Below are 112094 nucleotides of genomic sequence, written 5' to 3'. Positions count from 1 at the left end.
CGCCATCAGTCAGTCGCTCACCACGGGCGCAAGTCGGCGCCGGGAATCCCGTGCGTTTCGAAGCGGGCGTTCTGGGCTGCAATCCATTCACCAAACTCGGCTTCAAACGCCTTCCTGCGCGCGGTGCGGCTGGCCTTGTCGTGGGTGGCTCGCAGCGCTTCGTATTGCTCGGCCGAAAGGATCACGGTGTCGATCTGACCGGCCTTTTCCACGAACACTGGTGCGCGCTTGGCCTGGGCGCAAAGGCTGCCAAAACGGTTCTTGGCTTCGGTGGCGGTGACACGCATCGTGGTTTCCTCGAGTGATTGGCTATTTTAGCCATTCTTGTGGCAGAGAGGATTTCAGGGCGAGCGCAACTGCCGCCTCAAGGCATGAGAGTACAAGGAGTCGAATCCCGTCCTGGTTGATTGCCAGCGATCAGTCGCTCGAACACATCCGGCCCGCCCATCTGACCGCCTTTGAGCATGAGCTCGACGCCATCCAACAGCGCTTCATCGCTGTGCAGCCGGCATAGAGGCACGCCGGGCGCGAGCAGGCCTCGGTAAGAAAGCGCCCAGGCATCGAGGGCGCGCACCGCCAGGCTGGAAGTGTCGCCACCAGCGATGCCCACTCGTCGCACCGCAGGCGTCTTGCGCAGCACCTCCTTGAGCAGTTGCCCGCCCGCGCGTGCCAAGGCGCCGGAAGGCACTGCGGCGCGTGAGCCGTCGATGCCGACTGTGCACGCGAGCACGTTCCGTCCCGACGCGAGTTGTGAAGCGGCGTCCAGCACGGCGCTGGCCAGGTAGTCCACGTCGCGAGAAGCCAGACGCTCGGCAGACAGCCGCATCACCTCGAAGGTGGAACTCGCCGCCGCCACCTGCGCTGCCGTCACTGGCGACAGGCTACCGGCCAGCACCAGGACGGGACCTTCCGCCGCGGCGATGGCTCTGGGTCGAGGCGCGGGCTCCCGGTGAATGGCCCGCGCCACCGCTTCCACGACGCTGCTCGGGCCGACCGCCAGCAACGGCTCTTGCTGCGCCAGCGTCCACAGTTGCCGTCCCAGCAAGGCCAAGTGCGAGGGCTCGGCCACGTCCCACAGCAGCGGGCTGCTGTGCTTCGCAGCGCGCAGAGACAGCGCTTCGTCGCCCTCCGCATACGCGGTCCAGGGAATGAGGACGATGTCCTTCAAACCTTGCCGCGACAGGTGCAACCGCAGGTCGGCCTCGTTGATCGGCGTCACTGGATGCTGGCTCATCGTGGGATGCCGATCGATGCGGAACACCTCACCCTGCGCGCCCGCCGTGGCGAAGAGGTTGCCGAACAGGCAGTAGCGGCCCAGGTTGGGCTGGCCGCCGACGATGGAAAGCCGTGGGGCGCCTAGCGCCGGCGCCAGCGTGCGCACCGCCTCGCCGATGCTGCCCACCTGTGGCGCACTGTCGAATGTGGAGCAGGTCTTGTAGTGCAGCACGCGGGGCTTCAGCGCGCGCGCCAGTGCGGCGACCGGGGCCAACTCATCTCGCATGGCCTTGGGTGTCATCGAGCGCGCCGCACCGGCGATGCCGATGCAGTCCAGGGCACCTGCGGAGTCGAGGCGCTTCGCGTCCGGTGTGCCCAGGAAGAGCAGGGTGCGCAGCCCCGCGCGCGCTGCCGTGCCCAGGGCATCGGTGGCGCCGGTGAAGTCGTCGCCGTAAAAGAGGAGGGCAGCAGATGGATTCATTTGCCGCCGAAGAAGCGCAGGGCGGCGGCCAGTTCGGGCGCGCTTCGGGCGGCGTCCTCCAGCGGCATGCCGGCACGCACCGCGGTCCAGGCCTGCCGCAGGCTGGCCACGCCGGCTGCAGCGCCATCCGGGTGCGCGAGGATCCCGCCTCCCGCCATGAACAGCAGGTCGTCGCGGCCGATGGCCTGCCAGGTGGCGGGAACGGTGCCAGCCCACTGGCCGGAAGAGAAGGCGGGCAGCACGGCATCGTCCATGTCGGGGGTCAGCGGCGTGTAGCAGGCGCGCGCCGATGCCACCACCTCGTCGTCGTCCTGCGCGAACTTGCCTTGCAGGCCGTGCACGTGCATGTGGTCCACGCCCGCCAGACGCCATAGCGCCTGGTAGGCATCGAAGCCGATGCCCAGCAGCGGATGCCGCGACATCGCCCCGTAGCCGTTGCGATGGCCGTGCAGCGCCAATGGCGTGCGGCGACGCAGGGTCTGAACGGCGGAGAAGCCGCACCAGTTCAGGCTCACCATCACGCAGCTGCCGCCCTCGCGCTGCACCAGTTCGGCGTGGCGCAGCATGGCGTCGGTCTCGTCGCTGATGTTGAACGCCACCATCACATGCTTGCCGGTTCGCTCCTGGTGCGCGCGCACGGCGGCCATCACGGCCGGCACGCGCTCGGAAAGGGGGGCGTGGTCTGGATTAGCGCAGACCTCGTCGTCCTTGATGAAATCCACGCCCGCAGCGCACAGCCGCGCCACGAGCGCGGCGGTGTCCCCGGCCGACATGCCGACGTTGGGCTTGAGGATGGTGCCCAGCATCGCACCCTGCGTCACGCCGGTGAGGCGACGCGTGCCGGGGATCCCATGCGCCGGCTGGTCGAAGCGCGAGCGGTAAGCCGCGGGCACCTCCATGCGCTCCAGGCGCAGGCTGGTGACTTCGCCGAGGTCGTACAGGTTGCCGGCTACCGTGGCCGCCAATGTGGGCAAGTTGGTGCCGATGTTCTCCACCGGATATGCGATGCGAACCTGGAAGCGCCGATATGGGCCCTTCGTCCCCTTGCGCTGCAGCCAAGCGTTGGGCAGTGCGGGCTCGTCGACCGATTCAAGCGGCTGGATGGCCTCCACCACCGCGCGGGCGCGCTCGCGCAGCGCATCGGTCTCGCCCTCCACCCGAGTGAAGGTGCCGCAGGACTGCTCGCCGGCCATCACCTCTGAAACGTGGGCAGGATCGAGCGGCGTCTCGACGAGATACGTGGCGCGGATGCGTTCGGTCACCGTGCAACCTCCGTGCCTTGCATTGCGCAGTGGAGGCTCATAGCGTGTCCAGATCGGGGAAGGGACGCACCGGCTCGCGTCCATCCCATCCCTCGGCCGCTTCGCGGATCATGCGGAAGAGCTTGCCCTTGGGGCCCGCCACTTCCGACAGCTCGATGGTCGCGCCGGGGTGGTACCCGCCGTCGGCGGTCCGGTCCTGGAAATAGACGAAGCGCCCGCGCTCGCCGACCTCGCCGGCCATGCATACCTCGAAACCGGCTGCTTCCGCGCGCTTCAGGTCTTCGTCGAAGTTCTCGGTCCAATACGCGAAGTGCTGCGCGCCCACATGGCCGGCTCGCTGGAAGTCGCGGTACATCGAGGGCACGTCATTGCGCGTCTGCAGCAACTCCACCTGCAGCCCGCCCGCGTTCGCCAGCGCCACCGAGTTGTGCGGTTCGTAGCTTTCGCCGCGATAGCTGTAGTTGCGGATGGGTACGCGCGGGTTGTAGAACCACGGCCCGACGCCGAGAACGCGCGACCAGTAGTCCATGGCCGCCTCGATATGGGGAACGAGATAAGCCACCTGCCGGATCTCGCCGAAGAATCTGCTCATGAGAAATGCCTTGCTGGGGCCCGCCGCATCGGACGGGGCGTTGAGAAAAGAACTACTTGCCGAGAAAGCCGGTGGAGAACCATGGCACCGCGGCCACGAGGACGAGGCCGACCATCAGTGCCACCAGGTAGCCCCAGATCGGGCGGATGCCTTCCACCGGGTCTACCTTGCCGATGGCGCAGGCCGCGTAGTAGCCGACGCCGAAAGGCGGCGCGAAGAGGCCCAGGCCCATCGCCAGGACCACCACCATTGCGTAGTGCACCTCGTGCACGCCCACCGCGCGGGCAATGGGGAACATCAACGGGCCGAAGAGCACGATGGCCGGGATGCCTTCCAGCACGCTGCCCAGCACGAGGAAGGCGACGACCGAGACCGCGATGAACCCGGCCTTGCCGCCTGGCATCGCCTCCATGGCCGCGGCCAGGTCGTGCGCGAAGCCCGACTGCGTCAGGCCCCAGGCCATGCCGGTCGCCGCACCGATGATGAAGATGATGGCGCCCGAAAGCGCAGCCGTCTCGATGAGCATCGGCAGGAGGCGCTTGACGTCGAACTGGCGGTACAGGAGCAAGCCTGCCAGCACCGAGTAGGCGATGCCGATGGTCGACACCTCGGTGGCAGTGGCCACCCCCTCGACCACCGCAGCGCGGATGACGAAGGGCAGGGCAACCGCCGGCAGCGCATAGACGAAGGCCTTGCCGATTGCACGGCCGCTGGCGCGCTCCACGCCCGAGAGGTCTTCGTGCCGGTAGCGCCACCATACGACGGTGCACAGCGCCACCCCCAGCACCAGGCCCGGCACGAGGCCGCCGGTGAACAGCGCCGCGATCGACACGCCGGTCACCGAGCCGATGGTGATGAGCACAATCGACGGCGGAATGGTCTCGGTCTGCGCGCCGGTGGTGGAAAGCAGCGCCACCAGGTCGCCGGGTCTTGCGCCGCGCTTTTTCATCTCGGGGAACAGCACCGGCGCGATGGCTGCCATGTCCGCCGCCTTCGAGCCGGAGATGCCGGAGACCAGGTACATGCCGCCGATCAGCACATAGCTCAGGCCGCCCCGCACATGGCCTAGCAGGCTGGCGAGGAACTGCACCATCGCCTTGGCCATGCCGGTCATCTCGATCAGGAGGCCCAGGAACACGAACAGCGGCACCGCCAGGAGGATGAGGTGCGACATGCCCTCGTCCATGCGACCCACCAACACCAGCATCGGCGTCTTCGTCGTCAGCGCGAGAAAACCGAAGGTGGCCAGGGCGAAGGAAAAGGCGATCGGTACGCCGGCGAACACGCAGGCTCCGACCACACCGCCGAAGAAGATCAGCAGGTTGAGCTTGCCCAAGGGCACGAGCATCGGGGCCATCCACCAGAAGGCGCCGCACAGCACGCCGACCAGCACCAGCGCGGCGAGCGTGCGGCCCGCCGTGCTCACTCGCAACAGGCGAAGCAGGCTCACCAGCACCATCAGTCCCACGCCCACCGGCAGCGCCGAGGCGCGCCAGGCATTGCTGATTTCCAGCGCGGGCGTGACGACGATGGCCTCCTCCGAGGCGTACTCGAAGGCGGGATGCGCGACGAGCAGCAGGAAGGCCAGCGAGGCGGCCAGCGCCAGCACATCGAGGAAGGCGCGCGTGTCGGGCGACGCCTTGGCGACGAAGGCAGTCATCCGCATGTGCTCGCCGCGGCGGAGTGCCACCACCGCGCCCAGCATCGACATCCACAGGAACATGATCCCGGCCAGTTCATCGGACCAGACCAGCGGTGAATGGAACACGTAGCGCGACACCACGCCCGCCAGTAGCACCACGATGTCGGCCAGCACCAGCCCCGCCGCCGGGAGCTCGGTGAGCCGGCCCAGCCAGCGGTCCAGCGTGTCCACGCCGGCGCGCCAGCCGGTGGACGCTGCCAGTCCCTGCTCACGCGCGCCGTGCATGCCCAGGGTGGGGGCTGCGCTCATGTCAGGACACCTTGCCGGCCGTGGCTTCGAGCAGGCTCCACGCTTCGCCGCCGAACTTGTTCTTCCATTCGGAATAGAAGCCGGACTTCTGCAACTGTGCGCGGAAGCTGTCGGGCGCGGCGGTGTTGAAGGCCATGCCCTTGGCTGCGAGGTCCGCCTGCAGCGATTCATTCAGCTTGCGCAGGTCTTCGCGCTGCTGCAGACCGCCTTCGTTGAAGGCACGCGAAACGATGGTCTTCAGGTCGTCGGGCAGGCTCTTCCAGGCGCGGCCGTTGACCACCAGGTGGTAGCCGTCCCAGCTATGGTTCGTGACCGAGCAGAACTTCTGCACCTCGTACAGCTTGGCCGTCTGCACGATGGCCAGCGGGTTCTCCTGCGCATCCACCACCTTGGTCTGCAGGGCGGAGTACACCTCGGAGAATTGCAGGCTGGTGGGCGAGGCGCCGAGCGACTTGAACAGGGAAATGCCCATGGGGCTCACCGGCACGCGGATCTTCAGCCCCTCCAGATCGGCTGCCGTCTTGATGGGCTTGGTGCTGGTGGTGATCTGACGGAAGCCGTTGTCCCACATCTTGTCGAAGGTGTAGAGGCCGACCTTGGCGAAGGCGGCGCGGATCGCGTCTCCGAGCTTGCCGTCGACCGCGCTCCAGACCTGCTCGTAGTGGGAGAAGGCGAAGCCAACGGCGGTGATGGCGCTGATGGGCGCCAAGGTGGCGATCACCATGGTGCCGGGGTTGAAGATCTCCAGCCCGCCGCTGCGGACCTGCGCCAGCATGTCGGTGTCCCCGCCAAGCTGGTTGTTGGGGAAGACCTTGATCTCCATGCGCCCCTTGCTCTCGCTGGCGATGCGGACCGCCACCTCATTGGCGCGCACGTTCAGCGGATGGGTCACCGGCAGGTTGTTGCCGAACTTGAAGCTGAACTCCGGCGCGGCATGGGCCAGGCGCGGCAAAGCGCCGACCAGGCCGGCGGCGGGCAGCGCGGAAAAGCTGCGCAGCAGGCTGCGGCGGCTGAAGAGGGGCGATTGGCTCATGTCTTTGTCTCCTGTCTGTGAGGTCTGCCGTCGATGAAGAGGCCGGCGCGTGATGTTGTGGGCTGATGGTGCCCGCCGCCGGGGGAAGATAGGGCGGCCGGGCACCAGGCGCAAACCGCAAGTCTGATGGGTTTTGATGGATCTCGCAGCAGGGCGCGCTCAGTTGCAGCGCACATGCATGCCACCGTCCACCAGCAGCTCCACCCCGTTGATATAGCGCGCCTCGTCGGAAGCGAGGAACACCGCCGCGTTCGCCACGTCCCAGCCGTCGCCCATTCGCCCGGTGGGAGAAAGGCGGTGGCGGGCGGCCACCATCTCTTCAGTGCTCTGGTAGAAGCCCGAGATCTGGTTGTAGATGTGCGGCGTGTCCATCACGCCCGGAAGAATGCAGTTGGCCCGGATGCCCTTGGCCGCGTATTGCAGCGCCACGCTCTGGGTGAGCGAGTTCACCGCGCCCTTGGAGGCGGCGTAGGCGCAGTAGGCGTAGCCCGTCCAGCGCACGCCGCCCAGCGCACCGATGTTGACGATAGCCCCTCGGCGCTGCGCCTCCATCAGCGGCAGCACCGCCTTGCAGGTGAGGAACATGCTCTTCACATTCACCGTCATCACTCGGTCCCAGGTCTCTTCGGTGGTTTCCACCGGGCCGCCTTGGGAGGTGATGCCGACATTGTTGTGCAGGATGTCGACGTGGCCATAGCTCTCCAGCGCCACCCCCACGGCGTGCTGCACCTGGTCATAGGCGGTCACGTCCGCCGCCACGGCCTGCGCAGCAAAGCCTTCGCCGCGGATCAGGTCGGAGGTGGCCTGGGCCAGCGCCGCGTCCCGGTCGACCGCGACGACCTTGGCGCCGTGACGCGCATAGGCCACCGCGGCTGCCTTGCCGTTGCCCCATCCCTCGCCGGCCGCGCCGGCGCCGAACACGAGGGCGACGCGGCCCTTCAGTCTTTCGCTTGTCGTCTCCATCAATGCTCCAGATGCCTTCTGTTTTGCTGCGGCAGGGCTTGTCGCGAGCTGGGTGCTTACGATAGGCTCGCTGCCCGCGTGGCCCAAGCCAGCGTGCTGATGGTTTTTGATTGATTGATGGAGACGACCTAACGATGACGCGCAGCCTTCCGGGCCTAGCCGATGTGGCGCGCCTCGCCGGCGTGTCCACTGCCACGGTGGACCGAGTGCTGCACCGCCGCCCGGGCGTGCGGCAGGCCACGGTACAGCGGGTGGTGCAGGCGGCCGCGCAGCTCGACTACTTGCCGCGCCACGAGTTGCACGCCACGCTCGCGCCCGAGCCCATGCAGCTGCTGTTCGTCCTGCCCGATCGCAGCAGCCGGTTCCTGCGCATGCTGGGCGAATGGGTGGGCTACTCGCAGGAGCACTGGGCGCCCTTCAATGTCAACTGCAAGACCGCCTTCATCGAGAGCTTCGACCCGGAAGCGCTGGCCTCCCTGTTGCGCCGGCGCGGCCGGCGGGTGGATGGCGTGGCCTTCATGGCCCTGGAACACCCTGTGGTTCGCGAAGCCGTCGACCGACTGGCCGAGCATGGTGTGCCCTCGATCACGCTGGTGTCGGACCTGTCGCACTCCAGGCGAGTGGCGTACGTGGGCTTGGACAATCGTGCGGCCGGCCGCACCGCGGCCTACCTCATCGGCCGATTCCTCGGCCCGTCGCGACGCGCGAAGGTGGCGATGATCGCCGGGTCACTCAGCTACCGCGCGCACGAGGAGCGCGAGGCCGGTTTCATGCAGCTCCTGGCCGAGCAATATCCGCAGCTGCAGGTGCTTGGCCTGCGCGAGGGCTACGACGACGAGCGCACCAACTATCGCACCACACTGGCGTTGCTGGAGCAGCACAGGGACCTGGCCGCCATCTACAACATCGGCGGCGGCGCCGAAGGCGTAGGCCGCGGCCTGAAAGAGAGCGGACAGGAGCACCGCGTGGTCTTCATCGGCCACGGCCTTACCCCCGACACTCGCGCCCTGCTGATCGACGGTACGATGGACGCGGTCATCAATCAGAGCCCGCAAAGCGCCATACTTACTTGCGTGCGCATCTTCACCAACCTGCGCGACAGGCGCGACATGATGTCCGGGGTGGAGGCCACTCGAAGCCAGGTGATCTTCAGGGAAAACCTACCCTGATCAAGGTTAGCGGAGGTACCGCGTGGGCGATCGGGAATTGCCAGAGGGCGGCAGCAAGGGTTGCCTCGAGCGCGCATAGGAGAGCATCACATTCCTGGGGGTGTGCGGTGCAGTCTTCTTGCTCCCTGCCTATGCTGCGAGCGGCACCTGATCCTCAGCGCCGAAACCTGGGTGCCACCTCTCGAAGGACGTGTGCAACTCGTCATTCAGCACCTGCGTGGGTTCTGTCGCGATAAGCCGATTGAGGCGAGTTGATGCCGGAATCGGTCCGGGTCAATGGACGGCGAGACTGTCGAAGTGGTCGGCATGTGTAAATGCCAGGTCACCGGGGCAGCGCAACTGCCCCTTCTTGATCATGTGCATGGTCTCGATGCCAGCGATCAGGCGGCCAGCACAGTGAAAGGACTTGAATCCCATCATGAGCGCCCCACCGGGTGCTTGCGCCGACGAAACACCTTGGCCAATACGGGCAGCATCTTCAATGACCAGCGGTGGACGGTGGCGTGGTCGACCAGCACACCGCGCTCTGCCATCATCTCTTCAAGGTTGCGCAAGCTCAACTGATACGCCGCGTACCAGCGAACGCACACCAGCATGAGTTCAAGCGGAAAATGCAGCCGCTTAATCACCCCTCGCAGAGTCGAGTTCTGAAGTTGGACGTGCAGCCGGTACCATGGCTGCATTTTGGCAGCGCGGCTTATCGCGACAGAGCCCTGAATGCTGCCGTTATCAGCCAAGGTGTTTCATTGGCGCAAGCACGCGGTGGGGCGCTCGGCGATACCTCGAAATTCAATTTCGTCAGCAGGCATGTCAACTTGCAATCGCCGGACGCCCTCTGCGACTCACGCAGCTTCTATGCTGAACTTCCAGCCTGCCTTTTCGAGTTCCGATCGCAGAGCCTGACGCTGCGCTGGCGTGCGCGCCTGCAGAGGGGGGCAGGTACGCGCCCATTCGGGATCGTCATAGCGCAGAGCCAGCGCAGCCTTCACGCTCGACACGAGCGCCTCCTTGGCCAATACGCTGCGCTGTGCCGCCGCACGCGCGGCGGCTGTGCGGCCTTCGTCGCGGCCCTGCAGGCGCCAGGCGATCTGAGCGTCGGCGGCCGTGAGATTGGTGGTGGCCGAGATGCAGCCGGCGAAGCCCTCCTGCGTCGCGTCGCACAGCGTTGCCTCGGAACTCGGGAACACGTCGAAGCCGGGCACGGCCTTCACCACTGCGCGCGAGTAGGCCAGCTCGCCCGAGCTGTCCTTGATGCCTGCCAGCAGGCCGGCGTGTTGCCTGGCCAGTACAGCCACCGTTTCGATCGGCCAGGGCACGTTGGTGTTCTGGGGGATGTGATAGAGGTAAAGCGCGAGCGCTCCGGGCTTGAGCCGCTCAACGAGGGCATCGACATACCCCAGCAACGCCGTGCCGTCGGGGCCCGGGTAGAAGAAGGGCGGCAGCACCAGCGCACCGGCGAAGCCAAGGTCGGCAGCGGCCTGCGTCAACACCGCACTGTCGTCCAGCGCGCACACGCCTGTACCTACCATGAAGCGCTCCATCGGTAGGCCCGCGTCCTTGACGCTCTGCATCACGGCGAGGCGCTGGCGGACGCTGAATGAGGTGGCCTCGCCGGTGGTGCCCAGCAGGTTGATGGCATCGCAGCCTTCCTCGAGCAGGCGGCGCAGATGCGGCAGCAGGCGCGCGATGTCCGGCGAGAAATCAGGATGTACGGGCGTGGCGGCGGCGGCGATGACGCCGCGGAGGCGGGACGTGGTCACGGTGGGTCTCCGGAAGGAATGAAGAAGGGGCAATGCGGTCAGAAGCAGTAGCGTCGCGCGGGGTCGTCGGCCAGAGATGCACGCGCTGGGCGTGCGCGGAATCCGCTCCGGGCAGCGCCGGTGGCGCCACGCAGTCCGGCTCGATCGATGGCAGCGCGTTCATTCCCTCGGGCCGCGCCCGGGCACCAGGAAGTCGAAATCGCAGCCCTCGTCGGCCTGCAACACGCTGCGGTGGAACAGTGCTGCGTAGCCACGATCGGGCACCGGCGCGGCGGCCGCTGGAGGCGCCGCGCCCGCGGCCTCGCGGCGACGCGCCAGCTCGGCATCGTCCACCAGCAGGTCGATGCGGCGCCCGATCACGTCGAGCGCGATGCGGTCGCCGTTCTGCACCAGGCCAAGCGGTCCTCCGGCCGCAGATTCGGGCGAGATGTGCAGCACGATGGTGCCGAAGGCGGTGCCGCTCATGCGTGCGTCGGAGATGCGCACCATGTCCTTCACGCCCTGCGTCGCGAGCTTGCGCGGGATGGGCAGATAGCCGGCCTCCGGCATGCCCGGCGCGCCGCGCGGGCCGGCATTGCGCAGCACCAGTACGTCGTCCGCTGTCACGTCCAGCTCGGGATGATCGATGCGCTCGGTGAGGTCCTCGACCGACTCGAACACCACCGCGCGGCCGGTATGCCGCATCAGTGCGGGCGATGCCGCGGACTGCTTGATGATCGCGCCGCGCGGCGCTAGGTTGCCCTGCAACACCGCCATGCTGCCCATCGCCTTTATCGGCGATGTGCGAGGCCGGATCACTGTCTGGCCGGGCACGTCCTCCGCGGTCGCCATGTAGTCGCGCAGCGTGCCCCCCGTCACCGTGGGTGTGTTGAGGTCGAGCAGGTTTTGGAGCTCCCGCATCAGGCGCGGCACCCCGCCGGCCCAATGGAAATGCTCCATGTAGTGGTCGCCCGAGGGCTTCAGATCGACCAGCACCGGCACGTCGCGGCCGAGCTGGTCGAAGACATCGAGATCGATCTTCAAGCCGAGCCGGCCAGCCGCGGCCGTCAAGTGGATGAGGCCGTTCGTCGAGCCGCCGATCGCCTGCATCACGATCAGTGCGTTGCGAAATGCCGCCTCCGTCATCAGCGCCGATGGCTTGGGTCCGCCGTTCTTTGCCATGGCGGCGGCGAACATGCCGCTCGCCTCGGCCGAACGCAGCCGGTCGGCGTGGGTGGCGGGGATGGTGGCCGAGCGGGGCAGGGCTAGGCCCATGGCTTCGACCATGCAGGCCATGGTGCTGGCCGTGCCCATCACCATGCAGGTGCCAGGCGTCGGTGCCAGGCGCTCGTTGATGAACTCGATCTGCTGTTCGTCGATGCGTCCGCCCCGGTGCTCGCCCCAGAGGCGCCGACAGTCGGTGCAGGCGCCGAGCTGCTCGCCTTTGTAGTGGCCGACCAGCATCGGCCCAACCGGCACGATCACCGTGGGTACGTCGGCCGACGCCGCCGCCATCATTTGCGCAGGGATGGTCTTGTCGCAGCCGCCGATGAGTACCACCGCATCCATCGGCTGGGCGCGCACCATCTCCTCGGTGTCCATCGCCATCAGGTTGCGCAGGAACATGCTCGTCGGATGTGCGAACGATTCGTGGATCGAGATCGTCGGGAACTCCATCGGCAGCGCGCCCGAGAGCATCACGCCGCGCTTGATTGCTTCCACCAGCTTCGGCACGTTGCCGTGGCATGCGTTGTAGTCGCTGAAGGTGTTAGCAATGCCCACGATCGGGCGCGACAGCGCGTCGTCCGACAAGCCCATGGCCTTGATGAAGGCCTTGCGAAGGAAGAGCGAGAAATCCGGGTCGCCGTAGGAGGTCAATCCTTTGCGCATGCCTTGGGTCATGAGAGGTCCTGTGAACGATGTTGCGGTCCGGGATGGAGAGCCACAGCGATCAAAGTATCAATAATGTGGATAGATATGTCAATAATGTATGCGGCGCTGCGGCTTCTATGGAAACGTTCGCCCGGGTAAACCCCTGAACAATGTCGCCGACAGCATACGTATTATTGACAATATGCCGAGCATTCTTGCGTGAAGCGGCGCATCCCGGGTCTGGTCCCGGATCCATCCACAGGAGACACTCATGACGGTTTACCCATGCGCGAAGGCCCTGGCAGGCCTGCGTACCGCCCGCCGAACTGCAGCGGCGATCGTCCTGGCCGGTACGGCCGTCGCGCTGGTCGGCACGCCCGCTATTGCGCAGCAGCAGACCCTCACCATGTGGAGCCACTGGCCGGACGAAGCCTCCAAGCGCGGCTTCATCGAGGAGCGCGTCAAGCAGTTCGAAGCGGCCACGCCGCAGTGCAAGGTGAATCTGCAGTTCGTGCAGAAGGCCGACCTCTACACCTCGGTGAAGACCTCGGTGCGCACCGGCCAGGCGCCAGACATCTTCTGGCTCGAACCCGACGAGATCGCGTTCGCGAAAGGCGGCTACCTCGAGCCGCTGGACAACTACATCAACCTTGCCAACCTGGAGGATTGGGCCAAGCGCTCGTGGACCTGGAACGGCAAGGTCTACGCGATGCCGCAGGAGGCCTACTCGGTGGAGCTCTACTACAACCGCGACCTCATGAAGAAGATCGGCGTGACCCCGCCGGCCGGCATGCAGATGACGCAGGCGCAGTTCACCGACATGGTCAAGCGATCGGTCGCGGCAGGCGTCACGCCGACCGCCACAGGCGTGGGCGACCGGCCCTATCCGGGAGCCTATTTCCTGCAGGAAGTGCTGCTGCGCAAGCTGGGCACCGAGGACTACGAGAAGCTGCTGACAGGCAGGCTGCCGTTCCAGGATCCGCGCGTGATCGAGGCCATGACCTGGGTCAAGCAGCTGGTTGACGCGGGCATGTTCCCCAAGAGCATGGCGACGATGAAGCTCGGCGAGTCGCACTACTACTTCCACACGAACCCGGGCGCGCTGATGTTCCCGATCGCGAGCTGGTACACCGGCCGCGCGTTCGTTGCACCGGAGAAGGGCGGGCAGCCGAAGGATTTCGCGCTGGGCCTCATGAAGTACCCGGCGATGGACGGCAGCAAGTGCCCGGAGTGCAAGACGCTGGCAGTCGGCGGCAGCTACGTGATGTATTCGCGCAGCAAGAACAAGGAATGCGCGGGCAAGATGCTTTCTTCGCTGGCCACCGTCGAAAACGGCAACAAGTGGATGGAGAGCGTGCTGCTGCAGACCGGCGTGAAGACGGATCCTTCGCGCATCACCAGCATCTATGCGCCGTACTTCAAGGAGCTGCAGGAGCGCGGCGCCGGCGCCAAGTACTTCATCGGCACGCCGCTGCACTACATGAGCGGCAAGTGCGGCGACACCTTCGCGCAGGTGCTCAACCGGGCCTTTCCCGGTGGGTTGGTGAGCGTCAGCGACGCGGCGACGCAGATGGATGCGGCCTGCAAGGCTGCATCCTGACGCGGGCGCAAGGGGAGTCTGCGGCGTGAGCAGTCCTTCTTCATCCAGTGCCGTGGCGGCGATACGCCGCACCCTTGGCGGGTGGCTCGCTGCTCCCGAGGCCGACTCGCGGCGCGCGTCGCTGCCGACGGTGATGCTGTTCCTCGCCCCGGCACTGATCGTCTATGCGGGCCTGACGGCCTACCCAGTCTTGCGCACCTTCTACAACAGCTTCTTCAACGTCGCGGACCTGGCCTCGTCGGAGTTTGTCGGCTTGGCACACTACGCCGAGGTATTCCGGGACAAGACCTTCTGGGCGGCCGTGCGCAACACGGCCATCTGGTCCGTCATAGGCCCGATTCTCGACGTGGTGGTGGGCCTGCTGCTCGCACTGTGCCTTTATGCGGGCGTGCCTTTTTCCCGCTTCCTGCGCGTCGCATGGTTCACGCCGGTGCTGCTGTCGTATGTCGTGGTCGGGATCATGTGGGTCTGGATCTACAACTACGACTGGGGGGTCGTCAACGGCATGCTGCGCGCGCTGGGGCTTGGGAGCTGGGCACAGGCCTGGCTGGGCGACACGCGCTTCGCGCTCGGCTCACTGGTCGTGACACACGCCTGGAAATGGGCCGGCTTCAACATGGTCGTGTGCCTGGCGGCGCTGCATTCGCTGCCCTCGGAGGTGCTCGAGGCGGCCGAGCTCGACAACTGCGGCTGGTGGCACAAGCTGACCGACATCATCGTGCCGATGCTGTGGCCGACGCTGCTGAACCTCTACATCCTGGCCTTCATCGGGAAGATGAAGGTTTTCGACCTGGTCTGGATCATGACCGAGGGCGGACCGGTCTGGTCGACCGAAACCGTTTCGACCTACGTCTACAAGCGGGCCTTCAACTGGAACACCTTCGACCTCGGTTATCCCTCGGCCATCGCGGTCGTGTGGTTCTTCGTGGTGGTCGGCTTCGTCGTCTTCTTCAACGTGCTGTTCCGCCGCCGTGAGCGCATGGAGTACTAGGCCCATGACCGCATCCTCACTCGCTTCGCCGCTGCAAGTCGCACAGCGCGACTCGCTCCCGATTGTCCTCTCGCGCATGCTGCGCAATGGCGGCCTCATGGCCGGCGTGGTGCTCTATACGCTTTACTCGGCGCTGCCCTTCCTGTGGATCGGCACGATGTCGGTGCGCACCACCTCGGAGATCAGCGCCAACCACTTCGCCTGGCCCGAGACTTTCCACTGGGAGAAGTTCCGCATCGCATGGGTCGATTCCAACTTCGCGCAGTACTTCTGGAACAGCACCCTCATCGTGGTGTCGGCCGTCGCAATCGTCACGCTGCTGGGCGCCGCTGCGGCGCATTGCCTGGCGCGCTACAACTTCCGCGGCAACCGGCTGGTCTATTTCATCCTGTTCAGCTCCATCGTGTTTCCGCCCCAGATCATCCTGATCTCGCTGTTCCAGGTGCTCGTGGAGTACGACCTCTACAACTCGCGCCTCGGCCTGATGATCGTGTACGTGAGCCTGCAGCTGCCGCTGACCGTGTATCTGCTGGAGGGATTTTTCGCGCGCATTCCCCAGGATCTGTTCGATGCCGCCAAGATGGACGGCTACTCCGACTTCGAGATCTTCTGGCGCATCGTGCTGCCCGTGGGCATGCCTGCCATCGCGACCACGATCATCCTGAACTTCATCCAGCTCTGGAACGAGTTCCTCTTCGCCGTGGTGTTGCTCAGTGACCAGAGTTCGCGCACGCTGCCCATCGGCATCCGTGCCTACATGGGCGACTACTTCCAGGACATCGGGATGATCGCCACCGGAATGATGATCGCCGTCATTCCGGTGGTGGTGCTCTACGCCTTTTTCTCCGAGAAGCTGATCCAGGGAATGACGGCTGGCGCCGTCAAGTAGCGCGCCCCTGATCGCCCCGCCTCCAAACACCTTGACTGGAATACGACCGTGGCAGCCGTCCATCTTCAAAACATCTTCAAGCGATACAAGGGCACCATGCAGCCGGCCGTCGATGACGTCTCACTGAGTGTGCGCGACGGCGAGTTCATGGTGTTGCTCGGCCCATCGGGCTGCGGCAAGTCGACCACGTTGCGCATGATCGCCGGCCTCGAGTCGATCAGCGAAGGTTCCCTCGCCATTGATGCCCGGAAGGTCAACGAGGTGCCCGCGAAGGATCGCGACATCGCCATGGTATTCCAGTCGTATGCGCTCTACCCGCACATGACGGTCGCCGACAACCTGTCCTTCGGTCTTCGTCGCCGCAATGTCGATGGCCGGCAAATCGCCGCGCGCGTGAAGTCCGCGGCCGATATCCTGGGTCTGGACGAGTTGCTGGCGCGCAAGCCCGCGGCTCTCTCGGGCGGGCAGCGCCAGCGCGTGGCGCTGGGCCGCGCAATCGTGCGCGAGCCCAAGGTGTTCCTGTTCGATGAGCCGCTCTCCAACCTCGATGCTGCGTTGCGCGTGAACACGCGCAACGAACTCGTGAGATTGCACCATCGGCTCAACGCCACCATGATCTACGTCACGCATGACCAGGTCGAGGCGATGACCATGGGCCAGCGCATCTGCGTCATGAACAAGGGCAAGGTCGCGCAGATCGGCAAACCGCTGGAGGTTTATCGGGCCCCGGCCGACGCCTTCGTCGCACGCTTCCTCGGCAACCCGCCTATGAACATTCTGCGGGCCGGCATCGCGCAGCGCGAGGGCTGTCGAGTCGCGACCCTGGGCGGTAGCGAGCTTTCGCTCGCACGCTGGGCCGATGCGGCGCTGCCGCCGAGCGGCGACATTCTGGTGGGCGTGCGGCCGGAAGAGTTGCAGCTGCACGAGGCGCGCGAAGACTGCGCCACGCTGCGCGGGGTCGTCTCTGCGATCGAACCGCTTGGCGCCGAGACGCTGCTCATGGTGGCGCTTGATGGCGGCGCCGGGGACGTAATGGCGCGCCTGCACCGCAACATCGCCGGCTGCATCGGCGATCCGGTGGGCCTGAGCGTGCCGAGCGAGGCGCTCTACCTGTTCGACGCCGTCACCGACAAGGCGATTCCCGCGACTGACGTGCGCGCGGCGTGAAGATGCGCGACGCGACGCTGCCCTTGCGGGTCGGCCTGGTCGGAGCCGGCTGGGTCACCGCGCACCACCTCGCCGGCTGGCGCTCGCTGCAGGGGAGGGCGACTGTGGTGGCCATCGCCGACCCGAACCAGGCGAACGCACGAGCACGGGCCCGCGAATTCGGCATCGCGCAGGTCTTCGCCAGTGCCCAGCAGATGTTCGAGCAGACGCCACTCGATGCGGTCGACGTGGCGGCGCCGCGGGAGTTTCATGCGGCGATCGTGCGTGAGGCGGCGCGCCACGGATTGGCCGTGCTGTGCCAGAAGCCACTGGCCCCCACGCTGCCCGAGGCTCGGGTGCTGGCCGAAGAAGTGGCACCGCAGTGCCGGCTCATGGTGCACGAGAACTGGCGCTTTCGCCCTTACTACCGCGACCTCGCGCGTTGGCTGGCCGACGGCCGGATCGGCGACGTGTTGCAGGCCAGTATGACGCTGTTGACTTCGGGTTTGCTGCCGGACGAGGCCGGCCGGCTGCCGGCGCTGGAGCGCCAGCCTTTCATCGCGGGACTCGAACGCGCGCTGGTGACGGAGATCCTGATCCACCACATCGATACGCTGCGCTTCCTGCTCGGCGAACTCACGCTCGTGCATGCCCGGCTCGGCCGCGCCAGCCCGGCGATGCGCGGCGAGGATCGCGCATTTTTGTCTTTCGAGACCGCATCGCTGGCTCCGGTCGCGTTGCTGGCCAATCTGGCCGTGCATGGCCGCATGCCTGTGCAGGCCGATCGGCTGACGCTGGTCGGCACGACTGGCACGATCGAGTTGGAAGGCGACACGCTGCGCTGCTTCGGCGCCCAACCTGCCGAGCTACCATATGACATGCCCGCGTGCTACTTGGCTTCCTATGCGGCCACGATCTCGCATTTCGTCGATGGCGTGCGCAGCGGCCGTGCCTTCGAGACCGAGCCGGCCGACAACCTGCGCACGCTGGCGCTCGTTGAGGAGGCGTATCAACGCGGGGGCTGCTGAAGGAACGAATGACGACCGAAGAGCTTATCGACAGACCCGTGGGATTCGCCGCGGCCGAACCGGCCGACATCGCCAAGGTGCTGGGCGAAGACATCATCTTCGGACGGCTTGCCCCTGGCGCGCGCTTGACAGAAGACACGCTGATCGCGCGCTTCAACGTGACGCGCCATTTCGTGCGCCAGGCACTGGCCGAGCTCGAACGCACCGGCATCGTGGTGCGCGAGAAGAACAAGGGTGTCGCGGTACGCTCGCTGAGCCCGCGCGAGGTGAGCCAGATCTACGAAGTGCGTGAGCTGCTGCAGCGCCAGGCAGCGCTGCGCATCCCGCTGCCAGCGCCGGCAGCCGTGATCGAGCACCTGGAGCGCCTGCACGCGGAATATGGCGAACACCTGCGGGTGCGAAACTTCAGCGGCGTGCACGAAGCCAACGACGCCTTTCATCTGACGATGTTCGCTGCCTGTGGCAACCCCTACCTGGTCGACTCGATCAAGCACTACATGTGGCTGAGCCTGCCGGTGCGCGCCAAGAAAACCGCCGACTACGCGCATGCTCAGGCATCGGAGCGCGACCACTTCATGATCATTCAACTGCTCAAGGGGACCGACAGCTGGGCACTCGCGCAGCTTTGCGTGGACCATTTGCAAGGTGCAAAGAATGATTACCTGCGCAAGCTCAGCGAAGCGCCGTCAGGTCACTGAGAGGCTTCGCGGCGTGGGTGAAGAAGCCGGCCGAATCCAAGCGCGCCTGGGACTACCACAAGGTCGTTGCCACCGTCCCTGCGGGGCGATGCATCGTATTCGTGTCTCTAGCGCGAAGCCGTTACTTCCCCGTTTGGTCGCGCCGTCATGTAAGCCAGCGCGCTGCCCACCAGGACACGCAGGCCAATGCGCAACGCCCTTTCATCGATGACGAATTCGGGAGAATGATTGGGCGCGCCGGGCTTGTCGCCGAAGGGCGAGGCATTCAGATTCCAGAACACCACCGGTCGGTTCTTGCCGAAGGAGCCGAAGTCCTCCGAGCCCATGCGAGGCCCCACTTCGCGCGCCTGCAGGCCGGGGGCGGCGGCCGCCTCGAGTCCCTTCACCACTAACTGAGTGGCGCCGGGGTCGCTCACCAGCACCTCGTAGCCGGTGTCGATGTCTACCTTGGCCGTGAGGCCGTGCTGCTCGGCAATCTTCTGCGCCTTCAGGCGAATGTTCTCGTGCGCCACCTTCTGGTTTCTGGCCGACAGCGAGCGCACCGTGCCGGCGATCTCCGCTGTCTCTGGCAGGATGTTCACACGGTTGCCGCTCTGCAGCATGCCGACGGTGACCACGGTGGGGCCGTCGAGCGGGTCGATGCGATGGCTCACGATGTTCTGCAACGCTAGCACGATCTCGGCCGCGGCCACCGTCGGTTCCTTCGCGGCCCAGGGCGAGGAGCCGTGGCCGCCCTGGCCCCTGAGCGAGATCCTGAACACGTCCCGCTGGCCATCAGGCTGCCGCGCCGGTAGCCGATGCCCAGTGGACCGCCGGCATTGATGTGCTGGCCCATCACCACATCTACCCTCGGGTTGTCCAGCACGCCGGCCTGCACCATCGCCGGTGCGCCGCTCGGGATCGGCCCCGGACCCTGTTCCTCGGCCGGCTGGAACAGGAAGACCACAGTGCCGGGCAGCTCGGCGCGCATGTCCGAGAGCGCCTGCGCGGCGCCCAGCAGCATCGCAACGTGGGTGTCGTGGCCGCAGGCGTGCGAGACCGGGACCTCCTTGCCAAGCCAATCGGCCTTGGCGGTGGACTTGAAGGGAAGGTCGTTGCGCTCCTCCACTGGCAGCGCGTCCACAAGAAAATTGCCTCTTGATGGCGACGAACGATCACCAGGCCATCGGCGCCTGGCTCGCCTCCAAGAGTCCGGACAGCGTTGCCGGCAACCTGTCGTCGACCCAGCGCTCGTACCGCAAGGAAGCCGAACGTCTTCTGCTCTGGTCGATCCTGGAGCGCAAGAAGGCGCTCTCTTCGCTGGCAGCGGAAGACGCCGCCGCGTACCAGGGCTTCCTCGTGGATCCGCCCCCGGCCTGGTGCGGACCCCGGCATCACCAGCGCTGGTCGCCGATGTGGCGGCCGCTCGAAGGGCCGCTGACGCCGGTTGCGCTGCGGCAGTCGCTGATTATCCTGAAGAGCTTGTTTGCTTTCCTGATGCGCCAGCGCTATGTGATGGGCAGTCCGTTCGCAGCCGTCGCATTGCCGCCGGATCCGCGGCGGCCATTGGGCTCAAGCCGCACCCTGACCTTTGCGCAATGGGACCACATCGACACCTTGCTGCAGGACCATGCCGACACGGAACCGGGGCGGCGGCTTCGGCGCGGCATGCGCTGGCTCTACGCGACCGGGCTGCGCGTTGCAGAAATCACGAGCGTCCGATGCGAGGACCTGAAGCAGGTCGCATACAAGACGGCCGATGGAACGATGGCGAGCGGCTGGCTGCTGTCTGTGACCGGCAGGGGCGGCCGCAGCCGGGAGGTGCCGGTGCCGGCGGAGCTGGTCGAGGAATTGGGCGACGAGCTGGCGCGCCATGGCTTCGAGCGACAGGTCGGTGCCATCAGCAACCAGGGCGTCCCCGTGATGGCGCGCTTCGATTCGGCGCTCGAACGGCCGCCGGGGTGGTCGGCGTCGGGGCTGTACCAGGCGATCAAGGCCTTCCTCGCGCAGGCCGCCGCCCGCCTCGAGGGCGTGGACGCGCAGCAGCTGCGAAAGGCCAGCACGCACTGGCTCAGGCACACGCATGGCTCGCACGCGCTGCAGGGCAGGGAAGGGCAGACCCCCGTGTCGATCGAGGTGGTGCAGAACAACCTGGGGCATGTGTCGATCGGCACGACGTCGATGTACTTCACGACCGACGAGAGGAAGAAGGCGATGCGGGGGTTCTGGGGCGTCCCGCGCAGTGAGGCGAAAAAGGCCGTCGCGCCGAGCGAGGGCAACACCGGTTCCTGAGGGAACCTCGCAAATCTCTGGAGGGCCAGCGCACATTGGCTGCAGGGCATGGATGGCGCCGCAGCCGTTGAGGCTGTGGATTTGGACAGCATTGCACCCGCGGTAACGGAGAGCGACTCGGCGAAGTGCTCTCACACGCATGGGGCGCATGCGCTGCGGGAGTGGGAAGGGCGCATCGTGCGGGTGTGCGATACCGGCGTATCTCACCGATCTGGGCAAGGAACGCTATGGCCATCAACCGGGTCGGACGCCATTGGCGTCTTCCTGACACGCGTCGTCGCCGATCAGGCCAGGGAGCGGCACGCGATCGGCATGGGGCCGGCCGATGATCTGCAGGCCCATCGGCGCCCCCGCGCGTCGAAGCCCGCCGGCACGCGGATCGCCGGCAGGGCCGCCATCGTCGCGCCGAAGACGACCTCCATCCAGCGGTTGTAGGTGTCCGTGCGGCGGCCGCGGACCTGCTGCGGCGAGGTGAGCTCCGCGTCGAAGGGGAACACCGCGCGCTCGGCAGGGCCCGCAGGTCGTGCTGGTCGAAGAGCGCGCAGATCGCGGTGTACCAGGCCGAGCGGTCCGCCGCCGCGCGGTAGATCGCCTGCGGCGAGGCGCTCTCGCCCTGGTTGACCACCCAGGACCGCCTCGGGCTTCAGCAGGTCGCTCAGTTCGGGATCGCCATGGATCGGACGGGCTCGATGAGCAAGCGTTCTATGTCCATTGTCGGTCGTTTCGCCCAAGGCTTACGGCATGGAACGCTACCTGGTTGTGCCGTCGCGCCATCCCCCTGCCAAAGACTGACGGGGCTCGCGCTGGAGGAACTGGCGCTGTGGCCTTAGGCAATTGGTCGAATTCGCCGCCGGCCGAGATCCGCCCCAAAGATGGTGTCCCGCCAGGATCCCAGATCGACTAAACTAACTGGCCTTAGTCCAAAGCGCCAACGCAACATCTGTCATGCAGACGATCAATATCCATGAAGCCAAGACGCACCTGTCACGCATCGTCGAGCGCGCGGCGCGGGGTGAGTCTTTCGTGATCGCCAAGGCGGGCAAACCAATGGTCAAGGTCGTGCCGCTCGATGCGCCGGCCCCTTCGCCGCCCAAGCGGCTTGGGTTTCTTGCCGGCCAGGTGCAGGTGCCGGACGACTTCGACACCATGGGTTCGGCCGAGATTGAACAGCTGTTCGGCATCACGCCATGAGACTGCTTCTGGATACGCACCTGCTGCTATGGGCTGCGGGCACTCCGAAGCGGCTTTCGGCCTCGACGCGCAAAGCGATCGAGTCGCCCGACAACCATCTCTTCTTCAGTGTGGCGAGCATATGGGAGATCGTTATCAAGCGTGGATTGGAGCGGCCCGATTTTCAAGTCGATGCGCATCTCTTGCGGCGCGGCTTGCTGGATAACGGATATGCTGAACTGGCGATCACTGGCGAACATGCTCTGGCCATTCAAGCTTTGCCGCCCATCCATAAAGACCCGTTCGACCGCCTGCTGGTCGCTCAGGCCACCACTGAAGGCATGACGTTCTTGACCGCCGATGCGAACGTCGCACTCTATCCAGGTCCTATCCGCAAGGTATGAGTAAGAATTGGTTTCAGCGGAGTGGAGAAAGTCGGAAACCGCTGGACACCGACGACCGTCGAGCGAAATCCCGACGGATCTTGATCGGTTTGCTCCAGTTCTGCACTTTGGTGTGTCCTGCAGGAGAGTGACGGAGAACTCCTCCGGTGTGGTCGGCGTCGGGTCGATGAAATTGAAAGATCCAAAGTAACCGATCCTTTCGAGCGCACTCTCCGCTCGGAAATACCCACCGTCGCCACGCTCTGATGCCCCGTCATGGCCGTCCACGCAGAACACCGCGGCCAGAGCCGCGCTGCCCACCAGCGGCTTCACATCCTCCGGACGCTCGGCGCCGGCCTGGTTCGTTTTGGAGTGAGCGAGCGTATAGAGATATGACTTCACGCTCTCTCCACCAATGCGCCGCAGGTTCTCGAGCTACGGTACCTCGGTCGGTCGCTAGCAGATGAAACGAGAAGGACGGAACGGCGTCGGGTCGAAGGCACAGGCTTCCCCGGCCATCATGGATGCCAACAGGGAGGCGGTGCCAGGGCCGGTGCTGAAGCCGATGTGCTGGTGGCCGAACGCGAGCCATAGGCCAGGATGCCGAGGGCATTCGCCGATGATCGGCCGGCTGTCAGGAAGGGTGGGCCGGCTTCCAAGCCAGGCTTCCGCATCTAACCGGCTGTCCAAGGGAAAGGCTTCCCGTGCAGAGCGCTCGGCGAGTTCGAGTTGGACCAGGTCCTTGGGCGCACCGCGCGCGGCGAGCTGCACGCCGGTGGACAAGCGCAAGCCATGCTCCATGGGAGACAGCACATAACCTCCGCCGGTGTCGTAGATCGGACGCCTCAGAGCGGCGCTGCCGGCCGCGCGATAGTGCATGTGATAACCGCGCTCGAATGCCATCGGCACCGACAGGCCGAGCGACTTTTTGGCGAACTCCTTGGTCCACGGCCCCAATGCGAGCACAACCCGCGAAGCCTGATGGACGAATCCGCTCTCCTCGGCGATCTGCCAGGCGTCGTCCGTACGCGGGCGGCCAATTCCGCCGATGAGCGCTTGCTTGATTCGTCCTCCGCGGGAGACGAACAGCTTTGCGTATGCTTCCACCACCCGGCCTGGGCTGTCCACGGAGAACGTGTCCTTGATCCAGAGCGCGCGAGGGAACAGAGGCTTCAGATCGGGCTCGAGCTGCGACAGCGCATGCGCATCGAGCGTTTGTGTCGAGATCCCGAACTTGTCGAAGGTGTCGCGAGAAAGCTGGCTGCCGGCGAAGCCTTGTTCGCTGCGATAGAGGAACAGCCAGCCGTTGGTGCGGAGCCGATGCGCGATGCCTGCCTCGACCAGCAACCGTTGATGTTCCTTCGTCGAGAGTCGGATCAACGCGTCGAGCGCCGCGGTGGTCTCTTGGAAACTGCCGGTCCGCGCGCGGGAGAGAAAGCCCAGCGCCCAGGGCAGATTCCTCGCCAGAAACAGCGGGTCGTAGCGGAAACTCGCCGAATCGTTTTTCAGCAGCTTCGGAAGCGCCGCCCACAGCCCGGGATTGTTGAAGGGCATCAACGAGCTGCGCGCGATGACGCCGGCGTTTCCGTAAGAGGTCTCCTGACCCGGCGCCAAGCGATCGAAGACCGTGACGTCGTGGCCCCGCCGCTGCAGCTCGAGCGCACACGACACGCCAATGATCCCGGCGCCCAGAACCGCAACAGTGTTGTGCATCCGGCGCAGGATCAAACGAAGGTGATGCCCTGAGCCAGGGGGAGCTCCCTCGAATAGTTGATCGTGTTCGTGGTGCGGCGCATGTACTGCTTCCATGCGTCAGAGCCGCTCTCGCGGTCGCCTCCGGTCTCCTTCTCGCCTCCGAAGGCCCCGCCGATCTCCGCGCCACTCGGCCCGATGTTGACGTTGGCCATCCCGCAGTCCGACCCGGCGGCGGAGATGAAGGTCTCGACCTCGCGCATGTCGTTCGAGAAGATGCATGACGACAGGCCTTGCGGCACGTCGTTGTGCACTTCGATCGCGTTGTCGAAGTCGTCGTAGGTCAGCACATAGAGCAGGGGCGCGAACGTCTCATGACGCACGATGGCAGTCTGCTCTGGCATCTCGACGATGGCCGGATGCACGTAGAACCCTTTCGGAAACTCCGCTTCGAGCGCGCGCTCTCCGCCAATCAACACCTTGCCGCCTTGTTCCTGGGCGGCCCTGATCGACTTCTGCATGGCGTCGTAAGCATCTTCATCGATCAGCGGGCCGACCAGGGTGCCGGATGTCAAGGGATTCCCGATGCGCAGGGTCGAGTAGGCTTTCAGCAATTTCTGCAGGAGCTCGTCCTTGACGGCGCGATGCACGATCAGGCGGCGCAGCGATGTGCAGCGTTGGCCCGCGGTGCCGACAGCGCCGAACAGGATGGCACGCAACGCCATGTCAAGGTCTGCCGCGGGCGTGACGACCATGGCGTTGTTGCCGCCAAGTTCAAGGATGCGCTTGCCAAACCGGCTGGCGACCTTCGGACCGACGGCACGACCCATGCGCGTGGATCCGGTCGCCGAGACGAGCGGAATCGACGAGCTGTCGACCAGGGCTTCGGCCAGTGGCGCCTTTCCGATCACGATCTGGGCCAGTCCTTCAGGCGCCTTGTCGCCAAAGCGGGCGATCGCGCGCTCGAGCGCCTTGAATGTGGCGATGCCTGACAGCGGCGCCTTCTCCGACGGCTTGAAGATCACGGGGTCACCACACACCAGCGCGAGCGCCGCATTCCACGCGAACACCGCGCTCGGGAAGTTGAACGCAGTGATGATGGCCACCGGACCTAGGGGGTGATATTGCTCCATGATCCGGTGACCAGGCCGCTCGGACACGATGGTCTTGCCGCACAACTGTCGAGATTGGCCCAGCGCGAACTCGCAGATGTCGACGCCTTCCTGGACCTCGCCGAGACCTTCTTCGATGATCTTTCCGACCTCGATCGAGACGATGTAGCCGATATCCTGCTTGGCTTGGCGCAGCTCCTCGCCCCACAGGCGCACCAGCTCGCCGCGCACGGGGGCCGGCACGTTGCGCCACTTCAGGAAAGCGGCCTTGGACCTGGAGATGATCTCGTTCACCTGCGACGCAGGCGTCTCGTGCAGTCGGGCCAGCTCGGCGCCGTCGACGGGAGAGCGCACGGCCAGCGAGCCGCCTTGATGCTCACCCGGCTCGATGCCGCAGCGTTGGAAAGCGGACGACAGTTCACTCATGGGTTTCCTTGATTCGATGGCATCTGGGCGGGCCGTCAGGCCCATCCGAAAGTTTAAAGGTAGGCAACGTCCTCGGGCTGCAGCGCCAGGGGATCGAGGCCCTTCTTAGTGAGCCACGAATAGACCGGCGGCACACGGTCGGCAAGCGACTCCACGCGTATGTCCATGAGGCAAGGACCGTCGTATTCGAAAGCTTGGTCCAGCGCGGCAATCAGCTCGTCGGGTGTCGTCACGGTCCAGGCCTTGATGTCAAAGGCTTCGGCGATCGCTTGGCCGCGCGGGGGCAGGAAGTCGACGCCGAAGCACTCGTCGTGGCCCTTCAGGCGATGAAGCCCCTTGATCCAGCCGAAGCACCCGTTGTTGAAAAGCATCATGAGAGCGGGGACCTTCTTGCGCACCAACGTTTCGAGTTCGCCTACGGCCATGTTGAAGGACCCGTCGCCGAACATGCCGATCGGCCGCCTATTCTTGTCCGCGCACCAGGCACCGATCACCGCCGGGATGGCCGAACCCAGCCCACCGAATGCGCGGGGAATCACGAAACGGGTGCGGCGATCGCCGATGCGCAGGAAGCGGGTCATGTAAGGGGTCGGCGTTCCGGCGTCTGAGAGGATGTGCACAGCCTTGCCGTATTTCTCCAGGCGGTTGCTGAACTCGCGAACGACGCGCTCGGGGCGCAGCGGAACATCGTCCAGGGACAGCACCGACTCGGCATGGTCCCAGAAGTTCGAGCGGTATTCGTTCAGATGGTCGACCCACTCCTGATGCTTCGACGTGTCGAAGTCAACGAGGGTCTCTCTCAAGAGTTGCTGCAGGACGAGCTGGGCATCGCCGGCGATCGACAGCAGGTTCTCGTAGTTGTTCGCGAGACGCTCGGGGTTGATGTCGATCTGCACGACCCGCTTGTTCAGCGTCGACTTCGGGAAGGTCCATCCCACCGTGACCACGGAGCCCATGCGCGAGCCCACAAAGATGACCAGGTCGGACTCTTCGAGGGCGCGGTTGGCGTGCGGATGAAAGCCGTTATCGCCGATGACGCCGATGGCCAGAACATGATCGTCAGGCAAGGCGCCCTGACCCGTGATGGTGTTGACGACGGGAACGTTCAGCCTGACTGCGACCTCGGTGAGCGCGCTGCCGGCACAGGAACGGTTCACGCCTCCGCCCGCAACGAACAGCGGCCTGCGCGCGGCCTTCAACAGGCCGAACAGTTCGTCCAGTTTTCCGGGAGCGGGTGCCATCGGAAATGCAGGGAAGGTCTTGCACTCCGGCTCGGCGTGAAGGGAGATGGTGCTTGGATCGATGTCGGCGAGGAGCATGTCTTCAGGGATCTGCAGGTGCACGGCGCCGGGGGTGCCGGAACAAGCGACCCGGAATGCGCGCCGGATGATCTCCGGGAGCTTGTCCGCCGACTTGATCTGCACCGACATCTTCGTCACCGGTTCGAACAGCTTCGCGCAATCGAGCTCGGTGATCATGCCCCGGCCTTCGCCCGGCAGCGGCAGGTCGATCGTCAGAAGAATGACGGGCACCGAGGATGCATTCGACTCGGCGACCGGCGGCAGCGAGTACATCGCACCGGCGCCGGACGGGCATTCGAAGATGCCGGGCTTGTCGGTCAGGCGCGCATAGGCGTCGGCCATGTAGCCCGCGGAACGCTCGTCGCGCGCCATCACGTGTTCGATATCGCCCGCGCGGCGCTGGAGCGCCTCATAGAAGGGGACGTTCGTGTCGCCCGGGACGCCGAAGAGGACGTCGACGCCGTAGTTGATCAACATTTGCACGAGCACATCTGCACCACGCATAGGAAAGCTCCATTTTGGGATTGCGAAAGAGGGCGGCGGTGCCGGCGCGATCCCGGCATCGCCGAAGAACTGTTCAGGCGTGCGCGGGTTCGCCTGTGGCCGCTCTGGCGGCAGAGGAGACGCCGAGGCCCTTGTAGTAGTGACCAACTTGGGTCGCGAGGAACTGTTCGAGAGGGGCCTGCTCCTGGCCGACGAAGCCGCGCGCGGGAAGCTTTCCCTGTTGCAGCAACTCGAACACGCCAACGACGCCGGCGGCGGTGGTGAGTTCGATGGCAGTGCGGTCCTTTCCGCGCAACGCAGCGCCGAACACGCGTCCGACACGCGTTTCCTGTTCGAAGCGGCCATCGCGCAGGCCGGACGCCGACGCAAACAGGATCACGACGTCTTCACGGCTGTGCGGGACTGCGTGCTCGAGCACTTGGCGCAGCAGATCGCGGCGCTCAATCAGGCGCAGGTCGTGCAAGAGGAAGTCCATCGCGGCACGGTGCCCCGGATAGCGAATGGTCTTGTAGTCGAGATTTCTGACCTTCCCCTTCAGGGTCTCGCACAGCGTACCCAGGCCGCCCGACGTGTTGAAGGCTTCGAACGCCTCAGCGTCGAGCGTGAAGGTCTCGTGTCCTTCCATCGGTTGCACCGACACGAGCTGTCCGTTGACAATGGCATCGCATGGGTTGCAGTACTCGTTGATGACGCCATCGATGCTCCACGTGAAGTTGTAGCGCAGGCTGTTCGTTGCATTGCGCGTGAGCGCACCGACGCGCAGGCGCAGGTCGTAGAGCTCATCGAAGCGGCTGGCCAGGTATCCTCCTAGCATGCCGATCACGCCGGGCGCCAGGCCGCTCTGCGGCATGAGGACCGAAGTCGCGTCCTTCGAGATCTCTCGGATGGCCTTCGTCGCAGCCACGTCTTCGGTGAGATCGAAGTAGTGGACACCGCGCGTTGCAGCCTCGGTGGCCACGCGTTGGGCGAGGTAGAAGGGCAGGCAATTGATCACGACCGAATGCGCGGAGAGCGCCGTACCCAGATCCTTCGTGCTCTCAACGTCGAGCGCGATTCGGCGCACCAACGTGTCGCTCTCAACGCCGCGACTCGGCTTCATATCGGCAAGCGTGACCGGCAAGCGGTGGTACTCCGCAATCATGTCCGCCACGGTGCTGCCCACCTTGCCAGCACCCAGAACCAGAACGTTGTCGATCTGCAGCTTTGTCATTTCATTCTCCAGCGAGCATGTGTGCCCGTCGAATGAAAATGTAGAAGCGAGTCCTGACAGATGGTAGAGAGCAGATCGTCGAAAGGGTGAGCTGCCTTGTCGATCTGACGAAGGCCTTCGTCAACTTGCGGCCGGACACGGCGGCGCCCCGGCACTGCGTCGCTGTCGCGCGCGCATCACGAAACGTCGAAATTGGGCCGCTTTTGAAATCGCCATGCGATCGGCGCGACTGATGAGGTTTTGAGCGCGCAGCACTCACCTCGCGTTTGTCCCGATGGGCCGGACGCGTTGCAGTTGCGATGCTCACCCGGGCGCCCGCAAACGGGTGCGACACGCATCGCAGCGTCTCCTTTGCACCCGCATCCCGCACGCAAGATTGCCGAGGCTATGAGCTTTCGGTCTGAAGTCGACGTGTGCGCCGCTTCCTGGGCTGCACCAAGCAGGAACGGCAGCAAGGCGAGATAGCATACATTTCGCCTAGAACGCTGTCGATATGACGATAGATTTTCGCCGTATAGACGATGTGCCATGTTGTTTGTGACAGCACTGACTTCTAGACTTGCCCCGGGGCTGGAAAGCGTTCTTTCCTTTATTTCAATGGCGAGCTTCTTGCTTGGAGATACCGTGTTTACCAAACGAAATTTTTTCAGCGCCCTCGTGGCCGTGACCACCGTCTGCGCCTTCGGTGCAGCTTCCGCGCAAGAAGCGGAAAGCTCGCTCGCAAGGGTGCAGCGAACCAAGATCCTGCGCGTCGGTGCGGTTGCCGGCGCCATTCCGTACTTCGCCAAGGACATCAGCAGCGGCAAGTGGGAAGGTTTCGGACCCGACTTCGCCGAAAGCCTGGCGCAGAAGTTGGGTGCGAAGGTGGAGTACGTCGAAACCACCTGGGGCAACGCTGTGCTCGACCTGCAATCCAACAAGATTGACGCGATGTTCGGCATGGCACCGACGCCGGCACGCAAGGAGGTCGTGAATTTCTCCGAAACGCTCTTTGACAACACATACACCGTGGTATGCAAGAAGGGCATTCCGCAGAAAACCTGGGAGCAGCTGAACACGCCCGAGACCAAGATCGTCGTGGACGTGGGCTCGAGTCATGACCAATTGGCCACGCGCGTGCTGCCCAAGGCGGAGGTCACACGCCTGGAAAATTCGGGCGCCGCCACGATGTCCTTGCAAGCGGGGCGCTCCGATTGCCAGATTCTCGTGATCCTGCTGGCGCAGCCGCTGCTCGCAAAGAGAGCTTCCATCGGCACCATGTACATCCCGCAGCCCGTCTACACGGCGCCGGTGAGCATTGGGCTGCGCAAGGAGTCGGATCCCGGCATGCAAAAGGCAGTGAACGCCTGGTTGACCGAGGTCCGCGCGAAGGGTGAAGTCCGCGGCGTGATCCTCAGGAACATGGAGAAGCTCGCAGGCGTTCCAGCAAGCGCATTCCCGCCCGAAATCAAGTTCTGAGGAAACACGCATGGACTACGCGGACGCCTCGAACGAGCCGAAGAGCCGTTCTCAACTCGGCATAGCGCTCCTGGTGCTTCTCGCCCTTGCTGGCATCTGGGCGGCCATGAAGCACTTCTCCGGCGGTGGCCAGGTCGTCGGGGCCGCGGGGTATGACTGGGACTTCGCCGTGTTGTGGAAGTACCGCGGCTTGTTGCTTAGCGGCTTGATTTACACGCTGATCTTCACAGTGGTCTGCGTCATCCTGGGGCTGTTGGTTGGCTTGGTGACCGGCCTGGGCCGGCTCTCCAGCAGTCCCTTGCTGACCGCGCCGCTGCGCGCCTACATCGAGGTGTTCCGCTGCACGCCCGTGCTCGTTCAGCTGGTCTGGTTCTACTACGCCTTACCTGTTCTGACCGGCATCGAGATGTCTGCCATGGTGGCCGCCACGCTCTGCCTGACACTCTATGGCGGCGCCTTCTATTCGGAGATCGTTCGCGGAGGGATCATCTCGATCGACGCCGGACAAACGGAGGCAGCGAAGGCGCTCGGCATGACCCGCCTGCAGCTGCTGCGGCGCGTCATCCTGCCGCAGGCGTTCAAGAAGATGGTCCCGCCGCTGATGAACCAATCCATCATGCAGCTGAAGAACACTTCGCTGCTTTCCGTACTGGCCGTCCCCGACCTGCTGTATCAAGGTCAGGTGATTGCGCACGACACCTACCGTCCTTTGGAGATCTACACCTTCATCGCGATCACGTACTTCGCGGTGCTGTTGCCCATCACGATCTGGGCCAAGCGCATGGAATTCGGCGCTGGCCCGAAGGAGGTTTGAAGTGTCCCGTCCCTTGATCGAAATCTCCAATCTGAAGAAGGCCTTTGGACAGAACGTGGTCCTGAAGGACATCTCGCTCACGATCGAGCGTGGCCAAGTCGTCGCGATGATCGGACCGTCCGGGTCCGGCAAGTCGACGCTTCTGCGCTGCATCAACCTCCTCTCGGTCCCCAACGGTGGTCGCATCACCGTGGGCGAGCAGACGATCGAGTTCAACGGTGCGCACACGACGCTGCCCAACGAGCGCAAGCTCGCGCGCTTCAGGGCGTCCACCGGAATGGTGTTCCAGCACTTCAACCTGTTTCCGCACATGACGGCTCTCCAGAATGTCATGGAAGGCCCAGTCACCGTCCTGAAGACGCCTAAGGCGCAAGCTGATGCGGAGGCGCGTGCCTTGCTCGCGAAGGTGGGCTTGCTGGACCGGGCTGACTACTACCCGGACAAGCTTTCCGGCGGACAGAAGCAGCGCGTCGCGATCGCCCGAGCCCTCGCCATGAAGCCGACGGTCATGCTGTTCGATGAGGCCACCTCGGCTTTGGATCCGGAACTGGTCGGGGAGGTCCTGAACGTCATCAAGGCGCTGGCCAAGGAAGGCATGACGATGATCCTGGTGACGCACGAGATCGGTTTCGCGCGAGAGGTCGCCGATCAGGTGATCTTCATGCGCGACGGCGTTGTCGCGGAATGCGGCCCGCCGAGCGTCGTGATCGATAACCCGCGGCAGGAATCGACGCGCGCCTTTCTCGGGCGATTCAAGGCGTCGGAGTCTGCCAGCGCTGCGCTGGCATGAGCGTGGGGGCCGAAGTCCGCAGCGCAATGCCAAGCGGGTGCGACGACAGCCCGCGCCTTGCCTGGCACTCAGGACAATGCCACTGTGGCGCGGTCCGCTTCGATTTCTCTTCTGATCTCGTCAGGGGTGTGCGCTGCAACTGCAGCTATTGCGTGCGCAAGGCTTCATTGCATCACCGAGTCAAGGCGGAGTTCTTCATTCTGAAGTCGGGAGCAGACGAGCTGTCCGTGTATCGCTTCGGTACGCTACGCGCCAATCACTACTTCTGTCGACACTGCGGCATCCACACGCACTGCAACCCGCGTTCGGCGCCTGAGCAGGTGAACGTGAACCTGAACTGTGTCGACGAGGTTGCAATGATGATCCCCGCCATCGAGGTTTCAGCGTACGACGGCCGCAGCTGGCTCGCGTGATTTCGTCTGCCCGCGCGGCCGCGCCGCGGCCGCCTCGCCCACTAGCCAATCCCGAAATGACTGCACCAGGCGATTCTCCGCGCCAGTCTCCGGAACGACGACGTAGTAGGCCCGCTGGGTGATCAGCGCCTCGCGGAACAGGACGATCAATCGATCGGATGCAAGTTCTTCCTCGACCAGAAACTTGGGTACCAACGCCACCCCGAGTCCATTCGCCGCAGCTTCCGCGAGCATTGCGAACTGCTCGAAGCGCGGACCGCGCATGGCGTGCGGCGCCGCGATCTTGACCTGCTCGAACCATTCCGCCCACTGCATGGGCCGCGACGATTGATGAAGGAGGCACTGGCGCGCAAGATCTTCTCGCGTGTGAATGCCGCTGCGGCGCTTGAACTCAGGGCTGCATACAGGAACGACGCTTTCGCCCAGCAAGTAGTCGCAGGAGGCGCCAGGCCAGAAGTCGGCGCCAAAGTGGATGGCCGCATCGAACGGCTCCCGCGCGAAATCGAAGGGTTCCGTTCTTGACGCGAAATTGACCGTGACGCCGGGCTGCAGCGCGGCGAAGCGCCTCATTCTGGGAATGAGCCATCGCGTTCCGAAGGTCGGCAGTACGGCCAGATTGAGAACCTCGCCAATGCCGCCCATGGTCATCACGCGCTGGGTGGCGTTCGACAGTGTATCCAGGCCTGCGCGCAGCTCCGCCGCATAGACGCGGCCCGCATCCGTCAGGACGACGCGCTGACGCACGCGATGGAAAAGTGCTGTCCCGAGTTGCTCCTCCAACAGCTTGATCTGTCGCGAGATTGCACTCTGCGTGAGATGGATTTCCAGCGCCGCACGCGAAACGCTCGCATGGCGTGCCGCGCTTTCGAAGGCCATGAGCTGGCCCACGGAGGGCAGAAATTCTCGTCTGAACATGATGACCTATACGCAATATGTCGAAGAGCGGCCGTCGAGACGGAGCTGCCGGCAGCTGAGCCGAGTTGATTCCATTTTGACATGAAACTGTTCCAACTTATCGCTATCAATCGTTCGCGTGCTTGACGATAGTTACCCCTCCGAAATCTTGCACACGAAGCCCATGAAGACGAACGCTTTTGTTGAGCCGGACGACGTCCGTGGATTGTTCTCTCGGGCACTGTCCGGCATGTACAAGGCCGAGGTGCCACAGTACGGCGCTCTGCTCGATCTCGTTGCCGACATCAATGCGAAGGTCTTGCTCGAGAGCAAAGGACTGGCCGACGGCCTGCGTGAGGCCGGCCAACTCGATCGCCTGGACGTTGAGCGTCACGGTGCCATCCGTCTCGGAACCGCCGATGAGCTCGCGGTCATGCGCCGCTTGTTCGCCGTCATGGGCATGCGGGCGGTCGGCTACTACGACCTGTCAGAGGCCGGAGTTCCTGTGCATGCGACAGCCTTCCGACCTGTCGACGAGTCTTCGCTCAAGCGAAACCCGTTCCGTGTGTTCACGTCGCTCTTGCGTCTTGAGCTGATCGACGACGCCGCGCTGCGCCAGCGTGCCGCGAAGATCCTCGCCGAGCGCAGCATCTTCACACCCCGATGCCTCGAACTCATTGGCCGCGCAGAGCGCGACGGCGGTCTGTCCGATCAGCTCGCGCAAGAGTTCGTCGCTCAGGCGCTCCAAGCGTTTCGCTGGCACAGCGAGGCGACCGTCGATATCGAGACTTATCGGCAGCTGAGAGCTTCGCATCCGCTCATCGCCGATGTAGTTTGCTTCAAGGGGCCCCATATCAACCATCTGACTCCTCGCGTGCTCGACATCGACCAGGCCCAGGCGGCAATGCTGGGGAGGGGCATCCGTGCGAAGGACGCGATCGAGGGGCCGCCGAAACGAAAGTGCCCGATCCTGTTGCGCCAAACGAGTTTTCTCGCCCTGGAGGAGCCCATCCGCTTCCAGGCCGCGCAAGCCGTAGACGGGACTCACACAGCCCGGTTCGGCGAGATCGAACAGCGCGGCTGCGCGCTCACGCCCAAAGGGCGTGCGCTTTACGACGATCTTCTGAAAGCTGCTTGGGAGGCCGCGCGCGATGCAGAGTCGAAGGCATCGGCTCTGGCGCGCGCCTTCGAAGCCTTCCCGGATGATGCACGGGCGCTGCAGCGGCAAGGACTTGCCTATTTTCGTTATTCGGTCGACCGACGGCGCCCGGGCCATCCGAGGCCGGTATCGGCAGACGCCAGCGTCGACGAGCTCCTGGACCGGGGCCTCGTGCGAGCAGAGCCCCTCGTGTACGAGGACTTCCTCCCTGTCAGCGCGGCAGGCATCTTCCGCTCCAACCTGGGGTCGGAGGGCGCCGCGCACTACAACGTCGGCGGTAACCGAAAGGCCTTCGAAGCCGCGTTAGGCACGAGCGTCATGAACGAGTTCGCCCTGTACGAGGCGGCGCAGGCAGCCTCACTCGAAGAGTGCAAGCGCGAACTGGCCCACGTGCAGTTCACGGCGTCGAACTGAACGCCATGAGCTCGGAAATCCATCGTTCTTCCGTTGCGGCGCAAGCGCCCGACCATGGCCTCATCGGCAGGCTGGTCGGCCGATTGGGCGTGCAGGGACTTCTGACGGACGCAAGCGACAAGGCGCCATTTGAAGCCTCCGCTCGACACGGGCGGGGCGTCGCGCGTGCCGTGGTGCGGCCGGCAAGCACCGAAGAACTGGCATGGGTAGTTCAGGAACTCGTTGGTGCTGATGCTTCCTTCGTTGTCCAGGGCGCTGCCACCGGACTCGTCGGAGCGGCCACGCCGAGCGACCGCGGTACGCAATGGGTGGTGTCCACACAGCGCCTGCGGAACAGATTGGAGATCGACCCCGTCAATCGAAGTGCCATCGTGGCTGCCGGGTACCGACTGTCGGATGTCAATCGAGCCGCCGCAGAGCACGGTCTGACCTTCCCGATTGATCTTGGCGCGGATCCATCCATTGGAGGGATGGTGGCCACCAATACCGGGGGTTCGAGGCTGATCCGCTATGGCGGCGTTCGCGAGAACGTGCTGGCCGTCGCCGGAGTTCTCGCGAATCCGCCGGGCGCACGCGTCGGATCGACGCATGGATTGCGCAAGAACAATATCGGTCTCGATTGGACTCAGCTGATGACGGGCACCTTTGGTGCCTTCGGCGTCGTAACGCATGCGACGCTGAAGCTTCACCCTGTTCAGCGGCAAACCGCCACTGCACTGGCTGCGGTGGAGTCGGCAGAGATGGCCATGGAGTTGCTTTGCTCCTTCGAGGGTGCACTTGGCGAGTTCGTGAGCGCGTTCGAAGGCATGTCTGGCAATGCTCTGAATGCGGCCGTGAAGCATCTTCCGAGCGTTGCGCCCCCTTTCCAGAACGCGCCGCCATATGCGGTCCTGCTGGAGGTCTCGAGCGCGGTATCGAAGGCCGCGGGGCTTGATCTCGAATCCATACTGTTGGGCTGGCTCGAGGCTCAGGTCGAGCGCGCCATGATCTTGGACGCCGTGGTGGATAAGCCGGAGCGTCTATGGCGGATCCGCCATGCCATCAGTGAATCGGTGCAGGCCCTCGGGAAGCTCGTCGCCTTCGATGTGGCTGTCAGTCGCTCGCGCTTTGCCGCATTTCGCGCGCGCGCCATCGAGTTGATCGCCGCGGAAGTTGCATCTGCTCTTGTGTGCGACTTCGGCCACCTGGGCGACGGCGGGATGCATCTCAACATCGTCGTACCTCCGGGGACCCGCGTCGATGCCATCGCTGAGCTCCGAGCGAAGCTGTACCAGGCTGTCGTCGAGGAGTTCGACGGAAGTTTTAGCGCCGAGCATGGAATCGGTCCCTACAACCAGGCCTTTTACCGGCGCTTTACGGATCAGCCGACCCGCGCACTGGCCGGCGCTCTTCATGTTCAGCTGGATCCTTACGGCCAGCTCGGGAATGTTCGGCTCGACTGAAGGAAGCAAATGACCCACACCTCATTCGTCAATGATCGCTACGCCAATGCGCCGGGGTCGCCAATACGCGAGTTGAAGCGCTTCACGGAACTACCGGGGATGATCTCGCTGGCCGGAGGATACCCAGCGCCCGAACTGATGGATTCCGGCGGATTGCAGAAGATCTTCAGCAGCCTGAGCGGGACTGCATTCGCAAGCGCGCTCGAATACGGCGGCACCGAGGGCGCCATCGCCCTGCGCACGGAACTGGCGCGGCTGTCCAGTTCGCGCGGCAACGCCGTGGAGCCCGGTGAAGTCCTGACCTTGAGCGGCTCGCAGCAAGGGATTGACTTGCTGGCGCGGACGCTTCTGTCCCAGGGCGACACCGTCCTGGTCGAGGCGCCCACGTACCCGGCCGCGATCTCCGCCTTTCGCTTCGCGGGCGCCGCCATCCATCAGGTCGCCACCGATGACGAGGGACTTGTCCTCGAGGATCTGGAACGGGCGCTGATCCGGCTGAAGCCCAAGGTCCTCTACACCGTACCCACCTTCGGCAATCCGAGCGGACGCACCCTCAGCGAGGGCCGGCGGCGCGAACTGCTGAAACTGGCGGTTCGGCATCAATGCCTCGTGATCGAGGACGACCCCTATGGCGACCTCTGGTTCGACCAGGCTCCCCCGCCGTCCATCTATTCGATGCGGAATACGGTGGATGGCGCCGAACGCGTGGTGGCCTACCTGTCGAGCCTCTCGAAGACGCTCGCGCCGGGTCTGCGGCTCGGCTGGATGCTGGGGCCGGCAGAGCTGCGGCGCGCGTGCGTGCTCGCCAAGCAGACCGACGACATGCACGCGTCGACGCTGACGCAGGCGGCCGCGGCGGCGTACCTGGCCCAGGGCCTCTTCTCCGAGAACCTGCCCCGGTTGCGCGCCACCTACGGCAAGCGCGCCAAGGCACTGGCGCGCGCCTTAAGCCTGCAGTTGGGCAAGCGCATCGAGTTCACCGCGCCGGGCGGCGGCATGTTCGTCTGGGGGCGTGCGCCCGGGGTCGATACGGCCGAATGGCTCAAGGCGGCCATCGAACGCAGCGTGCTGTTTGTGCCGGGATCCGCCTTCTATGCGCAGGACGCGGACCATTCGACCTTTCGGCTCTCGTTCGCCAGCCAGGACGAGGCGGGCATCGCAACGGGGGTGTCGCGGCTTGAGGAAGCTCTGCGCGCTCTGTAGAAAGCCCTGGTAATTTATTCACGCAGGGGCACTTCAAGCGCCGCGCCACAATCGAAGAATTCTTGATGCTGCCCATGGACTTAAGACTTGATGACCTTGATCGCCATCTTCTGAGCTTGCTACAGGCCAATGCACGCGAGCCGGCGGCCAACCTGGCGCGAAAGCTGAAGATCGCCAGGACGACGGTGGTCGCGCGAATCGCCCGACTGGAACGCGAGGGCGTCGTCTCGGGCTATGGGGTTCGCCTCGGCCAGCGACTTGAACAAGCTGCGGTTCGGGCGTTCTGCGGGCTCTGCGTCAACGCCAAGGGCGCCCCTGCGGTCATCAGGGCGCTCGAGCGGCTGCCCGAAGTGGAGGAGGTCTGGGCCGTGAGCGGCCAGTTCGACTACATGGTCCTCCTGCGGTGCGACACACCCGAACAGTTGGACAAGCTGCTCGACCAGCTGGGTCAGATCGACGGCATCAATCAGACCCAGACCTCCATCGTGCTCAGCCGGAAGATCGATCGTCGCAGCACCGTCTCCAAAGCGAATAGCCATCCCAACAAAGAACATGCCTCCAACCCCTGAGCGCTTCCTGGGTGTTCTGATGCTCGACACGCGGTTCCCGCGACCGCCGGGCGATATCGGAAATCCCGAGACCTTCCGCCGAAATGGCATCCCGGTCCGCTTCCACGTTGTCGAGGGCGCGTCGCCCCACCGCATCGTGAAGGAGGCTGATGCGGCGCTGCTGCAGCCGTTCGTGGACGCCGCTTCGAGGCTGGTCGAGGAGGGCGCCGCGATGGTCACGACCAGCTGTGGTTTCCTGGCCGCCTACCAGGACACGCTCGCCAAAGCCGTTCCAGTTCCGGTCGTCACATCGAGCTTGCTGCAATGCAAGGACTTCGCTCGCCCCGGCATCGTCACGTTTGATTCGAATTCATTGACCTCCAGCATCCTCAAGGCGGCCGGGGTTGCCGAGAAGACGCCCGTGCAAGGCGTGCAGCCTGGATGCGAGTTCCACCGGCGCATCCTCAACAACGAAGAGCAGCTGGACCTCATCGAAGCCGGCAGGAACGTGGTCGACGCCGCACGTCGCCTTGTAAACCTGTTTCCATCGGTCGAAGACATCGTGCTCGAGTGCACGAACATGCCGCCCTACCGCGATGCCGTAGCGCGAGCGACGGGGCGCTGCGTGCATGACATCGAAACCCTAGTGGTCGCGCAGTGGACGACTTTGCTCGCATCGTCGTAGTCGGTCGGGGTGGCTCTGTCTTGATATCCGGCGCGACATGCAGCGGGCGATGGCCTACGTTCTCGCCGAAGCCGCTTGTTGCGTGAACGAACGTGCCAGGAAGTCCACGAAGGCTCGTACCCGCGCGGCGAGTTGGTGCCGCTGCGGAGTAAGCGTGCGGTGAATGTATCACTCCGACAGGAACACTGATGACGTCGTTCGCCGACACGTCTCTGACCTGATCGCCGATCTGAAATACGGCCCTGCCGCTGAGAAAGATGATGATCTCGTCGTGAAGATGCCGATGCAGGCCGGCGCTGCCGCCTTGGACGAAAGACAGCGATGTCGGTGCTGGACCGCTCGCTCTCGTGGACTCTGGCCACGGTCAGCAGTTCTTTGTCGATCCGGAAAAAGGCTGTTTCGGGGCCGCCGTGGCGGAGACGATCAACAACTGGTAGCTCATGATCCTTGAACCTCAGACATCGAATTTGACGCCTTGCGCCAGCGGCAGCGACCGTGAGTAGTTGATGGTGTTCGTCGCGCGGCGCATGTAGGCCCTCCAGGCATCCGACCCCGACTCCCGGCCGCCGCCCGTGTCTTTCTCGCCACCGAAGGCGCGCGTAGCCCGAGGCCGCGCACAGCGTCACCATCTCGGCCGCGGCGCTCGACGAATCCATGAACCACAGGCCCGGGCCGGTGGGCGTCTCGGCCTTGTCGAGCACGCCATCGACCAGGCACTTCTTGCCGATCTTCTGGATGTTGCCCAGCGCCTTCTCCTCGATGGTCGTCAGGCCGCCGGCGATGTTGCCCTTGATTGGCTGGGAATCGGAGAGGTCGCTGGTCTTGTGGCGGTTGATCATGTCCTGGTAGCGGTTGAACATGAAGCGCTCCTTCACCTCCGGCGTGCGGCAGCGTTCGGCCACGATGCGCTCGCCGCTGGTGATCTCGGAGGTCTCGCCGAACACCAGCGTGTTGCCGGTCTCGTAGAGCTTGTCGAAGGCATTGCCCACCGTCGGGTTCGAGCCGCAGCCGGAGGTGGTGTCGCTCTCGCCGCACTTGGTGGAGACCCACAGCTCGTGGATGGCGCAGGGCTCGCGCTGCTTCTCGCTCGCCATCTGCACGAACTCGCGCGCGGCGCGGCTGGCGCGCAGGATGGTGTCGTGGTCGCCGTGGCCCTCGATGCCGAAGCCGACGACCGGCTTGCCGGTGGTCGCGATGCCGTCCACCACCTTCTGCGTCCAGCCGTCCTCGATGCCGATGACGACAACCGCCGCCACGTTCGGGTTGCAGCCCGCGCCGATCAGCGTGCGGAAGTGGAGTTCGAGGTCGGCGCCGAACTGCAGCCGGCCGTAGGGATGGGGGATTGCGAGCGCGCCCTTGATGTTGTGCGCGACGGCCTCGGCCGCGGCGTTGGACAGGTCGTCCAGCGGCAGGATGACGACATGATTGTGCACGCCGACGCGGCCGTTCTCGCGCCGGTAGCCGAGGAAGGTGGTGTCTTTGGAAATGACGGACATGGTGGGATTGCTTTCCGGTTCGTGGGTGTGTGGATGCGAGGGACGGGCGCGCTTACCAGCGCTTGGTCTTGATGTTCTGGACGTGGGCATGCTCGCCGGCCCTGATCGGCGCCACGACCTTGCCCATGTCGATGCCGTACTTCCACACCGTGTCGCCGGGGTTCATGTCCTTCAGCGCTACCTTGTGGCCGATCGGAATGTCCTGCCTGGCGTCTACGCTGGTCATCCTGTCCTCGTCCATGATCCAGCCGCTAAGCGACATGCCGGCCTTGACGTCCTCGACCACCACGACCGCCACCGTGTCCTTGGCGTCGTGCAGAACGAAATGAATCATCTGTCTGTCTCCTGCTTCTCTGAAGTTGCGATGAGGGCAGTGTCGGCTTGCACGTTTCCGAGTGTCAAACAGGTCATCTATATGAGTTGGATGAGTGCTGGGCCGGCAGCGACAATGCGGCGATGAAGCAAGTCCGCTCCGTCGCCGCATTGCAGCCGATCGCAGCCGATGCGGCCGAGGCGCCGCTCTACCGCCTGGTCAAGAGCGCAATGCTGCGCGCGATCGAGTCGGGGCAGTACCCGGCGGGCGCCACCTTGCCGAGCGAGGCCCAGCTGGCCGGTGCGCTCGGCGTCTCCGTCGGCACGCTGCGCCACGCGACGGACGAACTGGTGGCCGAGCACATCCTGGTGCGGCGGCAGGGGCGCGGCACCTTCGTCGCGGTGCACAACGCGGACCGCTTCATGTTCCAGTTCTTTCATGTCGAGCGCAGCGACGGGTTGCGCCAGGCGCCGCAGGTCGAGCTGGTGGCCTTCGAGCGCGTTCGCATGGAGGAGGAGCCGGCGCAGGCGCTGGGCCTGAAGGCGGGCGAGCCGGCGATCCAGGTCGACAACCGCCTGCTGCTGCAGGGCAAGGCGGTCATCCACGACCGGCTGATGCTGCCGGCGATGCTCTTCAAGGGCCTGACCGAGAAGCGCTTTCGCGAACGCAAGAGCACCATCTACCACCTCTAACAGACCGAGTTCGGGATCACCGTGACGCGGGCGCGCGAGCATGCGCGCGCCGCGATGGCCGACCGCGGCGTCGCCCGCATGCCCGGTGTGGCGCCCGGCGCACCCGTGATGGTGGTGCGCCGGACTGCGCTGACCTTCGGCGACAAGCCGGTCGAGTACCGCGTATCGACCATCGATACGGCACGGCACGAGTACGTGCACATGCTATCGAGGCCAGCGTGAGCGGCCGTTGGCGCCGGCCATGACCTCTTGAAGCTTCACCGCCTTCCGCGCGGCACGACCTCGCGCGAGGGTTGTCCGACGGTAAGCAATGGAATGAACGCTCACGCCTGTAAGCGGCATCGACGTGCCAGATCCAGTCCCGAACGTCGAACTTCGAATAGCTCTCCGTACTGGTAACGCGGGGATGCCGGGGAATCGCTCCAGCGACTCGGTGGCGGTGACCGCCAGCGCGCGCAACCGTCCGCTCTGGACATGCGGCATGGCGGCCGCGCCGGAGGCGAACATCAGGTCCGAGCGTCCGCCGACCAGGCATGGAGCGCGGCCAGGCCAGGCGCATCTGCACCTGCGCAAGCCAGGCGCGGCGGTGATCAACATCACCGCTCCGCCGTCCTTCTTGCCCATGCGCTACCAGGCCCATGCGAGCGCTGCCAAGGCCGGCGTCGACCAGTTCATGCGCGTGCTCGCGCTGGAGTGGGGCGGCGAAGGCGTTCGGCTCAACTCGATCTCGCCGGGCCCGATCGACGGCACCGAGGGCTTCCGCAAGCTCATGGCGCGCACGCCCGAAGACCGCGATTACGCGCGCCCGCAGGTACCTCTGCGACGCTTCGGCTCGCTGGACGATATCGCGAACCTGTCGCTGTTCCTCGCTTCTCCCTGCGCTGCCTACATCTCAGGCGCGGTTGTGCCCTGTGACGGCGGGGGTGCGTTCCTGCGCCTTCGTGAAGTCGGCGGTCAACCAACTTATCGACAAACGGATGTCCAAGTCCCAGCAGATGCGCTGGGATCCTCGCAGCGCGCACCTGCTGCAGGTGCGGGTGCAGGTGCGGGTGCGGGTGCGGGTGCGATTCATCGATGGCCAATTGCGCGATGAGTTCGCCCGCTGGTATCCGGCTTTCCCTTCGAACCACCCAACGCTAGCGGCGGCGGCATGACCCCACCAAATCGATCGCACTCTGCGACCACGGTCCGTCAACGTGTCATCCTATGACCGTCATAGGCAAAGCCTTGCCCTATTACGTCCGTGCGGCACCAGAATGTTAGATCTCAATCGAAGAACTGGAGATTCACCATGAGCGAGATACAAGCGGAAGCCAAGTGCCCCTTCGACCATGCGGGGGCCCGCGGCAATGTCAATCGTGACTGGTGGCCCAATCAGTTGCGGGTGGACCTGCTTCACCAACATTCCTCCAAGTCCGATCCGATGGGCAAGGACTTCGACTACGCGAAGGAGTTCAAGAGCCTCGACTACGAGTCGCTGAAGAAGGATCTGCGTGCGCTGATGACGGACTCACAAGACTGGTGGCCGGCAGACTTCGGCCACTACGGGCCTCTGTTCATTCGTATGGCCTGGCACAGCGCCGGTACCTACCGTACCGGCGACGGGCGTGGCGGCGGCGGCCGGGGCCAGCAGCGCTTTGCGCCGCTCAACAGCTGGCCTGACAACGTCAACCTCGACAAGGCGCGCAGACTGCTGTGGCCGATCAAGCAGAAGTACGGCCGCAAGATCTCCTGGGCCGACCTGATGATCCTGACCGGCAACGTGGCCCTGGAATCGATGGGCTTCAAGACCTTCGGCTTCGGCGGCGGCCGTCCGGACACCTGGGAGCCCGACCAGGACGTCTACTGGGGCAAAGAGACGACGTGGCTGGAGGACAAGCGCTACAGCGGCGACCGTGACCTGGAAAACCCCCTCGCTGCGGTGCAAATGGGCCTGATCTATGTCAACCCGGAAGGCCCGAACGGCAACGCGGACCCGGTCTCGGCGGCCAGGGACATCCGCGAAACCTTCGCCCGCATGGCGATGAACGACGAGGAAACCGTCGCCCTGATCGCCGGCGGCCACACCTTCGGCAAGACCCACGGCGCCGGCCCGGCAGACCTCGTCGGCTCGACCCCGGAAGCGGCCGACCTGGAGGAGATGGGCATGGGCTGGAAGAGCACTCACGCCAGTGGCATCGCCGGCGATGCGATCAGCAGCGGCCTGGAAGTCACCTGGTCACAGACGCCGACGCAGTGGAGCAACCACTTCTTCGAGAACCTGTTCAAGTTCGAGTGGGAACCGGTCAAGAGCCCGGCCGGCGCGGGACAGTGGCAGGCCAAGGGCGCTGCGGCGGACATTCCGGATGCCCACGACAAGTCGAAGAAGCGCGTGCCCACGATGCTGACCACCGATCTTTCACTGCGCTTCGACCCTGCCTACGAGAAGATCTCGCGGCGATTCCTCGAGCACCCCGAGCAGTTTGCCGACGCGTTTGCGCGTGCCTGGTTCAAGCTGACGCATCGAGACATGGGCCCGCGCTCGCGCTACCTCGGCCCGGAAGTGCCCGCCGAAGCGCTGATCTGGCAAGACCCGATTCCGAAGGTCGACCATCCCCTGATCGACGACAAGGACATCGCGGCGCTCAAGACCCAGGTGCTGGCCTCGGGCGTGTCGGTGTCCGACCTGGTGCTGACGGCCTGGGCCTCGGCCTCCACCTTCCGCGGCTCCGACATGCGGGGCGGCTCCGACGGCGGCCGCATCCGCCTCGCGCCTCAAAAGGACTGGGAAGTTAACGAGCCGACGAAGCTGGCCAAGGTGCTCCAGACGCTGGAAGGGATCCAGGGCGAGTTCAACAAGGCGCAATCGGGCGGCAAGAAGGTCTCGATGGCCGACCTGATCGTCCTGGCCGGCTGCGCCGGCGTCGAGCAAGGGGCCAAGAACACCGGCCACAACGTGACGGTGCCCTTCACTCCGGGCCGCATGGACGCGTCGCAGGAGCAGACCGATGTGCAAGCCATGGCGGTGCTCGAGCCGGTGGCCGATGGCTTCCGCAACTACCTCAAGAAAGACTACAACGTTCCCGCCGATGCGCTGCTGATTGACAAGGCGCAGCTGCTCACCCTGACCGCGCCCGAGATGACGGTGCTGGTGGGTGGCATGCGCGCGCTGGGCGCCAACGTCGGTGCCACCAAGCACGGCATCTTCGGCCAGAAGGAGCACGCGTTGACCAACGAGTTCTTCGTGCGCTTGCTCGACCTGAACACGACCTGGAAGGCTGTGCCCGGCCAGAACAACCTGTACGAGGGAGTTGAACGCAAGACGGGCGAACGCCGGGGCAGCGCGACGCGCGTGGACTTGGCCATCGGCTCCAATTCAGTGCTGCGCGCCCTGGCCGAGGTCTACGGCAGTTCGGACGCGCAGGAGAAGTTCGTGAAGGACTTCGTTGCGGCATGGACCAAGGTGATGAACCTTGGCCGCTTCGACATGGTCTAGACAATCCTCGCGTTTGCCGATTCGCGCGCGTTCGCGGCAACGCCATCGCATGCAATCCCGTGGAGCTGGGCTTCGCACGCTGGACCTTGAGGAGGCCAACGTTCGTTGGCCTCCTCAAGCGCAGCCTGCAATCTCCATGGCGAGCGCACACGATCCCTGCAACATCAACTGGCCCTCGACGGTGGCGCGTCACGTTGCCGTGAGCGGCTGCGATGGACCTGCCACTTAGTAGGGCACGGAAAATGAGCGGACCCCAAAGACGGCCTCTCGCGGGAGAATCTCGTGGCGGTGACAGGCGAAGGCTGACACACCAACCGACGTGAACATCATTGCGCCCGCGAGGCGGCCGATACCGCGGCACGCAGACCGAGCAGGTAGCTCTCGAGGCCAAATCCGCAAATCTGTCCTTTCACAATCTCCGCGAACACCGAGTGGTGGCGGAATTTCTCGCGCGCGTGGATGTTCGACATGTGCAGTTCGACGACCGGTACCGTAAGGATCGCCAACGCATCGCGGATGCCGTAGCTGTAGTGCGTCCATGCGCCGGCGTTGATGAGCACCGCGTCCACGCCCTCGACGAAGCCGCGGTGGATGCGCTCGCACATCGCGCCTTCTCTGTTGGTCTGGAAGCTCTCGACCTCGGCGCCGAGCTCCTTGCCGAGTGCTTGCAATTGCGCGTCGATCTCGGCCAGCGTCATCGTGCCGTACTGCTTCGGGTCGCGTTTGCCGAACATGTTGTGGTTGATGCCGTGCAGCATGAGGATCTTCATGGGGTTATCTGCGTCTCGTTGCATCAGACCAAGGGGATAGTCATGCGGTCGATGACGCCGCGCGTGTCGGGCCGCACGCCGCGCCACCACAAGAAGGCTTCCGCAGCCTGTTCCACGAGCATGCCGACGCCGTCGGCCAGCTTCGGCACGCCGGCGTGCTGCGCCAAGCGCAGGAAGGGCGTAAGACCCTTGCCATAGGCGAGCTCGTAAGCCAGCTTCGCACCCCGAAGCGTCTCGGCGGGCAGCGGCGGTAGTTCACCCTTGAGGCTGGCCGAGGTGCCGTTGATGACGATGTCAAATCGCTCTCCTGCCAGTTCGTCGTAGCCGCAGCCTTGCACGTGGCCCTGCCCGGCGAACTGCTTTGCAAGGTCGATGGCCTTTGTCTCTGTGCGATTTGCCAATACGACTAGGGTCGGTTGTTGCGCGAGAAAGGGCAGCAGTGCCCCACGCACTGCGCCGCCCGCGCCGATCACCAGCATGCGCGCCCCCTTGAGCGGAAACCCAAGGTTGCGCTGGATGTCGTTGGTCAGGCCCACGCCGTCGAAGTTGTCGGCAACGATGCGGTCTCCGTCGAACTTGAGCGCATTGGTGGCACCGGTGAGCTCGGCGCGTTCGAGCCGTTCGGTGGCCAGTGCGTAGGCCTGCAGCTTGAAGGGGGCCGTGACGTTCATTCCTCGCCCGCCTGCCTTGCGAAATGCGTGCACCTCGTCGGCGAAGCATTTGAGCGAGCCCTCGATCGCCCGGTAGTCGATGGCTTGGCCGGTCGCTTCGGCGAAGCTGCCGTGGATCATCGGCGACTTGGTGTGTCCTATCGGATTGCCGATCACGGCGTACTTGTCGGTCATCACTGTCTCCTTACTTGCTGTAGAGCACGCCATCGGCCTGCATGTCGGCGATCTGTGTCGCGTCGAAACCGAGGCTGGCTGCGATTTCCGCGTTGTGCTCACCCAGTTCGGGCGCTACCTGCGTGATCGAGGTGTCGCACCCCGACATGCGGAAGGGGAGGTTCGGCAGGCGGATCTTTCCGAGAACCGGATGGTCCTGCTCGACCACCATGCCACGCGCACGGATCTGCGGATCGGCCAGCACTTCGTCAATGCGTTGAACCTTCGCCGCAGGCACATCAATGCCGTCCAGCATCTTCAGCACCTGCGCGACCGGCTGCGCCGCAACCCACGGCTTCACCACTTCGAGGATCTCCACGCGATGGGTATTGCGCCCGGCTGAAGCGTGCAGCCGCGTGTCGCTGCCGAACCCCGCAGGGCCACCATTCTTTTCGACCAGTGCGGCAAAGCGCTTCCACGCGTCGTCCACCTGTGCGGCGATCACAAGGTCACCATCCTGCGCGCGGAACACGCCGTAGAGCGTGGAATTGGGCATGTCGTGCCCGGTCTGCACCGGAACTTCCTGTCCGTTGGAAAGCGTGTAGCACTGCACCGCGTACTCGTGCATCGACACCAGCGTGTCGTACAGCGCCATGTCGATGTGCTGCCCGCGGCCGGACTTCACGCGCCCCAGCAATGCGGCATTGATCGCGGCGACCGCATGGATGCCGGTGTACATGTCGCCGAGCGAGATGCGCAGCAGCGGCGGCGCCTCGCCCGGGTTGCCGACCATCTGCATGATGCCGCTCTTGGCTTCGGCGATGAGGCCGAAGCCGGCGCGGTGCGAGTCGGGGCCGGTGTGGCCGTAGGCCGAGATCGAGCAGTACACGAGGCCGGGATTGGTTTCGGCGAGTTCGGCATAGCCCAGGCCGAGCTTGTCGAGCGCACCGGGGCGGTAGTTCTCGACGAACACGTCGGCACTGTCGACCAGCTTCTTCATCAGCACCCGGCCGCGTGGATCTTTCGTGTTCACGCTGAGCCCTTTCTTGCCCATGTTCTGCTGCAGGAAGTAGCCGCTGTGGTCGCCGACGAACCACGCATGCTGACGCCCGGCATCGCCCGTGCCGGGTCGCTCGACCTTGATGACTTCCGCACCGAGCGCGGCGAGGCAGCGCCCGACATAAGGCCCGGCCAGGAAGTGGCTGTAGTCGATCACGCGGAAGCCAGCCAGCGGCAGCGCTCGTTGTGGCGCGGCGCTCACGCCGGCTTCCTCGGCACCATCAAGCGGTGCTCGCCCTTTTGCACGACCTCGTCGCGCTGGTTGATGAGTTCGGACGGCAGCACGAGGATGCCCCAGCCCGGCTTGCTCTTCGATTCGCGCTTGCTGCCGACGTGGAATTTCACGCGCACCGTATCGCCGAGCTTGATCGGTCCGACAAAGCGCCATTCCCAGCCGAGGGACATGCCCGGCATGAAGCGCATGTCGCTCTTCGTCTTGAGCCCGTCAGCCACTGACAGGCCGAACAGCCCGTGCGCCACGCGTGTGCCGAATGGTGTGGTGCGCGCATAGGCTTCGTCGGTGTGAACGGGGGTGTGGTCGCCGGTGAGGTCTGCATACGCCATCACGCGGGCTTCCGTCACTTCGTAGGGCGGGCTGATGCACTCCTGGCCGACGACGGCGTCGTCCCAGTACTTGTCTTCAATGATCAAGGCGGTCACGGTGTGTGTCTCTCCATGCATTAGGTGACGGTTCTTCATGCGCGGGGATCGATGGCAAGAGCGCGCGCCACTGCGCCAGCGCTGGCCTGGATGAATTCGACGACCAAGCCGTCCGGCAGGCGCAGCCAATTGCGGCCCTGCGGCATCTCGGTCACACCGAAGGCCTGCGCAGCAGCGAGTGCGGCTTCGAGGTCTTCACACATCACCGAGATGACCGAGGCGGCCTTCAGGCCCTGCGTAGTTCGGCTTGGCCATAAACTGCATGCCGCCTAGAGTCCAGTACTGAACGGGCTCTTCGAGCGTGCCCTGTACTTCGCGCATCGTCATGCCGCAGACGTCGTGGAAGAACTTGATGTGCCAGTGGACGTCCTTCACCCAGATGGCGACGTGTTCCACATAGGCGCGTGGCGGGCTCATTTCGCCTCCAGCCGGCGTTCGATGCCCTTGATGGCGGCAACCAGCGTCTGATTCACCGGCGTCGGCACGTTGTGCTCGAGCCCGGCGCGCACCACCGAGCCGTTGATGAAGTCGATCTCGGTGATGGAGCCTTTCTCCAGGCTCTGCAGCATGGAGGTCTTGAACTCGTAAGGCAGGCCTTCGGCGGCCATCACCCATGCATCGCGCGGGGCCTTGATCGACAGCTTCACGCCGATGGCCTGCGCGACGGCCATCGCCTCGGTCACGGCCGCGATGGCCGTGGCCTCGATCTCGGGCACCGCGTAGAGACTGCCGTACACCTGGCCCGTGATGCCGCTCAGTGCGCCGGTCGAGACGTTGATGAGCAGCTTGTCCCACATCACGCCCATGATGTTGTCGCTGACCTCGCAAGGCAGCCCGGCGCGATCGAACTCGGCTGCGATGGCCCTGGCGCGTTCGCTCACGTTGCCGTCGAGCTCGCCGATCACCGTGCGCTTGCCACGGGTGCCGGCAATGATGTGGCCCGGACCGAGCAGAACGCCGCCAACGTAGGTCTTGCCGGCCAGCACATGCTCGCGGCCAGCGACGTCGGCCAGGATCTCCTCATGGCCCATGCCGTTCTGCAGCGACATCAGCGCGGTGTCGGGCCCGATGATCGACAACGCGCCTTCGACGGCGGAGCGCGTGTGGAAGGACTTGACCAGCACGATCACCAGGTTGGCTGGCGCCAGGCCTTCGACGCTTGTCGATGCGCGCACTTTGACACGGCGTTCCGAGTCGCCGTCCTTCATGAGGAGACCGTCGCGATGGATGGCGTCGACGTGCGCCTGGAACGGATCGATGAGCGTGACGTCCGACCCGCCGGCCGCAAGCGTGCCGCCGATGGCACAGCCGAGGGCGCCGGCGCCCAGGAAATAGATTTTCATGCCTGTCTCTCGAAGGAGTGTCTCGAAGGGATGCCCGGAAGATAGGTTTTGGCGAACATTTCGTCCATGACATGGAGCGAATGGTCTACATTTCGTTTTGAAATGAATGCGGACGACGACAACCTCGATGCGAGCGCGGGCTTGCTCAGCCTCAAGCTGCTGCGCCTGTTCGACCTGATCTACACGACGCAGAGCGTGACGCGCGCGGCCGACCAGCTCGGCCAAAGCCAGCCCACGGTGAGCAACTGGCTGGGCCGGCTGCGCAGGCATCTGGGCGACGAGCTGTTCGTGCGCACCGCGGCAGGCATGCAGCCGACGCCGCGCGCGGAAGAACTGATCGTTCCGGCGCGCGAGGCGCTCGCGGCGCTGCGCCGTGTAGCCGCGCCGCCCGAAGCGTTCGACCCGTCGAGCGCGACGCGGCGCTTCCGTATCTGCATGACGGATGCCAGCCACATCACCTTGCTGCCGCAACTGCTGGCGCACATGCGCGCCGTGGGCCCCGGCATCCGCCTGGAGGCCGCGCGCATCGATGAAGAAACCGGGCAGGCACTGCAGTCCGGCCAGGCTGACCTTGCGATCGGACTGGTGCCGTGGCTCGAGTCAGGCTTCTACCAGCAGGTGCTGTATCCGCAAGACTGGGTGTGCCTGGTCAATGCCCGACACCCGCGCATCACCGCAAAAGGCATGGGCTTGCGCGACTTCAAGGCCGAAGCACACGTCGGCATCGTCGGCGGTACGGGCGTTCAACTGCTGGAGGCCGCGCTGTTGCGGCACCGCGTCGAACGGCGCATCTTGCTGGAGTTGCCCGGCTTCCTGGGACTGGCCGCCATCGTGTCGACCACTGACCTCGTGGCCACCGTGCCCCGCCAGATCGGCGAGACGCTGGGCCGAACCAACGGTCTCGCCGTCTTTGATTGCCCGGTGCCTGTGCCGTCGTTCACCGTCAAGCAGCACTGGCATGCACGCTACAACCAGGACCCGGCGAATCGCTGGTTGCGCGGCTTGTGCGAGCGGCTTTTTGCCAAGAAATCGAACGCGCGTAGATAGAGGATCGAGCTTGTCGACGACCAAGGTGAAGAGCACGATGCCCTTTTTGAGCAGTAATCTTGTATGGCTAGGCTGGATTCGGCCGGGACCGGTCCTTCGGGTCCACCTCCCAATTCGCTCCGGAGCAGGACGGTGGGTAATATGTGCCGCCATGCAAACACTCGACACACCCGTATGCGCCCGCGTGCGCCTTCGAGGGTTCTGTCGCGATAAGCCTGTTGAGGCGAGTTGATGCCGGAATCGGTCCGGGTCAATGGACGGCGAGACTGTAGAAGTGGTCGGAATGTGTAAATGCCAGGCCGCCGGGGCAGCGCAACTGCCCCTTCTTGATCATGTGCATGGTCTCGATGCCAGCGATCAGGCGGCCAGCACAATGAAAGGACTTGAATCCCATCATCGGCCGGATTCTTTGCTTGACGCTACGATGGTCCTGCTCGACAAGATTGTTCAAGTACATGGACTGCCGTAGTTCAATCGTGACGTCGCTATCGGCGATCAGACCACGCACGGCGGCGGTGTTGGCACCGCTCTTGTCGATGGTGATCTTCTCGGGCAAGTTGTGCTGCCCGATGGCGCGTTCAAAGAACCGACGTGCGGCCGCTACGTCACGGCGGGCGGTCAGAAGGAAGTCGACGGTCTGGCCCAGGCGATCGACGGCTCGGTACAGATACTTCTACTGGCCGCCCATGAGCACGTAGGTCTCGTCGACGCGCCATGAGCGCCCCACCGGGTGCTTGCGCCGAGGAAACACCTTGGCCAATACGGGCAGCATTTTCAATGACCAGCGGTGGACGGTGGCGTGGTCGACCAGCACACCGCGCTCTGCCATCATCTCTTCAAGGTTGCGCAAGCTCAACTGATACGCCGCGTACCAGCGAACGCACACCAGCATGAGTTCAAGCGGAAAATGCAGCCGCTTGATCACCCCTCGCAGAGTCGAGTTCTGAAGTTGGACGTGCAGCGGTACCATGGCTGCATTTTGGCAGCGCGGCTTATCGCGACAGAGCCGCGTCGAGCGCGATGCGGTCCTCGAATTGCGCCTCAATCTGCACGCACCGGTCGAAACGCTGGGCATGCTCTATCGCAACGACCGCATGGACGGGGCCGCTCGCGGTGTTCGTCGAGCTTGCCACTTTCGTCTTGGAGCCTGGCTTCGGCAGTGGCCATCTGTAGGCCAGCGTGGATCACTGTGGCGCCTGCGCGCAATGGCCCTGTCCGGGATGAGCCTGGCCGCGCGGCTGGAAACGTGCTCTGTACCGCAGCCGAGGGCTGAATCTGCTAGCGGCCCTGTTGTTGCATGTTGACCTTGGAAATGAGGTCCTTCATGACGCTGTTCTCTTTGTCAAGAACCCCCTGGAACTCTCGCCCGTCGGTGAATTTATAGCCAATGTTCTGCTTCTCCAATGCAGCAATCATGGCAGGGTCCTTGGCAGTGTCTGCGGCGATCTGACGCAATTTGGAGACGACGTCCGCAGGTGTCTTCTTCGACACTCCTAGGTAGCGCCAGCTGACGACGGACAAGTCGATTCCCGACTCCTTGGCAGTAGGTGCGTCCATCGCAGCCTTGCTTCGTTGGTCGGCCAGAACGAGGATGATGCGAAGCGTCCCAGCCTGAACATGTGACATGACTTCCGGGGGAGTTGCCGTGACCGCCTCGATGTGACCTCCTAGCAAGGACAGGATGGCTGGCGAAGCGCCCTGATACGGAATCGGCGCAAGTTTCGCCCCAGTCTTGTCGACGAGCGCCGCGGCGGCCAGATGACTGAGCGTTCCATTGCCGGTCGTGCCGATGCGTAGCCCATCGGGCGCGCTTTTCGCCGCTGCGAGAAACTCCCCGATTGTTTTCCAGGTCGCATCCGATCGAACGATGATCGAGACAGGATCGAAGTTCAGTTGTGCAATCGGCTCGATATCCAGGTACGAGAACTTTGCGAGACCGAGCAATGGTGTTGTCAGGACGTCGTTGGTTAAGAGGCCCAGCTTGTAGCCGTCCGCTTTGGAGTTGATGATGTCGTTCGCGGCGATCGAACCCCCGGCGCCCGGTTTGTTGACGATGACAATGGGTTGTGGCGAGTGGTTGCGACTTGCATCCGCGAAAGCCCTGCCCAGAGCATCGGTCGAGCCGCCCGCTGCGTAGGGAACCACGATTTCGATCGGTCGACTCGGGAAGCTCTGGGCGACAGCGCTGCTCAAGGCGAACGTGAGCTGCGCAGCAGCCAGGCCAATCAGGAGCGCCGGTTGACGCAGGTATTTTTTCATCAGCATTTGTATCTCCTTTGAATGTTCAATGTTTCGGCAGGGCTCATGCAATACCGCGAGTCCCATGCGGTGTGTGTGTGTCTGGTTCGCCGAACTACTTCCTTGGCATTTGCTGCCCGTCAGCGTTCATCGGGCAGCTCGGAGCGCCGACCGTTCGCGGTACTTCCGGCAGCATCTTTCCCGGGTTCATGATGCCGCGCGGGTCGAGTGCATCCTTTAGCGCGCGCATGAGCACCACTCCTTCCGCGTGCTCGGACGCGAGCTGATGGATCCGGTGCAGGCCAATGCCATGTTCGCCGGTGCAGGTGCCGCCATACTGAATAGCTCGCATCGACACCCGCTCGGCCAGGGCGTCGGCACGCGCGCGCTCGTCGGGGCTGGCGGGATCGAACACGATGCCGAGATGGAAATTGCCGTCGCCGGCGTGTCCGACCAACGGCGCCGTCAGGCCGCTGGCACGCACATCCTCGCGCGTTTCCATCACGCAGGCGACGAAGTTCGATATCGGAACGCAGGCATCCGTGCCAATCAGGGCGGAACCGGGCCTCAGCGCCAAATTGGCGTGGTAGCACTCGTGGCGTGCCTTCCAAAGTCGCGTGCGATCTTCCGGACGCTCGGCCCACGCGAAGCCGCTGCCGCCGGACTCCTCGGCGAGCGATTGCATCGTGGCGACTTGCTCGCGAACGGCCGCTGGTGATCCATGAAACTCGATGAACAGTGTTGGCAATGCCTCGAACTCGTCGAGCTTCGAGTAGCGCTTGCAGGCGTCCATCTGCACTTCGTCGAGCAGTTCGATTCGCGCCACAGGCACGCCGATCTGCAGTGCGCCGATGACCACTGAGATGGCAGATTCCAGCTCCGGGAACTGGCACACGGCTGCCTGCACCATTTCCGGCAGTCCCCACAGGCGCAGCTGCACTTCGGTGATGAAGCCCAAGATGCCTTCGCTTCCGACGAACAGGCGTGTCAGATCCAGACCGGCGGCGCTCTTGCGGGCGCGGGTACCGGTGCGCACGGTACGGCCATCGGCCGTGACGACCGTCAGGCCTAGCACGGCGTCGCCCATCGTGCCGTAGCGCACCGCTGCCGTGCCCGATGCGCGTGTCGATGCCATGCCGCCGAGGGACGCATTCGCGCCAGGGTCGATCGGGAAGAACAGCCCCTGCGCGCGCACGTGCGCGTTGAGCTCTTCGCGCGTCACGCCGGCCTGCACCCGGCAATCAAGCGCATCCGCGTCGACCTCGAGGATCGCGTTCATTCTCGACAGATCCACGCAGACTCCCCCATGCACGGCAACAACGTGGCCCTCGAGCGAGGTACCGGTGCCGAACGGAATCATCGGTACCTGCGCGTCGAAGCAGGTGCGCGCCACGAAAGCGACGTCTTCGTTGGTGAGCGCAAAGACCACCGCATCGGGCGGCGCAGAGTCTGGCACCCCTTCACCGTGGCCATGCTGCTCGCGCACCGCGCCGGACGTGCTGAGGCGATCGCCAAACCGCTCGCGCAACCGCGGCAACAAGGCCAGCACATCGCGGGCGATCTCATCGCGTGACTTTGGGAAATTCATTGCCTAGGCCGGTTGGATCTGTCGCACGTGGTTGTCGTGGCTGGGAACTCGGAACTAGAGTGCGTCAACCATGCGCAGCAGCGCCACCATGCCGGGGTCGTCCATGCCGATCGTCTTGTCGGCGAACATGCGGGCGCGGCCGATGCGGTTGGGCTTGTCGCGAAAGGCGTCGAGCGCGGTACGCGCCGCGTCGCTGGCCACGCGGCGGGCTTCGGCGCCTTCGGGCGATGCGGCAAGCGCCGTGTGGATGGCATGCAGGCCGTCGAGCACTGTCTTGTCTCCCAGGTTTGCCCCGCCGCGCGCCGAGAGCGTCGTCACCACTTCGGCCAGCAGCGCCGCGAGCTGCGGATGGTCGAGCAATGTCACGCCGGCGCAGCGCTTGGCGCTGGTCATGAGGGCCACGGTCAGCAAGGTGCCAAAGCTTGATCCCGATGCCCTGGCCGAAGCCTGCGCACAGCGTTTGAAGATGCCTTCCAGGGTATCGGGCATCTCGGGCAGGGCCTCTTCGATCAGCGTGGCGCACTTGTCGAGCGTGGCGCCGAGGTCGGCGTCGCCAAGGCGGCCGTCGAGCTCGTTGAGCTCAGGCGCAGCGGCGCGTACACCCGCGCACCAGCGGGGCAGCGCGGCCGAGAGGGTGGCAGCGTCCAGCATCAGCGCACGCTCCAGAAGGGGCAGTCCGCCGGGGCCGCAAGCAGAGCCTCCAGTTCGGCGTCGAGCTTCATCACGCTGAGCGACGCGCCGGCCATCTCCATCGAGGTGGCGTAGCGGCCGATCAGGGGGCGCACGATGGTTACGGCCTGGTCCGCGAGGGTGGCCGCCACGCGGCGGAAAAGGATGTAGAGCTCTTCCGCGGGTGTCGCCCCCAGGCTGTTGACCAGCACGGCAACACGATCGCCGCGCGCCAGCGCAAGTTCCGGCAGCACGTGCGCAAGCATCTCGTCGGCCAGCGCATCGGCCGATTTGAGAGCCCCGCGCCAGATGCCCGGCTCGCCATGGATGCCCATGCCGAATTCGACTTCCCCTTCCCCGATCGCAAAGGAAGCCTTGCCGGATTCCGGCACCACGCAGGGCGAGAGCGCCACGCCGATGGAACGGCACGCGTCGTTGGCCTTGCGCGCCAGCGCCGCCACCGCCTCCAGGTTCGCGCCGCCCGCTGCCTTGGCGCCGGCGACCTTGTAGACGAGCACGAGTCCGGCCACCCCGCGGCGCTTCTCCCGCTGTGCGGCGGGCGCACTCGCCACGTCGTCGGCGACACGGACCGATGCGACCGACATGCCATCGAGTTCGAGCATCTCGGCTGCCATGTCGAAGTTCATGCGGTCGCCGCCGTAGTTGCCGTAGAGTTGCAGCACGCCGGCGCCGCCATCGGCCGCGCGCATCGCCTCGATGCAGTCGTCCATGCGCGGGCCGGCAAAGACGTTGCCCACGGCGCAGCTGTCGAGCAGGCCGTCGCCGACGTAGCCGAGGAAGACGGGCAGATGGCCCGAGCCGCCGCCGGTGACGATGCCCACTTTTCCAGGCACGGCGCCGCTGCTGCGCGCCACCACGCGGCCGCCTTCTCCGCGGCGCTGCAACTCGGGGTGGGCCAGGCACAGGCCGTCGAGCATTTCGTCGACGTAGGCGTTCGGGTCGTTCAGGATCTTTTTCACGATGCTTTGTCCATTGCGTTGAGGTCGCGCGCAGTCCGGCGACGGCCGTGCCATCGCCGGCTTGTGCTCGGCGACGCCCGTGCGCTTGGGCCGGATCAGTCGACCTTCAGGCGGCCATCCTTGGTGGCTTGCGAGGCCAGTGCGTACTCGGCGTCGAGCAAGCGTGCGAATTCCTGCGGCGTGCTGGAGTAGGCGACGCTGCCGAGTTCGCGGGCGCTGTTCACCGTCTGCGGATCCTTCACGGCTTGTGCAAGCGCCGCGGCGAGCTTGTCCTGCACCGCCTTGGGCGTCCCGCTGGGCGCAAGCACCCCGACGTAGGTTGTGCCATCGATCTCGCCGAAGCCGAGCTCCGCGACGGTCTGGACGCCGGGCAGCGATGGATCTTGCGTCGGCCCCAGCACCGCGAGCGGCTGAAGCGCGCCGCCCTTGATGTGCTGCAGCGAACTGCTGACCTGGTCGAAGTGCACATCGACCTGTCCGCCGATCAGGTCGATCAGTGCAGGACCCGAGCCCTTGTAGCTAACGATCGTGAACTTGGTCTTGAGCAGAGTCTCGAGCTGCAGCAATGCGAGGTGGTTGGGCGTGCCCGGCCCGGAATGCGCAGCGATCAGCTTGCCCTCGCCGGAACGCGCGTAGGCGGCGAGTTCCTTGAAGTTCTTGAACCTGGGTTCGTTCTTGCGCGCGAGCAACACCATCGAGCCCTTGTTCACCAGGCCGAGTGGCGCAAAGTTCGACCGGCTGTAGCTTGTCTTGACCATTTCCGGAACCGTGACCACCACGCCGGCTCCGCAAAGCAGCAGGGTGTATCCGTCCGGGGCGGCGCGAGCGACCTGCATTGCGCCGATCGAGCCGCCGGCGCCCGCTCGGTTGTCGACGATCACCGACTGCCCCAGCACCTTGCCGAGCGCTACCGCCACTGTTCGCGCCACGATGTCGGTGTTGCCGCCCGGCGCAAAGGGGACGACGATCGTCACCGGCTTGCTGGGAAACTCCTGGGCCCATGCGGGGGCTGTCAATGCGCTGCCCGCAGCGGCAAGCGTTCCGAGCTTCAGAAGCTCGCGACGTCGGATATTCATGATTCGTATGTCTCCTCGGATGAAGCTAGGTGTCAAATGTCAAAGCGCAGCACGTCGTCGAGCGCGGCCTTGATCCTGGCAAGCTGGGCGTCGCTGGTGGGCGGCATCGGTGCCCGTGGCAGGCCGGCGTTGCAGCCTTGCAGCGTGATGGAGGTCTTCAGGTTCGCAGGCAGGTTGTCCGCGACGATTGCGTTCCAGAAGGCCAGCATGGATTTGTGCATCTCCAGCGCCTTCACATGGTCGCCGGCCTGCACCGTGTTCCACAGGTTCACGCACACGCCCGGCAGTGCCGCCGGCGTTGCGGCGATCGTGCCGTGCGCGCCCAGGGCGAACGACGAATACAGCAACGCATCCACGGCCGAATAGACCTTGCAGCCCGCGGGCACGCCGAGCAGCAGATCGGCCATCAGCTTGAGGTCGCCCTGGCTTTGCTTGATGCCCTGCACGCCGGGCAGATCCTGCATGAGGCGGATCATCTGCGCCGGATTCAGATAGTTCCACGGCACGACGTTGTAGATGATGACGGGAATGTCGACCGCCTCGGTCAGCGCCTTGAAGTGGCGGTAGGTGGCGTCTTCATCCGGCTTGAACAGATAGTGAACCGGGGTAACCTGCAGCGCCGCAATAGGAAGGTGCGAGATCGCCTTGGCACGGTTGATCGCATCGCGCGTGCTGTTCGAAATGATGCCGGCGACGATCGGCACGGCCCCCGCCACCTCTTCCGCGGTGATTTCCAGCAGGCGTTTGAATTCGTCGATGGTCAGCGTGTGGCCCTCGCCGCTGCTGCCGCCGGGGCAGACGCCATGCACCTTCTTGTCGAGGTTGAAGCGGATGACCTTGCGATAGGCCGCTTCGTCGATGTCGCCGTTGGCGGTGAAAGGAGTGACAAGGGGAGGGATGACGCCGGTCAGTTCAAGACTCATGAAAGTGGCTCCGTTTTGCAGTTTGGGGGAAGAGCGCAACCACGATCGCGCCGCGGAGCGGACTATAAACCGGCTGACATGTCAGCGCAAGCGCGGTGACAATGTTGAAGCGTTCAGCGCGGTTCTTCTAATCTGTCAGCTGCCGCACCGGTCGTCCTGGCGTAGAGTCGTGCCTCATCCGAGCGAACAATTCGCCGGGAAGGATCTTGATGAATGCGACAAAGAAAAAGCCCGTGCCTGCGCCACCTGCCGTGTCGCAGCGCACCCTGGCCTACGAGAGCTTCCGGCGGCAGATCCTGAGCGCAAAGATTCGCCCGGGGCAGTTCGTGTCGCAGCGCGAACTCACCCGGCTGCTCGACCTGCCGCTGGGCGCCATCCGCGAGATGATTCCCCGGCTGGAGGCCGCCCGGCTGATCGTGACCGTGCCAAAGCGGGGCTTGCAGATCGCGCCGGTGGACCTGAAGCTGATCCGCAACGCATTTCAGGTGCGCAGCATGGTGGAGCGGGAGGCAGTACGCCACTTCCTGCGTTCGGCATCGGACGAAGAACTGGCGCGAATCGAAGAGAAACACCGCGCGATCCTCGAGCGCGCCAACTCGGCCCAACCCGACCCGACGCTGGACGAAGATGCGCAGACGGTGGATTGGGGCCTGCACGACACGATGGTCGACAGCATCGGCAATGAGATCCTGTCCGAGATCTACCGGGTGAACAGTTTGCATGTGAGGCTCATACGCCTCGATGCCGGCCTGGTTCGGCCGATGCGCATCGTTCCGGCGATGGAGGAGCACTTGGCTTTCATCGCCGCGCTGAGGGCGCGCGACGAGGACAAGGCAATCGAATCCATCAGCGAGCACATCGAGCGCTCCAGGGCGCGTGTTCTTGATGCAATGCTTGGGTCGGATCAATCAGGTTCGATGAAGACGAGTACAGCCTCCGCCTAGCGTCCGCCCAGGGCGCAGCATAGGAATGCCGCACGGAGCCCACCTGCGACTTCCTTCGGCGCGGCCCTGCTCGAGCGCGTGAATCGTGAAGCACCCGGGATGCGCTTGCCTCGGACTTTGCGCCCTTGAGGTCTGCTCCGGTGCAGAAGGCGCGCTCGCCAGCGCCTCGAATCAGCACGCAGCGCTGGTTGGAGTCGTCCCGGATCTGTGCCAGGCGCTCTCTCAGCGCTTCCAGGGTCGGAACGTCGAGCGCGTTGAGCGCCTGCGGGCGATCCAGGGTGAGCATCGCCACCCCTTCGATGGATTGGTACTGGAGTGACATGCTGGTCTCCGATTGCTGGCTTGGAGCCTGGGCTCAGACGCTTGGCGTTTGCCCGCGCTCGCTCAGCCTGGAGTTCGGCCCGAAGCCCTCAGGCCTGCCTGCGCATCGCGAAGCAAGCGCCCGCAACCAGTATGAAGGCCCCGATGATGACCTTCTGCCAGGTGCTCGGGACGCCCGCCAGAATCAGCACGTTGTTGATCAGCGTGACCAGCACCACGCCGAGCAGCGTGCCGCCCACGGTGCCGCTGCCGCCCGTGATGCGCGCGCCGCCGAGGATCACGGCGGCGATCACGTCCAGTTCGTTGCCCACCAGGTCGAAAGGGTTGGCCAGCCGCGTGCTCGACACGTGCACGATGCCGGCCAGGCCCGACAGGAAGCCCGCGTAGGCGAACACGAAGACGTGCACCGTGCGCAGGTTGTAGCCCAGCCGCTCGGCAATCGCCAGGCTGCCGCCGATGGCGTACACCGCGCGGCCGATCAGCGTGCGGTTCAGCAGCCACCAGGTCAGCACCGCCGCGCCGGCCAGCACCAGCACGGTGGCCGGCAGCACCGCGTGCAGGCCCTGCGGCGTGTCGAAACGCCAGAGCGCGAGCTTGCCAAAGGCGTCCATCGGCTGTGGCACGTTCATGAAGAACACCGTGCCGACGAAGGTCAGCAGGATGCCGCGGTACAGGTACTGCGTGCCGATGGTCACGATCAGCGAGGGCGCCTTGAGCCAGTGCACCAGCAGGCCGTTGAGCACGCCGAGCAGGGCACCGCTCACCGCGCCCGCCACCAGCAGCAGTGCAATCGGCGCTTCCGGAAAGTAGTTGAGCACGAGCTTGGTGATGCTGTACATCGTGAGTGCGGCAATCGCTGCGAACGACACGTCGATGCCGCCCGCGGCCAGCACGATCAGCACGCCGAGCGCGAACAGGCCCAGCACCGTGCAGGCGCGCACGATGTCGAACAGCACCGGCAACTGGAAGAAACTGGGGTTGATCACGCCCACCACCAGGCTCACCAGCACGATCAGCGCCAGCGTGAAGACCGAGGGGCGCTGCGCGAGCCAGTGGCGCCAGGACGTGCGGGCCCGGGGCTCGGGCGCCGCGGGCACGGCGGTGGTGTGCGCTTGCATGGTGGAAGCGGTCATGGGAGTGCGGGGAAAGGGGTGTCGGAAACCAGCGCGCGGTACAGCTCGCTCTCGGCCAGCCCTGTCGCGTCAAAGTCGCGGGCGATGCGGCCCTTGCGCATCAGCAGGATGCGGTCGCAGTTCTGCAGCAGCTCCTGCAGGTCGTCGCTGACCAGGATTACACCCAGCCCCTGTTCGGCCAGCCGCTGCACGATGCGGTAGATGGTGTCTTTCGAGCCGACGTCCACGCCCACGGTGGGGCCGTGCAGTATCAACACCCGCGGATCGATGGCGAGCCAGCGCCCGATCAGCACGCGCTGCTGGTTGCCGCCCGAGAGCGACTGCACCGGCCGGTCCACGTCGGGCGTGGCGATCTGCAGGTTGGCAACCGTACGTTCGGCCAGCGCCTGGCACTGGCGCGCATCGAGCGCGCCGAAGCGCCCGCGCAGACGGCTGAGCACGGCCGTGACGATGTTGTCGCGGATCGGCTTGTCCAGAAAGAGGCCTTCGCTGAGCCGGTCTTCGGGCACATAGCCGATACCCTGGCGGATGCCGTCGGCCGGCGTCTTCAGCGTGATCTCCTTCGATGCGAGCGAGATGCGGCCACGGTCCGCGGCCTGCACGCCCGCAAGCGCCATCGCCAGCTCGTTGCGCCCCGAGTCCAGCAGCCCGGTGATGCCCAGGATTTCGCCCTTGTGCAGCGTGAAGCCCGCGTCGCTGAACTGCGTACCGCGGCCAAGCGCCTCGACCTTCAGCAGCGTGTCGCCCTCGTGCGAGCGGTGGCGCAAGCGCGCACCGTCGAGCTGCTTGCCGGTCATCCAGTGCGAGAGCCCGGCTTTGGTGAAGTCCTTGATCGGACCCTGCGCGACCTTGGTGCCGTCGCGGAATACGATGGCCTGGCCGCCCATGGCCATGCACTCGTCGAGCTTGTGGCTCACGAACAGCACCGCCACGCCCTGCGCGCACAGGGCCTCGACCACGTGCACGAGATTGTCCACCTCCTTCTGCGTGAGCGAGGTGGTGGGCTCGTCCATGATGACCATGCGCGCGCGCGTGGCCACGGCGCGTGCAATGGCCACCAGCTGGCGCGTGGCAATCGGCAGTTCGTCGACGCGGCGCGCCAGGAAGGCGGCATCCGTCGGCAGCTTCAGCGTTTTCAGTGCCCGCACGGCCGTGGCCGCCACCGCCTTGCGGTCGAAGCGGCGCGCCAGCTTGCCGCCGGTCTTCACCAGCTGCTCGCTGAGCGCGACGTTTTCGGCCACGTTCATGTTCGGCAACAGGGACAGGTCCTGGTAGACCGTCTCGATGCCGAGCGTGAGCGCCTCCAGCGGCGACAGCGCATCGTGCGGCGTGCCGTCGATCACGATGCGGCCCTGGCTCGGCGGCTGTGCACCGGAGATGATCTTGATCAGCGTGCTCTTGCCGCAGCCGTTCTCGCCGAGCAGGTGGTAGATCTCGCCGGTCTCGATGGTCAGGTCGATGCCGCGCAGCGCGTGCACGCCCGCGAAGCGCTTGTGCACGTCCTGCACTTCGAGGAAGACGCGGCGTCCCGCCGGCGCGGCCGGGAAGTGCGGGACGGGCGTGGAGAGCGCTCCAAGGGTCATGGTTCGCAGGCTCAGAAGGCGTACTTCTTGTAGTTCTGCTTGTCGACCTCGACCCAGGCCTGGCCCGTGACGACGATGCCCGCGCCCGGCCCCTTCTTGACCGAGACCTTGTTGTAGCCCGGCACGCCCATGTCCGCGCCGTCGGTGATGGTCTTGCCGTCGATCAGCATCTTGGCTGCCCTGTTCATGACCAGACCGGCGTCCTTCGGGTCCCAGAAAGCGATGCCGCCCACTGCGCCCGACTCGAGGAACTTGGCCGCCTCGCTCGGCAGGCCCGTGCCGAACACGCAGACCTTGCCCTGCAGGCCGGCTTCTTCCACGGCGCGGCCGATGCCCAGCACGTCGAGCGAGGACGAGCCCTGGAAGCCCTTCAGGTCGGGGTGCTTGCGCAGCATTTCCTTGGCCTTGCCGTAGGCCTTCTCGGCGTCGTTGAGCGATTCGTTCTTGGCATCGACCAGCGTCATCTTCGGGTACTTCTTCGCGTTCGAGGCGCCGCCGTCGGCCCATTGCACCTGCGACTGGCTGCCCAGAGAACCGACCAGCGAGGTCCACTTGCCCTGCTGGCCCATGCAGGCCGCGAGGCGCTCGTTGATGCGCGCGCCGTAGGCCGTGTTGTCGAAGGCTTCGATGTCGACCATGGTGTTCTTCTGGTTGTCGGCTTCGTGCGTCACGACCTTGATGCCGCGCTCCATTGCGCGCTTGAGCACAGGCTCCAGCGTGGGCGGGTCCATCGAAACGACCGCGATGGCGTCGACCTTCCGGGCCACCAGGTCTTCCACCAGGCGCTGCTGCTGCGCGGCGTCCGACTGGGCCGGGCCGATCTGGCGCGTGGTCACGCCCGGCGTGCTTGCACCGAATTCCTTCACGCCGACTTCCATGCGATTGAACCAGCTGATGCCGGTGATCTTGACCACGGTGACGATGTCCTGCGGCTTGCCTTGCGCATGCAGCGCCGAGGCGAAAGCCACGGCGGTGAGTGCGAGTGCGGTGCAGGCGATCCTGGTTTTCTTCAGCATTTCTTTGTCTCCTAGCCCTCGGGATTTCTTTGCGTCACGCCAGGAGGGAGCTGGTGCGGCGGTGCGCTGGAGCGCGTGGTGGAAAGAAAGACGCGTAAGTCCTGCAGGCCGAATCGCCCGTACGCCAGGAAGAACAGCAGCAACAGGCCCCAGGCGCAGTCGCGGAAGAAGTTGGAAATGCCCAGCAGGTTGAAGGTGCTGGACAGCAGCTGCAGCGCCACCGCAGAGAAGAACAGGCACACCATGCGTCCGTAGCCGCCTTGCGGCCGCACGCCCGCCATCACCGTGATGAGGATGGCGATCAGCAGGTAGGAGTTGCCGTAGTCCGACTTCACGCTCGCGGTGCGCGCGGCGATGATCACGCCCGCCACGGCGGCGAGAAATCCGCACAGCGCATAGGTCGCGATCAGCATGCGGGCCTGCGAGATGCCGGCGTAGCGTGCCGCCTTGGCGTTGGTGCCGAGCAGGTACAGGCGGATGCCGAAGGGGCTCTGCCGCAGCAGCCAGCCGACGGCCAGCAGCATCACGAGGAAGATCACGAACGGAATCGGCACGCCCAGCACCATCTCGTTGCCGATGGCGGAAAGGGCCTCGGCATTGCCCACGCGCAGGCTGGAGCCGCCCGTGAGCACCACGGCCAGGCCGGTGTAGAGCAGCTGCGTGCCCAGCGTGCAGAGGATGGGCGTGAGGCCTGCCTTTGCGATGAGCAGCCCGTTGAGCAGCCCGCCGGCCAGGCCCACCGCCAGCGCGATGGCGGCGAACCAGCCGGTGTAGAGCCAGGGCGACGCATCGGGCGGGGCCAACTGCGGTGCGAGCGTGGCGGCCACCACGCCCGCGAGATTGGCCAGTGCCACGCCCGAAAGGTCGATGCCGCCGTTGCCCGAGATCATCGACAGCGCCACGCCCATGGCCAGCAGGCCCAGCTCGGGCAGCTGGCCGCCCATGGACTGGAAGTTGTAGACGTCGAGAAAGTCGCCCTTGGAGAGCACCGTCGCCACCACGAGGATGAGGACGTTGATGCCGACCAGGAAGTTGAGTTCGCGGTCCGAGAACGTGAGCTTCATGAAGAGACTCCTGTCAGGCGGTACAGCCCAGCAGCGCGTCGATCTCGGCGCGCGTGGGCATCGAGGGCGCCGTGCCGGCACGCGTCACCGAAATGGCCGCGACCGCCGCGCCGAAACGCGCCGCCTCGCGAGCGGTGGCGCCTTCGGCCAGCGCCGCCGCAAAGCCACCGTTGAAGGCGTCGCCCGCACCGGCGGTTTCCTTCACCGCGCCGGCGTGGAATACCGGAATGTGCTCGGAGCCGCCGGCGCTGTGCAGCAGGGCGCCCTTGTCGCCCAGCGTGATGAGCGCGCAACCCACGCCCTTGGCGAGAAAGAAGTCACCCGCGCGGCGTGCGTCCTCGAGCGTTTCGACGGGCATGCTGCTCAGGGCCGCGGCCTCGTGCTCGTTGGGCGTGATGTAGTCGCACAGCGCATAGAGCGCGTCGTCGAAGGGCAGGGCGGGCGCGGGATTGAACACCGTGACCGTGCCCGCTTCGCGCGCAATCTCCAGTCCGCGCCGTGCGGCAGCGGCCGGCTGCTCGAGCTGGGTGACGAACACGCGCGCGCCGCGGATCGCATCGGCGGCCGCATCCACGTCGGCCGCATCGATCAGCGCGGCCGCGCCCGGCACCACGATGATGGCGTTGTCGCCGGTGACTTCGTGCACGTAGATGAACGCGGCGCCGGTCGGCTGCGCCGTCACCTGCGGCGCGCGCGGCGTGATGCCTTCGCGCGACCACAGGGCGAGCGCATCGTTGCCGAAGGCATCCTGCCCCAGCTTGGAGATGAACGTCACCCTGGCACCGGCGCGCGCGGCCGCCACGGCCTGGTTCGATCCCTTGCCGCCCGGGCCCATTGCGAAGCCCGAGCCGGCGATGGTCTGACCCACGCGCGGAAGGCTGGACGCGCGGAACGCGAGGTCGGCAACGAAGATGCCGAGGACGGCCATGCCGTGCTGCCTGGAAGTGACGACACTCATGGGGTCAGTCCTGCGGCGCGAGCACGCCCTTTTTGAAGATGAAGCAGCCGTAGAAGCGGCGCTCGCCGGTGGCGATCACGCAGTAGGCGCGGCGCGCGGCTTCATAGAAGGCGAAGCGTTCGATCGAAGCCAGCGGGCGAACGCGCCCCTCGGCGGCGTCGATCTCGCGCTGCATTTCCTGCTGCACCGGCGGAATCTCGCTCGGCTGGCCCATGATTTCCATGCGGCGTGCCGGCTCATCAACCGCCTCGTCGAGCGGCAGCACCGACAGGATGGCGCGCGCCGCCTCGGTGGTGCCGACGCCGTCGATGCGCAGCAGCCGTCCCAGCGTGGTCTGGCGCGCGACCGAGTCGGCCGGAAAGTTGGCGTCGCACAGCACCAGCTCGTCGCCATGGCCCATGGCGCGCAAGGCGTACAGCACGTCGGCATTGAGCAGCGGATGGATGGACTTCAGCATGCGTACTCCTGGGATGGGGAACAGTTCGGTTGGCCGCGATCTTAGGGAAGGAAAACGTTTGCGCAAACGTTTGCTATTTGGGGATTTCCCTTGGTTGCCAAGGTTCCGGCGGGTTGGCCCAATCTCATTCGCCATAGGGAATCCAGATGTTCTTGACCTGCGTGGCATGCCGCAGGAACAGCGGGCCTTCGGCGGCCGCCCCGTCGTGCCAGTCAGTGGCCAGGCCGTGATCGACCAGCGTGCGCTTGAGGTTGCCGATCGACAGCCGCTCGGCAATGCGCGAAAGATCCTTCGCGCCGAAAGCCCACAGCGCGTCGACGTCGTCGTGCTCGGCCAGCGTCTGCGCAAGGCCGGCCGCGGGGCCGGTCACGAGGTTGACCGCGCCGGCGGGCAGGTCGGAGGTTTCGAGCACCTGGTAGAAGTCGGTCGCGATCAGCGGGTGCCTCTCGCTCGGCACGACCACCGTGCGGTTGCCCATGGCGAGTAGCGGCGCGAGCAGGCTCACGAAGGACAGCAGCGGCGCCTCGTCGGGGCACACCACGCCGACCACGCCGATGGCCTCGACGGTGGCCAGCGCCACGCCGCGCAGCGGCGGCACGTGCACCGTGCCTTCGTATTTGTCGGCCCACGCGCCGTAGGCGAAGAGGCGGCTCACGGCGGCGTCGACTTCGGCCTGCGCGGCACACGCTGCGATGCCGGTCAGGCTCGTGAGGCGCGCGGCGAATTCGCCCGAGCGCGCCGAGAGGTTTTCGGCCAGGTAGTAGAGCGCCTGGGCGCGGCGGTGCGGCGTGGCACTCGACCAGCCCGCGGCGGCGCGTGCGGCGGCCACGGCGTTGCGGATGTCCTTGCGGTTGCCGGCTCCCACCTCGCCGAGCCGGTGGCCGGCGGCGGAGAACACCGGCTGCGACTGCTCGCCATCGGGGCGCACCTGCTTGCCGCCGATGAACAGCTTGGCCGTGCGGTCGATGGTCGGAAGCGCGCCAGTGGCTGAGGCCTTATCGGCCTCGTCTGCCGCTGGAGCAGGCGCTGCTGCCGAACGCGGCTTGCGCCCGGCCCATGCGCGCGGCTTCAGGTATTCGTAGCAGCCTTCGCGTCCGCCTTCGCGGCCGTAGCCCGATTCGCGGTAGCCGCCGAAGCCCACGCCCGCATCGAACAGGTTGGTCGCGTTGACCCACACCACGCCGGCCTGCAGCTGCGGCGCAACGCCCAGCGCAAGGCCGATGGTCTCGCTCCACACGCTGGCCGCGAGTCCGTAGCGCGTGTTGTTGGCCAGTGCCACGGCCTCGTCGGGTGTGCGGAAGGTCATGGCCACCAGCACCGGCCCGAAGATCTCTTCGGTCGTGACGGTGGACGCCGGATGCACGCCCGTCAGCAGCGTGGGTGGAAAGAAGCTGCCGCCCGCCGGCAGCGCGCCCGGCGGCTGGTAGCAGGCCGCGCCTTCGCGCACGCCCGTGGCCACCAGCGAACGCACGCGCTCGAGCTGCGAGGGGTCGATCAAACTACCGATGTCGATCGCCTTGTCCAGCGGCAGGCCCACGCGCAGGCTCTGCATGCGGCGCTTGAGGCGTTCGATGAAGTCGGCCGCGATACCTTCCTGCAGCAGCAGCCGCGAGCCGGCGCAGCACACCTGGCCCTGGTTGAACCAGATGGCATCGACCACGCCTTCCACCGCGGCATCGATGTCGGCGTCGTCGAACACGATGAAGGGCGACTTGCCGCCCAGCTCCAGCGTGAGCGACTTGCCCGAGCCCGCGGTGGCCTCGCGGATCAGGCGGCCCACGTCGGTCGAGCCGGTGAAGGCGATCTTGTCGACGCCTTCGTGCGCCACCAGCGCCGCACCCGTGGCGCCGTCGCCGGTCACCACGTTCAGCACGCCCGCGGGCAGGCCGGCCTCTGCGGCGAGCTCGGCGAACAGCAGCGCGCTGAGCGGCGTGAACTCCGCAGGCTTGAGCACCACCGTGTTGCCCAGCGCGAGCGCGGGTGCGATCTTCCAGGCCAGCATCAGCAGCGGGAAGTTCCACGGAATGATCTGCCCGATCACGCCCAGCGGCACCTGGTCGGCGAACTCGCGCTCCTGCAGCTGGGCCCAGCCCGCGTGGTGATAGAAGTGGCGCACCACCAGCGGCACGTCGAGGTCGCGCGTCTCGCGGATCGGCTTGCCGTTGTCCAGCGCCTCGATCACCGCAAGCAGCCGCGCATGGCGCTGCACCATGCGCGCCAGGGCGTACAAGTGCCGTGCCCGGCCATGGCCGCCGAGCGCCATCCAGGCGGCCTGCGCGCCGCGCGCCGCGGCAACGGCGGCGTCCACGTCCTGCGCCGATCCTTGTGCGATGCGGGCGAGCCGCTGGCCGGTGGCCGGCTCGGCGGTATCGAAATGCGCGCTGGCCGAAGCGGCGGTGAAGCGCCCTCCGATGAAGTGGCCGAAGCCCTCCGCATGGCGCGAGAGCCATTGGCGGGCGTCGGTGTCGCTCTCTGGCGCGGGGCCGTAGTCCATGGTGTCGAAATAGCGTGCGACGCTGCTGTTGCTGCTCATCGGGTCATCCGATCGGGTGGCGGTGGAAGGCCGAATAGCGGCCCGTGACGTGGTGCTCCAGCTGGCGCTCGATGTCGGCCAGCAGGGTGGAGGCGCCGATGCGGAACAGCTCGGGCTCGAGCCAGGCGCGGCCCAGTTCTTCCTTCATGAGCACCTGGTAGTCGAGCGCGGTCTTGGCGGTGGAGACACCGCCGGCCGGCTTGTAGCCCACGCGAAAACCCGTGCGGGCTTCGTACGCGCGGATCATGCGCAGCATCACCAGCGTGACCAGCGGCGTGGCGTTCACGCCTTCCTTGCCGGTGGAGGTCTTGATGAAATCGGCGCCGGCCATCATGCAGACCATCGAGGCCTTGGCCACGTTGCGCAGCGTCTTGAGTTCGCCCGTCGCGAGAATGGCCTTCACATGCGCATCGCCCGCGGCAAGGCGAAAATCGCGCATCTCGTCGTAGAGCCTGCGCCACTGGCCGGTGAGCACGTGTTCGCGCGTGATGACGATGTCGATCTCGGCCGCGCCGTCGCGCACCGAGGCCTCGATCTCCTTCAACTTGAGCTCGTGCGGAATCAGCCCGGCCGGAAAGCCCGTGGACACCGCCGCCACCGGAATGCCGGAGCCGGCGAGCGCATCGACGGCCGTGGCCACGAAGCGGTGATAGACGCAGACCGCGCCGGTATGCAGCGTGCGGTCCGCAAAGCCCAGCGCGGCCAGCAGGTCGGGGCGCACCGGGGTCACGGCCTTGGCGCACAGCCTGCGCACGCGCTCGGCCGTGTCGTCGCCGTTGAGCGTGGTCAGGTCGATGCAGCTGATGGCCTTGAGCAGCCAGCCGGCCTGCGCATCCTTCTTGACGGAGCGGCGCCCGGGCAGGGTGGCCACGCGGCGTTCGGCGGCCGAGAGGTTGATGCGGATGCTGTCGAACCAGCCGGCATCGAAGGGCTGCGCGGTGTTGCGTGCGATGGCGTGCGGCTTGTTGTCAGGCGCCGTCGCGTCGGCGTCGGTGGCAGCCGGGGGCGATGCCGCCCGGACGGCCGAAGAAACGGGGCGCGCGCGCACCGCGCCGCTGGCCCGGACGAGGGAAGTGGAATTCATGGCGTGAAGGGCAGCGGGGCGCGCAAGCGCCGCATGAACGGCAGGTGGGCAATGGGCATGTCTTTGTCTCGGATCGTTTTGCATGCCGTCGTACAAGGCCGTCGGCGTCCTGGCATCAATGTTATTTCAATAACATTTAATCGCGCAAGATGTTTTTCAGATAACATTTCTGATGCCCGATACTCCGGCTTGTGGATCAGAGGAACCCGAACATGCGAAAGACCGCCGGCGCCGAGGCCCGGGCCTTGCGCCTTGCCAAGATGCAGGAGCTTGTCGAGGCCGGCGGACCGCTGCCGATCAAGCTGGCCGCCCAACGGCTGGACGTGACCGAAATGACGATCCGCCGCGACCTGTCGGCGGCCATTTCGCCGCTCACCGCTCTTGGCGGCTACGTGCTCGCGGCCGCGCTGCCGGGCGGCGACCGGTACTCGCTCGACGAGGCCAGCGACCAGCATGCGGCGCACAAGCGCGTGGCCTGCCAGCGCGCCGCCGAATGGGTGCAGGCGCACGACAGCCTGTTCATCGACTGCGGCACCACCATGGTCCATTTCGCGGAAGCCCTGCCGCCCGACATGCCGCTGAGCGTGGTGTGTTACTCCACGAACATCGCATCCATCCTGGGCCGCCGCCCGAACACGCAGTTGATGCTGATGGGCGGGCTGTACCACGCATCGTCGGCCACCTTCTTTTCCGACGAGGGGCTGCAATATCTCAATCGATTGGGCGTGAACAAGGCTTTCATTTCAGCCGGTGGACTGGACCTCGAGCGGGGCGCGAGCTGCTCCAATTTCCACGAGGTGCCGGTGAAGCAGGCAGCGATCCGCAGCGCGTCGGAGAGCTTCCTGATCGTGGATGAAAGCAAGCTCAATCGCCTGCGGCCCGCCTTCTTCAGTCCGCTCGATGCGTTTGCGCGCATCGTGGTGGGCGGGGCGCCCGCGCCGGGTTTGCGCAGGCAGTTCAAGGATCTGCCGATCGAGTTTGCGCGGCCTCCGGCGGCTTGAATCAAGTGCTTCCCTGCGCGCAGGGGCGGGCATGCCGGCCGCGTTCTCCCTGACACGCCATCGGTTCAGCCGCGCCCGGCCTGTTTCGGCGATGCGGCAACCAGTTCGACCATCCGCTTGCCGAGTACCGATGGCGCGAAGCCCTCGTGCACGAGCGCGAAGATGCCCAGCAACGGACTGCCGGCGATGGGCCGGAAGTCCAGGTCGTCGCTGCGATAGGCGCGCGCCCGCGGCTCGGCGCAAGCCGCATCCGCGCAAATTCGAATCAGTCGGCGGCCGGCAACGCAGATTCCTCCGTCCACCGCGCATGCGAGGCGCTCAGGTGATGCAGCATGGCCGCCACCGCGGCCTGCGGGTCCCGCGCTTCGAGCGCGCGGTAGATCGCCTCGTGCTCGGCGAAGGCCGCCTTCCACGCATATGAATTCTCGGTGCGCTCGCTCATGCGCGAAGAGATCGGGCTGTGCCGTCCATCGAACAGTTCCCCGACCAGCCGCACGAGCACCGAGTTGCCCGTCATCTCGGCGATGGCGATATGGAAGCGCCGGTCATTCTCGATCTGCGCGCGGCCGTTCAGGCCGTCCTGGCGCATGCTTTCGAGCGAGGCCTTCACGCGCTCCAGGTGCTGCGGGTTCACGCGGGCCGAGGCCAGCGTGACGACAGAGCCTTCGAGCATCGCGCGCGCCTGGATCATTTCCGACGGGCTTTCGCCCACCGCCGGCGTGGCGCGCTCCGGCGCGTCAGGCGACGCGCAGACATACACGCCCGACCCCATCCGTATCTCGATGCGCCCGTCGATCTCCAGGGCGATCAGCGCTTCGCGCAGCGAAGGCCGCGACACCCCCAGCTGCAAGGCCAGCTCCCGCTCGGGCGGCAAGCGCGCGCCGACGGGCAGGTTGCCGTTGCGGATGACCGCCCGGATCTGGTCCGCGATCTGCTGGTAGAGCCGGCGGGTGTCGCCGGGTTTGGTGGAGGGAAGCATGAAAGGAGCAGGGCCGTCGATCTGGTCATGCCAGTTTGCCATCCTCCATGTAGTGATTGCTACTAATGAGCAAAATTTTGCGGGAAAACCCGCAAAGGGTTTGTTCCGGTGGGGCCATTTTTGACGCTGTGGCAAAGTGGCCTCGCCAAATTGGTAAGGCCAAAAGAGACGGAGCATGAGACAGCGCATCGACTCGCATCAGCATTTCTGGCGGCCCGCGCGCGGCGACTACGCGTGGCTGCGCGCCGATGTACCCGCCCTGGCGCCGCTGGTGCGCGACTTTCTGCCCGAGCATCTCGAGCCCCTGCTGCAAGCCCATGGCGTGGAGCGGACGGTGCTGATGCAGGCCGCCGATTCGGAGGCCGAGACCGGCTTCATGCTCGAGCTGGCCAGCGCGCACGAGGTGGTTGGCGGTGTGGTCGGCTGGGTCGACCTGGGCAGCCCCGATGCCGTCGCCTCGCTCGAACGCATGGCGCGGCACCCCAAGTTCAAGGGCGTGCGGCCGATGCTGCAAGACCTGCCCGACGACGACTGGATCGCCCGCATGCCGCGCGCCGATGCCATCGAGGCGCTCATCCGCCTGGGCCTGCGCTTCGATGCGCTGGTGAAGCCGCGGCACCTGCCTTCGCTGCTGCGCTTCCTGAAAGACTGGCCGCAATTGCCCGTGGTGATCGACCATGCCGCCAAGCCGCCCGTGGGCGCGCACGGCAGCGAGGCCTTCGCGGCCTGGCGCAAGGACATGGCCGCGCTCGCCGCGCTGCCGCAGGTGTGCTGCAAGTTCTCCGGGCTCTGGGGCGAGGCGCCGCAGGCGGCGCACCACGACGTGGATGTGGCGGTGCGCGCCGTGCGCCCGGTGTGGGAACCGCTGCTCGAGAGCTTCGGCCCCGCGCGCCTCATGTGGGGCAGCGACTGGCCGGTGCTCACCTTGGCCGGCGACTACGCGGGCTGGATCGCGCTCAGCGAGGCCTGCATCGGCGGCCTGTCGGCCAGCGAGCAGTCGCACCTCTGGCGCGGCACCGCGCAACGCTTCTACGGCCTTCCAACGGACTGAACGCGCCATGCCACCCATCGTCACCATCCGCGACCTCTGCAAGTCCTTTGCCGGCGTGCGCGCGCTCGACACGGCGCAGTTCGACCTGCTGCCCGGCGAGGTGCATGCGCTGATGGGCGAGAACGGCGCGGGCAAGTCCACCCTCATGAAGGTGCTGGCCGGCGTCTACAGCAAGGACTCCGGCGAAGTACGGATCGACGGCCAGCCCGTCGACATCGCAAGCCCGCGCGCGGCACAGGCGCTGGGCATCGGGATCATCCATCAGGAGCTGAACCTGATGAATCACCTGAGCGCCGCGCAGAACATCTTCATCGGCCGCGAGCCGCGCGGGCGCTTCGGCCTCTTCATCGACGAAGACGCGATGCGCACCGAGGCCGAGCGCATCTTTGCGCGCATGAACCTGCGGCTCGACCCGCACACGCCGGTCGGAGAGCTCACAGTGGCCAGGCAGCAGATGGTGGAGATCGCCAAGGCGCTCTCGTTCGACTCGCGCGTACTCATCATGGACGAGCCCACCGCCGCGCTCAACAACGAGGAGGTGGCCGACCTGTTCCGCATCATCGGCCAGCTCAAGTCGCAGGGCGTGGCCATCGTCTACATCTCGCACAAGATGGATGAATTGAAGCGCATCGCCGACCGCGTGACCGTGATGCGCGACGGCCAGTACATCGCCACCGTGCCGATGGCCGGCACGCCGATGGACTCGCTGATCGCGATGATGGTGGGCCGCCAGCTCACCGAGGTGGAGAACGACTTTCCCGACACCCCCTCGGGCCACGAGGTCGTGCTCGAGGCCCGTGGCATCACGCGCGGCGGGGTGGTGCGCGACGCCAGCTTCGTGCTGCGCAGGGGCGAGATCCTGGGCTTTGCGGGGCTCATGGGCGCGGGCCGCACCGAGCTCGCGCGCGCGGTGTTCGGCGCCGACGCCATCGACGCCGGCGAGGTCTTCGTGCGCGGCAGGAAGGTGTCGATCAAATCGCCTGAGGATGCCGTGCGACACGGCATCGGCTACCTCTCCGAAGACCGCAAGCACTTCGGCCTGGCCACCGGCATGGACGTTGAAACCAACATCGCACTGCCGAGCATGAAGAAGTTCCTGTCGATGGGCGTCTTCATCGACCAGGCCGCCATCGAGGCCGCGGGCGAGCGCTACGTGAAGCAGCTCGGCATCAAGACGCCCTCGGTGCGCCAGCAGGTGCGGCTGCTCTCGGGCGGCAACCAGCAGAAGATCGTGATCGCCAAGTGGCTGCTGCGCGACTGCAGCGTGCTCTTCTTCGACGAGCCCACGCGCGGCATCGACGTGGGCGCCAAGGCCGAGATCTATCGCCTGCTCAACGAACTGGCGGCCGAGGGCAAGGCCATCGTGATCATCTCTTCGGAGCTGCCCGAGATATTGCGCATGAGCCACCGCGTGCTGGTGATGTGCGAAGGCCGCATCACCGGCGAACTCGCGGGGCGTGAAGCCTCGCAGGAAAAGATCATGCAGCTCGCCACCCGGCGTGAAAGCGCCGCTGCTGCTGCCGCCACCGCCTGACGACTGGAGACAACGCCTTGACGACCCCTACCGCCACCACCGCCGCCGCCGCACCGGGCTTCTCGCTGAAGGCGCGGCTCTTTCGCCCCGCCACGCGGCAGAAGCTGCTGGCCTTTGCCAGCCTGATCGCGCTGCTGGTGTTCTTCAGCTTCGCGTCGCCGCAGTTCCTGCAGACCGACAACCTCGTGAGCATCCTGCAGTCGACCGCGGTGAACGGCGTGCTGGCCATTGCCTGCACCTTCGTCATCATCACCGCGGGCATCGATCTTTCGGTGGGCACGCTGATGACCTTCTGCGCGGTCATGGCCGGCGTGGTGCTCACCTACATGGGCATGCCGCTCGCGCTGGGCATCGCGGCGGCGATCTTCTTCGGTGCACTGGCCGGGTTCGTGTCGGGCGTGCTGATCGCCAAGCTCAAGATCCCACCCTTCATTGCCACGCTGGGCATGATGATGCTGCTCAAGGGCCTGTCGCTCGTGATCTCGGGCACCAAGCCGATCTACTTCAACGACACGCCGGACTTCCCGGCCATCTCGCAGGATTCGCTGATCGGCTACTTCATTCCGTCGCTGCCGATTCCCAACGCGGTGCTGATCCTCTTCCTGGTGGCGGTGGCCGCGAGCATCGTGCTCAACAAGACCATTCTCGGGCGCTACACATTTGCGCTCGGCAGCAACGAGGAGGCCGTGCGCCTGTCGGGCGTGAACACCGACTTCTGGAAGATCGTGGTGTACACGGTGAGCGGCGGCATCTGCGGCATTGCGGGCCTCTTGATTGCCTCGCGCCTGAACTCCGCGCAGCCGGCGCTGGGACAGGGGTACGAACTCGATGCGATCGCGGCCGTGGTCATCGGCGGCACCTCGCTCAGCGGCGGCACCGGCACCATCGTGGGCACGATCATCGGCGCCTTCATCATGAGCGTGCTGACCAACGGCCTGCGCATTCTCTCGGTCGCGCAGGAATGGCAGACGGTGGTCACGGGCGTGATCATCATCCTGGCCGTGTACGCGGACATCCTGCGCCGCCGCAGCAGCAGCGCGCATTGAGCCTTTTCCACAACCCAAGGAGACTTCGCATGATCCAAAGAAGAGCAGCCACCACCGCGCTGGCCGCGGCCCTCGTCGGCCTGCCGGCCTTCGCCCAGGCGCAGCAGGAGATCTACATTCCGCTCGTGTCCAAGGGCTTCCAGCACCAGTTCTGGCAGGCCGTGAAGTCCGGTGCCGAGCAAGCCGCCAAGGATCTGAAGGTGAAGGTCACGTTCGAGGGGCCCGAGACCGAGGCGATGGTCGACAAGCAGATCGACATGCTCTCCGCCGCACTCGCCAAGAAGCCGCAGGCCATCGGCTTTGCCGCGCTCGACAGCCAGGCCGCCATTCCGCTGCTGAAGAAGGCGCAGGCCGCGAAGATTCCCGTAGTGGCCTTTGACTCGGGCGTGGACAGCGACATTCCCGTGACCACCACCACGACCGACAACAAGGCCGCCGCCGCGCTGGCTGCCGACAAGATGGCCGAGATGATCGGCAAGTCGGGCGAGGTCGCGCTGGTGGTGCACGACCAGACCAGCCGCACCGGGGTGGACCGGCGCGACGGCTTCGTGAACCGCATCAAGTCGGCCTACCCGAACATCAAGATCGTGAGCGTGCAGTACGGCGGCGGTGACCAGCTGAAGTCGACCGAGATCACCAAGTCGATCCTGCAGGCCTCGCCCAACCTCAAGGGCATCTTCGGCGCCAACGAGGGCTCGGCCATCGGCGTGGTCAACGGCGTGAAGGAGATGAAGCGCGGCGGCAAGGTCGTGATCATCGGCTACGACTCCGGCAAGCAGCAGAAGAACGCGATCATGGACGGCAGCATGGCCGGCGCCATCACGCAGAACCCCGTGGGCATGGGCTACAAGACGGTGGAGATGGCGGTGAAGGCGATCAAGGGCGAGAAGCTGCCCAAGGTGGTGGATACGGGCTTCTTCTGGTACGACAAGACCAACATCGCAGACCCGAAGATCGCATCGGTTCTGTACGACTGATTTTTTGCAGAAGACCCGCTCATGACCATCGTCCGATCCATGCGCGTGCTGGACGTGCGCTTTCCCACTTCGCAGCAGCTCGACGGCTCCGACGCGATGAACCCCGACCCGGACTACTCTGCGGCATACGTCGTGCTGGAGACCGACCAGCCGGGACTCGAAGGGCACGGCCTGACCTTCACCATCGGCCGCGGCAACGAGATCTGCTGCGCGGCCATCGAGGCGATGCGCCACCTGGTCGTCGGGCTCGACCTGCAGTGGGTGGCCGAGGACATGGGCCGCTTCTGGCGCCACGTCACGTCCGACAGCCAGCTGCGCTGGATCGGTCCCGACAAGGGCGCGATCCACCTCGCGACCGGCGCGGTGGTCAATGCGATGTGGGACCTGTGGGCCAAGTCCGAAAGCAAGCCGGTGTGGCAGCTGGTGGCGGACATGAGCCCCGAAGCGCTGGTGCGCTGCATCGACTTCCGCTACATCACGGACTGCATCACGCCCGAGGAGGCGCTCGCGATGCTGCAGGATGCGGCCGCCAGCAAGGCCGAGCGCATCGCCACGCTGAAGGCCGAAGGCTACCCCTGCTACACCACCTCGGCCGGCTGGCTCGGCTACTCCGACGAGAAGCTGCGGCGGCTCGCGCAGGAGGCGGTCGATGCGGGCTTCAACCACCTCAAGCTCAAGGTGGGGCGCGACCTTGCGGACGACATCCGCCGGTTGACCGTGGCGCGCGAAGTGCTCGGGCCCGATCGCCACCTGATGATCGACGCCAACCAGGTCTGGGAGGTCGGTCAGGCCATCGATTGGGTGCGGCAGCTGGCCTTCGCCAAGCCCTGGTTCATCGAGGAACCGACGAGCCCCGACGACGTCGAAGGCCATCGCAAGATCCGCGAAGGCATCGCGCCGGCGGTGAAGGTGGCGACGGGCGAGATGTGCCAGAACCGCATCATGTTCAAGCAGTTCATCATGCGCGGCGCCATCGACGTGGTGCAGATCGATGCGTGCCGCCTCGGCGGCGTGAACGAGATCCTCGCGGTGATGCTGATGGCCGCGAAGTACAAGCTGCCGGTGTGTCCGCACGCCGGGGGCGTGGGCCTGTGCGAGTACGTGCAGCACCTGTCGATGATCGACTACCTGTGCATCGCCGGCACGCGCGAGGGCCGGGTGGTCGAGTATGTGGACCACCTGCATGAACACTTCGCCGAACCCTGCCTGATCCGCGGCGCGGCCTACATGCCGCCGGCGGGTGCCGGCTTCTCGATCACGATGAAGCCCGAGTCGCTCGAGCGCTACCGCTTCCGCGGGCAGATGGATCAATAGGGAAAGGCAGCGTGCGCTCATGGACCTGAATCTGAAGGACAAGGTGGTGCTCGTCACCGGCGGCGGCAGCGGCATCGGCGCGGCCATTTCGCTCACCCTCGCGCGCGAAGGCGCGGTGCCGGTGATCTGCGGGAAGAACCCGCTGGATGCGGCGTTCGAGCAGGAGCTGCGCGCGCTGCAGCCGCGGGCGCGTTTTCTCCAGTTCGATCTGATGGAAGAGGCCGCCTGCGGCAAGGCCGTCGAGAGCACCGCCGCGGCGTTCGGGCGCATCGACGGGCTGGTCAACAACGCGGGCGTGAACGACAGCGTGGGGCTCGAAGCGGGGCGCGAGGCGTTCATCGCATCGCTGGAGCGGAACCTCGTCCACTACTATGTGATGGCGCATTTCTGCCTGCCGCACCTGAAGGCCAGCCGCGGCGCGATCGTCAACATCTCTTCGAAGACGGCCCTCACGGGGCAGGGCAACACCAGCGGCTACACCGCGGCCAAGGGCGCGCAGCTGTCGCTGACGCGCGAGTGGGCGGCTTCCTTGCTGGAAGATGGCGTGCGCGTCAACGCGGTGATCCCCGCCGAGGTGATGACGCCGCTCTATCAGCGCTGGATCTCGGCCTTCGACGAACCCGACCGCAAGCTCGCGGCCATCACCGACAAGATTCCGCTCGGCCGCCGCATGACCACGCCGCAGGAGATTTCGAACACCGCGGTGTTCCTGCTCTCCGAGCGGGCCTCGCACACAACGGGGCAGTGGGTGTTCGTGGATGGCGGCTACACGCACCTGGACCGGGCGCTGACCTGATCTCTCGCTCTTCCCTTCATCGACCACCGGACCCGACGACCATGCGCCACTGCCTTGCCCTCGATCTGAAAGACGACCCGGCGCTGATCGCCGAGTACGAGGCCTATCACCGCGACATCTGGCCCGAGGTGCGCGCGCATCTGCATGCGCATGGCGTGACGGCAATGGAGATCTACCGGCTCGGGACGCGGATGGTGATGCTGATGGAAACCGACGACGCGCGCTACGACGCCGAGGTGATGGCGGCCGCGACGCGCAACGATCCGAAGATTCGCGCGTGGGAAGAACTGATGTGGAAATTCCAGGCGCCCACGCCGTGGACGCCGGAAGGGGAGAAGTGGTTGGAGATGGATCGGATATTCAAGCTGTAGGTGCTTGCGGCGGCTTCGACATTCCTTTTTTGTCAGCCGCAACTCGAAGGCCGGCCATGGCTGTCGCAGGTCGATCCCCGAAGCGACGCTTCATCTCACTTTCCGCGTTGCTTCATGCGCTCCTTTCCGGGCAAGGGGCGTGGGTATGAATCGTGCACTCGGTGCCGCGGCGTCTGATTCCTCCCTTCAATCTCGAATAGTTCTTTCATGATCATGTTTTCCCGGCGATGCGTTTCCGCACTGATGCTTTCGGTGCTCCTGTTCGGCTGCGGTGGCGGTGGCGGCGGTAGCCAAGGTGGCGGCCTGGCCGCCCCGATCGGCCTGGCCGGCGCCAACAGCGGCGGCCAAGGCAGTACTGGCGGCAGCCAGGGTGGCGATGGCCAAAGCGGCGGTGCCACGAGTGGTACAGGCGGCACAAGTGATACGGGCGGCACGGGCGGCACGGGTGGAGGCGTTTCGCCCACCCCGGCGACCACCGCGTTGGTGACCAGGCTCGGCAAGCCCGCGCGGGTGCTGCTCGGACTCGGCGCGGGCAATACCCTCGCGCAGATGATTGCCTAAGCTGGCCTGACACTCACGAAGTCCCACTGGTGCGGCTGACCTCGCGCCAGAATCGCCCAAGCTGTGCGAGCCATCTTGCTTGCCAGTGCAACCGCAACGACGTTGGCTGGTCGCCGCGCGGGAATCTGTTCTTACTATGGCGTCGGCGCCTTCGCGTGATACATGACCGATCGCGCGCCATGAATCAACAGCGTTCGTAGGTACGGATCGCCTCGCTTCGAGATCGATCCCATTCGCACCTTGCCTCCCGTGCCGCTCTGGCGAGGCACCAGGCCCAGGAACGCTGCGAACTCACGCCCTGACTTGAACATCGTGGCGTCACCCATCGTCGCGACCAACGCGGTTGCGGTCAGCTTGCCTATTCCAGGTACATCAGCGATCGCGCGGCACGCTTGGTCCATCTTTTGCCAAGCGCCTATGCGCGTCTCAAGTCGATCAATGTCCCGCTGCAGTTCGTCGATGCGCCCGATCTGCTCTTGCAGGCACGCCATCATCGGGCCGGGCAGTTCATCCTTGAGTTCTACCATGCGAGCGCGGATCTCCGCGAGGCCAGCAATGCGACCAGCTCTAAACGTCGCCCCAAACTCGTACAGTAATCCGCGCAGCTGGTTCACTGGCATGGTGCGGAACTTAATCAGCAAGGCGCGCATTCGATGAAGGCTCAGCATGGCTTGCTGATTCTGCGACTTCACAGCCACCGTCCGCATTCCCGGTTGCTGCACGGCCGTCCATATTGCGCGTGCGTCCGCCGCGTCAGTCTTGTTCGTCTGGACGAAGGGCCGAATGAACTTCGCATGCATCAGCACAACCTCGTGTCCAAGCTCTCCTGATCTTGCGGGCCCACCAGTGCCCGCTGCCCGCACGCTTCCAACGCCACACGTCCTGCAACTCGCTGCGACAAGAACTTGATAAGCTCGTCGCGGCCAAATCGCCGATTGACGATCTCACCGGTTTCAACGTCGACCCAGTACCTCTGAAACACGCGCTTTGCAACATCCAGCCCATACGTCGTGGCATGCATTTCGAGCTCTTAAAGTGGGTGTCGTGTTCGTCCCGTCCTCAGTCTCGCATCAGCTTACCAGCGCCGGCTTGCTGCGACAGAACCGACTTATTGCGACAGAACCCCTTTTTTTCAATGGTCGCCCGAAGGCCGCAGCCAGTTCTCGATCACGAGGCCCGGGACACGCGCGAAGTGCGGGGTGTTGTCCGTGACCACCACGGCGCCGAGCGCGAGCGCATGCGCTGCGATCATTTCGTCGAAGTCGTCGATGGGCGTGCCGCGCGCCTTCAGGTCGGCGCGCAGCGCGCCGTGCCGGTGTGCCGCCTTGGCGTCCCAGGCCAGGATCGGCACGATGCGCAGGAACTCGTCCACCAGGCGGTGCAGACGCACCGCCTCGGGCCGCTTGGCCACGCCGTAGCGGATCTCGGAACAGGTCACGGCGGAGATACACCATTGGCCGGGCGGCACCGCCTGCAGGCGGGGGTCGAAGGCGGGATGCCCGCGCAGTGCCTCGCTCGCGGCATTGGTGTCGAGCATGTAGAGGGTCATTCCTTCCAGTCCGCGAAGGGATCGCGCTGTTGCTCGCCTTGCTCGCGATCGGCCAGGAAGTCCTGCGGTACCGGGCCCAGTTGCTCGCGCAGTTGCATGAACGCCTGCCAGTCCACGGGCGATCGCTGGGACAGAATGATGTCGCCGGTGTTCTCGTCGCGGCGGATATAGACCTCTCTAGTGCCCTCGAAGCGGAATTCGGCCGGCAGGCGCACGGCCTGGCTGCCGCCGGTGGTGAAGAGTTTGGCGGTGGGTTGCTGCATGGCGGGCTCCCAGGTGGTTTTCAGCGGAAGGTGGCTGCTGACGTAGATACTGATGTATCTACGTCGCCATATCCTGTCAAGCGACCGATCTGTGTTCAGGAGGTTACGGCGGGAGGGGCCAGGTCATTGGGGCACGCCGGCGATCTTTATGGTTTCGCGGACGGTTCATCTCCGTCGAGCATCCGGCTGACCTTGCTGCCGAGCGCACTCTCCGCCCTGAAATACCCCACCACCGTCGCCACGCTCTGATGCCCGGTCATGGCCATGGTCTCGGGCAGCGGCATGTTCTGCTTGCCCGCCTCGGTGACGAAGCCGGCGCGCAGCGAGTGCGCGCTGAAGCGCCCGTCGATGCCCGCCAGCGCGCAGCGCTCCTTGACGATGTCGCGCACGGCCGCGGGCGCGAGGGGCTCGCCCAGGTGGCCGCCTTTGCGGATGCGCCGGAAGATCTGTCCCTCCTGGACGCCATGCGCCTTGAGTACCTCGAGCCATTCGGTCATGGCCGCTGCGGCGCTGCCCGCCAGCGGCTTCACATCCTCGGGCCGCAGCTCGCCGCGCTGGTTGGCCTATCGCAATGCTGGACAAAGCCGAATCTGTTGCGCGAAGGAGGCGGGCCGCTGCAACTCGCGGCCGCGGTGCGCTGCGTACGGGTGGCTCATATGCTGCCCTCCCGCGCGCCCTGAGCACCGCGAGCCATTTGGACATGGGCCGCTGCGGCTCTGCCGACCAGCGGCTTCACGTCACCAGCCCCAGGAACCTGGACACCCTCTTCAGTGATAGTCGTCTTCTCGTTGATGGCGGATCGCGGAAACCACGACCTCAAGATCACTGATGATGTGAAACAGTGCGACATATCCCGCTGCACCGAATGGAATCACAAGTTCGCGCTCCAGCCGGTCATCGAAGGCAATTCGGCAGGTGAACGGATTTCGCTCGAGGATGCGGAACTCGCTTTGGATGGCGGCCAGCGCTCGCTCGGGCAGGTCCAAGTCGCCGTGCTCAAGCGCTGTGTCTATCAGGAAGCTCTCGAGTCGCTGCAGATCCTCGAGTGCCTCGCGCGTCAGGCTGACCGCGTAGCTCACGACCTTCGCTTGGAGGCGCGGTCGGCTTGTCGATGCGCCGCCAGCCCGGCATCGAGTCGCCCGCGCATCGCCTCAAGTGCATCCGTCGCGGGATAGTATTCCCCAGTCACGCGCGCGCGGGCCAGCGATGCCCGGCCCCGCGCAACGAACTCCTGCTGTAGTTTGCGGCGTTGCGCTGCTTGGACTGCGGCCTGCTCGACAAACTGTGACAGCGTCTCGCCCTCGCGCAGCACACTTTCGATCTGGTGCCGTACGGAGGGCGTGACGCGCACCGGAGGCAGTTGAGCGCTTTTCATGTGCGGATTGTAGTGCAATTGCTATGCGCGTGCGAACTTGGGAGGACTCTCATCGCAGCTGAGGCTCTTGTGATGATCTGGTCCGTGCTGCCGTCAGGCGCCCTTGACGCACCTGCTAGCCAGGCTCGTCGAGCATCCGGCTGACCTTGCTGCCCAGCGCACTCTCCGCCCTGAAATACCCCACCACCGTCGCCACGCTCTGATGCCCCGTCATGGCCATCGTCTCCGGCAGCGGCATGTTCTGCTTGCCCGCCTCGGTGACGAAGCCGGCGCGCAGCGAGTGCGCGCTGAAGCGCCCGTCGATGCCCGCCAGCGCGCAGCGCTCCTTGACGATGTCGCGCACGGCCGCGGGCGCGAGGGGTTCGCCCAGGTGGCCGCCCTTGCGGATGCGCCGGAAGATGGGTCCCTCCTGGATGCCATGCGCCTTGAGTACCGCCAGCCATTCGGTCATGGCCGCTGCGGCGCTGCCCGCCAAGGGCTTCACATCCTCGGGCCGCAGCTCGCCGCTCTGGTTGGTCTTGGAGTGGGCGAGGGTGTAGACGAAGGCTTCGGCATTCACCCGCTGCAGGTTTTCCAGGGTGGCGGCGGCCACCTCGGAGCGGCGGCGCCCGCCGGTGGCCCAGGCAAAGAGGAGGAGGGCGCGGTCGCGTTTTCCGCGCAAGGTGTCGTCACAGGTGGCCAACAAGAGCTGCAGCGGGTCCTTGGTGAGCGCGCGTTGCCGTTTGGGTCGCGCGCCGCGCTGGGCATAGGCGCGCCGCGTACGCGCCAGGAGCTCGCGCACCAAAGGATCCGCGCAGGGGTTCACGAGCTTCTGGTCGGACGCGGCGTGGCTGGAGCCTCCCGATGCGCCTGGCCCGCCGGGTGCGGAGGAGGGCGACGAACCCCCTGTCGATCCGGTCGTCCCGGCGTAGGCCATCTGATGCGCCTTGGACAGCACCGCGATGCGGTGAATGAGGGTGTTCAAGGCGGGCGGTCCGAGGCGCGCCTTGTAGCCGTTCTTCACCAGCGCCTGGTCGACGTCCGGCGGCAGTTCGCTGACCAGCGCGCTGGCCTTGCGCCGCGGGCCGACGGGGGCTGACCCGCGACGGCGCGCCTGGCCGCCTTCGTCGGGCATGCCGTTGTCCTGCGCGCGGCCATTCGCCTCGCCCTCCGCATCGCGATGCGCGTCGCCATCCTCGTGCCGGCGCGCCGCGTGGTCGACGATGAACTGGACCACCACCGGCACGGGCACCGGCAACGACAGCGCGTGGCCGTAGCGCGCGGCGTACCAGGCACACCAGTAGCGCATCGCCGAGCCGTAGGACATGCGCGTGTTGACCGATTCGCCCTGGCGCAACAGCGCGCGTGCGGCGTCTTCGGCCGTGGAGGCCAGCCGTGCGGGATCGAGCACGGCCTGGCGCTCGGCCAGGGTGGCCAGCGGGTGCTGCGCGGGCGCGGCCTCATTCGCGGGATTGGTCGGTGACGGGTTCATGGAGAATTCATACATATGACATATGATTCGCTACATCATACATCGATAAGTCACGATAACCATCTCTTATCGTGACCTAAATATAGCAAAGAAGAGGGCGGTGAGCCGTCCAAAGTTTGCGGCTGTTAAAGCCCGAAAAAGGGTCGTTATGAGCGAGATCGCCGGAGTTCGCAGCCATGGCATTCAGGAGGCCGACGTCTTCGCGGCCGCGGATGCGCTGCTGGCCGAAGGAAAACGGCCCACCATCGAGCGGGTGCGCCTGAAGATCGGGCGTGGCTCGCCCAACACCGTGAGCCCGATGCTCGAGCGCTGGTTCGCAACGCTCGGCGAGCGCTTGGTGAGCCTGCAAGCAGGTCCAACGCGGTCTGCAGGCAACGATCCCGATGGCATGCCGGTCGGCGTGCGCAACGCGGCGAAGCTGCTGTGGGAGACGGCACGCCGCGAGGCCGAGGAAGTGCAGCGTGGCGAGCTGGAATCGGTGCGCGCCGAACTGCAGGCGCGCGAGTCGGCGCTGGCCGAGGCGCAACGTGCGCTGGCGCAGCGCGAGGACGCCTTCGCGCAGGCGCGTGTGGGCCTCGATGCGGCGCTGGCCTCCTCGCAACAGGCCCGGGAGACGATGGAGCGCCAGCTCAAGGAGCACGCGATCGAGGCGCATCGGGTCCGCGTGGGGTTGGAGGATGAGATCAAGCGGCTGACCGCCCTGCTCTCTCAAGTGGCGGAGGCCCGAGAGCGGATGCGGCGGGAACACGCCATGGCGATGGGAGCGCGGGACCAAGATCTGCGGCAAGCTGAGGAGCGGCATGCCGGGCAGGAGAAGCGCATGCTCGCCGAGGTAGATCGCGCGCGCCAGGAGGCCAAGGCGCTGGAGGCCGAACTGGCCAAGGAGCAACAGCGCCGAACAAAGGGCGAGGAAGTCGCGGCGAAGCGTCTGGAAGCCGAGCTTGAGAAGCTGCAGCAAGTGCGGGAGGCGGCGCGCCAAGCGGACGCAGGGTTGCGCGAGCAATTGGCGGCGCAGGGCATCGAGTTGGCGCAGGCGCGCGCCCAGTGCGTGGCGCAGCAAGCGCGGCTGGATGCCCTTGAGCAGCGGGTCGACGAAGAGCGGGCAGCCCATGACTCCACTCGGCGACTGCTTGCCGAAGCGGTGACGCGACCGCAAAAAAGCCCCGGCAAAAAACCGACAGTGACGATCAAGAGGGCCAAGAAAGCGGTCAAGCCGGAGTGACAGGATCGCAGCTGCACCGCATTCCAGAAATCGCTCTCGTGCTTGAAAAGTACCTGCAGGCAGCCTGATCCGCGGATACGCGCCGTTCCATCCGTAGGTGTAGGCAACAACGACTCTCTACCACGTTCCGTGCGGCGCGCTCACTACACTCTTCGATGTCGTCAAGCACGCAACGCCTGCCGCGCGGCACTGGCGTTCGAACCCCAACACGCCGCACCGAAGAAAGGCAACGCCATGTCCCTGACCGACAAGCTCCAGATTCCCACGGCGAAAGCGGACGGCAGCTTTGCCGCGCCGGTGCCGCCGACGGCGGATAGCGCGGCCGACGCGCTGCGCGACGCGCAGGCGCAGCACGCCGTGCTGGCCGAGCAACTCGACGCGATCAACGAGTTGCTGGCCAAGCCGCTCAACGAGATTCTGGCGGACCGCGAACGCTTCAAGGAATCGGCCGCTGCGTGGGACGCCTTCGGCGCCATGTGGATGCTGTCGCAGCGCGCGATGAAGCGTGTGGCGCTCGACCTCGCTGCGCAGCTCGGCGTGAGCGAGGACGAGGTGGTGGCCCGTGCGCTGGTGCATGCCAACGAGGTCCTGAACGGCGACGGCGTGGATCTGGGCGGTCTCATTGCCGAGGCTCAGCTCGCGCACGTCGCCAGGCACAGGCCCTTGCTGCGCAAGCAGTTCCGCTGAACATCGCGGAGAGCCCCGCCGCCTGCGAGGCGGCGCCGGCCGCCGTATGCTCGGTTGCCATGGACGCCTCCACCTCGCTGGCCGACTTCGCCGCGCGCCATCCCCGCCTCTTCGTGCTGACCGGTGCCGGCTGCAGCACCGACTCGGGCATCCCCGACTACCGCGACATCAACGGCCAATGGAAGCGGCCGGCGCCAGTGACCCTCCAGGCCTTCACCGGCGACGAGCTCACGCGCCGCCGCTACTGGGCACGCAGCCTGGTCGGCTGGCCGACCATGGCGACAGCCCAGCCTGGCGCCTCGCACCGCGCGCTGGCCCGGCTCGAGGCTTCGGGCCGCGTGGGACTGCTGCTCACGCAGAACGTCGACGGCCTGCACGACGCCGCCGGCAGCCGCCAGACCATTGACCTGCACGGCCGCATCGACACCGTGCGCTGCCTCGGCTGCGAGACGCGCACGCCGCGTGCCGACATGCAGCAGACGCTGCGTGCGCGAAACCCCGCGTGGGCCGCACTGGAAGCCCGCGCCGCGCCGGACGGCGATGCTGACGTCGAAGACCAGGATTTCGCCGGTTTCGACGTGCCGGCCTGTTCGATCTGCGGCGGCATGCTCAAGCCCGACGTGGTGTTCTTCGGCGAGAGCGTGCCGCGCGAGCGCGTGCAAGCCGCCTATGCGGCGCTGAGTGAAGCCGATGCCGTGTTGGTCGCCGGCTCGTCGCTGATGGTGTATTCGGGCTTCCGATTCGTGCAGGCGGCCGTGGCCGCGGGCAAGCCCGTGGCAGCGGTCAACCTCGGACGCACGCGTGCCGACGATCTGTTGGCGTTGAAGGTCGCGCAGCCGGTGGGCGAGGCACTGACGGCCCTGGCGGAGCAGTTGGTGGCATGAGCGTCAAGGCTCAGCGATCCGACGTGGCGACCTGCCACTGGTGCGGCATGGTTCACATTGATGAGTGGTTGTCGTGCATGGGTTTTTCAAGATGAACGTATCGAACTGCACCAACAGTACGATCCCCAAAACCTAGCCGCTGACCTGCCGTCCTGACCCCACCCCGTTGGCACTTGGCGAGCGCACGGCATACCAGATGGCCATGAAGTGCCGGTCGAGGCGCATCCGAAGATAGATGCCGCGCTGACTGACGAATGCAAAGAGTCTCGGGAGGGTCACGGTCCTTCTCCTTGGAGGCCGCCAGATGGCGTGCGACCCATGGTTCCGAGTCTCGGCGAGCGCAGCTGCGCAGACGCTCGCATTCACGCTCGAGCGAGGCGATCCAGGAGCGGGCGTGCTGCGCCTCGTTGACGGCCTGCGCGTGCAGGGTGCCCAGCTCCCAGCTGCTCTCGAACCACAGAACCAGGTAGACGGCGCGCGGCGCGTTGCCGCTTGCCGCGTAGCGCTGAAGGGTTCGCAGGCTCACCCCCAGGTGGCGGGCGATGTGCTGGAGTGGCTCGGTCTGGTCGGCAAGTAGAAACGACAGCGGCGGCACTCGCGCCGCCGAGGGCGATAGGAATGGCATGGGTGACCTCCTGTGGACCGACGACCCATCCTGCCTCGAAGGCGCTGTTCTTTCCATTCAAAAGCCAGTGCATGCAGATGCAGTTCCTCGACGAAGGCATCGACAACTCGCACCGGGTTGTCTTCGCCGACATTGTCGTCGAGGCACTCCGGCAGCAGAGTGACCTGCTGTCGGTCCTCGCCTTCGATGAATCGCTTCATGTGGCTGCCCTTCAATACCGTTGCCACAATCTAGTGAGCACTGTCGCTTATTCAACCTGTTTTCACACGGCCTCGGCCGATTGCGGCACCGCCGACCAGCCAGGGTAAGGCTAAGTTGAGATCATGCCGCGGGCCGCCCAAAAGGAGGTTGTAAAACTGCGGGGACCGTCAGACATTCCGGAAAGATAGGCTGCTCGGACATGGCGGCGCAGTTCGTCGCGCTTCGGGGTTTGAAGCTGCGTTACGTAGCTTCCGGTTTTTCCTTGCCCGGTGAGAAAAGTAGACCAGTAGTCCTCAAACGATTGGTAGTCAAAGACCGCGCCAATTTGCTCCTGTACGACGTCGGCGAAGCCCGCCTCATCGAACAGGCCTGCGAGCCCTCCGGGCCAGCCGAGCGGCTTGCAGACCATTTCGTCGCGCATCGCGGCACCATCCGCATCAAGGACGGCAGCCGCATCCCAAACGAGGCTAAAGGGCGTCCAGCCGCAGCGGAAATTGTTGACGACCACAGCCACGGTACCTGCCTTGCGCGTGACGCGCCTCATCTCGCGCAAACCCTGGGCCGGGTCGGGCAGCACGTCCAATGCCAGCATCGACAATGCCCGGTCAAATTCTCCATCTTGGTACGGAAGGTCAAGGGCGTCGCCGACGTCAAATGTGACCTCCTCTGGCGCAGTAATACGTCGCGCGAATTCAACGTATGGGGAAGACAGATCAATGCCGGTGGCGCGCGCATGCGCAGCCGATATGGCACGCGTCAAATGGCCCGTCCCGCAGCCGATGTCTAGAACCTTCTCATGATCTGAAACGCCCGCGAACCGAACAAAGACCGGGGCAAGGCGCTGACTTCCCCGGCCGACATACGCTTCATAAGCTGCAGGATCTGTCGCTACGAACGTTGACATCTCACCCTCCTCTAGGGGCTTGACTCGATGACCGAGACTGGCAGGATTTTGTCTCTTAAGGGCCCCGCGCACCATGGGTCCGCGGACGGCCCCTGGCCCGGCAGAAAGAGCGCCAGAGGCGCGAAAACGCTTGACCATCCAGCGTGCGCTCCGCACGAACGGGCGGTCGACGAGACGGTAGATCAGCGAGCCCGCCGCAAGGCAGCATGCGAGCGAGAACAGCGATGTCGCGTAGTTTTCCGCGATGCCCAGGCGGACGTACACGACGCGCTCGAGGAAGCCGATCACGAACATGTGCGACAGGTAGGTCGCGTAGCTCGAGTCGCCGACATGAACGATGAAGCGCAGCATCAGCGAACCGGCCCTGCGGATGGGGACTTCGAGTTGCAGGGCGAAGAGAAGCATGAAGAAACTCGGCACGCCGGCGACCCAGATGCGATCGGCCATGTTCTCGCACCCCACCATCGCAAGGTAGCAGGCGCCGGCCAGCACGAGCGCCAACGGCTTCGGGATCTGCGCCAGCACGGGGTGCCGGTAGACATGAAAGCAGGCCATGCCGAGGACGAATTCAAACCAGAGCGTGTTGTGCAGGAACTCATGGCCGACAGTCTGCTTGTCGAACAGGGCGCCGATCGCGTAGAGTGAGACGAGGGCCACGGTCATCAGGCCCGCAAAGTGCGACGTGCCGAAGGCAAGGACAAGCCCGATGAGCACGTAGAAGAGCATCTCGAAGTTCAGCGACCAGCCGACCATCAGCACCGGAAAAAGCTGGCCGTCGTCCCGGAAGTGCGGAATGAAGAGCAGCGACTGCACGTAGTTGACGAGATCCGCAACCGTCGATCCCATCACGCTCGGCAGCCGCCATGCGACGAGCACCACCATCGTCGTTACCGCCCAGTACAGCGGCACGATGCGCGTGAGCCTGTCGACCAGGAACGCCACGGGGCCGCCCCGCCCGTGGTCGACCACCATGCACATCACGAAGCCGCTGATGACGAAGAAGAGATCGACGCCGAACAGGCCGAACAGGGGCGCGGTCCAGGTGTGCAGCCAGGCGACGGTGCTGGCCGCCACCGCACGCAGGATCTGGATCGAATAAACCTGTTCGAGAGCGTGCGTCATGGTCGCCAAGCCTCGCGTGCGGACGGTACGAATGCATCGGGAAGCAGGCGCCTCGAGATGCGGTGACATTCTCGCGAGCTCCGGTCAGGTCGAGCGGCGTTCGCCGGGACTGACGGTTGGTGACATTGGTTTGCAGAGCCGTACAGCGGCATTGAAGCATGCGCCGGGCGACTGAGCTTGAACTCCCTCGATCGAAACCTGGCAATTTCCTGCCTTCCCTCCCAGCAGGTCCATCACGCCGGTGCCGGCTTACTGCAAGCTCGAATCGACAGACACCAGTCTGCTAAGGGGTGGGGGGTTATGCCGCCACGGACGGCGCCCTTGGCAATGCTGCCGGGGCTGGATTCATCGGCAAGCCGGACTACACCTTCGGCCACATGCAACCGGCCTCACCGTATCGATACTCGATGCGGGGTCGCTTAGACGCCGACCGAAGTGGCCATTCAGAGAGAGTGGAGCTTCGACCGTGCGATGCGGAATTTGCGCGCTACGTCTGAACTGAAGAGCGGCCCGATCCGGGCCCTATGGGAGCGGCGATGTGGCACCCCCGCCCGGTGGCAAAAGCCTAGGTCGGCGACGGGGCCTGTGCAATCGCCTCGCTGACGGCGCGGTCATCGGCACCTCGCGCGCGAATGGATCCTCTCCGCGACGTGAATGAGCATCTCGCACATTTTTTTCATGAAGGCTCGGTCGGCAATAGGCATGCATCGATCGTCACTCCCGTGCTGACCGGTTCGGCGGAGCCGGCGTACCTGCCGGGGCATTCCCTGCTTCAGCATGGGCAACCATGCAGCAAAATGAGCGCCGTCATAGACCGACAACGCAGCGCCTGCGTCGCAGGCGCCGCACACATTCACGTCCTATGCAAGCCAGCCCGAGACTATGACCACCTTTCAAATCATTTCCTCCCATCGATGGACTGTCCGTGCAGCTGCCCTTGCAGGCGTCACGCTGGCGCTCGTCGCATGCACCGCTTTCGGGCCGCGGGCGCCTGATGCACCTGTCCTGTCGCAAGCCCGCATTGCCGAGATCGTCGCCAGCCCCGACCGCAGCGATGCCGACCGCCGTAATGATGCGCGGCGCAAGCCGAAGGAGATGTTGGCCTTCATCGGCGTGCGTCCGGGTATGGTCGCGCTGGATCTGAGTGCAGCCGGCGGTTACACCACCGAGTTGATAGCGCGCGCCACCGGCCCGGCGGGTCTCGTCTACGGACAAAGCCCACCGCGCATACCGATGAGCCGGCCGGCGCAATCCGAAGGCGCCGCGGCGCCGATGCCGATGGGCGCTACCCCCCCGCCCGTTGCCCCGCGGCCGTCGCCCGTCGCGCTGGCGGAACGCGCGAAGAATCCGAAAGCGGGCAACATCGTCGCCGTCGTTCGTCCCTTCGAGGACCCGGTGCCGCCTGAACGCGCATCGAACGGCCTCGACCTGGTCACACTGATGTTCAACTACCACGACTTCGGCCACCTGGGCGTTGACCGCGCCGCGGTGAACCGCGCGGTGTTCGCCGCGCTCAAGCCGGGTGGCATGTACGTGATCGCGGACCATTCGGGACGGCCGGGCACAGGCATCTCCGAATCGGGAACGCTTCACCGCATCGAAGAGGCGTTCCTGCGCGCGGAGGTCGAGCAAGCCGGGTTCAAGTTCGCGGCCGAAGGCAACTTCATGCGCAATGCCTCGGACCCACGCGACCGCAACACGCCGGAGCCACCGCAGCCCAAGGACGAGTTCGTGCTCAAGTTCGTCAAGCCCTGAAGGACGGTCCGATCACGAACCGGGCGGCCGCGCGGCGCAGCCCAAGGGCAAACACGGTGCGCGATCTCGGCGCATTCGTGCGCCCGCGATCCGAGCCCATTCTGGACTGGTTCCACGTCGCGATGCGCATCGAGCAACTCTTCCGGACAACGCGAGGACTACACGGCCCGGAAAAGGAGGAGCTTCTCAAGGGCATCGAGCGCGTCAAATGGAGGAAGAGATCAGGCGGCCGACCGCCCTCCTCGCACAGGCGGCCGAGGCGCAGGGGCCATGCGACGCGGGCACGCCGAAGCCGTCGCGGTGAAGGACCAGGCTCCGCGCCGGGATGAGGAGCGCCACACCGCGCAGGAACGGCGCATGCCTCGACCGCGCCCGCCAGTCGGCCAAGCAAGCCGAGAACGCGTTCGCACGGGAGCAGCAACGGCGAGAGGAGGCTGCGGCGCGGACGCTGGAGGCCGAGCGCCGGATGCTGCGCGAGACGCAGCAAATCGTTCAACACCTCGAACGGGAGCCTTCGCGAATAACTGGCGGCGGAGGCCATCGAACTCGCACAAGCCCGCGCCAAAGGCGCAGCACAGCAGGAGGCGCCGAGAGCGCCCGACTCGGCGATTCAAGGGGCGGGATCGCCCAGGGATTTCAGCTCGGCTTCGAGTTCCGCGATCTTCGCCTCGGTGAGCTTCTTGTCTCCTACCGCCTTTGAAGGCGGATGGCCGCTCTTTTCGGGCCCGGGCGACGACTCCTTGCTCACCTTCTCGAGACTTGCCAATTGCTCGCGCAGTTCGGCAAGCTCTTTCTCGATCACAGGTGCTGGCCGCTTTGTTGCCATCATGGTCACCTCAGGACAGTTGGCTTGTGCTTTTATACGCCGAGCGATCTGCCCGCGCCAGACGCGGCCGCTTCGCGATCGCGCGAGCCCGCCTTCCACCGGGCCGAGGTCCAACCGTTCACAGAGGTCTTCTACCTACGACGTCGGGGCTCGCGTGCCCTGTGTCGGAAGCTAGGGAGAGATATGGAGCGCAGTACCTTGCGGCGCGCAACCGCGTGATGGTGTGCGGAAGTTATCGTCCCCACGTTGCCGGACGAGACCTTGGTCGTCGGACGCCTTTCGATGACCGGAAGAATTGGGTCCTGGCCGAACCGTCGAATTCCACATCGCCAGCCTTCGAATCGTTGCCTGCCTGCGTGACACCCGCTGCAGATTCGCCGCCAGCACCATGCGATGCCATCCTACGAGCGCAGAAATGCGCGCGCCGCAATCTCCGAATCGCCAGCCCACTAACGCACAGCCAAATGCCAGGCACCGCCTGACATCCCGACATTCCCTCCCACGTGCGAGGACCCTGAAATGACGAATGACACTCAGTCCGCACCCATCAATTCCCCGGACAGGATTGACGTTCAGAACGAGAGCTCGCTCAAGGAGTGGAGCGGGAAATTCGGCGTCAGCAACGAGCAGCTCAAAGAGGCGGTGGCCGCCGTTGGCGACCTGGCCAGCGACGTCGAGTTGCATCTCAAGGGCAGTCGCAGCACGACGAACACGGAACGTGTCGATGATGCCGACGCCTGATGCGTTGAGATCAGCATTTCGGTCAGGCTGCCGCAAAGGGCCACCATGAAGCCGTCCGTCTCCCTTGTTTGCCGCGCAACCCTGATGGGGTTGATGTCCCTTGCTGGCTGTGCATCGGTTCCGCAGCGTGAAGCCCAGTGGATCGACCCGGGCATCGGGACACAGTCCCGGTTTCTGCGGGGGGAAAAATCCTCATTGCTTGCGACGCATACGATCCGGCGCTGAGACAGATCTGCCAGGACCGGCTCTACCGAGATGTTCTGGAGAAGGGAGCCAGTCCGGTCGTCGCTCCCGCGGGGACCCTCCTGCTCAACGACCGGGAGCTCGACGGCCAGCTGGTCCCGGCAGCGACCGCGATCGGCGCCAAAGCCATCTTCATCCTGTCTTTGACGCCGGCGACAAGCAGCACCGGGTCGGGGGCGTCATTGGGCATCGGCGCCTTCAGCTTCGGCGGCGGAGGCGGTGGCGGCGTCGGACTGGGAATACCAATCGGTGGCGGCCGCCCCGACACGGGTTTCGCCGCAAACGGCCGAGTGACGGACGTGCGCAGCCAGCGGCTGGTCTGGACCGCAACTGTGGTCGCGGCACCTTCGGCAGACCTCGAATCCCAAGTGGACAGCCTCTCTCGCTCGTTGCTCGATTCGGCGCAGGGGGCCGGCTTGTTTTGACCGCGGACCCGTAAACCGGGCCCTCTGCCCGGTCCAGAATCGACAGGGGCCTCATTCGGAGTCAGCGCTGTCTGGCGTTGCCTCGACAGGACCCTCGAGCTCATCATCGACATAGGACAACAGCGCCTCGTTGCCGGCGTCGTAGGCCTCGCGCCAGCTTTCGAAGGTGTCGCTAGCCGTCTCCAGGTCAAGCCAGACCGCCGGGTCGTCCGTGCTCTCCAGGAGGATCCAGACGAAGCTTCCCTGACTCGGACGATCCACGAATACGCGACCTATCCGCATGCCCGCACCGGCGTGCGCAGCGAGATGGGGTGATCGCATTTTTTTTTGTGCATGTATGGACCCTGCGTCGTCGGGTCCATACATGCACCGAAGATTTGATTACCCGGATCACGCCGCCCAACCGCTCGCATTCGCGTTCCAGGAAGGTGACGCAGGCGCGGGCGTGCTGCGAAAAGGGCAAGAGAGCGATCGATGCTGCGCCATTCTCCCGCGAGCCAGGAGCGCCAGAACGAGCTATCTCGAGTTGAGTCTGGCGGCCGTGTCCCCCGTCCCGATCCAGCGGCTGATCTTGCTGTCGTTTTTCCACGTAAAGACCTGGACCCATTCGGTCTCGTGCACCTTGCCGTCCGGGAGCGCTCTGCCCTTGATGCGGCCGATGACTGTCACGTGCTGAGGTCCTTCAAGGAATTCGCGAGGCTCGAATTCGAGGATCTCGTCGGCCTGCGCGAGCTTGCCGAAGAACTCGGCCACCTGCTGCTTGCCCCTACAGGTTCCGCCATAGGGCGTGCCGGTTTGCGGGCTGCCGAAGAATCGCCATTCCACGTCATCTGCAAGGAGCTCGAGCAGGGCCGGAATGTCGCGGCTAGCGAACGCTGCATAGCCTTGCTTCGCAATCTCGGTAGGGGTACCCATGGCGTCTCTCCTTCGGATGCAAGAGTAGTAGTTTAGTACTACATCTCGAAGATGCAAGGCCACGCTGCTGTAAGGCTACGCCCGTCGCACAGCGGACGCTCCGCGGCCAGAGGAGGCGGACCTCGGCCTAGTGCGGATGAACCGTCTTCGGTCAGGGGCAGTTTGCTGGCGTTCGGCCAAGGTTTGGCGCAGCTTGCCAATAGCCTGGTTCGCTGCCGCAAATTGCGGGCTTCTTTTGTCCGGACAGCTCGCTAAAGCACTGGACGGATTGGACGCACTTCTGGATGAAGACCATGGAGTACGTCGGCATAGAAAGAGTCTCCTCGTGTTGGCTTACAACCTCAAGCGGAGGATAAAAGCGCTTTAGGTGGAAGGTGTCCCAGCCGGATCCAAATTCCTCAAGGGAAATGGCCGAGAGCGACACCTCGGGAGATAAGTGACCCCCCGTGTGGCACGGGGAAGGCAAAGGGACTCCTTCCTGCAATCACCCCATGTCGAGTTGAACGACTGTGCGACCCGGGCGGCTTTCGAGCAAGAGTCGGACTCCCATCGCCTGGGCGCGCGCGTGCAGCGACCGCGGGGCGCGCGTGACGTCGTAGCCGCGGCCGTCGTCGATCACGCTGAGCCGGACCGCCGTGCCCACCATCGCCGCCTCGATGCGCAGCACCGTGGCCTGCGCATGCTGTAGCACGTTGGAGATCGCCTCGAACAGCAGGAACTGCAGGTGGCGCATGGCCTGGCCGTCGAGGCGCTCGACCGGCACTAGTTCGTCGACCGCCCACTCTAGGGCGATGCCCGAGGCGTCGAAGCGTGAGGTCAGGCGGTAGCGCAGGGCTGCCAGCAATGCGCCCACGTCGCCGTCGGGCAAGTGGATCGAATCGATGGTGAGCTTGAGTTGGTCCAGGGAATCGCGCAGCGTGCGCAGCAATTCCGGCTGGCTGCCTTCCCCCGTTTGCAGCTGCCGAATGGCCGCGCTGATGTGCGAGCCGACGCCGTCGTGCATGTCGCGCAGAATGCGTTCGCGCTCGTGCGTGCGGGCCTGCTCGCGCGCCGCCTGCTCGAGCCGGCCATAGGTGCTGGCCAGTTCCTCCTCGCGCTGCGCCACGCGGGCAGCGAGTGTGCCCAGCAGCTCGCGCGCCTGGCCGCTGGCTTCGCGGAAGCGCAGCAGCACGATGTAAAGCAAAGCGAAGCCGAACACCACCGAGACGTAGCGGTTCCAGGTGATGACGCCGAAGCTGTCGCTCAGGCGAATCGTCACCCAGTCGCGCACGCCGACCGCGACGTTGAGCATGCCTGCGCCCGCCACGAGCCAGCGGGCCGTGGCCGGATGGCGTAGCGCCGCCACGAAATAGAAGCAGGCATAGAGCCCCGAACCGAGGCTCGCAAAACCCAGCCAAGCGGTGAGGAACACCGGCTGATGCTGCGCGAACGACAGCCAGGAAGCCAACACCCCGCTGGCGAACAGTGCCGCCGTCGCGACCTGCATCCATCGCATCGAGCGGTGGGTGCGCCACCCCGCGACGTGGTGGCAGAACAGCAGCACGCCGCAGATCCAGCCCGCGTAGGATGCCGTCAGCACCACGCCCCAGAGCGGCCATGCCAGCGGCGGCTCGTGAATCACCGCGTCGCCGACGCGCAGCGTCCAGCAAAGCTCGGCCATGCCGGCCCAGAAGTAGACGCTGTCGCGATGCAACCGGCCGTCGGGCGAGAGCTGGCGCTGTGTCGCCCAGCAGGTGAATGCGATGAAGGCCACCAGCAGGCTGAACATGCCCAGCAGCAGCGAGCCGGTCACCCGCCACGCATAGGCGTTGGAGAACACGCTGTCGCGCATCTCGTGGGAAGGCCCGATACGGATGGCCGAGAGGCCGCCGCGCCGCCCGCCGTCGGCCCGGATGTACACCCGCAGCAGGTTCTCTTTCTGTAGCATCGCCGGCGGCACGGCCACGTAGCGCGGTGCTTTGGCGTAGTCGTCGCGGTTCGGCGTTGCAATGTCGCCGAAGCGCGCCAGCAACTTGTCGTTGAGCCAGATCTCGGCCGCATTGCCCACGACCGGAAAGAACAGGCCGTAGGGTTCGGAGGGCGCGTCGGCCATGGTGAACGGGATCTCGAAGCTCGCGTGCCCGGGCGCGTTGCGGTGCACGCGGTCCCAGTGATAGGGCAGCACCGTGTCGCGCCAACCCGATGCTTCGTCGGGCTGCATCACCTTGACGCGCGCCTGACGCAGCTCGAGCACTTCGGCCCACGCGCCGGGCGCTGCGGCCCCGGCGGCGAGCGCCAGCAACAACAGCAGCACGGCCTTCAGCCGGCGCGCAGTGCCGGTCATGGCAAGAGCCCGAGCCGCGTCGCCTCGAACACTGCCTCGTTCTTGGAATGCACCGCCAGCTTGCCGTAGAGGTTCTTGATGTGCGTCTGCACCGTGTGCACGCTCAAGCTCTTCAGCCGCGCGATCTCGGCGTAGGAGAAACCGCGCGCGATCAGTGCCAGCACCTCCTGCTCGCGCGCGGAGAGCAGCGACGGTGCTTCCGGCGCCATGGCGGGCGCGGGCCGCCTCTCGAGCCGCAGGCTGCGGTACTTGGCGAGCACGCGACGCGCGATCATTGGCGAGATCGGCGAGGCGCCCGCCTTCATCTCCAGGATGGTGTGGGCGATGTCCTCGGGCGCTGCGTCCTTGTGGATGTAGCCCACGGCGCCGGCCTCGATGCTGGCGAGCACGTTGTCCTCGTCGCCGAACACCGAGATCACCAGCGGCTCACATTCGGGAAAACGCGCCACCGCAGCGCGGATCACGTCTAGCCCGCTGCCGTCGGGCAGTCCCAGGTCGGCCAGCAGCACGTCGGGAATCTCGTCGGCGTCGGCGAGCCAGGCCAGCGCTTCGCGCAGCGTGCCAAGGCCGTCCAGCCAGCGCAGTCGGGGGCAGCGCCGCACGCTGGCCTCGAAGAACGCGCGCGTATTGCGATCGTCCTCGACCACCAGCACGTTCCAACGGCTCGGCGTCTCCGCCTCAAATCCCTCTGTTTGCATGGCGGCGAGCATAAAGCCACAGAACCCGCCTCAGGCCGCCCTCGGCTCACCCGTTCATGGGATGCGTTGCATCCCCCCCTGCCTCGACACTCGCGTCGCTTCTTTCCATGCAAGCGCCTGTCAACACCCAAAACCACGAGGAGCTCGTTTTCATGACATCCATTTCCCCCAAGATCCGTGCCGGCTGCACCGCGGCACTGGTGCTCTCGCTGGCCGCCTGCGGAGGCGGCGGGGGAGGTGGAGGAGGATTCCCGGTCGCCGCCAGTGGTACCGGCAGCGCCGGCACCGGCAGCACCGGCACGGGAAGCACCGATACCGGCGACACCACGACGGCCGCCAAGCTCAGCGGGGTGGCTGCCACCGGCGCGGCGTTCAGCGGCGCCACGATCACCGTGGTCGACCAGACCGGCACCACGGTCTGCACGACCCAGACCGACAGCGCCGGCGCCTATGCCTGCACCTTGCCGGCGAGCACCAAGGCACCGCTGGTCATCAAGGCCGTGCGCGACGACCAGACCCTCTACAGCACCACGGCCAGCGCGGCAGGCGGCACTGCCAACGTGACGCCGCTCACCACCATCATCGTGGCCGAGCTCTCGCCCGACGGCAACCCGGCCAGCCTGGCCGGCGCGATCCAGACCAACCCAGCCGCCGTGACCGCCGACACCATCAAGAAGCAGACCGACGACCTGGTCGCGGCCATCACTCCGCTGTTATCGGCTTTGAGCCTGGCGGCGATCGACCCGATCTCGGGCAGCTTCGCCGCCGATGGAACCGGCCAAGACAAGGTGCTCGATTCGATTTCGGTCAGCGTGCTGCCCGACGGCACCGCCGCCAATGTCGAGATCACCGTCAAGGCCGCGCCCTCGGCCGACGGGAGCGCGCCACTGTCCATCAGCTACAGCACCAGCAGCGCCACCACACCCGTGCTGCCTGCCATCGCGGCCAGCACGCTGACCAACACACCCTCGCCGGCGACGGTCACCGAGCTCTTCACGCGCCTCACGGCTTGCTACGCGCTGCCGCTGTCGCAGCGGGTCAACGCGCCGAACGACACGGCCGCCGTCACAGGCGGTCCGGCCGACGTGATTGCGCCGGCCTGCCGCACGCTGTTCGTCGGCGACGACCCGTCCACCTACTACGGCAACGGCAACACCGTGGGCCGCACTGCCAGCAACCGGGGCGCATTCAGCAGCCTGTTCCGGCCCGGCCCCACCGGCATGGTGTGGGACCGAGGCAACTTCGAGTTCGTGCGCGCCAACGGCGACCTGGTGTTCAGCTACCGCTGGACCGATGCCGCGGGCAACACGGACAACGACACCCTCATCGCGCGCAATGTCGGCGGCACGCTCAAGCTCGCGGGCAATGGCTACGACTACGGCGCCAGCGTGCGCCCCTTCTCGGAGCATCGCGACCTGATCAACACGCCGAACTTCAACTCCTACACCACTGGCTACAACATCAACATCGACAACAGGACCGACGGCGGCGGCAACCCGATCTTCAGCAAGGTGCTGGTGACCGCGCCCGACGGCGTGGTTCGCGCCTTCGTGCCGCAGGCGGGCTTGTCGTACCTAGTGCTGATGAAGGACGACGGCGTGACGCCGAGCGGCAGCCCGATCGTTCGGTTGGCCGGCGCCTACCAGAACCCAGGCACAGCCGGCAACCCGGCCGACAAGGAGCTCAGCCTCTATTTCGTGAGCACGCAGTACACCGACGCGCAAATCGCGGCGCTGCAGAACCAGAGCGTGTGGACCTTGGAGTTCTTCGACACCGGCAATGCCAAGGTCGCCACGCAGAAGTACCGCACCCTGGCCCGCGCGCAGTCGGTCGCCGAGATCCGGCAGCTCGCCTTTGCGAACATCACCGCGACGATGCGTGCCGAGTTGCTCGCCGACACCGACATTGCGACCGGCGGCGCCAGCATCTTCGGTGCGCCCAGCCAGAACGACCCGAACAACGTCGACTTCAGCGCCGACGGTCAGCTCGACGCCTGGACCGTGCCGCAGGGTGCGCTGGCGCCGACCTCGTTGTCCGTGTTCGGTCGGGCGCCCTTCGGCAGCACCGCTGCCGGCCAGCCGGGAGCGCGCTTCAACGACAGCACCGGCGTGGCGAGCTCGGCGCGCAAGGCGCTCGTGTTCTGCTCGACTCAGAGCGGCAGCGACAAGCATTGCGACAACACGCTCGGACAGCAGTACGCCCAGGGGACCACGATCAACACGGTCGAACTCTGGGCCCGCAATGCGCGCCAGGTCGAGATCAGCAAGAAGATCGGGTTCTACAAGCTTCAGTAGCAGGCCACGCCCGTCTCGAAGTCGCAGCCCCGCCCGAGGGGCTGCTTTCCCTGGTCGGATTGGCAGCACTTTCGTCAATCGCATTTGATGAGGTGAGAGTCGTGCGGGGAATGCAGAATGCACTCAACAACAATGGAGAAACCGTGCCGGTCTTCACGAATCGCGTTTTGACCGCCCGTACGTACGAAGCCGTTTTCCGCACCAGCTTCATCGCGCAATCGGATCGCCTCGGTATGGCCACGGTCAGGAAAGTCAACAAAGGCTGGAGCGTCGATGGATGGCTCCCGACTGGTAGGGAATCTCGGCAATGTCGAGGTCAGCTTCGATGGTCATGCTTTGGCGTTGAGGGGCGAATTGGCGAGCGCTCGGGAACGTCAGGTGATGGCCGCGAAGCGAACTTGGCCACTCGTGCAGTTCTGGCACCAGGGCCGTTTACAAAAGACTCGCCTATCTGAAGCTGACTGGCAAGTGTTCACCGAGCTGGCAGAAGTTTGAACGACTGATAAACGTGATCGATGGCGGCTTGCGCTGCAATTTTCCGGTTCACCGACTGTTTTTCGAGATTACCGAAGCCGAGCGCATTGAAGACCTTCCTCGTCTGGTTTCGGTATTCCAGACCTACAAGCAGTACGGGGTCACGTCGGCCCTCTTGACGAGGTCGGGCTGGAAGCCCGCAAAGAGTTCGAAACCGGCAAAGCCGGGCCGCGGTGCTCCGTCAGCCTGGACGGCAGCGGGCTGGCCAATCGCCTCCTGGGGCGCGTGCGCGCGTAGCGCCGTGCAGCCGGGCCGCCTGCCGGCGATCCTTGTGCAGTGGTGGTATCCGATGCCGCAGGCGAATGCCACGCCGGTCCAGATCGCCGGCATCGTCAGCGACTTTGCCGGTCTTGGATCGCTGCGCGTGCTCGGTTTCCCGGTGAACGCCGCTTTGGCGACCATCACCGGGCGGGCTTGCCAGCTCGCTCATCTACCAACGCCAACACCAGCCCCCACCCCAGCTCCGCCGGCACCGACGCCAGCCCCGACTCCAGCTCCGCCAGCACCAACACCGGCACCAACGCCAGCTCCAACGCCAGCTCCGCCGGCGCCGACACCAGCGCCGGCACCAACACCAGCTCCAGACCCGGCACCACCGCTGGGACCACCGGCCGCACCGCCGCCAGCACTACCGCTGCCACCGCTCCCAGCGCCACCGCTCCCAGCGCCACCGCTTCCGGCGCCACCGCTCCCAGCGCCACCGCTCCCAGCGCCACCGCTCCCAGCGCCACCGCTGCCGGCGCCACCGCTGCCGGCGCCACCACTTCCCGTGCCGCCACCGCCTGGATCTGCGCGCGCAAATGGCCCGCTAGCGCCCGCGGCTCTGGAAACACCAAGGGCACCAGCCCCGCCAGAAGGACTACCTCCACGAGCCTCGCCCCAAATTTCGTTCTGAGGTGATCGAACTGATAGTCCCCTGGTCAAGCACGGCGCTTCTCCAAAGGGGTTGTAACGGTCGCATGCGGCCGCGCCACCTGCTGCCGAAGGATTGGCGGCGGCGGCTTGCAGCTGGCTGCCGGAGCCACCAGTCTGCGCATCGCCGCTTCTTGGATGTGCATCTACGACCGATGGCCTCGCCAACGGAACAGCCGTCGTGGGGGACACCTCCTCGTTACCGGTTTTGAGTTCGTCTGCGGTGGCGAATTGGGGTGTGCGCCGCGCGGTTCGAAATTGCTCCCTAGGCACGGGCGCTGGCAAAGGTCGGGCTGTTTCGGGCGAAGGGCGAACTCTTACCGCTGCAGTTCGCCGACGCTCCGAAGCGATGTCCTCCTGGTCGAGGGACTCTTTAGCCGCAGCCGGCGACGTCAGGCTCGCAATTTTCGAAGACGCAGATTGCCCGGTGCCTTCCGCAGGTGTCGCGTTGAGTTGCGAGGCCACGCCTGCCTGGTCCGCCGCGGCCGTGGGCGGCGGAAGGGATGGCGGCGGCGCCTGATCCCCGGAGGCGAGAGGCTGCTGAGGCGCAGTTGCCGCTGCGTGGTTCTCGGACGGATCTGGCGACGCTGGAGAAACTGCCGTCGATGAGTCCAATGACGCAGCACGCGATTGTGGAGAAGCCGCTGCCGTTCGTTGTGCTGGAAAGCTGGCCGATTGAATCAGGGACGGCGTCGCGCCAGAACGCGGGGCTGCCTTCCCCGAGCGGCCCAAGTACCAGAAGAGGAAAGCACCGTACAACAGCGCCAGCACGATCACGAGCCAGACGATCGACACGTCGACGCCAGGGGGCACGCGAATCCAGCCAAGGCGACTTGCCATCGCGGCGCTGCGTTTTTCGGATGCAACGCCCTTTGGCGACAAGGAGGGGTCCGGCGCCGTTTGCCGCAAGCGCGATTCACTCCAGGTGGTGTGGAAGGAGGTCGCACCTGAGCGGATGCCCGTGAACTTGCCGGCGCAACCACGGCAGTACCTGGCGCGGTCCCTGTTGGGCGTGTGGCACGACTCGCAGAACTTCGTCATGCCGGTACTCCCCCAGCGGGGCAGCTCGTGCCATCGGTTATTCGCGTCGAGTGGACGGCAACAAAACCGTGTCCTCTCTTGGCGACCCATCTCCTATTGAGCATGACGGACTTTGGCATTCTTTTCTCCTGCGCGGAGTGCCATACTACACTTTACTTACATTTAGCTGCTCAGTGTAAGACGGCAGGCCGAAAAGGCTGTCTCGCTGACACGCCGTCAAAGCAAAACCGTGTCGTCTTTTTGGATCGAGTCGAACAAGATGCTGTCGTTGCATGACTCGGATGGCGAGGTAACCGGCGTTCGCCAGTTTGCGTGCGAGCGTTTCGTCCAGCATGGTAGACGTAGACCACGGCGCCCTCTTCCAGGCCAAGAGAACTCGGTTTGAATTGGGGTCGGTTGCTGAGCACCCTACAAGCAACAATCCAGCAAGCGCCGACGGTTTCCTCCGGTAAGAGCGACCTTCCTGCTTGAGCCGAATACCGTTTCGGGGACGGAAGCCAGTATCAACCCCTCGCAGTCGGTTCGGCTCTCCTGCGAATTCCAGTCAAGCGACGTGACGCTGATCCGCTGCAGCGTCGCCCCTTTTGAGGCCTCCTCCAATCATCCAGTGCTGCAGATCATCCCGGCCAACTGGCAACCGCTGTTGCGGGGCCCGCCAGATGTAACCGGGACGGGCCACGACACCTAAATTCATCAATGCGGCCGAGCCAGGCTCTGATTGCGAAATTTCGAAGCTCCAAAGATGCCGCTCCCTACGTCCAGAGTTGGCTGCCTCCGGTCCGCCATGGACTACGTCCAATTTCTGGATGCAGCGCAACCTGGAGGTAGGCTGCCTTTCTATTCGTTGGCTACTTCTCCATCGCCCGCGCAAACTCGCACCATGTCCACCGTACGTTACTAACTTGGTGCACAGGATCGAAGTTGTAGGCAGCACTCGGTCAAACAGAACCACAAAAGTTGGCGAGCCAGGACCCGCGGCGAACGTCAGGCGGAAAAAAAACCGACTCAGGAGAGTCGGTTTTTTCAAAGGAAGTTACGAAGTTACTGGCGTCAGTAGCGACCACCGCCGTAGCCACCGGTGCCATAGCCGATGTCCGTGCGCTTTGCTGCACTGTAGCCAGCCGAACTGTATCCGCCTGAGCCGTGGCCCTCTTCGCGGGGACGGGCCAAGTTCACGACTATCGAGCGTCCATCGACCGACGTGCCGTTCAGACCTTTAATGGCGGCTTGGGCGACTTCGGGAGAAGCCATTTCCACAAACCCGAAGCCCTTGGAGCGGCCGGTTTCGCGGTCCATCATGACCTTGGCCGAAGAGACGCGGCCAAACTCGGCAAAGTTGTTCTCCAAGCTGGAATCGGTCACGGAATAGGGCAGGTTGCCCACGTAGATTTTGCTGCTCATGGAAAGAGCCTTTCTGAATGAAGGTGCGCAACGAATGTCGCGCCTTTGGAGCACGGGTGTCCGGATCGGGAATCCGCAGCAACCGGCAAGGGTGTATGCGATCTGCGGCAGCAGATCATCAGCACATAGGGGGGTGCGGCATGCATGTTTGCAGCCAGCCCTGGGTGACCGCAAAAAGCCGGGCGGCTTCGCGCGAAGCAAAGGCTTTGTCAAACCGGAATACTCGGCAGTAGCTGCCGTTACCTTGGGAACGATGGACCGAGAAGGAGGCGCGAAAGCGGCCACATTCGGTCTGGTGTGTCGCGGGCGAAACGACGTACTTGCCCATGGAAATGGCGATCTTTGGAATCTAATTCATTCAGGAATCGCAGGCTTGAATCAACCTGCGCGAGCCATAGGAACTCAGTTGGCTGCAGCTCTACAGACCAACAGGGCGACACGGTCGCAGAACTTGGCCTGCATGGGGCGGACTCCGGCCTCTGCAGGCATTGCATCAACGACGATCGAACGCCGTGAGCGCAATAGCCGATATTATATCACTGGTTGGCATTTAAAGGACCACTATATTCCATATGGCATTAAAGGTGTCACTTCGGAAGCGCCACGGTCTCCTCCATAACCGCTTCTCTGATGGGGGCGCGTTCGCCGCAGCGTGCCATCTGAGCGTTGTGGACACGGTGCTCTGCAGCCCTGAACTGATGCCCGAGGGACTACAGCTGGCGCAAACAAGGGGTGGCCGCCCGCCACATCGTCAGTGGCGCGTCGCAGGAGGCGGGGAACCGAGAGCTTCTAACGCCCACCCAAGCTAACTCGTGCCACCTGCGCGTACCGGGGGAGTGGGACGCGGGGATGCCCAGGCCCGTGTCAAGCCGCAGTCGGCGCCCTGCCGGCCGATCGCCGCTCGCAAGCACTTGCCCAGCGCGATGATTCGCGGCACTCTAGTTTCCATGGCCACGCCCATCATCATTAGCGTTCCACATCAGCTCGGCCGCGCAGAGGCCCGACGTCGCATTGAGACCGGTTTCGCGAAGATCATCAACCTTCTGCCGGGCAGCAGCGGGGCCCGCAGCGAGCGCTGGGATGGTGACCGGCTCATTTTCAACGTCGCGGCGCTGAGTCAGACGATCTCCGGTGTCATTCACGTGCTCGACGCCGCCGTAGTGATGGAAATTGAGGTGCCCGGTATCCTTCGCGTGTTCGCAGGCGGCCTCAAGGAAAGACTGCAGAAAATGGGACAACTGCTGCTGACAAGGGCCAGGAGCAGTGACGAATGAACGCCGGACATGAAGAAACTCCGCACGTGGCGGTGTCAACGACCGCCAAGGTGTTCCGCCTCGACTGAGGATCAACGCATGTACATCACCGACCTCAGGCACTTCCTCGATGCACGCGGGGACAAAGGCCCTACGCGGTCGGCACGCGTAGTGGTCGACGCAGCCAGGCACTTCATCGCTCAAGGTGGCACCTGGGAGCATGACGAACACCTGCAGGTCCGTTTACATGCGGCAGTGCCTGGAAGACTGGCGTGCCCCGTGTACAGGTCGTTCGATGAGTCCCGAACGCAACTCATCGAATAGCCGGCGCTCTTGGCACATCAACGACCCGATCTCGGCGCGAGCGGGGCAGGGTTGGTGGCAAAAGCGAGCCGCATTGACAGCGTGGGGATCTTCATTTCCCTGAGCGCCTCCTCCGATGGTTGTCCAAGTCATCCAGGGCCCTGTCCGCTGCGTGCGCCGGTTTCTACCGCAGGCGCTGGGATCGGACCGCAGCGAGAGCCGTCTTTCAACAGCGATTGCAGAGAGGCTCTGGGTTCCCGCGGGCGCTTTCTAGTCCCGAAGCTGCGCCCAGACCGGCGCGTGGTCGCTTGGCTTCTCGCGCCCGCGGTGTTCCGCATCGACGCCCGACGCTCGAAGACGGCTCCTGAGACTGGGGCTGAGCAAAAGGAAGTCCATTCGGAATCCGGCGTTCCGGCGAAACGCGTGGTCGTTGACCCAGAACGTGTACAACTCCCCACGGCCCTTTGGATTCAGGAAGCGCGCGCTGTCGATCCAGCCTTGGGCGAGCAGCCGCTGGTAAGCGGCTCTCGTTTCCGGCTGCAGCACGGCGTCGAACCGCCAGGATCCGGCGTTGTAGATATCTTCGTTGGTCGGAACCACATTGAAGTCCCCGCAGAGGACGACCTCGCCTCCTACCAGCGTGTTCACGTGCGCGTTGAAGCGCTCGAACCACTTCAGCTTGTAGTCGAAGTTGTTGCTTGGAACCGGATTCCCGTTTGGCAAGTAGACGCAGGCCACTCGCACAGGGCCGACGTCGGCCTCGAGGTATCTCGCCTGGCCATCCGCATCGTCGTTCGGAAGTCCCCGTCGAACTTCTGCCGGCTCGGCCGTTCGAGACAGGATTGCGACGCCGTGGTGCCGCGGCTGGCCGTGCCAGATGACGTGGTAGCCCGCGGCCTCCAGAGGTTCGTGCGGAAATGTCGCGTCGCCCGTCTTGATCTCCTGTAGACAGGCAATGTCCGGCTGGGCGTCCCGGAGCCAGTCGAGAAGACGTGGCATTCGGCCCCTGATGCCGTTGACGTTGAATGTCGCGACCTTCATGCCTTTCCTGAAAAATGCAGGGTGCGCCTTCGGCAGCCGCGTCCTCGCCATTCTCCTGTATTCGGCCGAGCATCTACTGCCGGCCGACCGCGATCGCGCCGTCCCGGTCCAGCATACGCGCACACCGGGGCTCGGGCGATCCGGTTGCGCAAACATGCGGGTCATGTCCGGTCGCCAGTACGCCCAGTCCAGTGCCCGAATGACCATCAAAGCGCGATCCCCCCGTTGTTGCATCTGTGCCCAAGCACCTGAATGGGGTCTACGCGTTCAAATCGTTGGCGCCGTCCGCGAGTTCCCTGATGCAAAGGTCAACCAGCGAGCGCCAGCCCTTGAGGTCTGATCGCTGTCCTTTTTTCGCCTCCACTTCTCTTTCGGCCTGCGCTGAAAGTGGCGATTCATCGAGGCGGGCAAGTAAGGAATCCGGGCGCGGCGCCGGCTCCCCCGGCTCGGAACCTGCCGAGGATCGCGGCAGGGGAAGACGTGGTCTGCTTCGATCTCGGCGATCGTTGGAGGCGGCCAGTCTCGAAGAAGGCGCTTTGCCCCGAGCAGCCGGTACACGGCGGAAGGGATCCCAACGTGAGCAGGCTCCATTCCCGAAAAAATGCCGACCCGACACGCTGGCAGAAGGTGGTTGGGCTGCGCCAAGCCAGGCAGCGGGCAGGATGTCCTACGCAAAAGCGCAGCCAAGACTGGCGCCGTGGCCTTCTCCACAGAGCAAAAAAGAACGCCCAGGATGCGCCAGGAGTTCAGTCATGCGCTATCGGTCGGTTCTTCTTATCTGTTCATCCCTTCTTTGCCTTGTCGCCCAAGCACAGGCGCCTGCGAAGGCGCCCGCCGGCAGCACGGCGCAATGCAAGGATGGAACCTACTCGAGCGCCGCCAAGAGGTCTGGCGCGTGCGCCGGTCATCGGGGGGTCAAGACGTGGTACGGAGCCGCTACAGCGGCAGTGCAGACCCAGTCTCCCGCCGTGACGGCGACTGGCGCTGCGCCGACGACGGGTGAGCCGTCCAAGACCCCGGGCACCCCGGAGAATCCTGTGAAGCCTGCACCCTCAGGAACGCAGAAGTAGCAGGCTCGGTCTGGTCGGCAAGTAGAAGCGACAGCGGCGGCACTCGCGCCGCCGAGGGCGATAGGAATGGCATGGGTGACCTCCTGTGGACCGACGACCCAGCCGGCCTCGAAGGCACTGTTCTTTCAGGGGCGGTGCGCCCTGCCCTGCCGGCTTTCCGCTGGCCCAGGGGCGACTAAACATAACAAGCGCTTGCCGCCCTCCCCTGTGTCGGGGCAAAGGTGTGACGTCGCCTTCCAGCAAAGTTGAGATGTCGCATAGTCGGCCGCCCCGAGCTCCGAGGCATGGCCATAGGTGACAGCCGCAGCGACGATCACGATGACCATGCACAAGGCAGACCGGCTCAACACGATCCGGAGATGGTCGACCGCGTGGTGCGCGTCGTCCGGTCGCGCAGCGGTGGCCTGAGCCGACGCCAACTTGAGCGGCTCATTCAGCCGCGCGCGGCGGAGGAAGTCGGGCTGCCGATGACTGCTTTCCGGCGATCGTGACGTCTGCTGTAAGGCGGGGCTGGGCCCATAAGCGACACTCGCCTACCTGAATTGGCGGCTGCGAAGCAGTCGCTCGCGAGCGTGCGCGACGGCGGGGGCTCAATAGCCGCGCGAGCGGTCGATGACGTTCAAGAGCTGCTCGCCGCGCTGATACCGGCGAAGGTTCTCCTGCAGGATGGGTGCAGCGGTCTCGGGCTGGGTCATGCTCGCCACGTGAGGCGTCAGGAACACACGCGGATGAGCCTACAAGCCTCGCATGGCTGCGTACGTGGCTTCGTACTGGCACGACACCGCACCGCGCGTCGACGCCGCGGTGCAAGGCCCTCCGGGCGCTCGCGCGGACGTCGTTGTTGCGGGCGGCGGGTTCACCGGTCTTTCCGCCGCCCTTGCCTTGGCGACGAAGGGCGCGCAAGTCGTGCTTTTGGAAGCCGATCGTGTCGGAGCTTGCGCCTCCGGCCGCAACGGTGGCCATGTCAACAATGGCTTTGCCCAGGACTACGTCGCCATGTGTGCGCGGCTGGGCGCCGACCGGGCGAACCTGCTCTATCGGTCATCTCTTGTCATTCGCGATTGTCTTTTCTGTGGCGCCGTTTCGTAGCACAGTGTGCCCGTACTGGGGCACGTGAGAAAATCTCTTCCTCAGGTCACCGCGCAGATCGCCTCGGCCATCTGCGTCGCCCACGCAGGGTTGCCAAACCTGAGCTGATCGAGGACGTCGCTAGGCGGCACGTCTAGCGCCCTCATGCGCTCGGCATGCCTCCGCGCCTCGTCGGTGCGGCCGGTCGCCAGCAGGCACACAATCATCGCCTCCCACGCCGGCCGCCATTGCGGCGCCACTTGAGTGGCCCGGATCGCGGCAGCCAGCGCCTGCTCGGGCGCCCCGCTGAAATGGTGGGCCAGCGCGAGGCAGCGATGCCAGTGGAAGTTCTGCGGGTCGAACGGGTTCAGGCGCAAGCCGCGCTCCAGCGGCAGCACCGCATGGGCCGCATCGCCGGCGTACAAGCGCGACATGCCCACGCCCAGGTGAGCGAGCGCGAAGCTCGGGCTGAGCTCGGCCGCGCGCTCGGCGCAGGGTACGGCCTGGTCCAGTGCGCCGGAGAACAGGTAGCTCATCGCCAGAGCGTAGTGGCCGAAAGGGTCGCGCTCGTCGAGTCGCACGCCGCGCAGCGACGACTGCACCGCTTCGCGCAGATCCGACGCGGCATCCTCGCTCCAGCCGTACCCGACGATGCTTTCATTCACGCGGCCGAGCCACATATGTGCCTCGGGCAGCTGCGCGTCCGCCGCCACGGCCTTGCGGAACAGCTCGCGAGCGAGACGATGCGTCGGCCGCGTGATCTGGTGGAACTGCCAAGTCCCTTGGCGCACCAGCTCCCACGCGCCGAGCTGCTCGCTGCGCCGCTGAGAAGCGCGTAGACCTTCGGTTCTCAAGAGCTCCGGCTCGATTGCGCCGGCGACGCACTGCGTGATCTCGTCCTGCAACGTGAACACATCGCTCAAGCGCGCTTCGTAGCGCTCGGCCCACAGCTCGGCGCCGTCCGCGGCATCGACAAGGTGCACGCCGATGCGCATGCGGTCACCCGCCCTTCGCACACTGCCCTCGAGCACATAGCGCACGCCCAGCTCGCGCGAGATCTGCCGCGCGTCCAATGCTTTGCCCTTGAACGCGAAGCTGGAGTTGCGCGCGATCACCAGGAGCCAGCGGGCGCGCGACAGGTTGGTGATGATGTCCTCGCTGACGCCGTCGGCGAAGTACTCCTGGTCGCGGTCGCCGCTCAGATTGCTGAAAGGCAGCACGGCGATAGTCGGCTTGTCGTGGAGCATGAGGTCGACCGGCTGTTCGTCCGCCTCGCCAACGAAGCGATAGCCCCGGCCCGCGACGGTAGTGACGCGGCTCCTGCCACGGCTGCCTTCATCCAGCACCTTGCGCAGCGCCGACATGTGCACCTGGATCGCATTTTCCTCCACGATGGTGCCGGCCCACACGCGGGCCAGCAGATCGGCCTTCGTGACGAGCTGACCGCGCGCGGCGACGAGCTCGCAAAGAATGTCCAGCGCGCGATCGCCCAGCCTCACGGGTGCGCCGTCACGCCGCAGCTCGCGTCGACCAAGGTGGAGCTGGAACGGGCCGAACCGGACTTCGTCGCCTGTTATCTCATGCATGGGCTTCAGGAATTCTTCAGGCCATGCCAAGGACTTTAAGCGGTGGGGCCTCTACCGTCCAGACCGTGCCGGGCTGCGGCACGAGCTTCGAAAGGACACGCCATGTCGACCACCCGTGAAGACATGCTGGGCACCTGGAAGATGCGCTCCTGGACCATCGAGGACCTGATCAGCGAGGAGCGCCGCGATGCGCTTGGCCCCGAGCCGCGTGGCTGGATCACCTACACGCCCGGCGGTCGCGTGATGGTGCTCGTGGTGGCGCGCGAGCGCGTGCGCCCAGCCCACCTCGTGCCCACCGAGTGGGAGAAGATTGCCCTCTACGACTCGATGTTCGCCTATGCCGGCAGCTTCGAGTTAGACGGTACTAAGGTGATCCACCACATCGACACGAGCTGGAACGAGGCCTGGCGCGGCACGAGCCAGGTTCGCTACTGCGAGATGCGCGGGGACGAGCTCAAGTACGTGTCGGCGCCCGCGCGCAGTCCGATAACAGGCCGCGACTGCGTGCACACGGTGGTGTTCGAGCGGCTTGCGTAGCCCGACCCCGCGCTCACGCCTTCTGGAGTGGAATTGTCAACATGGCCGAAGGCGCAGTCGCGCCCTGGAGGCTGATCGGACGGGGGGACTTGCGCTGAGTGCCCCCGACTGGAGGGGTCCCAGTTTGACGAATTCCCTTCACCGGTTCTGAAGAGAAATTGTCACGACGGTAGATGGCTTGGCAATGGAGAGCGCATAGGTAGCCATGACACGCTGATTTTCAGCGTATTGCCGCCGATCGAGCCCACCAGCGTGACCTCGAAACCGTCGAGCACCGGAGCGCGATCACCACGCACCAGTGTCAGCGCGACCAGGGGCAGGCGATCGAGGTGGGCCGGCATGTTGCTGCGAAGAGGCGTCATGCGGGCGCGAGCTTGCGATCGGCCGGTGCCGGCGGCGTCCATTCGTACAGCCAGGTTTCGCTCAAGGCCTGGCCGTCGGCACGCAGGAAGAGCCGCAGCGTGACCGGACCACTGCGCGGCGGCGGCACCGCGTCGAAGGTGGCGCGGACGCCGTTCACCGATGCGAGCGGGCGTGCCGACTTGAGCTCGATGCTTCCACTCGATGCGGTGATGACGGGCTCGATCGTCGTCGTCTTCGGGTCGATCCGCGCCAGCTGGCCGCCTGCGAAGTCGACCACGAAGCGCCAGGACCAGTGCTGCGGCTTGCGCCCGACCGTGCCGCCGATGCCGGTGCGCGTGGCCACGCAGGTGGCGAGCGCCGGGCGCACCGGCGCGGTGGCGCCCCAGTAGAGGCGATAGCCGTACAGCAGCTCCTGCCCGCGCTGCGGCTTCTGCGCCGGGTTCCAGAAGGCCACGACGTTGTCGAAGGTCTCGTCCACCGTCGGTATCTCGACCAGCTGGACCGCGCCTTCGCCCCATGCTCCCTTGGGCTGGACCCAGAGCGAAGGGCGCTTCTCGTAGAAGGCGCCGTCGTCCTGGTAGTGGTCGAAATTGCGGTCGCGCTGCATCAGGCCGAAGCCCTCGGGGTCCTTGTCGACAAAGGAGCTGAAGCGCAGCGTGGCCGGGTTCACGAGTGGGCGCCAGATCCATTCGCCGTTGCCCCGGTGCATCGCCAGACCGTCGGAGTCGTGGATCTCGGGACGCCAGTCGCGGGCCGTGCGGCGGTCGTTCTCGCCGACGTGGAACATGCTTGTGCAGGCGGCGATGCCGAGGCGCTCGATCTGCCTGCGCGGATAGAGCGCGGCATCGACCTCCATCGTCAGCAGTTCGCCCGGCGTGATCGCGAAGCGGTAGGCGCCGGTGATGCTGGGCGAGTCGAGCATCGCGTAGACCACCACCGAGTTCGCGCCCGGCGCCGGCCGCTCGAACCAGAAGTCGGTGAAGTCCGGAAAGTCCTCGTCGTGGCCCAGCGCCGTGTCGACTGCGAGGCCGCGTGCCGACAGGCCGTACTGTCTCTCGGCGCCCACCGCGCGGAAGTAGCTGGCGCCGAGAAAGGCGGCGACATCCCTGTCGAAGTCGGGCGCGACGTGGACGCGAAAACCGGCAAAACCGAGGTCGCGCGGCTGCCGCGCGCCGTCGAGGCCGCTTCGGCCGTAGTCGAACATCGCAGGGTTGTAGGCGAGCTCCTGCGCCTGACCGCCGGCGAGCTCGAACATACGCACCGGGCGCTTGAAGAACAGTCCCAGATGGAACAGGCGAATCCGGAAGCGCAGTCTTTCGTCGGCCCACAGCGCATGGTCGGGCTTGAAGCGGATCGCCTGGTACTGGTCCCAGTCGAGCGCCGCGACATCGCGCGGCAGCGCTTTGCCGTGCGGCCGATAGGGCGTGTGAGCGAGATCGCGCGCGGCGCCCTTGAGCCAGGCGTAATCGAATTTTCCGGGGCTGCCGAGCGGCTGGAGTTCGGCGGCCCAGGCTGCGGGTGCCACCGCAAGGCTCGTGCAGCCTGTGCTTGCGAGCGCGCCGGCAGCGAGAAAGCTTCTTCTTCGCATGGCGCAGTCTAGGCAGCGGCGCGGCCGCGGTTCGTCGGACGAGCGCCTGTTCGGAGGGGCTTCGGGCCGTTGACAGGCCCTACATCGCCCGGATGCGTGCCGGCGTGTCCGTCATGAGCGAGAGCTCGGCCCGCCAGGCTACAGAACCTGCTGCCGACTTTGAGATCCTGCTGGTTGAGCCCGGCTACCTTCGCAGGACCTGCAACCGGGAGACGTGGCTCGCGCTGATTGACATCGGCGCATGATCGGCTTGGCGGAGGCTGCGCATGGACCTGCAGCAGCATGCGGCACATCGCGGGCAGCACCGGCAACTGCTCTGGGTCACTTCACCAGCACGCTGATCGGGCTTTTGCTGCTGCCTCCTCAGACCCGCAATTCAATCGAAGTAGTCGAGAAAGTATGGTGTCACTTCCTGGAGGAATTCCATCTCCGCTGTATCGATGCAGCGCGGCTCCAGATCGAAATGAATGAAGGTGCCGT

General features: G+C 65.4%; 106 protein-coding genes and 10 pseudogenes (1 of these 116 running past the window's edge). 47 read left to right on the top strand and 69 right to left on the bottom strand.

What is annotated here, in order from left to right:
• The 8 genes from J2739_RS25365 to J2739_RS25330 all read right to left on the bottom strand — a co-directional run.
• A protein-coding gene (locus J2739_RS25365) for a CcdB family protein (protein WP_309906858.1) crosses the window boundary here: on the bottom strand, positions 1–6 show its beginning. Its footprint begins 309 nt before the window's first position; only the first 6 of its 315 coding nucleotides appear in the window; its start codon is at positions 4–6; its stop codon lies off the left edge, out of view.
• An 11-nt stretch (positions 7–17) separates the two neighbouring features.
• Positions 18–287, bottom strand: a complete 270-nt coding sequence (locus J2739_RS25360) for a type II toxin-antitoxin system Phd/YefM family antitoxin (protein ID WP_309906856.1) — start codon at positions 285–287, stop codon at positions 18–20.
• A gap of 77 nt (positions 288–364) precedes the next feature.
• Complete coding sequence (locus J2739_RS25355) at positions 365–1696, bottom strand: four-carbon acid sugar kinase family protein (protein WP_309906855.1); 1332 nt, start codon at positions 1694–1696, stop codon at positions 365–367.
• A complete protein-coding gene (locus J2739_RS25350; RefSeq protein ID WP_309906853.1) occupies positions 1693–2958 on the bottom strand; it encodes a ribulose-bisphosphate carboxylase large subunit family protein in 1266 nt (421 codons plus the stop codon). The genes J2739_RS25355 and J2739_RS25350 overlap by 4 nt, the downstream gene beginning before the upstream one ends.
• A 37-nt stretch (positions 2959–2995) precedes the next feature.
• Positions 2996–3550 carry a VOC family protein gene (locus tag J2739_RS25345; RefSeq protein ID WP_309906851.1) on the bottom strand — a complete coding sequence of 185 codons (555 nt, stop codon included), beginning with the start codon at positions 3548–3550 and terminating at the stop codon, positions 2996–2998.
• A 52-nt stretch (positions 3551–3602) separates the two neighbouring features.
• Entirely contained in the window at positions 3603–5477 is a 1875-nt protein-coding gene (locus J2739_RS25340; RefSeq protein WP_309906891.1) for a TRAP transporter large permease, read from the bottom strand.
• A 25-nt stretch (positions 5478–5502) separates the two neighbouring features.
• A complete protein-coding gene (locus J2739_RS25335) occupies positions 5503–6534 on the bottom strand; it encodes a TRAP transporter substrate-binding protein (protein WP_309906849.1) in 1032 nt (343 codons plus the stop codon).
• Between the two features lie 159 nt (positions 6535–6693).
• The gene (locus J2739_RS25330; protein WP_309906847.1) at positions 6694–7497 is read right to left on the bottom strand and encodes an SDR family NAD(P)-dependent oxidoreductase; all 804 of its coding nucleotides are present in this window, start codon (positions 7495–7497) and stop codon (positions 6694–6696) included.
• Between the two features lie 134 nt (positions 7498–7631).
• On the opposite strand from J2739_RS25330, the gene J2739_RS25325 reads away from it, so the two are divergent.
• Positions 7632–8666 carry a LacI family DNA-binding transcriptional regulator gene (locus J2739_RS25325; RefSeq protein ID WP_309906845.1) on the top strand — a complete coding sequence of 345 codons (1035 nt, stop codon included), beginning with the start codon at positions 7632–7634 and terminating at the stop codon, positions 8664–8666.
• A 273-nt stretch (positions 8667–8939) separates the two neighbouring features.
• On the opposite strand, the gene J2739_RS27945 is transcribed toward J2739_RS25325, so the two are convergent.
• The 4 genes and pseudogenes from J2739_RS27945 to J2739_RS25310 all read right to left on the bottom strand — a co-directional run bounded on the left by J2739_RS27945 (position 8940) and on the right by J2739_RS25310 (position 12307).
• Complete coding sequence (locus tag J2739_RS27945; protein WP_405053947.1) at positions 8940–9086, bottom strand: hypothetical protein; 147 nt, start codon at positions 9084–9086, stop codon at positions 8940–8942.
• Positions 9086–9349: pseudogene (locus J2739_RS27940) on the bottom strand (IS6 family transposase); the annotation flags it as partial. The gene J2739_RS27945 and the pseudogene J2739_RS27940, both read right to left, overlap by 1 nt.
• A 159-nt stretch (positions 9350–9508) precedes the next feature.
• Complete coding sequence (locus J2739_RS25315; protein WP_309906843.1) at positions 9509–10426, bottom strand: dihydrodipicolinate synthase family protein; 918 nt, start codon at positions 10424–10426, stop codon at positions 9509–9511.
• A 159-nt stretch (positions 10427–10585) separates the two neighbouring features.
• On the bottom strand, positions 10586–12307 hold the full coding sequence (locus J2739_RS25310; RefSeq protein ID WP_309906841.1) for an IlvD/Edd family dehydratase: 1722 nt from the start codon (positions 12305–12307) through the stop codon (positions 10586–10588).
• Positions 12308–12548: 241 nt separating this feature from the next.
• On the opposite strand from J2739_RS25310, the gene J2739_RS25305 reads away from it, so the two are divergent.
• Genes J2739_RS25305 through J2739_RS25280 form a run of 6 tightly spaced genes read left to right on the top strand, consistent with a single transcriptional unit; the run spans position 12549 to position 18629 of the window.
• Positions 12549–13877: an ABC transporter substrate-binding protein gene (locus J2739_RS25305; RefSeq protein WP_309906838.1), complete on the top strand. Its 1329-nt coding sequence runs from the start codon at positions 12549–12551 to the stop codon at positions 13875–13877.
• Positions 13878–13902: 25 nt separating this feature from the next.
• Complete coding sequence (locus tag J2739_RS25300) at positions 13903–14868, top strand: carbohydrate ABC transporter permease (RefSeq protein WP_309906836.1); 966 nt, start codon at positions 13903–13905, stop codon at positions 14866–14868.
• A gap of 4 nt (positions 14869–14872) precedes the next feature.
• Positions 14873–15757: a carbohydrate ABC transporter permease gene (locus tag J2739_RS25295; RefSeq protein ID WP_309906834.1), complete on the top strand. Its 885-nt coding sequence runs from the start codon at positions 14873–14875 to the stop codon at positions 15755–15757.
• A gap of 48 nt (positions 15758–15805) precedes the next feature.
• The gene (locus J2739_RS25290) at positions 15806–16924 is read left to right on the top strand and encodes an ABC transporter ATP-binding protein (RefSeq protein ID WP_309906833.1); all 1119 of its coding nucleotides are present in this window, start codon (positions 15806–15808) and stop codon (positions 16922–16924) included.
• 2 nt (positions 16925–16926) lie between these two features.
• A complete protein-coding gene (locus J2739_RS25285) occupies positions 16927–17931 on the top strand; it encodes a Gfo/Idh/MocA family protein (protein ID WP_309906889.1) in 1005 nt (334 codons plus the stop codon).
• 8 nt (positions 17932–17939) lie between these two features.
• Positions 17940–18629: a GntR family transcriptional regulator gene (locus J2739_RS25280; RefSeq protein ID WP_309906831.1), complete on the top strand. Its 690-nt coding sequence runs from the start codon at positions 17940–17942 to the stop codon at positions 18627–18629.
• Positions 18630–18736: 107 nt separating this feature from the next.
• Here the strand turns inward: J2739_RS25280 and J2739_RS25275 are convergent, their stop codons facing one another.
• On the bottom strand, positions 18737–19390 hold the full coding sequence (locus J2739_RS25275; protein ID WP_309906829.1) for a M20 metallopeptidase family protein: 654 nt from the start codon (positions 19388–19390) through the stop codon (positions 18737–18739).
• Complete coding sequence (locus J2739_RS25270; protein ID WP_309906827.1) at positions 19297–19752, bottom strand: M20/M25/M40 family metallo-hydrolase; 456 nt, start codon at positions 19750–19752, stop codon at positions 19297–19299. The genes J2739_RS25275 and J2739_RS25270 overlap by 94 nt, the downstream gene beginning before the upstream one ends.
• 17 nt (positions 19753–19769) lie before the next feature.
• On the opposite strand from J2739_RS25270, the gene J2739_RS25265 reads away from it, so the two are divergent.
• Entirely contained in the window at positions 19770–20900 is a 1131-nt protein-coding gene (locus tag J2739_RS25265) for a tyrosine-type recombinase/integrase (protein WP_309906825.1), read from the top strand.
• Between the two features lie 284 nt (positions 20901–21184).
• Here the strand turns inward: J2739_RS25265 and J2739_RS25260 are convergent, their stop codons facing one another.
• Positions 21185–21397, bottom strand: a complete 213-nt coding sequence (locus J2739_RS25260; RefSeq protein ID WP_309906823.1) for a hypothetical protein — start codon at positions 21395–21397, stop codon at positions 21185–21187.
• A gap of 448 nt (positions 21398–21845) precedes the next feature.
• Here J2739_RS25260 and J2739_RS25255 point away from each other — a divergent pair, with 448 nt between their 5' ends.
• Both J2739_RS25255 and J2739_RS25250 read left to right on the top strand, forming a co-directional pair.
• Complete coding sequence (locus J2739_RS25255) at positions 21846–22091, top strand: type II toxin-antitoxin system Phd/YefM family antitoxin (protein ID WP_309906821.1); 246 nt, start codon at positions 21846–21848, stop codon at positions 22089–22091.
• Positions 22088–22474: a type II toxin-antitoxin system VapC family toxin gene (locus tag J2739_RS25250; RefSeq protein WP_309906819.1), complete on the top strand. Its 387-nt coding sequence runs from the start codon at positions 22088–22090 to the stop codon at positions 22472–22474. Before J2739_RS25255 ends, J2739_RS25250 begins: the two co-directional genes overlap by 4 nt.
• A 435-nt stretch (positions 22475–22909) precedes the next feature.
• Here the strand turns inward: J2739_RS25250 and J2739_RS25245 are convergent, their stop codons facing one another.
• The 4 genes from J2739_RS25245 to J2739_RS25230 all read right to left on the bottom strand — a co-directional run bounded on the left by J2739_RS25245 (position 22910) and on the right by J2739_RS25230 (position 28698).
• On the bottom strand, positions 22910–24166 hold the full coding sequence (locus J2739_RS25245) for an NAD(P)/FAD-dependent oxidoreductase (protein ID WP_309906887.1): 1257 nt from the start codon (positions 24164–24166) through the stop codon (positions 22910–22912).
• A gap of 11 nt (positions 24167–24177) precedes the next feature.
• Positions 24178–25683, bottom strand: coding sequence for an L-piperidine-6-carboxylate dehydrogenase (gene amaB, locus J2739_RS25240; protein ID WP_309906818.1), 1506 nt, complete (start codon positions 25681–25683; stop codon positions 24178–24180).
• Positions 25684–25736: 53 nt separating this feature from the next.
• Positions 25737–27488 carry a thiamine pyrophosphate-binding protein gene (locus J2739_RS25235; protein WP_309906815.1) on the bottom strand — a complete coding sequence of 584 codons (1752 nt, stop codon included), beginning with the start codon at positions 27486–27488 and terminating at the stop codon, positions 25737–25739.
• A gap of 73 nt (positions 27489–27561) precedes the next feature.
• Positions 27562–28698, bottom strand: coding sequence for a saccharopine dehydrogenase family protein (locus J2739_RS25230; RefSeq protein WP_309906814.1), 1137 nt, complete (start codon positions 28696–28698; stop codon positions 27562–27564).
• A gap of 528 nt (positions 28699–29226) precedes the next feature.
• Between J2739_RS25230 and J2739_RS25225 the strand changes: the two genes are divergently transcribed.
• The 4 genes from J2739_RS25225 to J2739_RS25210 all read left to right on the top strand — a co-directional run bounded on the left by J2739_RS25225 (position 29227) and on the right by J2739_RS25210 (position 32173).
• Positions 29227–30156, top strand: coding sequence for a transporter substrate-binding domain-containing protein (locus J2739_RS25225; protein WP_309906811.1), 930 nt, complete (start codon positions 29227–29229; stop codon positions 30154–30156).
• Between the two features lie 106 nt (positions 30157–30262).
• Positions 30263–30970 carry an amino acid ABC transporter permease gene (locus J2739_RS25220; protein ID WP_309906885.1) on the top strand — a complete coding sequence of 236 codons (708 nt, stop codon included), beginning with the start codon at positions 30263–30265 and terminating at the stop codon, positions 30968–30970.
• 1 nt (position 30971) lies between these two features.
• Positions 30972–31760 carry an amino acid ABC transporter ATP-binding protein gene (locus J2739_RS25215; protein WP_309906809.1) on the top strand — a complete coding sequence of 263 codons (789 nt, stop codon included), beginning with the start codon at positions 30972–30974 and terminating at the stop codon, positions 31758–31760.
• Positions 31757–32173, top strand: a complete 417-nt coding sequence (locus tag J2739_RS25210) for a GFA family protein (protein WP_309906807.1) — start codon at positions 31757–31759, stop codon at positions 32171–32173. Before J2739_RS25215 ends, J2739_RS25210 begins: the two co-directional genes overlap by 4 nt.
• Here the strand turns inward: J2739_RS25210 and J2739_RS25205 are convergent.
• The gene (locus J2739_RS25205; RefSeq protein ID WP_309906805.1) at positions 32141–33088 is read right to left on the bottom strand and encodes a LysR family transcriptional regulator; all 948 of its coding nucleotides are present in this window, start codon (positions 33086–33088) and stop codon (positions 32141–32143) included. The genes J2739_RS25210 and J2739_RS25205 overlap by 33 nt on opposite strands.
• A 163-nt stretch (positions 33089–33251) precedes the next feature.
• Between J2739_RS25205 and hglS the strand changes: the two genes are divergently transcribed.
• From hglS to J2739_RS25180, 5 genes are all read left to right on the top strand, one after another.
• Positions 33252–34640, top strand: a complete 1389-nt coding sequence (hglS, locus tag J2739_RS25200) for a 2-oxoadipate dioxygenase/decarboxylase HglS (RefSeq protein ID WP_309906803.1) — start codon at positions 33252–33254, stop codon at positions 34638–34640.
• Positions 34641–34645: 5 nt separating this feature from the next.
• Positions 34646–36082, top strand: coding sequence for an FAD-binding oxidoreductase (locus J2739_RS25195; protein ID WP_309906801.1), 1437 nt, complete (start codon positions 34646–34648; stop codon positions 36080–36082).
• Positions 36083–36091: 9 nt separating this feature from the next.
• Positions 36092–37285 carry an aminotransferase-like domain-containing protein gene (locus tag J2739_RS25190; protein WP_309906799.1) on the top strand — a complete coding sequence of 398 codons (1194 nt, stop codon included), beginning with the start codon at positions 36092–36094 and terminating at the stop codon, positions 37283–37285.
• Positions 37286–37359: 74 nt separating this feature from the next.
• On the top strand, positions 37360–37854 hold the full coding sequence (locus J2739_RS25185) for an Lrp/AsnC family transcriptional regulator (RefSeq protein ID WP_309906883.1): 495 nt from the start codon (positions 37360–37362) through the stop codon (positions 37852–37854).
• A gap of 19 nt (positions 37855–37873) precedes the next feature.
• Positions 37874–38518 carry an aspartate/glutamate racemase family protein gene (locus tag J2739_RS25180; protein ID WP_309906797.1) on the top strand — a complete coding sequence of 215 codons (645 nt, stop codon included), beginning with the start codon at positions 37874–37876 and terminating at the stop codon, positions 38516–38518.
• A 205-nt stretch (positions 38519–38723) separates the two neighbouring features.
• On the opposite strand, the pseudogene J2739_RS27935 reads toward J2739_RS25180, so the two are convergent.
• From J2739_RS27935 to J2739_RS25165, 3 genes and pseudogenes are all read right to left on the bottom strand, one after another.
• Positions 38724–38777, bottom strand: a pseudogene (locus J2739_RS27935) (hypothetical protein); the annotation flags it as partial.
• Between the two features lie 337 nt (positions 38778–39114).
• Positions 39115–40014, bottom strand: a pseudogene (locus tag J2739_RS25170) (UxaA family hydrolase); the annotation flags it as partial.
• Between the two features lie 52 nt (positions 40015–40066).
• Positions 40067–40348 carry a UxaA family hydrolase gene (locus J2739_RS25165; protein ID WP_309906795.1) on the bottom strand — a complete coding sequence of 94 codons (282 nt, stop codon included), beginning with the start codon at positions 40346–40348 and terminating at the stop codon, positions 40067–40069.
• Positions 40349–40470: 122 nt separating this feature from the next.
• On the opposite strand from J2739_RS25165, the pseudogene J2739_RS25160 reads away from it, so the two are divergent.
• A pseudogene (locus tag J2739_RS25160) lies at positions 40471–41241 on the top strand (GntR family transcriptional regulator).
• Here the strand turns inward: J2739_RS25160 and J2739_RS25155 are convergent.
• A complete protein-coding gene (locus J2739_RS25155) occupies positions 41224–41502 on the bottom strand; it encodes a hypothetical protein (protein ID WP_309906793.1) in 279 nt (92 codons plus the stop codon). The pseudogene J2739_RS25160 and the gene J2739_RS25155 overlap by 18 nt on opposite strands.
• Before the next feature lie 67 nt (positions 41503–41569).
• Between J2739_RS25155 and J2739_RS25150 the strand changes: the two are divergent.
• Together J2739_RS25150 and katG are read left to right on the top strand one after the other, a co-directional pair.
• A pseudogene (locus J2739_RS25150) lies at positions 41570–42112 on the top strand (SDR family oxidoreductase); the annotation flags it as partial.
• A 207-nt stretch (positions 42113–42319) separates the two neighbouring features.
• Positions 42320–44494 (top strand): catalase/peroxidase HPI, encoded by a 2175-nt coding sequence (gene katG / locus J2739_RS25145; RefSeq protein ID WP_309906881.1) that lies wholly within the window; start codon positions 42320–42322, stop codon positions 44492–44494.
• A gap of 326 nt (positions 44495–44820) precedes the next feature.
• On the opposite strand, the gene aroQ is transcribed toward katG, so the two are convergent.
• The 6 genes and pseudogenes from aroQ to J2739_RS25115 all read right to left on the bottom strand — a co-directional run bounded on the left by aroQ (position 44821) and on the right by J2739_RS25115 (position 49150).
• Positions 44821–45264 (bottom strand): type II 3-dehydroquinate dehydratase, encoded by a 444-nt coding sequence (aroQ, locus tag J2739_RS25140; protein WP_309906789.1) that lies wholly within the window; start codon positions 45262–45264, stop codon positions 44821–44823.
• A gap of 23 nt (positions 45265–45287) precedes the next feature.
• On the bottom strand, positions 45288–46109 hold the full coding sequence (gene aroE, locus J2739_RS25135) for a shikimate dehydrogenase (RefSeq protein WP_309906787.1): 822 nt from the start codon (positions 46107–46109) through the stop codon (positions 45288–45290).
• A gap of 10 nt (positions 46110–46119) precedes the next feature.
• On the bottom strand, positions 46120–47349 hold the full coding sequence (locus J2739_RS25130; RefSeq protein WP_309906786.1) for a CaiB/BaiF CoA transferase family protein: 1230 nt from the start codon (positions 47347–47349) through the stop codon (positions 46120–46122).
• Positions 47346–47798, bottom strand: a complete 453-nt coding sequence (locus J2739_RS25125; protein ID WP_309906880.1) for a MaoC family dehydratase — start codon at positions 47796–47798, stop codon at positions 47346–47348. The genes J2739_RS25130 and J2739_RS25125 overlap by 4 nt, the downstream gene beginning before the upstream one ends.
• Before the next feature lie 44 nt (positions 47799–47842).
• Positions 47843–48224 (bottom strand): annotated as a pseudogene (locus J2739_RS25120) (VOC family protein).
• Positions 48221–49150, bottom strand: coding sequence for a ketopantoate reductase family protein (locus J2739_RS25115; protein WP_309906784.1), 930 nt, complete (start codon positions 49148–49150; stop codon positions 48221–48223). Before J2739_RS25115 ends, J2739_RS25120 begins: the two are co-directional and overlap by 4 nt.
• A 102-nt stretch (positions 49151–49252) precedes the next feature.
• Here J2739_RS25115 and J2739_RS25110 point away from each other — a divergent pair, with 102 nt between their 5' ends.
• Positions 49253–50197: a LysR family transcriptional regulator gene (locus tag J2739_RS25110; protein WP_309906782.1), complete on the top strand. Its 945-nt coding sequence runs from the start codon at positions 49253–49255 to the stop codon at positions 50195–50197.
• A 250-nt stretch (positions 50198–50447) separates the two neighbouring features.
• Here J2739_RS25110 and J2739_RS25105 read toward each other — a convergent pair.
• The 7 genes and pseudogenes from J2739_RS25105 to J2739_RS25075 all read right to left on the bottom strand — a co-directional run bounded on the left by J2739_RS25105 (position 50448) and on the right by J2739_RS25075 (position 57671).
• Positions 50448–51167, bottom strand: a pseudogene (locus J2739_RS25105) (IS6 family transposase).
• Between the two features lie 308 nt (positions 51168–51475).
• Positions 51476–52462: a Bug family tripartite tricarboxylate transporter substrate binding protein gene (locus tag J2739_RS25100; protein WP_309906780.1), complete on the bottom strand. Its 987-nt coding sequence runs from the start codon at positions 52460–52462 to the stop codon at positions 51476–51478.
• Between the two features lie 88 nt (positions 52463–52550).
• On the bottom strand, positions 52551–54023 hold the full coding sequence (locus J2739_RS25095; protein WP_309906778.1) for an FAD-binding oxidoreductase: 1473 nt from the start codon (positions 54021–54023) through the stop codon (positions 52551–52553).
• 54 nt (positions 54024–54077) lie between these two features.
• Positions 54078–54674, bottom strand: a complete 597-nt coding sequence (locus tag J2739_RS25090; RefSeq protein ID WP_309906775.1) for a DAK2 domain-containing protein — start codon at positions 54672–54674, stop codon at positions 54078–54080.
• Positions 54674–55672, bottom strand: coding sequence for a dihydroxyacetone kinase subunit DhaK (locus J2739_RS25085; RefSeq protein ID WP_309906773.1), 999 nt, complete (start codon positions 55670–55672; stop codon positions 54674–54676). Before J2739_RS25085 ends, J2739_RS25090 begins: the two co-directional genes overlap by 1 nt.
• A gap of 95 nt (positions 55673–55767) precedes the next feature.
• Positions 55768–56748, bottom strand: a complete 981-nt coding sequence (locus J2739_RS25080; RefSeq protein ID WP_309906771.1) for a Bug family tripartite tricarboxylate transporter substrate binding protein — start codon at positions 56746–56748, stop codon at positions 55768–55770.
• 32 nt (positions 56749–56780) lie between these two features.
• Positions 56781–57671 (bottom strand): dihydrodipicolinate synthase family protein, encoded by an 891-nt coding sequence (locus tag J2739_RS25075; protein ID WP_309906768.1) that lies wholly within the window; start codon positions 57669–57671, stop codon positions 56781–56783.
• A 209-nt stretch (positions 57672–57880) separates the two neighbouring features.
• Here J2739_RS25075 and J2739_RS25070 point away from each other — a divergent pair, with 209 nt between their 5' ends.
• Positions 57881–58615, top strand: coding sequence for a GntR family transcriptional regulator (locus J2739_RS25070; RefSeq protein WP_309906765.1), 735 nt, complete (start codon positions 57881–57883; stop codon positions 58613–58615).
• Here J2739_RS25070 and J2739_RS27930 read toward each other — a convergent pair.
• The 9 genes from J2739_RS27930 to deoC form a co-directional block, all read right to left on the bottom strand.
• On the bottom strand, positions 58518–58901 hold the full coding sequence (locus J2739_RS27930) for an enoyl-CoA hydratase/isomerase family protein (RefSeq protein WP_405053949.1): 384 nt from the start codon (positions 58899–58901) through the stop codon (positions 58518–58520). The two genes, J2739_RS25070 and J2739_RS27930, sit on opposite strands and share 98 nt — an antisense overlap.
• A gap of 124 nt (positions 58902–59025) precedes the next feature.
• Positions 59026–60069, bottom strand: a complete 1044-nt coding sequence (locus J2739_RS25065) for an ABC transporter permease (protein ID WP_309906763.1) — start codon at positions 60067–60069, stop codon at positions 59026–59028.
• Positions 60066–61652, bottom strand: a complete 1587-nt coding sequence (locus J2739_RS25060) for a sugar ABC transporter ATP-binding protein (protein WP_309906761.1) — start codon at positions 61650–61652, stop codon at positions 60066–60068. The genes J2739_RS25065 and J2739_RS25060 overlap by 4 nt, the downstream gene beginning before the upstream one ends.
• Positions 61653–61663: 11 nt before the next feature.
• Entirely contained in the window at positions 61664–62668 is a 1005-nt protein-coding gene (locus J2739_RS25055; protein ID WP_309906759.1) for a substrate-binding domain-containing protein, read from the bottom strand.
• An 11-nt stretch (positions 62669–62679) separates the two neighbouring features.
• Entirely contained in the window at positions 62680–63732 is a 1053-nt protein-coding gene (locus J2739_RS25050; protein ID WP_309906757.1) for an ABC transporter permease, read from the bottom strand.
• A 13-nt stretch (positions 63733–63745) separates the two neighbouring features.
• On the bottom strand, positions 63746–64690 hold the full coding sequence (rbsK, locus tag J2739_RS25045) for a ribokinase (protein ID WP_309906756.1): 945 nt from the start codon (positions 64688–64690) through the stop codon (positions 63746–63748).
• 4 nt (positions 64691–64694) lie between these two features.
• Entirely contained in the window at positions 64695–65147 is a 453-nt protein-coding gene (locus tag J2739_RS25040; RefSeq protein ID WP_309906754.1) for an RbsD/FucU family protein, read from the bottom strand.
• 124 nt (positions 65148–65271) lie between these two features.
• Positions 65272–67680 carry an aldehyde dehydrogenase family protein gene (locus J2739_RS25035; RefSeq protein ID WP_309906752.1) on the bottom strand — a complete coding sequence of 803 codons (2409 nt, stop codon included), beginning with the start codon at positions 67678–67680 and terminating at the stop codon, positions 65272–65274.
• A 4-nt stretch (positions 67681–67684) separates the two neighbouring features.
• Entirely contained in the window at positions 67685–68764 is a 1080-nt protein-coding gene (deoC, locus tag J2739_RS25030) for a deoxyribose-phosphate aldolase (protein ID WP_309906750.1), read from the bottom strand.
• A 212-nt stretch (positions 68765–68976) separates the two neighbouring features.
• Here deoC and J2739_RS25025 point away from each other — a divergent pair, with 212 nt between their 5' ends.
• Positions 68977–69765 (top strand): DeoR/GlpR family DNA-binding transcription regulator, encoded by a 789-nt coding sequence (locus tag J2739_RS25025; protein WP_309906748.1) that lies wholly within the window; start codon positions 68977–68979, stop codon positions 69763–69765.
• A gap of 265 nt (positions 69766–70030) precedes the next feature.
• Here the strand turns inward: J2739_RS25025 and J2739_RS25020 are convergent, their stop codons facing one another.
• Positions 70031–70744, bottom strand: a complete 714-nt coding sequence (locus J2739_RS25020) for a FadR/GntR family transcriptional regulator (protein ID WP_309906747.1) — start codon at positions 70742–70744, stop codon at positions 70031–70033.
• Positions 70745–70919: 175 nt separating this feature from the next.
• On the opposite strand from J2739_RS25020, the gene J2739_RS25015 reads away from it, so the two are divergent.
• The 8 genes from J2739_RS25015 to J2739_RS24980 all read left to right on the top strand — a co-directional run bounded on the left by J2739_RS25015 (position 70920) and on the right by J2739_RS24980 (position 78394).
• The gene (locus J2739_RS25015) at positions 70920–71795 is read left to right on the top strand and encodes an amidohydrolase family protein (RefSeq protein ID WP_309906744.1); all 876 of its coding nucleotides are present in this window, start codon (positions 70920–70922) and stop codon (positions 71793–71795) included.
• A 7-nt stretch (positions 71796–71802) separates the two neighbouring features.
• Positions 71803–73329 (top strand): sugar ABC transporter ATP-binding protein, encoded by a 1527-nt coding sequence (locus J2739_RS25010; protein WP_309906742.1) that lies wholly within the window; start codon positions 71803–71805, stop codon positions 73327–73329.
• Between the two features lie 17 nt (positions 73330–73346).
• The gene (locus tag J2739_RS25005; RefSeq protein WP_309906740.1) at positions 73347–74375 is read left to right on the top strand and encodes an ABC transporter permease; all 1029 of its coding nucleotides are present in this window, start codon (positions 73347–73349) and stop codon (positions 74373–74375) included.
• A 29-nt stretch (positions 74376–74404) separates the two neighbouring features.
• Positions 74405–75352, top strand: a complete 948-nt coding sequence (locus tag J2739_RS25000; RefSeq protein WP_309906739.1) for an ABC transporter substrate-binding protein — start codon at positions 74405–74407, stop codon at positions 75350–75352.
• A gap of 21 nt (positions 75353–75373) precedes the next feature.
• Positions 75374–76666: an L-fuconate dehydratase gene (locus J2739_RS24995; protein WP_309906737.1), complete on the top strand. Its 1293-nt coding sequence runs from the start codon at positions 75374–75376 to the stop codon at positions 76664–76666.
• A gap of 19 nt (positions 76667–76685) precedes the next feature.
• Positions 76686–77462 (top strand): SDR family oxidoreductase, encoded by a 777-nt coding sequence (locus J2739_RS24990; protein WP_309906736.1) that lies wholly within the window; start codon positions 76686–76688, stop codon positions 77460–77462.
• Between the two features lie 41 nt (positions 77463–77503).
• Complete coding sequence (locus J2739_RS24985; protein WP_309906734.1) at positions 77504–77833, top strand: L-rhamnose mutarotase; 330 nt, start codon at positions 77504–77506, stop codon at positions 77831–77833.
• A 207-nt stretch (positions 77834–78040) separates the two neighbouring features.
• Entirely contained in the window at positions 78041–78394 is a 354-nt protein-coding gene (locus J2739_RS24980; RefSeq protein WP_309906732.1) for a hypothetical protein, read from the top strand.
• On the opposite strand, the pseudogene J2739_RS24975 reads toward J2739_RS24980, so the two are convergent.
• The 7 genes and pseudogenes from J2739_RS24975 to J2739_RS24945 form a co-directional block, all read right to left on the bottom strand.
• Positions 78391–79415, bottom strand: a pseudogene (locus J2739_RS24975) (IS110 family RNA-guided transposase). The gene J2739_RS24980 and the pseudogene J2739_RS24975 sit on opposite strands and share 4 nt — an antisense overlap.
• A gap of 111 nt (positions 79416–79526) precedes the next feature.
• Complete coding sequence (locus J2739_RS24970) at positions 79527–79943, bottom strand: type II toxin-antitoxin system VapC family toxin (protein ID WP_309906730.1); 417 nt, start codon at positions 79941–79943, stop codon at positions 79527–79529.
• On the bottom strand, positions 79940–80206 hold the full coding sequence (locus tag J2739_RS24965; protein WP_309906728.1) for an antitoxin: 267 nt from the start codon (positions 80204–80206) through the stop codon (positions 79940–79942). Before J2739_RS24965 ends, J2739_RS24970 begins: the two co-directional genes overlap by 4 nt.
• Positions 80207–80352: 146 nt before the next feature.
• A pseudogene (locus J2739_RS24960) lies at positions 80353–80766 on the bottom strand (tyrosine-type recombinase/integrase); the annotation flags it as partial.
• A 207-nt stretch (positions 80767–80973) separates the two neighbouring features.
• Complete coding sequence (locus J2739_RS24955) at positions 80974–81285, bottom strand: type II toxin-antitoxin system RelE/ParE family toxin (RefSeq protein WP_309906726.1); 312 nt, start codon at positions 81283–81285, stop codon at positions 80974–80976.
• A complete protein-coding gene (locus J2739_RS24950) occupies positions 81282–81581 on the bottom strand; it encodes a YlcI/YnfO family protein (protein ID WP_309906724.1) in 300 nt (99 codons plus the stop codon). Before J2739_RS24950 ends, J2739_RS24955 begins: the two co-directional genes overlap by 4 nt.
• A gap of 115 nt (positions 81582–81696) precedes the next feature.
• On the bottom strand, positions 81697–83052 hold the full coding sequence (locus J2739_RS24945) for a site-specific integrase (protein ID WP_309906722.1): 1356 nt from the start codon (positions 83050–83052) through the stop codon (positions 81697–81699).
• A 148-nt stretch (positions 83053–83200) separates the two neighbouring features.
• On the opposite strand from J2739_RS24945, the gene J2739_RS24940 reads away from it, so the two are divergent.
• From J2739_RS24940 to J2739_RS24930, 3 genes are all read left to right on the top strand, one after another.
• Complete coding sequence (locus J2739_RS24940; protein ID WP_309906719.1) at positions 83201–84274, top strand: DNA-binding protein; 1074 nt, start codon at positions 83201–83203, stop codon at positions 84272–84274.
• 234 nt (positions 84275–84508) lie between these two features.
• Positions 84509–84961 (top strand): hypothetical protein, encoded by a 453-nt coding sequence (locus J2739_RS24935; protein WP_309906717.1) that lies wholly within the window; start codon positions 84509–84511, stop codon positions 84959–84961.
• Positions 84962–84963: 2 nt separating this feature from the next.
• Complete coding sequence (locus J2739_RS24930) at positions 84964–85845, top strand: NAD-dependent protein deacetylase (RefSeq protein WP_405053948.1); 882 nt, start codon at positions 84964–84966, stop codon at positions 85843–85845.
• Positions 85846–85897: 52 nt separating this feature from the next.
• On the opposite strand, the gene J2739_RS24925 is transcribed toward J2739_RS24930, so the two are convergent.
• The gene (locus J2739_RS24925; protein ID WP_309906893.1) at positions 85898–86470 is read right to left on the bottom strand and encodes a hypothetical protein; all 573 of its coding nucleotides are present in this window, start codon (positions 86468–86470) and stop codon (positions 85898–85900) included.
• Here J2739_RS24925 and J2739_RS27925 point away from each other — a divergent pair.
• A complete protein-coding gene (locus tag J2739_RS27925) occupies positions 86464–86778 on the top strand; it encodes a hypothetical protein (RefSeq protein ID WP_405053950.1) in 315 nt (104 codons plus the stop codon). The genes J2739_RS24925 and J2739_RS27925 overlap by 7 nt on opposite strands.
• A 2-nt stretch (positions 86779–86780) precedes the next feature.
• On the opposite strand, the gene J2739_RS24915 is transcribed toward J2739_RS27925, so the two are convergent.
• The gene (locus tag J2739_RS24915; protein WP_309906715.1) at positions 86781–88697 is read right to left on the bottom strand and encodes a methyltransferase domain-containing protein; all 1917 of its coding nucleotides are present in this window, start codon (positions 88695–88697) and stop codon (positions 86781–86783) included.
• A gap of 882 nt (positions 88698–89579) precedes the next feature.
• Here J2739_RS24915 and J2739_RS24910 point away from each other — a divergent pair.
• Positions 89580–90452 carry a class I SAM-dependent methyltransferase gene (locus J2739_RS24910; protein ID WP_309906713.1) on the top strand — a complete coding sequence of 291 codons (873 nt, stop codon included), beginning with the start codon at positions 89580–89582 and terminating at the stop codon, positions 90450–90452.
• Positions 90453–91062: 610 nt separating this feature from the next.
• On the opposite strand, the gene J2739_RS24905 is transcribed toward J2739_RS24910, so the two are convergent.
• Positions 91063–91392, bottom strand: a complete 330-nt coding sequence (locus J2739_RS24905) for a hypothetical protein (protein ID WP_309906711.1) — start codon at positions 91390–91392, stop codon at positions 91063–91065.
• Between the two features lie 405 nt (positions 91393–91797).
• Here J2739_RS24905 and J2739_RS24900 point away from each other — a divergent pair, with 405 nt between their 5' ends.
• Positions 91798–92019, top strand: a complete 222-nt coding sequence (locus J2739_RS24900; RefSeq protein ID WP_309906708.1) for a DUF3606 domain-containing protein — start codon at positions 91798–91800, stop codon at positions 92017–92019.
• Between the two features lie 137 nt (positions 92020–92156).
• Positions 92157–92687, top strand: a complete 531-nt coding sequence (locus tag J2739_RS24895) for a hypothetical protein (RefSeq protein WP_309906706.1) — start codon at positions 92157–92159, stop codon at positions 92685–92687.
• 51 nt (positions 92688–92738) lie between these two features.
• Here J2739_RS24895 and J2739_RS24890 read toward each other — a convergent pair whose 3' ends face one another.
• The 4 genes from J2739_RS24890 to J2739_RS24875 form a co-directional block, all read right to left on the bottom strand.
• Complete coding sequence (locus J2739_RS24890; RefSeq protein ID WP_309906704.1) at positions 92739–93008, bottom strand: hypothetical protein; 270 nt, start codon at positions 93006–93008, stop codon at positions 92739–92741.
• Positions 93009–93203: 195 nt separating this feature from the next.
• Entirely contained in the window at positions 93204–93602 is a 399-nt protein-coding gene (locus J2739_RS24885) for a nuclear transport factor 2 family protein (protein ID WP_309906702.1), read from the bottom strand.
• Between the two features lie 484 nt (positions 93603–94086).
• Entirely contained in the window at positions 94087–95925 is a 1839-nt protein-coding gene (locus J2739_RS24880; protein WP_309906701.1) for a sensor histidine kinase, read from the bottom strand.
• A complete protein-coding gene (locus tag J2739_RS24875; protein ID WP_309906699.1) occupies positions 95922–96623 on the bottom strand; it encodes a LuxR C-terminal-related transcriptional regulator in 702 nt (233 codons plus the stop codon). The genes J2739_RS24880 and J2739_RS24875 overlap by 4 nt, the downstream gene beginning before the upstream one ends.
• 152 nt (positions 96624–96775) lie before the next feature.
• Here J2739_RS24875 and J2739_RS24870 point away from each other — a divergent pair, with 152 nt between their 5' ends.
• Together J2739_RS24870 and J2739_RS24865 are read left to right on the top strand one after the other, a co-directional pair.
• Positions 96776–98917, top strand: a complete 2142-nt coding sequence (locus J2739_RS24870; RefSeq protein WP_309906697.1) for a carboxypeptidase regulatory-like domain-containing protein — start codon at positions 96776–96778, stop codon at positions 98915–98917.
• A 273-nt stretch (positions 98918–99190) separates the two neighbouring features.
• Positions 99191–99412: a hypothetical protein gene (locus J2739_RS24865; protein WP_309906695.1), complete on the top strand. Its 222-nt coding sequence runs from the start codon at positions 99191–99193 to the stop codon at positions 99410–99412.
• Positions 99413–99535: 123 nt separating this feature from the next.
• Here the strand turns inward: J2739_RS24865 and J2739_RS24860 are convergent, their stop codons facing one another.
• From J2739_RS24860 to J2739_RS24845, 4 genes are all read right to left on the bottom strand, one after another.
• Positions 99536–99856, bottom strand: coding sequence for a hypothetical protein (locus tag J2739_RS24860; protein WP_309906693.1), 321 nt, complete (start codon positions 99854–99856; stop codon positions 99536–99538).
• Positions 99853–100251: a hypothetical protein gene (locus J2739_RS24855; RefSeq protein WP_309906690.1), complete on the bottom strand. Its 399-nt coding sequence runs from the start codon at positions 100249–100251 to the stop codon at positions 99853–99855. Before J2739_RS24855 ends, J2739_RS24860 begins: the two co-directional genes overlap by 4 nt.
• Positions 100252–102454: 2203 nt before the next feature.
• A complete protein-coding gene (locus J2739_RS24850) occupies positions 102455–102805 on the bottom strand; it encodes an RNA recognition motif domain-containing protein (RefSeq protein WP_309906688.1) in 351 nt (116 codons plus the stop codon).
• Between the two features lie 118 nt (positions 102806–102923).
• Positions 102924–103133, bottom strand: coding sequence for a hypothetical protein (locus J2739_RS24845; protein ID WP_309906686.1), 210 nt, complete (start codon positions 103131–103133; stop codon positions 102924–102926).
• Between the two features lie 619 nt (positions 103134–103752).
• Here J2739_RS24845 and J2739_RS24840 point away from each other — a divergent pair.
• The gene (locus J2739_RS24840) at positions 103753–104079 is read left to right on the top strand and encodes a polyhydroxyalkanoic acid system family protein (RefSeq protein ID WP_309906684.1); all 327 of its coding nucleotides are present in this window, start codon (positions 103753–103755) and stop codon (positions 104077–104079) included.
• Between the two features lie 552 nt (positions 104080–104631).
• Here the strand turns inward: J2739_RS24840 and xth are convergent.
• The gene (gene xth / locus J2739_RS24835) at positions 104632–105402 is read right to left on the bottom strand and encodes an exodeoxyribonuclease III (RefSeq protein ID WP_309906682.1); all 771 of its coding nucleotides are present in this window, start codon (positions 105400–105402) and stop codon (positions 104632–104634) included.
• Positions 105403–105701: 299 nt separating this feature from the next.
• Here xth and J2739_RS24830 point away from each other — a divergent pair, with 299 nt between their 5' ends.
• From J2739_RS24830 to J2739_RS24820, 3 genes and pseudogenes are all read left to right on the top strand, one after another.
• Positions 105702–106472, top strand: a complete 771-nt coding sequence (locus J2739_RS24830) for a DUF3761 domain-containing protein (RefSeq protein ID WP_309906680.1) — start codon at positions 105702–105704, stop codon at positions 106470–106472.
• A 284-nt stretch (positions 106473–106756) separates the two neighbouring features.
• The gene (locus J2739_RS24825) at positions 106757–106963 is read left to right on the top strand and encodes a hypothetical protein (protein ID WP_309906678.1); all 207 of its coding nucleotides are present in this window, start codon (positions 106757–106759) and stop codon (positions 106961–106963) included.
• Between the two features lie 256 nt (positions 106964–107219).
• Positions 107220–107516, top strand: a pseudogene (locus J2739_RS24820) (FAD-dependent oxidoreductase); the annotation flags it as partial.
• Positions 107517–107602: 86 nt separating this feature from the next.
• Here J2739_RS24820 and J2739_RS24815 read toward each other — a convergent pair.
• Positions 107603–109126, bottom strand: coding sequence for a winged helix-turn-helix domain-containing protein (locus J2739_RS24815; protein WP_309906675.1), 1524 nt, complete (start codon positions 109124–109126; stop codon positions 107603–107605).
• 102 nt (positions 109127–109228) lie between these two features.
• Here J2739_RS24815 and J2739_RS24810 point away from each other — a divergent pair, with 102 nt between their 5' ends.
• The gene (locus J2739_RS24810) at positions 109229–109663 is read left to right on the top strand and encodes a lipocalin-like domain-containing protein (RefSeq protein ID WP_309906673.1); all 435 of its coding nucleotides are present in this window, start codon (positions 109229–109231) and stop codon (positions 109661–109663) included.
• Between the two features lie 161 nt (positions 109664–109824).
• Here the strand turns inward: J2739_RS24810 and J2739_RS24805 are convergent, their stop codons facing one another.
• On the bottom strand, positions 109825–110025 hold the full coding sequence (locus J2739_RS24805; RefSeq protein WP_309906671.1) for a hypothetical protein: 201 nt from the start codon (positions 110023–110025) through the stop codon (positions 109825–109827).
• Positions 110022–111614: an OpgD/OpgG family glucan biosynthesis protein gene (locus J2739_RS24800; RefSeq protein WP_309906669.1), complete on the bottom strand. Its 1593-nt coding sequence runs from the start codon at positions 111612–111614 to the stop codon at positions 110022–110024. Before J2739_RS24800 ends, J2739_RS24805 begins: the two co-directional genes overlap by 4 nt.
• Positions 111615–112094: the final 480 nt, after the last annotated feature.

It is taken from the genome of Variovorax soli (assembly GCF_031454625.1).
GTDB lineage: Bacteria > Pseudomonadota > Gammaproteobacteria > Burkholderiales > Burkholderiaceae_C > Variovorax > Variovorax soli_A.
This window is presented reverse-complemented; position numbering and strand designations above follow the sequence as displayed.

Coding starts and splice junctions, on each gene's coding strand:
- J2739_RS25340 (WP_309906891.1), bottom strand. CDS start 5,477: ATGCACGGCGCGCGTGAGCAGGGACTGGCAGCGTCCACCGGCTGGCGC.
- J2739_RS25115 (WP_309906784.1), bottom strand. CDS start 49,150: ATGAAAATCTATTTCCTGGGCGCCGGCGCCCTCGGCTGTGCCATCGGC.
- J2739_RS24910 (WP_309906713.1), top strand. CDS start 89,580: ATGACCACCTTTCAAATCATTTCCTCCCATCGATGGACTGTCCGTGCA.
- J2739_RS25065 (WP_309906763.1), bottom strand. CDS start 60,069: ATGACCGCTTCCACCATGCAAGCGCACACCACCGCCGTGCCCGCGGCG.
- J2739_RS24830 (WP_309906680.1), top strand. CDS start 105,702: ATGCAAAGGTCAACCAGCGAGCGCCAGCCCTTGAGGTCTGATCGCTGT.
- J2739_RS24995 (WP_309906737.1), top strand. CDS start 75,374: ATGACCATCGTCCGATCCATGCGCGTGCTGGACGTGCGCTTTCCCACT.
- J2739_RS25285 (WP_309906889.1), top strand. CDS start 16,927: ATGCGCGACGCGACGCTGCCCTTGCGGGTCGGCCTGGTCGGAGCCGGC.
- J2739_RS25070 (WP_309906765.1), top strand. CDS start 57,881: ATGAATGCGACAAAGAAAAAGCCCGTGCCTGCGCCACCTGCCGTGTCG.
- J2739_RS24885 (WP_309906702.1), bottom strand. CDS start 93,602: ATGGGTACCCCTACCGAGATTGCGAAGCAAGGCTATGCAGCGTTCGCT.
- J2739_RS24965 (WP_309906728.1), bottom strand. CDS start 80,206: ATGCAGCAACCCACCGCCAAACTCTTCACCACCGGCGGCAGCCAGGCC.
- J2739_RS25230 (WP_309906814.1), bottom strand. CDS start 28,698: ATGACAAAGCTGCAGATCGACAACGTTCTGGTTCTGGGTGCTGGCAAG.
- J2739_RS24810 (WP_309906673.1), top strand. CDS start 109,229: ATGTCGACCACCCGTGAAGACATGCTGGGCACCTGGAAGATGCGCTCC.
- hglS (WP_309906803.1), top strand. CDS start 33,252: ATGAAGACGAACGCTTTTGTTGAGCCGGACGACGTCCGTGGATTGTTC.
- J2739_RS25225 (WP_309906811.1), top strand. CDS start 29,227: ATGTTGTTTGTGACAGCACTGACTTCTAGACTTGCCCCGGGGCTGGAA.
- J2739_RS25245 (WP_309906887.1), bottom strand. CDS start 24,166: ATGCACAACACTGTTGCGGTTCTGGGCGCCGGGATCATTGGCGTGTCG.
- J2739_RS24805 (WP_309906671.1), bottom strand. CDS start 110,025: ATGACGCCTCTTCGCAGCAACATGCCGGCCCACCTCGATCGCCTGCCC.
- J2739_RS27925 (WP_405053950.1), top strand. CDS start 86,464: ATGGCATGGGTGACCTCCTGTGGACCGACGACCCATCCTGCCTCGAAG.
- J2739_RS24825 (WP_309906678.1), top strand. CDS start 106,757: ATGGCCATAGGTGACAGCCGCAGCGACGATCACGATGACCATGCACAA.
- J2739_RS25205 (WP_309906805.1), bottom strand. CDS start 33,088: ATGTTCAGACGAGAATTTCTGCCCTCCGTGGGCCAGCTCATGGCCTTC.
- J2739_RS25015 (WP_309906744.1), top strand. CDS start 70,920: ATGAGACAGCGCATCGACTCGCATCAGCATTTCTGGCGGCCCGCGCGC.
- J2739_RS24970 (WP_309906730.1), bottom strand. CDS start 79,943: ATGACCCTCTACATGCTCGACACCAATGCCGCGAGCGAGGCACTGCGC.
- J2739_RS25190 (WP_309906799.1), top strand. CDS start 36,092: ATGACCCACACCTCATTCGTCAATGATCGCTACGCCAATGCGCCGGGG.
- J2739_RS25000 (WP_309906739.1), top strand. CDS start 74,405: ATGATCCAAAGAAGAGCAGCCACCACCGCGCTGGCCGCGGCCCTCGTC.
- J2739_RS24800 (WP_309906669.1), bottom strand. CDS start 111,614: ATGCGAAGAAGAAGCTTTCTCGCTGCCGGCGCGCTCGCAAGCACAGGC.
- J2739_RS25355 (WP_309906855.1), bottom strand. CDS start 1,696: ATGAATCCATCTGCTGCCCTCCTCTTTTACGGCGACGACTTCACCGGC.
- J2739_RS24845 (WP_309906686.1), bottom strand. CDS start 103,133: ATGGGCAAGTACGTCGTTTCGCCCGCGACACACCAGACCGAATGTGGC.
- J2739_RS25310 (WP_309906841.1), bottom strand. CDS start 12,307: ATGACCCAAGGCATGCGCAAAGGATTGACCTCCTACGGCGACCCGGAT.
- J2739_RS27930 (WP_405053949.1), bottom strand. CDS start 58,901: ATGCTCACCCTGGATCGCCCGCAGGCGCTCAACGCGCTCGACGTTCCG.
- J2739_RS25010 (WP_309906742.1), top strand. CDS start 71,803: ATGCCACCCATCGTCACCATCCGCGACCTCTGCAAGTCCTTTGCCGGC.
- J2739_RS25035 (WP_309906752.1), bottom strand. CDS start 67,680: ATGAGCAGCAACAGCAGCGTCGCACGCTATTTCGACACCATGGACTAC.
- J2739_RS25195 (WP_309906801.1), top strand. CDS start 34,646: ATGAGCTCGGAAATCCATCGTTCTTCCGTTGCGGCGCAAGCGCCCGAC.
- J2739_RS25090 (WP_309906775.1), bottom strand. CDS start 54,674: ATGCTGGACGCTGCCACCCTCTCGGCCGCGCTGCCCCGCTGGTGCGCG.
- J2739_RS25295 (WP_309906834.1), top strand. CDS start 14,873: ATGACCGCATCCTCACTCGCTTCGCCGCTGCAAGTCGCACAGCGCGAC.
- J2739_RS24940 (WP_309906719.1), top strand. CDS start 83,201: ATGAGCGAGATCGCCGGAGTTCGCAGCCATGGCATTCAGGAGGCCGAC.
- J2739_RS25095 (WP_309906778.1), bottom strand. CDS start 54,023: ATGAATTTCCCAAAGTCACGCGATGAGATCGCCCGCGATGTGCTGGCC.
- J2739_RS25305 (WP_309906838.1), top strand. CDS start 12,549: ATGACGGTTTACCCATGCGCGAAGGCCCTGGCAGGCCTGCGTACCGCC.
- J2739_RS24915 (WP_309906715.1), bottom strand. CDS start 88,697: ATGACGCACGCTCTCGAACAGGTTTATTCGATCCAGATCCTGCGTGCG.
- deoC (WP_309906750.1), bottom strand. CDS start 68,764: ATGAATTCCACTTCCCTCGTCCGGGCCAGCGGCGCGGTGCGCGCGCGC.
- J2739_RS24900 (WP_309906708.1), top strand. CDS start 91,798: ATGACGAATGACACTCAGTCCGCACCCATCAATTCCCCGGACAGGATT.
- J2739_RS24985 (WP_309906734.1), top strand. CDS start 77,504: ATGCGCCACTGCCTTGCCCTCGATCTGAAAGACGACCCGGCGCTGATC.
- J2739_RS25185 (WP_309906883.1), top strand. CDS start 37,360: ATGGACTTAAGACTTGATGACCTTGATCGCCATCTTCTGAGCTTGCTA.
- amaB (WP_309906818.1), bottom strand. CDS start 25,683: ATGAGTGAACTGTCGTCCGCTTTCCAACGCTGCGGCATCGAGCCGGGT.
- J2739_RS24935 (WP_309906717.1), top strand. CDS start 84,509: ATGTCCCTGACCGACAAGCTCCAGATTCCCACGGCGAAAGCGGACGGC.
- J2739_RS24815 (WP_309906675.1), bottom strand. CDS start 109,126: ATGCATGAGATAACAGGCGACGAAGTCCGGTTCGGCCCGTTCCAGCTC.
- J2739_RS25255 (WP_309906821.1), top strand. CDS start 21,846: ATGCAGACGATCAATATCCATGAAGCCAAGACGCACCTGTCACGCATC.
- J2739_RS25325 (WP_309906845.1), top strand. CDS start 7,632: ATGACGCGCAGCCTTCCGGGCCTAGCCGATGTGGCGCGCCTCGCCGGC.
- J2739_RS25040 (WP_309906754.1), bottom strand. CDS start 65,147: ATGCTGAAGTCCATCCATCCGCTGCTCAATGCCGACGTGCTGTACGCC.
- J2739_RS24980 (WP_309906732.1), top strand. CDS start 78,041: ATGATCATGTTTTCCCGGCGATGCGTTTCCGCACTGATGCTTTCGGTG.
- J2739_RS25345 (WP_309906851.1), bottom strand. CDS start 3,550: ATGAGCAGATTCTTCGGCGAGATCCGGCAGGTGGCTTATCTCGTTCCC.
- J2739_RS24840 (WP_309906684.1), top strand. CDS start 103,753: ATGGCCACGCCCATCATCATTAGCGTTCCACATCAGCTCGGCCGCGCA.
- J2739_RS25165 (WP_309906795.1), bottom strand. CDS start 40,348: ATGATTCATTTCGTTCTGCACGACGCCAAGGACACGGTGGCGGTCGTG.
- J2739_RS25265 (WP_309906825.1), top strand. CDS start 19,770: ATGGCGACGAACGATCACCAGGCCATCGGCGCCTGGCTCGCCTCCAAG.
- J2739_RS24880 (WP_309906701.1), bottom strand. CDS start 95,925: ATGACCGGCACTGCGCGCCGGCTGAAGGCCGTGCTGCTGTTGTTGCTG.
- J2739_RS24945 (WP_309906722.1), bottom strand. CDS start 83,052: ATGAACCCGTCACCGACCAATCCCGCGAATGAGGCCGCGCCCGCGCAG.
- J2739_RS24990 (WP_309906736.1), top strand. CDS start 76,686: ATGGACCTGAATCTGAAGGACAAGGTGGTGCTCGTCACCGGCGGCGGC.
- J2739_RS24950 (WP_309906724.1), bottom strand. CDS start 81,581: ATGAAAAGCGCTCAACTGCCTCCGGTGCGCGTCACGCCCTCCGTACGG.
- J2739_RS24870 (WP_309906697.1), top strand. CDS start 96,776: ATGACATCCATTTCCCCCAAGATCCGTGCCGGCTGCACCGCGGCACTG.
- J2739_RS24865 (WP_309906695.1), top strand. CDS start 99,191: ATGGATGGCTCCCGACTGGTAGGGAATCTCGGCAATGTCGAGGTCAGC.
- J2739_RS25060 (WP_309906761.1), bottom strand. CDS start 61,652: ATGACCCTTGGAGCGCTCTCCACGCCCGTCCCGCACTTCCCGGCCGCG.
- J2739_RS24890 (WP_309906704.1), bottom strand. CDS start 93,008: ATGCGATCACCCCATCTCGCTGCGCACGCCGGTGCGGGCATGCGGATA.
- aroE (WP_309906787.1), bottom strand. CDS start 46,109: ATGACCGACAAGTACGCCGTGATCGGCAATCCGATAGGACACACCAAG.
- J2739_RS25360 (WP_309906856.1), bottom strand. CDS start 287: ATGCGTGTCACCGCCACCGAAGCCAAGAACCGTTTTGGCAGCCTTTGC.
- rbsK (WP_309906756.1), bottom strand. CDS start 64,690: ATGAGTGTCGTCACTTCCAGGCAGCACGGCATGGCCGTCCTCGGCATC.
- J2739_RS25110 (WP_309906782.1), top strand. CDS start 49,253: ATGAATGCGGACGACGACAACCTCGATGCGAGCGCGGGCTTGCTCAGC.
- xth (WP_309906682.1), bottom strand. CDS start 105,402: ATGAAGGTCGCGACATTCAACGTCAACGGCATCAGGGGCCGAATGCCA.
- J2739_RS25280 (WP_309906831.1), top strand. CDS start 17,940: ATGACGACCGAAGAGCTTATCGACAGACCCGTGGGATTCGCCGCGGCC.
- J2739_RS25210 (WP_309906807.1), top strand. CDS start 31,757: ATGAGCGTGGGGGCCGAAGTCCGCAGCGCAATGCCAAGCGGGTGCGAC.
- J2739_RS27945 (WP_405053947.1), bottom strand. CDS start 9,086: ATGATGGGATTCAAGTCCTTTCACTGTGCTGGCCGCCTGATCGCTGGC.
- J2739_RS25335 (WP_309906849.1), bottom strand. CDS start 6,534: ATGAGCCAATCGCCCCTCTTCAGCCGCCGCAGCCTGCTGCGCAGCTTT.
- J2739_RS25180 (WP_309906797.1), top strand. CDS start 37,874: ATGCTCGACACGCGGTTCCCGCGACCGCCGGGCGATATCGGAAATCCC.
- J2739_RS25025 (WP_309906748.1), top strand. CDS start 68,977: ATGCGAAAGACCGCCGGCGCCGAGGCCCGGGCCTTGCGCCTTGCCAAG.
- aroQ (WP_309906789.1), bottom strand. CDS start 45,264: ATGAAGATCCTCATGCTGCACGGCATCAACCACAACATGTTCGGCAAA.
- J2739_RS25080 (WP_309906771.1), bottom strand. CDS start 56,748: ATGAATATCCGACGTCGCGAGCTTCTGAAGCTCGGAACGCTTGCCGCT.
- J2739_RS24850 (WP_309906688.1), bottom strand. CDS start 102,805: ATGAGCAGCAAAATCTACGTGGGCAACCTGCCCTATTCCGTGACCGAT.
- J2739_RS25250 (WP_309906819.1), top strand. CDS start 22,088: ATGAGACTGCTTCTGGATACGCACCTGCTGCTATGGGCTGCGGGCACT.
- J2739_RS25055 (WP_309906759.1), bottom strand. CDS start 62,668: ATGCTGAAGAAAACCAGGATCGCCTGCACCGCACTCGCACTCACCGCC.
- J2739_RS25075 (WP_309906768.1), bottom strand. CDS start 57,671: ATGAGTCTTGAACTGACCGGCGTCATCCCTCCCCTTGTCACTCCTTTC.
- J2739_RS25155 (WP_309906793.1), bottom strand. CDS start 41,502: ATGCCGCATGTCCAGAGCGGACGGTTGCGCGCGCTGGCGGTCACCGCC.
- J2739_RS25050 (WP_309906757.1), bottom strand. CDS start 63,732: ATGAAGCTCACGTTCTCGGACCGCGAACTCAACTTCCTGGTCGGCATC.
- J2739_RS25020 (WP_309906747.1), bottom strand. CDS start 70,744: ATGCTTCCCTCCACCAAACCCGGCGACACCCGCCGGCTCTACCAGCAG.
- J2739_RS24875 (WP_309906699.1), bottom strand. CDS start 96,623: ATGCAAACAGAGGGATTTGAGGCGGAGACGCCGAGCCGTTGGAACGTG.
- J2739_RS25100 (WP_309906780.1), bottom strand. CDS start 52,462: ATGCTGATGAAAAAATACCTGCGTCAACCGGCGCTCCTGATTGGCCTG.
- J2739_RS25330 (WP_309906847.1), bottom strand. CDS start 7,497: ATGGAGACGACAAGCGAAAGACTGAAGGGCCGCGTCGCCCTCGTGTTC.
- J2739_RS25220 (WP_309906885.1), top strand. CDS start 30,263: ATGAAGCACTTCTCCGGCGGTGGCCAGGTCGTCGGGGCCGCGGGGTAT.
- J2739_RS24925 (WP_309906893.1), bottom strand. CDS start 86,470: ATGCCATTCCTATCGCCCTCGGCGGCGCGAGTGCCGCCGCTGTCGTTT.
- J2739_RS25235 (WP_309906815.1), bottom strand. CDS start 27,488: ATGCGTGGTGCAGATGTGCTCGTGCAAATGTTGATCAACTACGGCGTC.